This is a genomic window from Bradyrhizobium sp., assembly GCF_016213215.1.
Classification (GTDB): domain Bacteria; phylum Pseudomonadota; class Alphaproteobacteria; order Rhizobiales; family Xanthobacteraceae; genus Bradyrhizobium.
This window is the reverse complement of the sequence record NZ_JACRAW010000097.1, coordinates 1-113,195: the sequence shown is the minus strand read 5'-3', so window position 1 is coordinate 113,195 and position 113,195 is coordinate 1. Positions and strand designations below refer to the sequence as shown.

Genomic DNA, 113,195 nt, shown 5'->3' with positions numbered 1-113,195 from the left:
ATCGCTGAATTTCTACCAGGCGATAGCGAGCTCCGATCTAATAATAGCCATAACAGTAAGAGTCCGTGGTCTCGGTGACCTTGTTAACCACGACTCTGGCAACCGGCGTCCCCTGCAAGTGCTTTTGGCACTCCTTCAGATCGGCGACAGAAGTGCTTCCAACGCCTGCGATGAGCAGCATCGCATCCATGCGGGGCAGAATCGAAATGACGTCATCGGCCAGCAGCATTGGCGGCAAATCGAATATCACAATTCGCGACCTGAAGTCCCGCTTGATCGCCTCGAGCAACATCGCCATGGCTTGAGAGGCCATCCACTCCGAAGCATTCGGAGAGGGTACAGATCCAGGTAGCACCACCAGACTGTTCGGGCCGACTCTCGCCTGCAGAGCGGCCGATGAGAGTGAGGTTCGACCTTCCAGAACATTCAACACGCCGCCAGTACCATCCAGTCCGAGATAATTCGCGATGGTCGGCTTGCGCAGATCAAGATCCACCAGCATCACGGGCCGCTCCGGCAAGCGGGCGATACTCATCGCCAGGTTGCAAGCAGTGACAGTTTTTCCGCATCCTGCTGTCGGCGAGGTCACCGCCAAGAACTGCCAACTGTTCTTGTCCATCTCCTGCAGAACCTGGGTTCTCAGCATGTCGTAGTAGCGGCCCGATTGGCCCGATGCACCATGCGCAACGATTCGGTTGGCATCGAGATGGTTTGGATCGAGCCGCATGTCTCTGACTGGCGCCTCAGGAGCACCACCCTGGGGAAGAGAGGTCCGGAAATTTGCGCTCGCAGTCTGCCGGGGTGCGGTCGATGCGCCTCTCGCAAGCTCAATGGCCTGTTTGATCGAATCCACTTTCGAGCTCCTGGATTACCGGAATAGTCCTACGCGCAGTTTGGCCAGAACGAGATCCAGCGGAGGTAAGAAAAGGTATGCCCCGATCAGCAGTCCGACCAGGGCTAATGCAAAAGCAGACCTGATGAAAATCGTCTGGCGTTTTCGGAGATGCGCTTCTGCGCTCGTCACAATGTAGGGAATCGAGACGACCAGTCTGTGATCGACAACGGACAAGAGATCACTGCTTCGCCTAATTGCCTTGTCGGAAATTTCGACCAAGAATGTCAGGCCCGCACCCGCCGCAAACGCGAGAGCTAATGCAAGGGCCGCTACTTTGGGCCGATTGGGCTTGACCGGCTCCTGAGGAACGGTCGGCTGTTCGATCACTTCCAGTTTTTCCGATTGCTGGTCCTTCTCAAGATTCTCTCCGAGACGCGCCGCCATCAACTTGGCGGTTGCTGTATCGAGACTCTTTTGCAGGCTCTCCTGTTGGGCAACGAGCGCATCGAGGCTCGCCGATACCGCAGCATCACCGCTGACGGGAGTGCCTGCTGCTTTCTCCATTGCTTCGATTTGACGCTTCAGCGACTGGATGCCCGGGTGCCGCTCGGAATAAAGCGCACTCTTTTGGATCAACTCGGCTTTCAGCTGCCCCAGCGTGCTCGTTGGTGCGTCCGCAGATGGCGAAGACGGCTTCCCTTGCGTCACGCGCAGCTTGGCAATTTTTGCGTCCAGGGCAGCATTTTCTGTTTGAAGTCTCTGTACTTCACGCTCCAGAAAACGTGTTGTGTCGGTTGCGCGGCTGGTCCGGTCCCGAAGGTCCTCGTTCAGGATTCGGGTCATGAGCTCGTTGGCTACACGGGCGGCGACGGCGGGATTGCCGTACTCGAACCCGACGGAAAAGACGATGGTCGGGTTCTCCGCGCGCGTTCGCTGCTTGAAGTTCAATTCAAGGTCCACGGGCGCGATCTTGGTGCTTTTCTTGACGAGCTCGACGAGTTCGGTCACGGACATCAATGCCCGCTTTTCCGGGAAGAGCTGAAATTTATCCGCAATGGCAATGAGGTTGTCGCGCGTCATCGTGCGCTGCTCGATGACCTGGATGCGCTCCTGCGCCGCGTTCGTGACCGTAGGCCTGACTAATTCCGAGGGAATCTGTTGCGACTGGACAAGAACCTTGCCTTCTGACCGGTAGGTGGCGGGCCAGAGCAAAGCAGCAATCCCGCCGACGGTCGCGATAAGGACGAATGGGAGCACAAAATACAGCCAGCGCCGCTGGAATACGTCCCAATAGAAAGCCGGCCGGAGCAGATGACTTCGATCCTCCTGCACGGCTTCAAAATCGTTCTCCAAACTTAGCTTTTGCAGCATGCGTCCGTCTTCCAAACAGCGGCCGGCGAGACACCTGCCCGCACAGCAGGTTGAACGAGACCTGCTCAACTCTTACCATCGAACCTAGATGACCTTTAACGAATAGTTGCCAGGCGGAAGTTCAATTTAAGTTTTTTGTTAATGGTTTCATGCATGAGCCAGTCGAAATCGGCTGCGGACGTTTACGAAGCTCGCAGATTCCCAAGCACACCCTAAGTATTTACGCGAATTGAGTTTATAATAGGCTTCTGGCCAAGGGATTGCGATGTACGAGGCGTTCTATCAGCTACGGGAGAAGCCGTTTTCGATTCTTCCGGACCCGGACCTGATCTACTGGGGCAAGATGCATTCGATGGCGTTTACGATGCTGGAGTTCGGCGTCATGAACAATGCCGGCTTCACAGTCATTACTGGCGAGATCGGATCAGGAAAGACTACCCTCGTACGCCATTTGCTGCAGAAGGTGAGCGCCGGTATTACGGTAGGACTGATCTCGAACTCGCCTGAGGGGCGCCAGGAGCTCCTGCAATGGATCCTGATGTCGGTGGGGCAGCCTTTCGAGGGAGATTACCCCTACCTTTTCAAGCGCTTGCATGATTTTCTGTACGGGCAATACGCCAATGGAAGACGGACGATATTAATCATCGACGAGGCGCAAAACCTCGCGCCGGAAGCGCTCGAGCATCTGCGCATGCTCTCAAACATCAATGCCGACAAATCCCAGATACTGCAGCTGATTCTGGTCGGGCAGCCGCAGCTCCGCGACCTGTTGTTGATGCCCAAGCTGCACCAATTTGCCCAAAGGATTTCATCGGACTTCCATTTAAAGGCGCTCGATTATGGTGAGGTCGCGAATTATATGGCTTTTCGCCTTCATGCCGTGGGGGCACGTCGGCCTTTGTTCACCCAGGAAGCCGCAGCCCTGATTGCCAAAGCAAGCGGCGGAATCCCACGAATAATCAATATCTTGTGCGATACGGCCCTGGTCTATGGCTTCGCCAACGACCAACGCGTTATCTCGGATAAACTGGTTCGCGACGTTATTGCAGACAAGCAACAGTACAGCATTTTTCCGGTGAGATAATTTTTGCCGGGGTTCCTCGGCTAGCTGAAACCCACTACGGTCCCTGTCAGACTCACACGTTGGGGCCGGTGGGGACGTTGGAGCCTGAGCAGAACGCTAAAGGCTCGATTTGGCTCGCTTTGTTGTTTGGAGGGGATGGGCATGCGGACCCTGTTTGCTTTGTTGTGTCTCGGGTTCTGTATTTCGGCCGCTGGTGCCCAAACGCTCAAACCCGGCGACGCGTTATCGATCACGGTATTGCAGGATCCAAAGTTGGACCGAACGGTCGTGGTGGATCCTCTTGGCGAGATCGCGTTTCCCCTGGCTGGGCACATCAGGGCCCGCGGACTGACACCTCTCGCCGTTGAGAACATCCTCAAGTCCAAGCTAAAGCCCAATTACAAGGACGAAGCACTTGACGTCACGGTTGCGCTGGCGAATGCGCCTAAGGATGTCCCCGAAGAAGACCTGAAGCCGAAGATCTTCATTACCGGCGAGGTCCTCAGGCCCGGCTCCTACGTCGTTCGACAGCCGACCACGCTGATGCAGGGGATCGCGCTAGCGGGCGGAATTGGTCCATTCGCCGCCAAACGTCGTATCCAGGTGCGCCGCCGAGCACCTACCGGCGATGAGACAATCTTTGTCTTCAACTACAGAGCCTATGAGGCCGGCGCCGATCTCGAGGGCAACATCATGCTTCGGGCTGGTGACGTGATCGTCGTTCCCGAACGAGGGCTTTTTGACTGAAGGAAGCTAAAGCTGTTCAGAAACGAAACCTGCTGTGAAAAGAATTGCCATCGCGGTCTCGCTATGCACCGGCATGACGCCGTCGGTGGCATTCGGACTCGATTGGTCGATCAAGACATCTGAAAGCCAAAGTGTCGAGTTCAACAGCAATCAGTTTCTGAGCCCTACGCCCATGGCGGCGCTTGGGTCCTATTCCACCCTGACCACCAGCGCGGAAGCCAGAACCCCTACATCGAAATTCATTCTCGATGGCGACGGCAGCTACAAGAAATATTGGGGACCTGCCGTCGATGGACGGCCGTCGGAATTCCTGAACTACGGCTTCAGAGCTCATTACGAACAGAACGGGAAGATCAAGTCGGATCGGGAGTTCATTGAAGCAGCCTGGAGGCAACAAAGCACCGCGCTCGCGATTTTGAATGATCTTGGCATTTCAACGAATGTGGGCGGCTTCCTCGACAGGTTGACCGCCAGCGGTGGCATCGATCGATCGCTGAGCGCTTTGGATAGGGTGAGCCTGTTTGCCACCTCAACCCGCACCAGCTACGAGCCCTCGAGCGGCGGCATTCCGTTCACCGACACGTTGGTGAGGGGAAGTTGGCGCCATTCCTTAAGTTCCGTCGCCTCGCTCAGTTTTTCCTCCGAAGCGGAACTGCTTGAATTCGACAACGCATTCAACACGCGCAACCAGATCTATCGCGAACAGGTCGGGATCGATGCCACGCTCTCACCTGTACTGTCCTTCCGCGGAAACATTGGCGCGGCAGCCCTCGTCACCAAAGGCGGAGTGTCGACATCCCCCATTGGCGGGATCGTGTCAGCCACGCCGGTTTCGAACGCGGTATATGACTGGATCGGCGACGCCGTTCTCACCTACAGGATGCTGAAGACCACGACCCTCACTGTTGTAGCCAGCCAGTCCGTCGGACCGAGCATCGTTGGCTCGATGATCAAGCGGGATTCGATTACGGCAAGTTTGAATCACCAGGTTAACAGCCGCTCGTCGCTGTCGTTTTCCGCCAGCGGCAACCGGCAGATTGCCACCACGACCACGGATTACGCATCGGCCTCAGCGACCTATAGCCGAACTCTGACTCGGGAATGGCTGACCCAGCTCACGTACCGCTACCAGCATCGCTTCGCGAGCACGGGAGGGACGATCATCGATCCCGTGACCGGCACGCCCACGGTATCAGGAACCTCGCCCGCCGACTCGCACAGCCTTCTGTTCGCCGTGACCCACAACTTCGTCCTGTTGCCCTCCGGCAACTAGTCTGACCTAGCCCTTGGACTTCATCGCGGCGCGAATGCTTTCCTTCAGCGGCGTTCCTTCCGGCTCCAGATCAAACGCCTTCTTCAGCTCCAGCGCGGCCTTCTCAGCCTGCCCTGCCGCCGCATACGTCATCCCCAGATGGTAGTGAACAGCAGACAGATTTGAGGCCTTGGCGGCGGCCGTTTCCAATGCTGAAATCGCTCCCTTCAGGTCGCCCTGCTTGTAGCGAGCCCACCCCAACGTATCCTGAAACTGAGGTAGATTCGAATCCTTGAGAGCCTCGGAGAGCGAAAACGCCTTCTCCAGACTTTCCTTGTCTGAACGATGATCGAGGATCAGACTGACCAAGTTGTTCGCCGCGACGAGGGATTGAGGCTGCTCCTTCAAGATCGCTTCATACTCGGCTATGGCGCCTTCGTTGTTGCCCTTCAGGATTTGAAGACTTGCCAACGAGAGCCGAAAACCGAGACTTCCCGGGATCTCCTTGAGTGCGGCCTGCACGACCTTTTCAGCAGCATCGAAATTCTTATTGCGGATGTAGTACTCGGACAATGCACTGTATCCCACCGGGTCTTTCGGCTGTCGTGAGATCGCTTCCTTGAAGTCGGCCAGTGCCGCCTCGTCCTTCTTTTGGGCAAGTTCGGTCTGCCCGAGCAGCACGAGCAGCCGAGCGTTTCCGGGGTAACGCTTGTTCATGTCTTGCAGCAGAGCCGTCGCCTGATCGGCCCTTCCCCGTCGCACATAGGCCGAGGCGAGCGCAATCACCGGCTGCGCCGCCTCGGGCACCGCCCTGTGGGCTTCCTCGAGGGCCGCAATGCTTTCATCGAACTTGTTCTGCCCCTCGAGGGCCGCAGCCCTGATTTCACCCGCCAGCACGCGAGCTTCCTTGCTGGGGGGAAGCGCATCGGCCACGGCCAAAGCCCCAGGCCAGTTCTGGCGGCTCAAGCGCACTTGAGCCAACGATGACAAGACCTGCAGATTATTCGAATTGCGGTTTGCAACCTCGGTCAGCACGTCCTCGGCACGGGCGGCATTCTTCCTGCGTTGGAGAAACGCCACGTATCGAAGAGCGACCTCCGGGTTCAGGTTGGACCATTTCAGCGCGTCTGCATATTGACGGTCGGCAAGTTCATTCTTGTCGGCCCGTTCATAGGCAAGCGCCAGCATGAGCAGCAGTTCCGGCGACTTGGGCTGATCGTTGAGCGCCTCGCGCAGATCGGCGATCGCGCTATCCGTCTGCCCCTTGTCGACGCTGAGCGCCGCGCGCAGCCGGAGGGCACCTCCGTTGCGGCGGTCCTTGGACAAGATTTCCGAAATGAGCGTCTCGGCGGATTGCCGATCGCCCTTGCCGAGCTCCAGTTGGGCAAGCTTGAGCTTCGCCGCGACCTGCCTTTCAGGGCTCGCCGCTTCCGTTGCGAGCTTTTGCAGGACCTGCCTTGCTTCGGCGGTCCGGTTCTGAACCGTATCCAGTTCGGCCCGCGCGATCTGATAGTCGAAAACGTCGCCGCCGGCCTTTATTCGCGCCTCAAGCTCCGCGCGTGCGGCGTCGGCGCCCCGGAAGGAATTCAGAAAGCCGACGAGTTCGAGGACTGCCTTGCTGCCTTTGGCGGCTTCGACCTTCTTTCTGATCTCCTTCTCCGCATCATCAAGCTTGCGCTGAGCGATCAGGATGCGAAGCAGCTGAGTTTGATAGCTGGGCTCCTGAGGATGCTCGGATACCAGGGTGCGAATGATCTGTTCCGACTTCGGCAGGTCGCCTTTTCGGGCGAAGATTTCTGCCTTCAGCAGCGGCACGCGAACTTCGGTCGTCGCGACGTCCTTTGGCAGAGAATCCAGAAGCTTCAGGGCTGCGTCAACATCCCGGTCCGAGAGCTTCCTGGATGCCAGCAAGGTGACGGCGTCCACGTTACCAGGATCAATCTCCAACGCGCGTTGCGCTTCGCGAACAGCGCCGCCGGTATCCCTCGTCCTGAGGAGAATCATCGCCCGCAAGGCATGAAGCGCGGCACTCGGCTTGTCCCCTTCATTGGCCGCGTCCACCACCTTCAGAGCCGCCTCGGCGGCGCCGCCGGCGAGCATGATGCGCGCAAGCTTCAATCTTGCACCAAGGTCATTCGGATCGAGCTCGACGATGCGGCGCAGGTCCAGGAAAAGCGAGTTCGCCTTGGTACGCTCGTCGATCCCGGCAAGAGCCCGCCAGACCTCGACCTTGTCGCTCTTGTATTTGACGGCCTTCAGAAGCTCCAAACGGGCGTTGAGATCATCCTTCTTGGCGATGAGCGCCATCCCGCTTTCGTAATGGGATTGCGCGCGGTCCTCGGGCGAGCCGCAGCCGCTGACCAGTGCCGCGACCACGAGGGAAGCCGCAACCTGAAACCGGAACTTATAACGAACTAGACGAAGCAAATGCGTCATGCTGTGCCCTGGCGATAAAAAGCAGCCTTATGGCGAACCATTCACTTGCGCTATCACACTTCGTGCGACAGAAGAAATTCGAATCTGTTCAAACGAAACGTTCGCCGGGTGCTGGATGACACACCCGTAAACCGGAGCGAAAGGCCGCGTCGGGCGAGATTCTTCCGGACCATGAGGAATACTCCAAAGAACCTGGCATCGATCATCTGCGCTTGCGACAGGTCGATGACAACCGGCTTGCGCGCCTTGAGAGCGGTGCGAAAGTGCGCAACAGCGCCATCCGCGTGGGCTGCGACAGCTGCCCCCATCAGGCTGATCCTCACGGAAAGATCGTCCTCACTCGCCTCGACGGAAAGCGTCGCTTTTTCCGGCCCCTTCGCACGCAGGCTCATCGGCAGGACGCAGGTAACAAACAGGCGAAGCAGCGTCAGGCCATCATTCCAGTAGCGGCGCCAGAGGTACGGCTCCTCCTTGATGCGCCACAACCATTCGAAACCCGTGCTCCGCAGCAGGGGCGGCGCCCGTCTGACCGTTCCGGCTTCGAAATTGATGGTTGCGCCGAACTGGGCGCGGATGGGAGCGCGCAGGTGCCAGTGGTTGCGGATCAGCCATGCCTGGGCTTTTTCGGCGCCGAAGAAAACCGCGAGCAGATCGGCTTCGCTCGCATTGATGGTGTTGATGATCTCCGGAGTGCTCATTTCGTCGATGGTGCCGAACCCTGGATTGAGCACGCCGACGCATTGCAGGCCGCATTTCTCGGCGTTGAGCTTTGCCCCCACCCGGGCGACGAGGTCCTCGGCGCCGCCCAGCAGGAAAACGCGGAGCCGTCGCTCCGGCTCGTTGGCCCGCTTGAGCCGCTCGAAAAGATCGCTGCCGGCCACCCGTTCATGGATCGGGATGCCCAGCATCTTGGCGATCCAGATCAACGGCATGCCGTCGACCAGGCACAGATCGCTGAGCAACAGGGTCTCGCGAAAGTCCGAACTTTCCTGGCTCTTGACCAGGAAGTTGACGTTGGGCGTCGAAATCAGGAACGGCGAGCCCATTCCGGCAGCCGCTCCCATCCCATCAAGCAAGGCCGGAAAATCGATCGCATCGACGGGAACGCCGAGCAGGCCATAAACATCGCGCGCAAGATCGTCGTGAGCATCCGGTTCCATTGCGGGAAACGGCAATGCTCCTGCAGCCGGGGCAGGACCCCGGCGGTCCGCACGCAAGGTGTTTAACACAAAAGCCCCACGAACTTAAATTTCGAGCCCCAACGAGAATTCGGGTAAAATCGTATCGTAACCAGTTAATGTCTAACACGAACGTCGTGCCGGGGAAAAGTCAATCGATTTATGTGATTAATGTGGGGACCGGATTAAAGGGCAGCCAGGTGCTGACGGATTGAAAATCGGGCCAAGCCCGGTTCACCAAATTTGCAAGCTTTTGGCACTCACGACACAAGCACAGTATAAAGCCGCATGTTGAGAGCGGTGCGTGGGGCGACCAACGATGGCGTGCACGGTGGTGTAATGTTCGACAATATTCGCTCCGATTTTGCAACCCATGGGCGGGACTGGGGCGCCCAGGGCTTTTGGGTGATGATCGTCTACCGCTTCGGCCGATGGCGTTATGGCGTGCGCCCTGCCCTGCTTCGCAAGCTGTGCTCGTTCATCTACAAGATCCTGTTCAAGCTGGTGCAGATCCTGACCGGCATCGAGCTGCCCTGCGAGGTGATCGTGGGCCGCAATTTCATCATCGATCATTTCGGCGGGATCATCATCAGCGGCTATGCGCGCTTTGGCGACAATTGCCGGATCCGCAACGGGGTGGTGGTCGGATTGCGCCGGGTCGATGAGCCCTGTGCGCCCGTCATCGGCAACAATGTCGACATCGGCGCCGGCGCCAAGCTGCTGGGAGCGATCACGGTCGGCGACAATTCGATCATCGGGGCCAACGCGGTGGTGCTCGACGACGTGCCCGCCAACTCGATCGCCATCGGCGTGCCGGCGGTGATCAAGCCGCGGCGGCACGAAACGATCAGGGCAGCCAATGGCTGAAGCGACGCAGGAAGTCAGCGCAACGGTTCCGGACTGGTCGCGCGAGGCGGTCACCAGCTTCTGGCAACCCGGCAAACAGCTACTGAAAACCATCCGAGGCTATCAGCGCCTTGCGAAACGGACGGGACTATTCTGCAAGCTTCGCCGCAGGCTCTACGTCCTGGAGCACCGGTTCTGGAGCGTGGTTACCGGCGCGGACATTCCGATCAATTGCGACATCGGCGGCGGGCTGCTGCTGCCGCATCCGAACGGCATCGTGATCCACCCTGAGGCGAAGATCGGCGTCAACTGCCTTCTGTTTCAGCAGGTCACGGTCGGCACCCGCCGCGGTGGCGGGCTGCCTGTCCTGGAAGGACACGTTGATGTCGGTGCCGGGGCCAGGATCCTTGGACCGGTGGTGATACCTGCTCATTCCGAGATCAGGGCGAACGCGGTGATAACGTCGTGGCCTACGCAAGAATCTATGGCCAGCGCTGAAAGCGCGGGCGGGCTGCGCTGATGTCGCAACGGATCGGCTATGTAGTCATCGGCCGGAACGAGGGCGAGCGCCTGAAGGCGTGCATCCGCTCGTTGCCGCCGGATGCCCCGATCATCTACGTCGACTCAGGCTCGAGCGACGGGTCGCCGGCCTGGGTTCGCGACCACGGCGTTCCCGTTCACGAGCTCTCACCCGAACAGCCTTTTACGGCCGCCCGCGCACGCAACGAAGGCTTTCGCGAGCTGATGCAGCGCTTCCCCGAGATCGCCTTCGTGCAGTTCATCGACGGCGACTGCGAACTGCACCCGGACTGGCCAGCGTCGGCTCTATCCTTCCTGGAATCGCATCCGGAGGTCTGCGCTGCATTTGGACGACGACGCGAACGCTTTCGCGAACGCTCGATCTACAACCGCCTGTGCGACATCGAATGGGATGTGCCGCTCGGACCTGCCAAGGCTTTCGGCGGAGACGTCATGCTGCGGGCTAAGGCGTTGTCGGCGGCGGGAGGCTATCGATCCGACCTGATCGCCGGCGAAGAGCCCGAGCTTTGCGTTCGGCTGCGGGCAAGCGGCTGGCAAATCCATCGCCTGCCGGCCGAGATGACCAGCCACGACGCCGCGATCACGAACTTCGGCCAATGGTGGCGACGGGTGGTGAGGAGCGGCCACGCCTTTGCCGAGGGCGCATTTCTGCATGGCCGTCGGCACGGCCACTGGCTGCGTGAAACGGCCCGCGCGGTTGTATGGGGCGCATTGCTTCCGCTGGCGTGCCTGATCGCGTCGGTCGCATTCTGGCCGGCCGGCCTTGTGGCCTGGTTGATCTATCCGCTCCAGATGCTTCGGCTATGGTTGCGAGCAAAAGATCCCGAACGGACTCCACTCGCCGTATTCCACGTACTCGCTCGTTTTCCCGAAGCCGAGGGAGTAATGTGGTTCGCGCTGTCGCGACTGCGACGAAGGCGGAGCGGGTTGATTGAATATAAGGTCTAACAAAGCCGAGATAACCAGTGGAGCAGTGCTAGAGCACTCACGATGAATATTCAGCGAATAGCCTCACTGACCGACTTTTTTCTGAATACAGGCCGGACAATCGAGATATTTGGTATGTACGATGCCGATAATCTCGGCGACGAGGCGATGAGGACGGCGGGCCTTTCTGCACTCCCGGCCGGACACGCGGTGCCTGTGGTCGGGTCCGGAAACCGGCTACTTAACGCCGCAATACTCCGCCGTAAACGGCGCGACTTGGTCGTCGGCGGAGGCACCCTAATCCATGGTGGCGGCCCTGAAGCTCAAAATGGCTGGCTCGACTACGTCGAAAATCGATCCCGGCAGGGATCCAGAATAACGGTGCTTGGGACCGGCATTTCGCTCTTAGAGGAACAAATAGAGAGCTGGACGAATAGCGTGGAGCGCTGGGCGTACTTGTTGAGGCACGCAGCATACGTCGGCTTACGAGGCCCACTTTCAAAGCAGACCGCCGAAAGGTTGGGGGCCTCTGCTAGTGTATTCGGTGATGCGGCAATCCTGCTGTATGACCATGACCTAGCGGACCAACGCCGCCCCAGATCTCAGACTGAGGATCGCCTGTTCGGAATCAATATCGGCGACGTTCTCAGCCACGGCAACCAGATCTTATTCGAGCGCCAAATCGAACGGGTGATGGTCGAACTCTCACGAGATTTCCGCCTCCGAATTTTTGTAGTCAATCCAGAGGATGAGAAAGCCACCGTTCGCGTTCTAGAGAGTTCCAAGTTGGAAGAAGGTCGGTTCGAAATTATCCGGAACTATCGTGATGCACGCCTCTTTATGCGACAGGCCGCGGAGTGCGAGGCATTTGTGGGAATCCGCTTGCATTCGGCAGGGCTCGCTATGATAGCTGGAGTACCCTCGCTCTTGATCGCCTATTCTGACAAGTGCCGAGACTTTACGCTGGCAACAGATATGGAGCAGAACCTAGTCGAAGAACTATCGGTCGATGACGACCGTCTATTAAAGCGGATTGAAGGTCTACTTTCGCGGCCTGATCGGCATCTGAATATCAGAAAAATAGCCGAAATCTCAAACTCGCAGCGATGTACGATTGCATCCCTGTTTCGATAATCGAAGTGAGCTGGCCACCGATCACAAAGATGCAATGACTTGCATCGCTCAAGCGGCTATTTCGATCAGTACGTCGCGCAAACCGCTGCCATGATGTACTTGCGACCGCAGAAGCTTGCGCATTACCTAATCCCGAGCCTGAAGGAAAGTGTCCTCTTCTGCAGAAAGCTGGACTAAGTGTTCTACACGGCGACGAAACTCATCCTCAAAGCTGTGCTTTCGTGCAAATGATATGGCTCCGTCTATCTTACTACACAGTTCATCTCGCGAGCCGTGTAACTCTTCCACTTTTTTCGCCATGAGAGCTGGCCTACGCAATTGTACAGACCACCCTGCGTCGGCCTTCGAGAGGAGACCTTTCCAGGCGCGGTTAGCATAACCTACGATTGGCACGCCGCAACCGAGGGTCTCTAAGTAAGTGCATGATGGATCGGACTGTACATGGCAACACAAAAACAGGTCGGCCTCAGTCCTCAGCATAGGTATCAAGGCCGTCGAGAAATCTATCGGCTGATGAATCCTCACGCGATCGTTCAATGACCACCTTCTTATGGCATCCTGCATCTCAGTTCGAAGTGTGCCGTCGCCATAAATATCCAACGTAAATGGTATCTGAAGTTGGCGAGCTACCTCCACTAGATGCTCCGCCCCCTTCATCCGCTCAAGTCGTCCCGTATAGACCAGCCTAAGTGGCGCTCCGCTTTGAAGACGTCGCACCTTCGATCTCACATCTTTCGAAGTAGCCATTTGAGCTCGTGAGAGTCGAGTATCGAAGAAAGTCAACACACTCCGACAGCACTCCCCGTAACTTTCTGCCGCGGGAATGCCATTCGATTGGAGAAACATGGCTTTCTTAAAGGCTGCGCGGCGCTGCATCTCCTTGTGTAACAACCATACTAGGGATCGTATCTTTTTGAATATGGACATCTTGGATAAGAAAGCGATAGTTGCTCGAGTTGATAGCGTATATTCGATGACGAAGCACACTCGGAATCCGAGCCGCTTTCCCTGTTCGGCAATCGGGAAGTCCAGCCAGTTGTCGCCCGAGGCCAAAACAACCGAGGCGTCAGATAAGTCCGCATCTGAAACTTGGGTGCCATCAGGGACAAGTTTCACCTCGAATGGCAAATCGTTGGGATCGTACGCCCCTCCGAAAGCAATGCTCGATTTTGGCCCAGCACGAAAGATGCAGCGGACTCGACCAGGCCAGAGATCCGCATATAACCGGAGACCGGCTACAGCCTTTTCGTCCATGAAAATTATGCCGTCGTCCAGACACGCCGGTACACTCGGTGTAATCACCAACCAAGTTGTCTGAGGCCGCTCTTTTCGGAGAGTTCCCTTGCTAATCTTTCCCCCCTAAAGCGTTAGAACTTGCACACGCGAATACTTAAGCAAATGTCGATGCTCCGTGAATTCCCAAAGCTGCGTTTCCATCACAATGATCAAGCACGCTAATCGACAAGATTGAGTGCAACAGCCACCGCGTATCCAACGCCCAACCCCACGAAGAAAGTCGGTAGAGGAAGCAATTCGTTCTTCATCTGAAATATTCCGAGTCGCATACTGATGATGGCGGTCGCTGGAATCGCGGAAAGAAAGCTGATTACCAGCCCTCCAAGCGCGCCTCGCACGCCGAACAGCGAAAATCCTCCAAGTACGGCTGGAAAAAGAATCACAAGTCGCCCGACCAAAACCATGGAGGCTAGCTTTGGCTCGCCCTTTGCGATGAAGGTCTGATGTGTCACTTGTGATGGCACGCTTATCAGTGCCAGGGATAGGATCTGCAGCATCCAGCCTGCGTCATCATAGCGCGCATCGTAGAAGAAGCGAACCAATGCATGTCCGGCAGTGAAGAGCGTACCTGCAGCAAAATACATCGCGCCCGCAATTATGCGGTGAAAACGATAGTGAATGGTGCTTAGGTGTGCAGGACGGTCTCGTACGGTCTCGCTTATCGCCGGGAGCGACACCATCCCGATCATTCGGGACGCCAACTGCTCGATGGCACTGAATAGCCCAAATGCGATACTGTAAATCCCAAGCAGACTTGAATTCATTAGCGCTCCGAGGAGGAGGCGATCGCTGTTCGCTGCCGCAAAAGTCAAGAGAGATGAAACGAAAATCCAGGCGCCAAACTTGAATATCTCGGAAGCTGCGGCCGAATCCCACCGGAAACGATTGGATGTCCCGGGCAGGTTGATGTGACTTAGACAAGTGGCCGCAGCCGAATTGCTGATTGCACCCGCGACAAGAGCCCAGACCGACCGGTCGAACCAGAGCCAGCCGATTATGCAGGCCACACTGATAAGCTGCGCATTGATCTCGTTAAGGGTCAGACGAGCGACATGGAGTGATCTTCGAGCCTCATGAACCTTTGTGGAAGTAAAGCCGGCGATGAGCGCCGTCACAGAAATTGCCGCTACGACGGTCGGCAATCGCGGGTCCGAGTAAACACTGCCGAGAGGAGCAAGATCGGAACGTCCGGCAAGAAGAATGGCTGATGCTACCAACAAGCCTATAATCCATGTGAGGAATCCGCGGAGCACTTGAATGGTCCAGGCAGTATTCAGAAAATCAGAATTCCGGCCGCGCGGACTGCGGATGATATTAGGACCAAGGCCGACATCTGAAATCATTGCGATGCCTATCATCGCCACGTTCGCAATCGCCATTAATCCGAAGAGATCCGGCGCGAGCAAGCGCGTCAACATCAGGTTCAAGGCAAAGCGAAAGCCTTGGGCAAACACCTGGCTCCCGAATCCCCAAGCCGCAGCTTCAATGATTCGGCTTCGCAGGTTCCGCTTCGCTGGCAAGACAATTCTCTAAAAGTCGTTGAGCCGAATCTACAAGTTGGGCCTTGGTTTAGACACCGACGAAAAGTATCGCAACCATTCGGGGTCAACGGCTTGCACGCTTTCGCCACATAGGATCTTGTGGACGGCGGCGAAGACCCTTTCTGTCGCAGCCTGGTGCGAAAGCCATCTTCCGGCGTACTCACGCCCGTTGCTCGCCAATTCAGCGGACATATCGGGCGCGCTCAAAATGGCCGCGATTGCGTCCCGAATAGCATCCGCATCGCCGATTGGCACCGCGAGGCAATTATAGCCGTCGATGAGATAGTCGGAGAGCACCTCCACGGTTGAGGCAATCTGAGGTGTTTCGAGGAGCATTGCCGCCACCGCAGTAATGTGGCCCGCTCCCCGCTCTCCGTCCTTCACAAGGATCAGATTTGCCAGAGCGTGCTTAATGCAGCTCATCGCCCGTTCCATGTCCAGATCCCTGAACACGTGGACGTTGCCGGGCAACTCTTGGGGCATTTTCTGATGCGAGGAGCAGACAATCACGCCATCGCAATCCAGCTGACGGCACACTTGGCAAAAGAGATCCACGTCTCTGTTGTTTCTTCCAACAAGACAGACATACGGTCGCGGCCAAGTTCTAAACGTGTCTGATCCGACACCTGGATGATCGAAGCCCCAATGAGAAAACATGAGCTTTTCCAGGTTCAAGTGATGAATTCGATTGAAGAGATCCAGCTCCTTCCGGGAGTGCATGATGTACAGGTCTCCCCTGCCAAAGATTCGATTAATTGCTCCATCGATAGCGGCATGCCCGGACTTCAAGAGTTGACGACTTTGATTCAACCCAACCGTGATGTGCGGCGTGGGACAGAGCGTAGCCAACAGGCGGAAGTTGATCGCAAACGAGGAAAAGTACTCACTGGTCATGACTGCATCGAATTGGCCAAATCGGCGCGGAATGAACAGGGCCTTGAGCAACAACAACCAGGCTGAGCCAGAACCAAGTATGACGTCAACAACCTCGAACTCCAGATTGCCGATCTGCAACGCCCGCGTTCTTGTGCCGGGGCGACCATCCACCAGAATATTAAGAATGCGAGGTCTCACGAGGTCACTCAATGCCTAAAAGCATCCTTGGCACGACGGGCGAGATCAACTAGCGGGCGCAGGACACTGCTCCTATCGAACCACTTATCGTCGGCTATATCTGTGCGGGATGAACGCTGATATCCGAGAGAGGGCACGTACGCGTATGTTTTTAGGTGCGGCCTCTGCGCGCGGATAGTGCTGTAGGCTCCATCCACATGCATCGGTCCTCCATCAGGATGCCCCGGCGGTCGAGAGTAGATCACTTCCAATTCTGCGATGATTTGCGCCAAAGACAGCCCATTGAACATTAGGAAATGAGAGCACCTGACGGCCTGCGATGAATCCAGAAGGATGAGCCCGAATTTCTCAACTGGAAGTTGATGTCCGAGATAACAGATGGACCAGTCAACACGTTCGAGCTCGCGCTCTGCCTCGCTCCACAGGTGGCCGAAATCTCTGGCGAAGTTTACATCGTCCTCCAACACCACCAGGCGATCAACTCCCCTATTGCGTCTGAGTACCGCCAAGTGGCTTTCGAAGCACCCACGCGCGCCCACAGACGGAAAGCCGGCTGCATCCGACGGCTTTTCCGTTTCGAAGAAATCAGCCTGCCACCCAATTCGCTCCAGCTCGCGTTTCATCGCGTCCCGTCTGTCGGGTCGTGATCTTAGATTGATGACCTCAATCTTACCGGAATCGCTTCGCAGCGCTACCACCATAGCTCAACCACCCCCGTGCACCTTACTGAAATGATAGCCAGCCGCATAATCCTTGTTTTTCTGTACATCTGCCGCGGCACTTTTTGCTTCAGCTCTTCCCAGCAACATTCCCGCCAACAGGAAACTCCACGGAGTGAGTGTTGAGTTCGGGATCAACTCGACTACATTTATCGCCAACAATAGGCTGGCCCCGACTATAAGGAGCCGCTCCTGCGCTGCCCGGAAAGACGTATTAGCCGCCCGGATCACGCAAAGCGACAGGAGCCCAAATTCGGCGATGAAACCGAGCAGCCCATGTTGACCTAAATCGATAATCCAACGGCCATCAGTAACTGAGATATCCTTGCCGCTCTCCTCCCCGTAGACCCGGCTCCGCCCGTATCGCCCCCATCCCAGAAGCCACCGCTCCGAGGCTTTTTCGAGCAGGATGTTTTCATTCAGAAACCGAACGGCAAGAGATTGCGCCCGGTCCGGACTGATTGCTTCAAACATCCCCAGCACTGCCCCCGTCGGAACGATATTCGCGTAGCGTACCAAGGGAAAAGCAAGGGCGACGGACACCAGGCTGACAGCCAAAAATGACTGCACTCTTGCGCTGCCCCATTTGACGAATGGAAACAGGAGCACGCCATATAGCGTGGCTCCCAAACTCCTGGAAAGGAGCAAGATTCCTCCGAGATATGCAACGGCACCATTCGTCGGTATCCTTCCCAATTTGAAGCCAGACCTGCTCAGGACAGCGGCTGCTGCGAAGCTGGCCATTGTGAAAAAGCCCGCGATCAGGCCATGCCCCATAAACGCCATGGGTCGAAAGCCTTCACCTCTTATTTGTTGAACAAAGTCTGACGGCGTGAAGCCATAAACCCAGTAATGCAACTGCGGGCTCATCCGCATTTCAAAGAGCAGCAGAACAGAATAGCAAATGCCGCCCCAGGCGAGGGCGCGCAGGCAGTCGGCCAGCGCCGAGGTCGTGCCGAGAAACAGGCGTCCAACAAGGAAAGGAAAGAGAGCAATAGCCGCCAGCAACAACGCCGAGCCTCCGTCGTAGGCGTCCACCCCGGGAATAAGAGTTCTACCCACAACAACCGGGTCGCCGTTGAAGATCGAAGTCGCGAGAGGGCCCAAGACATACATGCCGATCAGAACATCGGCGACGTAAGATGTTTTGTCTCTGCGAATTTTCTGGCCGCGAACCATGCAACCGACCAAGACACAAAGGCTCGGAATGGAGGCCTTGTCGAACTGCGGCACCATCGGAATCTTGATGACAGTCGCCGCCGGCAGGAAGTATTGCGCTCCTAATATGGTCCAAACCGTCGCTTTGGCTAACGTCAGCCTGGCAAACAAAAACATCGAAATGATCGGCCAGCAAACGAGCGCCGTATATGCAAACCAGTTAGGCATGCGCGCCTTCTACCGGCAAAACTATTTCCTTACAGGGCATAACGGTCCAGACAAGCACGCGGCAACCTAGATACTAGCTAAGAAACCAGGTTTGCCTTTCCCGTTCTTTTCGATGACGATGATCGAATCATAGAGGTGTATCGCTCCGATCTCATCCTTGGCTGGAGTGGTGGTTCGTCGATTGTGATACCAGCCGTGCAGGTCATCGATCATCTGCTTGGTGTACTCTATGATCGAGCCATTGCGCTTGTAGCCGCCTTCCCAGTCAGGCCAATAAGCGGTGTGCACGTCCTCAATGATGTACAGGCCACCGCTTTTCAAATGAGGAAAGAGAATTTCGAAGCTGGCTCGCTGGTGCCTGCCAATGTGAGAGCCATCGTCTAGAACGACATCCGGTGCACCGAATTCGTTAATTACACCCTCAAGGAAACGTCGGTCGTCTTGCGAACCTATGCGTACAATATTTGGTGGATCGACACGCTCAGCGCATGTGGGATCTATATCGATCCCAACGATGGTTGCGGGCTCACCGAAATATCTTCGCCACATATCGAGTGAGCCTCCCGACATTACCCCGATCTCCAGAAAGGAGATCGGTTTATCGCGGTAGTTCGACAGATATCGTTCATAGATATCAAGGTAGTGGGTCCACTTGTGCGCGGGACGCTTCTGTGCCCCAAGAAAAGCTGCCTTGACGCCGCCCCCTGCCCCATCTTTGAAGGCCTGGATTTCGCTTCCTGTCAGAGCGAAATCTTTCATCGAGGGTACGGGCTTTCTCAGGCCGGCACGGATACCCATGCGCTCGATTGCTCTATATACGTGATGTTGAATTTTCATGGGTGAGACCGTTATCACGTTTGTGAATTAAAATCAGCAAGAACGAAATACGCGGGCGTTCTGGTGGCATACATGTTTGGTGCGATGACCCCCCACATCCCCCCTGCGCCCCACCCCCCAACAAGGCAATACTGGCTCGGATACTCTCCTCCTGCCCGGGTGAATGCTTCAAGATAGGCTGAGAGTGTCTGAGCGAAGTACTTGCTTGCATAGTATCCGGAAAAAAAGCCCAGTACGTCGGCCTCAGAGATGGTTACTCCCCCGTAGGGATTGGGTCCGAACAGCTTTTCCAATCTAGGAATGTAGCCCCAGCCACCTTCATACATGCACAGCTTCTTGCTGCCAGTTCCGGGTGCCGGCGAGTTTGCGATAGCTTTCCAAGCCGGAAACAAGACGCTCGTGCAATAATCCAACGTAAAGGCAGATCCCTTATCGCCGTTGTTGGTGCGCAGCTTGTTGTCGAGCCATTGCAACGCGCTTTCTGCCGCGGCGCCGCCGGCCTTGTAGGCCGCAACGAATTCAGTGTTTGCCGTATTGGCGCGATTGGATTCCAGATAAGGCGCGATAGCGATCGAATCAATAAAACTGGTGGGAGAATGGTCGAGTCTTGCTGCAGGCGCCTGAAATCGCGAGACCTTTTGCCCTCCGCCGGGAGCCGCAGTGAAGACCGACATCACTCTGTTGACGCGATGCATCTGGCCGGCAAAGACATCGGAAACGATCGACATAATCCGGGCAACACGGAACCCGTAGTAATTGTTGTACCCGTCGATACCGAGAATACCCCACAGACGCTGAGCCCGCTGCTGGCAAGCGCCCGTCGGGATCAGGCCCCATCCTACGTTCCAGACTTCATTGGAATATTCGAAGCTGGCGACGAGTTCAGGATCGAGCCTATTTTTGACGTAAGTTGCGAACTGTCTGACAAAGTCATCGTCAGCATAAGTTGGGACGCAAAACCACGGACTGGCCTTCAGCTCATTGGCAAGATCAACCAGCGTCTCCACACTAAGGCCGAACGGGACACCAGCCGCCGTCGGCCCCACTGCGAGAGACAATCCATCCGCGATTTCGTCATACACCAGCGTAAACAGCGAGCCTGCATTGGATGTGAGCGTTATTCTCCCAACGCTGCCGAGCACATTCGATAGCACCGGTTTCGTTGGCAATGCGCCAACTGACAGCGTGACCTGCTTAGCGACGAAGCCGCCTCCGGTGTAGGCGCCCCACTTACTGCTATCGAGGCCATTCACGACGAAGTTGTCTGCATCGATCACGGAAATGGTGAAAAACTTCCCTTCTGTTTGGTTTGGGAAGGTGGGGGTCGGAGCAAGAAAGCTGCCCGGCATGGAGTGGAACGAGACCACATCTCCGGTTTGCAGTTCGTGACCTTGCGCGGTGATAGTCGGATTCGGTCCGTTCGCAAAGGCTGTTATACTGACAAAGACCGGTGGACTGGGCAGCACGCATTGTATCATCTGGCCGTTCACCCATTTCGCTGGATTACCAGAGATAGCGTGTGCTGATCGATAGGAGCTTCCAGAGCGGGTACAAGTCCCGGCGTAGCTTGCTGGATGGAAATTGTATCCGAGCCAATTCCAGCTCTGCTCCGTTGTACGATCCTGCCAGCGCGCGATCGGGTTGACGTTGGTGTACATCCAATCCATGAATCGAATGCGTCCCATCCCTCGATACAGCGCCAGGAAATCCGGGTTGAACTTCTGACCCGCACTGAGGAGCGGCTCGTGGCTCTTCCGAAAAATGCGAATGTTCGAAATCGGTCTCGTGATGCCAGTTATACGAACGATAAGTCGAAAGCCGGTGCCGAAAGCCAGGGCCGACGACGTGATTGAGTACTCGAGCCTGTTAGATGCCTTAGAGACAAGGGCGTAGCTTACGCCTGCTGTTGGCCCACCAATTGTAACGGAGCCAGCCCCTTCCCACGTTATTACCCAGTTGTCGTTCGCGGTCAGATAGCCGATGCAATAGGTCTGATAGAAGGACGCGCCGTTTGCCATCCTCGTCGGATAGCCGTTCTCTCCGATAAGCTCGTAAAAGTCTTCTTTCGCCCCCGGCACCTCCCAAAACCGATCACTCAGCTTGAAGATATCGATGAGGGGGAAATCGGCGAACAAGCTCGGAATCCAGAGATTTACCTGCAGCTTACCGTGGTGAGTTGAACTAAGGCTCTTGTTCGACTGTGCCGGCGCCAACTGCGGGTCAATCCCCGCAAGAGCAGCGCCAGACGTTGCAGCCAGGAACTCACGACGGCTCAACAGGCTGGACATCGATTTACCCCACAAGAGAAAGTAAAGCTTGATCGGGTAAACCGATCAAGCTTTACAGGCATTCTTCTGCCCGCTGGCTCTGGATCGCGGTTAGCTATTAATCTATTCAATGCCTTTCCGGCAGCAGTATATCCGAATCCATGAAACTATTAGTCGTCATCGTAAACTTCCGCGTCGCGGACCTCGTGGTCGACTGCCTGCACTCGGTGGCGGCGGAGATCGCGAGCGTGCCGGGCACGCGGGTCGTGGTCTGCGAGAACGGCACGGGCGACGACTCGGCCGAAAAGATCCAGCTCGCGATCACCGCCAATGGCTGGCAGGCCTGGTGTTCGTTGACGGCGCAGGATGTCAATCTCGGCTTCACCGGCGGCAACAATGTCGTCATTCGCCCGGCGCTGCAATCGGCCGAGCCGCCGCAATACGTCCTGCTGCTGAACCCCGATACGATCGTTCGCCCCAACGCCTTCAAGGCCCTGGTCGACTTCATGGACCAGAACCCGAAGGTCGGCATCGCAGGCAGCCGCCTCGAGGATCCGGACGGGACACCCCAGCGATCGGCGTTCCGCTTCCAATCGCCACTGAGCGAACTGGAGGGCACGCTCAGGCTGGGCGTGGTGAGCAAGCTGCTCGAGCGCTGGATCGTCGCCCCCCCGGTGGTCGATCACCCCATCCTCACGGACTGGGTCGCCGGCGCCAGCATGATCGTCAGGCGTCAAGTCTTCGATGATGTCGGATTGCTGGACGAAGGCTTCTTCACCTATTTCGATGATATTGATTTCTGCTTTAACGCGAGGAAGAAGGGCTGGCCGACCTGGTATGTGCCGTCGAGCCGCGTGGTTCATCTTGTCGGCCAATCGACCGGCGTCAACCGCACTCCCCGGCGGCTGCCAGGCTATATGCTGGACGCCCGGCGCAGATACTTCCTCAAGAACCACGGCCCGGCCTACGCTGCCCTCGCCGATCTAGCCACCATCTCGGGCCTTTGCCTGTCGCGCGCGAGGACCATGCTGTCCGGAAAGGTGGACAACAGGCCGCCTCGTCTCCTTTGGGACTCGATCCGGCACAGCGTCTTTGCCAAGGGCTTCCGCGTGACCGACGTCAAGTTGCCGCAAAACCCTAAGCGTTAGTCATCAGGTCCAGCTCACGCTCGATCGCCTGATCCCACGAGATCGGGCTCACATCAAACTCGCGGCACAGGCGCTGAAGGCTCAACCTGGAATTCGCCGGGCGCCTTGCCCTGGTTGGAAATTCATCCGTTCGGATCGGGATGATGCGCTTGACGTTCAAGGCTGCGCCGCGGGATGCGAGCCCCGCCACGATGGCCGCGGCAAAACCGTGCCAGCTTGTCTCGCCCTGACAGGCCACGTTCACAACGCCCTTGCATTGGTCGAACGCGCGGCCGAGATCCGATCTTCTCGCGGACAGGATTTCCGAAATGGTATCCGCAATCACACTGGCAGAGGTGGGCGCCCCGACCTGGTCCGCGACGATGCGAAGCTCCTCTCTCTCCTTTGCAAGACGCACAATGGTATTGAGGAAGTTGGTGCCCTTCGCAGCATAGACCCACGACGTACGGACGATCAGATGCGCACCGCCCGCGGCGATGATCGCGCTGTCGCCTTCGAGCTTGCTCGCGCCATAGGCGGACAGCGGGCGCGGCTCGCTGTCTTCACGCCAGGGCTCGGTGCCCGAGCCGTCAAAGACATAATCGGTCGAGAAGTGGATCAAAGGCACGCCGTGTTGCGCCGCCCATTGCGCCATGACGGCGGCCGCTTCGGCATTCACCCGGAAAGCAAGTTCGCGCTCATCCTCGGCCCGGTCGACCGCCGTATAGGCCGCGGGATTGACGATGAGATCCGGCTTGAGGGCCGCAAGCCTCTCGGTCAGGGTTTCGGGTCGAGATAGGTCAAACTCATCGCGCTTCGGAGCAAGAACAATGTCGTTTCGCTGCAACAGCGGCAGCAAGGCGCCCCCGACCTGCCCGCTCGTTCCGGTCAGAAGAATGCGCATCAAACCTGTCCGTAGAGCGGCAGGTTCTTGACGTCGGCAAGCAGGGGAGCTGCGGCATCCTTCGCTGAGAGCGCGGGGCTCGCAACCTTCCAGTCGATGCCCAATGCGGGATCATTCCATCTCACCGCAATCTCGTCCTTGGGACTATAGTATTCGTCGCACTTGTAGAAGAAATCAGCCGCTTCGGACAAAACTGCAAAGCCGTGCGCGAAGCCGCGCGGGACCCACAATTGCCGGCGGTTTTCGTCGCTCAGTTCAACAGCAACATGACGGCCAAACGTGGGGCTTCCGAGGCGAACATCAACCGCAACATCCAGCACCCTGCCCTTCAAGACGCTGACAAGCTTTCCCTGCGTCAGGGGATTCTGAAGATGAAGCCCGCGGACCACCCCGCAGCCCGAGCGCGACAGATTGTCCTGAACGAATGGCCGCGCAATACCGTGCTCCGCGTAGCGCTTCAGCTGATAGCTCTCGAGGAAAAAGCCGCGCTGATCGCCGAACAGCTGCGGCTCCACGATCAAAACCTCGTTTAGCTCCGTTACAACCACTCGCATGCGGCAGATTCCGCGACCAAACGCCATTTACCGTGTGGAAATACCAGACTTGTGCGACGCACACTATTTGATACTTTCCCATTGGTAAATCTGTGAGGGGCTATGAAGGGCATTATTCTCGCCGGGGGAACCGGTTCTCGCCTCTACCCGGTCACGACAGTTGTTTCCAAACAGTTGTTGCCGGTGTTTGACAAGCCGATGATTTATTATCCGCTGTCGACGCTGATGCTGGCGGGAATTCGGGAAATTCTGATTATTTCGACCCCAACCGACAAGCCCCTGTTTCAGCGCCTCTTGGGCGACGGCTCCAACCTCGGGCTGCAGTTCTCGTATGCCACCCAGGAAACGCCGCGCGGGCTGGCGGACGCATTCATTGTTGGCCGCAATTTTGTGGGCAACAGCTCCGTCTCTCTGATCCTGGGCGACAACATTTTCTATGGACACGGTTTGCCGGAAATGCTGGCGAAAGCGGCCGGCCGCATCACCGGTGCAACCGTCTTTGGCTACGCCGTCAACACGCCCGAGCAGTACGGCGTGATCGAGCTCGACGTCTCGGGCAAGGCCCGGTCGATCTCGGAAAAGCCCAAGCATCCCAAATCCAACGTGGCCGTGACCGGCCTCTACTTCTACGATAACGACGTGCTCGACATCGCCGCAAATGTTCGCCCCTCTGCACGCGGCGAGATCGAGATCACCGATGTCAACAAGGCGTACCTTGAACGAGGAGACCTCTTCGTCGAAGTCCTCGGCCGTGGCTTTGCCTGGCTCGATACCGGCACCCATGCCTCCCTTGTTGAAGCAAGCCACTTCGTTCAGATCCTAGAGCAGCGGCAAGGTCTGCGTATTGCGTGTCCGGAAGAGATTGCATTGAGGAAGGGTTACATCTCGCTGGAGGCTTTCAACCGGCTGGCCGAGATGACGGCCAAGAGCAGCTATGGCGAATATCTGAAATCCGTCGCCAGGTCGTTCATCGCCTGAATGGCTTCAGTTAAAGGAATTGGTTAGTGCGTTTTGCGGGATTCACGGTTTTTGTCACAGGCGGCGCCGGATTCATCGGCTCGGCGGTGATACGCCATCTCCTGCGCGACACGGGCGCCCGAGTGGTCAACATCGACAAGCTGACCTATGCCGCCAACTTGGCTTCCTTGCCAGGAGCGGCCGCGAATCCCAATTACGCGTTCGAGCATCAATGCATCTGCGAGCCGGAGGCGCTTCGCAAGCTGTTCGAAAAATACCAGCCCGACGCGGTGATGAATCTCGCCGCGGAGAGCCACGTCGACCGCTCGATCGACGGTCCCGCCGAATTCATCAAGACGAACATCGTCGGCACATTTAACCTGCTGCAGGAAGCACTGCGGCATTGGCGATCCCTCACGCGCGAACGCCGCGCTCAGTTTCGTTTCTTGCATATCTCAACTGACGAGGTCTTCGGATCACTGGGCGAAGAGGGTCTCTTCACCGAACAGACCGCCTATGCTCCCAATTCGCCCTATTCGGCCAGCAAGGCATCTTCCGACCATCTGGTCCGCGCCTGGCGGGAGACCTATGAGCTGCCCACCATCGTAACGAATTGCTCGAATAATTACGGGCCTTATCATTTTCCTGAGAAGCTCATCCCGCACATGATCATCAGGGGTCTTGCGGGTGAGTCCTTGCCCGTTTACGGCGACGGCCAGAACATACGTGATTGGCTCTTCGTCGAAGATCACGCCAGAGCGCTTACACTTGTGCTTGAACGAGGCGTGGTTGGCGAAACGTACAATGTGGGCGGCCGCAACCAACGAACCAACCTCCACGTCGTCCAAAGCATCTGCGATCTCCTGGATGAAATCGCCCCCGGACAGGAGAGCTCTCGTCGACGACTGATTTCTTTCGTCACCGACAGACCTGGTCACGACCGCCGCTACGCAATCGACGCCTCCAAGATCGAACGCGAGCTGGACTGGCAAGCTGAAGAGAATTTTGAAACCGGACTGGCCAAGACTGTCCGCTGGTACTGCGACAACCGTCATTGGTGGCAAGCGATCCTGCATCGCGGCTATCAAAAGACACGCATTGGAACCGGCTAGGAAGGCTCTCAATACGCGAGCCTTGAGCCAAAACGGAGACGTTAGGGGCGAGTTGGGCTAAATGCCAGTTCTAGAGGCTTTGCGATTAAGGGGCCCCATTCATTTCGGGCCGCTGCTGAGCGTGCTCAGCGCCTTTGCACGACGGCGGCCATGATCCCTCGGAGCAGGTTCATTCTGTGAAGATAGGCCGAGTTCATGAGCCCTTCAAACAGCAGGTACTGTTCTCTTGCCTGCAGATAGGTTCCATGCTTATGGAGAGCCGGTCGAAGCCATGAGCCGAAAGGCGGGCTTCGATTTCGGCTGCGGCATTAGGATCGAGCCGCCAGCTCAGAGCATTTTGAGCCGTGTAGCGCTCGGCGTTTTCTTTGAACTCCTCAGCAACGCCCGGATTAATCTTCCAGTTCCCGATTTAACCTTTTTCGGCTGCATCAAGCTTAACCGGGAACTTCCGTTGAGGTTCTTGCTGAAACTCAGTAGCTTGCCTTCGCGTAAAAGTTGAACAAAAACATTCCTGTTTTGCTGAAGCAGTTTGGCGTGGAGTACGTTCAAAGTGAAGCGTCGACGACAGAATCCGAAGCCGAGCTCAGGTCAACCTGCCCCCAAGTCGCTGAGCATCCGTTACGCGGAAGTCCTGAAACTGCGCGAGGCGATCTCGCAGACCCAGTCCAAGCTGACCCAGCAGAAGGAGAGCGGGCGGCGTTCCGTGCATTGATGTTCGTCGCCATCGTTGCGTGCGAGCGTTGCCATTTCCTTATGGGTTTTGCTCTCTCTGAGCCAAGGTTCGATGCGAGGAAAGCTGCAGTCATGTTCCCGCGCAGCAAGAGAAAGCGACGTAGTTCACCGAGTGAGGAGGGACACGGAACAGATCCTTGTTCAACAGCGCGGTGCGCTAGTCTTCTAGGTCGCGGGAAGGGCTTCGTCTGATCCAATTCATGAGCCGCAAGACCATTAACAGGATGATCGCCGCTTCAGCGTGGATCCTGGTCGCGCTGATCGTGTACGGCACGCTGACTCACTCCAAATTCGTCTATGCGATCTACTACAAGCTGCAGCCATTCATGCTGCACACACAGATGAAAGCCTATGCTCATGTCGAGCATGTCCTGGCCTTTGCGGCGCTTGGCGCGCTCTTTGCCCTGGCCTATCCGCGCCGCCTCATCCTGGTTTGCGCCGTGGTGCTCGGAGGGGCAGCCGCTCTTGAGATCCTGCAAACCCTGACACCGGACCGTCATGGAACGTGGCCCGACGCCGTGGAGAAGGTCGCTGCCGGCGCGCTCGGTATCGCCGCCGCAAGGATCATCCTGGGCATTCGGCGAGCCAGAGAGAATTCAGCGGGCAGACCGACAAAATCCGGTTCGTCCCACTGCTGATCGGGGGACCTACACCCCGGTTCCGGCGCGCCATTGGGCCCCGCCTGCAAACAGATCAGATCGAGAGATCTCGGCAAAGCTGCTTTATTACCCCTTAACCATCACTCCATTGTTGCCCTCCCGCGGCCAGCCCCGCTGCCGCGACGCCATTCTCGCTGGCGCTCGTACCCCGCCCCTCCGCATACGCTAGCGCCAGAGCAGCTGGCGTGCCTTTTCTAGAGGGTCTGGTATCGAGGATCCGCGGAGCCTGCTGACGCCGCTTATCAGCTCTCCTGCCTACCTGCCCTGACAACTCTGCCGGCAGGTCTGGGCCTGACTGTCGCACGAACTGATGCAGGGCGTGCTGAGCGTCATCGGGCACACGCGTTTGCAGCTTTCGTTCTGCGTCGCGCAATTGGCGAGGCACGCGTCAGTCGCCGCATCAGCGACCCGCAATTTGCCGTTGACCAGAATGACCGGCTCCGCGACGGCATTCCCGGCCAACAACAGCACCAAAATCGCACCGCCAAAAAACGATCTCATGCGGACCTCCAACGCGAAACCGCCAGCCGAAACAAGGCCGCTGATGCTCGCCGGCTGCTACAGGCTCTTCCGACGGGAAGTGCCTTTGGCCGTCTCCTGGTTTGCGATCACGAACTCGTCGAGCGAATGGCCGGTCTTGAGCGCCGCGGCAAGCCACCTCGGCTGCTTTCCCCGGCCCGACCAGGTTTGTGAAGGTTCCTCCGGATTCCGGTACTTCGGGTGCACGCGCGGGTACTTGCGGCGCTCTCTCCGGACACCTTCGATCGGCTCGCCGAGCCTCACTTCCTTTTCGCGGCGGAGCTGAGCCAGCCGTTTTTCGAGTTCTCGCTTCTCGGAAGTAAGGCGTACTGACAGAACTCGGCCGATCTCCTCGTGAAGCTGCCACATCTCGTCGATGGACATGCCCTCGAGGTTCACCTTCTTGTTGTTCATCACGCCCTCGTCATGTCATCCCGCTATGACGGGTGATTCGCTGGCCCCTTTAATTTCTGCCAGTCCGAATTAATCCAAGTCAAGCAACAAAGCTCCCGCAACCGGCACCAATTGGCGAATTGGCGCTGAAAAGATCCAATTCTGAGCTCCGGAAAACGATGGGAAAGCTCGGACCGGACCGAAACGACGGACAAGCTTAATCGGGGTTGACGATTACGGGCGGACCTTGCCGCAACCAAAACTCAAATTAACCGGGGTTGGTCGACTTCGAAACCCGCCTTTCGGGACAACGATGTTGCCCGGCATCCAATCCGAACCCCCGTGGCGTCAGTACGCGTTGCGCTTCCGCACGACTTCGAACAGCGTCTTGATCAGGATCTGGATATCGAGCCACAGGCTCCAGTTGTTGATGTACCACAGATCGAGCGTCACCCGCTTGGCGATGTCCTCGACCGAGGGCGTCGCGCCCCGCGCCCCGTTGCACTGCGCCCAGCCGGTGATACCGGGTTTGACATGGTGGCGGAACGCATAATCGCCGACCACGGTCTCGAAATAGTCGTCATGCGCCAGCGCGTGCGGCCGCGGCCCGACCAGGGACATGTCGCCCTTCAAGACGTTTATCAGCTGGGGCAATTCATCAATGCTCGCCGCGCGCAGCAGCCTTCCCATGGAAGTAACCCTGGGATCCTCACGCATCGCCTGAACGACTTGAGCCCCGTCCTCCATCACCTTCATCGTCCGGAACTTCAGCATGACGAACTGCTGGCCGTTGAAGCCTTTGCGATGCTGCCGGAAGATGATCGGACCTTGGCTGTCGAGCCTGATCGCGACCGCGGTCAGGACGAACACGGGCAACAGGAGAATCAAAGCGGGCAGAGCGACCGCAAGGTCCATACCCCGCTTGACCAGGCGCTCAGCCGGGCTTAGCGGCGCTCTCTGGATTTCAATCGCAAGCACCCGCTGCCGCGCCGAAGACGCATAATTCGTCAACGAGCGAACCCGCATGTCGGGTAACAGCCGCGCGGCAATCGGCAAGCTCTTGATCTGATCGCGAATGAATTCGATCCGGGCCGTATCACTCCAAGGCAATACGACCAGCAACTCCTTGCAGTTGTGAAGCCGGATGAAGTTCGCAACCATGTCGAACAGGCCAGTGTCGGCGGCTTGACGCGCGTCGGGATTTTCCTCCCGGCTCAGCGCGAAATGCTTGACGTCGGTCGCGCCAAAGAAGGCCAGAAGGTCCGGGCGTTCGAGCGCCGCGATCTCGTCGTAGTCGCCGACCAGGACGAGGTCTCGCCGGCCGATGCCCCCTCGGGCGAGCGCCGAGGCAACGGCAACTTTGGTGACCTTGCGCACCGCCAGCAACCCGACCGGCGCCATGAAGTAGAACAGGATGAACGCGCCACGCGAATATTCGACGCCGACCTTCAAGAGGAAGGCAAAGAAGGCCAGCAGGAGTCCGGTGGTGAACCAGCAAACGAGGATTTCGGTGATTTCGACCCGCGGCTTGGCACAATCCGGAAAGTCATAGTAGCCACTTCCGCTCATGCGCAGGATATGGATGAAACTGGCGAGCAGGCCTACGGCGCAGTGCGCCAGCAAGTCCGGGATCGGGGTGCCGAATGACCACTGGTAAATAATTCCGCCGCTCAGGCTCGCCAACACGATGACCAGGGCGTCCGTCGTCGACAGCAGATAAGGGATGGCAGCGCTGGAAAAGGTCCGCGGAGTGAACGCGCGGTCGGCCTGGCCCGCTTTGTCGCGAATATCCGACCCGATTGACATCGAAATTCACCAGCACGCGTTTAACACTTTCGCGAGAGGAACCACAAAGTGGCCTCGCCGCCAACGATCAAAATAACTCTTCGTTAACGACCGCACGATAAACTCGCGCAGGGTGCAGCGCAACATTTAATCTCGGTACTGGCGCCAAGGCGCCCCGGTTCGGAGTACCCATGCTGCCACTTATCGCCGGCGCTGTCGGCATTTATCTGGGCCTCCATTTCAACGTCTTCATCCTTTTGCCGGCGACCCTGCTCGGAGGCGGCGCGGTGGTGGCCTCGTCATTGGTCGCGGGGGAAAGCCTGATCGACAGCGCCGTCGCAACCGTCCTGCCGATCATCTTCTGCCAGGCCGGCTACATGATGGGACTGACGGCGCGCGAAGCCTACGCGCAGCTGCTGGCGCGGCTTAATCTCGGCCAATCCAGACAGGTCTAGCGCGACCCAATCCGGCCTGCATCGGCCAAACCGGCGCAATCCCCGGTTCGCGATCGCACTTGCCGGTCACCTGTACCGGTCAGGATCGCTTCCCGGACACCGGAGCCCGGCGGCTTCCGCCCTGCCCTCCGGTCGCGGCCGGGTGCGCCACAGCAAGATCAGGGATCGCCCCCTGCACCGGCGCTACGCGCAAGCTTTACCAGGCAATTTGCGCAAATTGTCGGCGACAGGCTATATCTGACAATGGATGTCACTACCGGCCTAGATTTTTCTTCCAGGGGACAGATACGTGGTCAATCGCGAGGCAGCGCCCAGCTTGGGGGTGCGGTTACTATTCGGAATCAGACGACTGCTTGGGCTGGCGACGCTCGGCCTCATCATCGTCCTGCTCGCGCCAAAGCTGTTCGTTTTGTTCGACAATCCCAAGGGCGCGGCCTTTTCGGCCATTTTGTTCGATGGCCGCGACTTCATTCTGAAGAAGTCCGTTCCCGTCCTGCAGCGGTTCATTCCGACCAACATCGCCGGCGCCGATCGCTCGGACTGGATACTGGTGGGACTTTCCGTACTGCTGACGATGTTTTCCGGCTCGCTGGCCTACCGGGCCCAGCTTGCCTCCAACCGGCGCCTGCTCCGGAAATCCGCCCAAGCCTGGCGCAAGAAAGAAAACATCGCGCCGGGATCGAAGCTGGATCTCGAGCTGGAGAATACGCTGCGCGCAGCCCAAAGCGGCAGCAATGTGAACCGCCAGGAACTCTTGCAGGTGTTCGCCGAGACCAAGCGGAAGCTGGATTCCTTCAGTCGCGAAGTGGCGTTTCTCGCCATCGACGTGGTGGGATCCGCGGCGATGAAGGCCGGCGAGGATCCCGCCTCCATCCAATACGATTTTGCCGAATACCGAAAACTGGTCGAGCGCATTTTCCGGGCGCGCGGCGTGCTGAAGAGCGCCTGGACGCCGGACGGCGTGATGGCCTGCTTTGCCCACGTCGAGGACGCCTGCCAGGCCGGCAAGGACGTCATCAAGGGCCTGAAGGTCTTCAACCGCGAAGTGAAGCTATCGAAGGCCGATTTTGCCGTCCGCTGCGGCGTCAACGCCGGGGTCGTTTATTTCGACGATGCCACCCCGCTGGAGACGATTTCCGACCGCGTCATCGATGTGGCCGGTCATATGCAGAAATACGCCGAGCCCAACACCGTTCTGGTCGCACGGAAAATCATCGAACCGCTGCGCCATTTGGAAGAGTTCACCCACACCTCGCAAGTGATCGACGGCTACGAGGCGAGCGTGTGGCGCGACAAAGGTGACGGCTAGGTACGAGATTTGAGCTCGATCGCGAACGGCTGGGGGATTTACCCTAATTGGCGCAATTCCGGCCAATCGGGCCAAGTGGCTGGAAAACTCCGAAACATCAATTGTCGGGGCTGCCACATCAGTTTAAGCTGTTTTCTTGATTAACTTTATCTAAAGTCGGCAAACTCCTCTCTCTGCACCCGATAAATCCGAGGACGCCGACCATAGTTGGTTTTTTGAGGCGTTTGAATGCATCACCCACGCAGAGATCAATTTCGACGATCAGTTCCTGTTCGAACATTTGCTTTTGTGATCGGCACCCGCCCCGAGGTGATCAAGCTCGCGCCCATCATTCGTCGGTTGCGTAACGCCCAGTGGGCCAGGGTCCGGATTGTGACCAGCGGCCAGCAGGCGGATCTGCTCGACAACGCACTGGCCGAGTTCGGTCTTAAACCCGATCTTGCAATCCGCCATCGCGCCGCCTGTCACGGGCCGGCCCAGCTGGCAAGCTCTCTCATTCGCCGGCTCGACCGCTTTTTTGCCGATCAGAAACCGGACTGCGTTCTGGCTCAAGGCGATACCACCACCGCCTACGCCGCCTCGGTGGCGGCCTTCTACCGCAGGATTGCCTTCGTTCACATCGAAGCCGGTCTGCGCACCGCCGCGCTCGACGCGCCCTTTCCCGAAGAGTTTCACCGCCGGACGATCGCGGTTTCGGCAGCGTTGCACTGCGCGCCAACCTCGGCCGCCGCGCAAAACCTTCTCCGGGAAAGCGTGCCCAGGCAGAACATTTTGCTTTCCGGCAACACCGTCATCGACTCGCTGCTGGAGGTGGCCGCAACCAAGCCGGCGCCGCCGCCCGGCTTTGAACCGAACCGGACGATTCTCCTGACGGCCCACCGGCGGGAAAATTTCGGCTCGCCCTTGCGGGATGCTTTCGCGGCCATCAGGGCCTTCGTCGATATCACGCCGGACCTTGCCGTCTACTTTCCGGTTCACCCGAACCCGAACGCGCGCTCGGCCGCGCATGAAATCCTGTCCGGCCATCCCCGAATCCAACTGGTCGAGCCGCTCGGGTATCGCGACATCGTGGCGGCGATCCAAAACGCCTGGTGCGTGGTCACCGACAGCGGCGGGCTTCAGGAAGAGGCGCCGGCACTGGCCAAGCCCGTCCTCGTGCTGCGCGACGTCACCGAGCGCCCCGAAGCGGTCGCATCCGGCGTGGTCGAGCTTGTCGGCACCTCGCGCGATGCCGTCTTCAAATCGCTTTACGAACTCCGCAATTCACCGGCGAAATACGCCAAAATGGCCCGCTCGGTGTTTCCCTACGGCGACGGACACGCCAGCAAGCGGATCGTGGACGCGCTGTACCGGCGTTTCACCGGCGCGTCCGACCCCGAACCCGCACACCTCCTTCAGCTTCAGTACGCATCGTAAGTGATGGCCCATTTGACCTCCCTCACCGCCCAATATCTCTATTGGATCGAAATCATGATGCTGGTGGCGGGCATCATCATCGCCATTTCCAGCTTCGATGATCTCCTCGTCGATCTGCTGTACTGGACCAGCAGGTTGCTGGGCACGGCCAACGCGAGGTCCGCCGAGCTGCCCACCATCGAGCTGCTCGAACAAATTCCGGAGCGGCCGTTTGCCATCATGATCCCGTGCTGGAAGGAGCACGAGGTGATCTTCTCGATGCTGTCGTCGAACTCGCGGCTGCTCCGCTATCGCCAGGCGCACTATTTCGTCGGCGTCTATCTGAACGATCCCCTCACCCAGGAAGAGATCCGCAAAGCGCAGAGCCTTTACCCCAACATCCATATGGTCCTGGTACCGCGCGACGGGCCGACCAGCAAGGCGGACTGCCTCAACCAGATCACCTCCGACATTTTCATGTTCGAGGCCGAGCAGGGCATTCAATTCGCCGGCATGGTGATGCACGATTCCGAGGACCTGATCCACCCGCTGGAATTGAAGCTGTTCAACAAGCTGGTCGACCTCTACGACTTTGTTCAGCTGCCGGTCTATTCTTTCTCTCGTCCGATTTTATCGATGGTCTCCGGACTCTACATGGACGAGTTTGCCGAAATGCACACCAAGGATCTGGAGGTTCGGCAGCGGGTCAGCGGCGTCATTCCGTGCGCGGGGGTCTCGGCCTGCTTTAGCCGGGAAGCCATTCTTCACCTCATTGATCAGAACCAGGGCGAAGCATTCCGGACATCTTCGTTTACGGAAGACTACGACATCGCCTTTCGCGTTTCGGAATTGGGCTTCAAATCCGCCTTCATCGCCTATCCCGCGAGTTACGCGATCGACATTGACATCGACAAGAACAGCCCCGGCATCGTGCGTCGGCCCTTGCCGATCGCGACGCGCGAGTTCTTTCCTTCCGGAGTTGAGGCTGCCTATAGACAGCGAGCGCGATGGCTGCTGGGAATTGTGTTCCAGGGCTCGCAGGAGATCGGGTGGAAGGGCACGCTGGGCACGAAATACTTCCTGGCGCGCGACAGAAAGGGTGTCATAACCAGTCCGGCGGTCATGTTGGCCTATTTCGCCATGGCCAACCTGGTCCTGTTCGAGCTGTTTCGATGGTTCTTCGATCCGAACTCGCAGCTCAACTACACGCTGCTGTCCTCGAACTGGGTCAAGATGCTGTTCTTGATCACCTTCTCTTTTCTCGTATGGCGCCTCGTCAACCGGATGGTATTTACCGGGATGATCTACAACTTCCGCCATGCGTTGATGTCAGCGCCACGACTTGTCGTCGGCAACTTCGTCAACTTCTTCGCGACCTGGCGTGCGATCAGGATCTATGCGGGCCACCGCCTGTCCGGCAAGCCACTGGTGTGGGACAAGACAAACCACTCCTATCCGATCCAGATGAGCGACATCGACCTGCCGCAGTCCCCCTAGCGAAGAGCCTCGCTGACGGGGTTTGCCTCAAACGAGCTGAATCGTCTTGGCCGACTGTGAAGGGAGCAGTTGCGCGGGACAAGCTGGCCAGATCGCGCTGACCACAAATCGCAGGATCGAGCGGCCAGCCAAAAAGCCGACACAAATTGCGATCGCGGCGAGCTGCAAGGCGGGGTAGAGGATGACGGCAACCAGCACCAGCCAACCCAAGCCAATCGCTATGGCGTCGACGATCTTTTGTCCGTAAAGGCTCGGGCCATCGCCCAAGCCTTCGTCAAGGGCGGCCGCAATCGCGGAGAATCCGTCGACGGCGTCCCTGTTCGGGGCGTTCCCGAAGTCCGTGGCAAGACTATTGCGAGTAAACATTAACGCCCCCGTCCGAGCCTCTTCCGGGGCTCCAGGGGGCATCTGAACAAGCAAGCCGTTTCGGGCGGCTCAAACGAATGGTTAGAGTTTTATGTACTCGCCTCTATTCGCGATGACCGACAAGGTCGGTCGATCGTATGAATAACCTCCTCTTAACGACGCGCTTCGGAATGCAGGAAGTCTTCTCAAGGCCGTGGAGTCGGTTAAACGCAGAGGAGGCAACTATGTTCCGCAAGCGTTTTCGTTGAGCGAACGCATCATCAACAGGCTAGAGCAGTCTTAACGGAATTCGACTTCAGGCGTGGCTGGTGCGGACCGCCGCCCGCAGCGATCGCCAGATCTCCTGCTCGATATCTGGAAAGCGGGGCCGCGACGCCGTCCTCTCCCCAGGGCTCGCTGCCGCGTCGGCCCACAGCAGGTTTAGATGCTCTGCGCAGTTTAGAGGTTCAGCCTGGCGTCGGTTCGAGAAGGCGGTTGAGCCGGCGCTTTCATTGAAACCGAGTTACGCTCGACTGTGCCGACGCAAGACCCTGCGAACATCGCCGCTTGCGGCGTGCACGGCCTCGCGACGTTCCGACTTGTGTCTGAGCCGGTTTCGGGGTCTAATCGCATTCGAGGCGCCTCCGGCGCGCCTACCCCGCACGCTTCGATGCCGCAGCGTGTTTCTCTCGGCAACGGCTGCCACACCCATGTGCGAAGGGACAGTGGCGCTCGCCTCGAGAAGTTGCTCCTTCGCCTTCCGCGGAGGACGCTATGAATCTCGACGCTTACCGGATCACGACCGAACCCTACTACGAGCCGCTCGGCAGCGAGATCCAGACCTTCGCAGCCGCCTACGCCGAGCGCCTGCCCGTGATGCTGAAAGGACCAACCGGCTGCGGCAAGACGCGCTTCGTCGAACATATGGCTTGGCGCCTCGGAAAGCCGCTGATCACCGTCGCGGCCCACGAGGACATGACCGCCGCAGACCTTGTCGGCCGCTATCTGCTCGAGCCCGGGGGCACCGTCTGGCATGACGGCCCATTGACGCTCGCGGTGCGCCATGGCGCGATCTGTTACCTCGACGAAATCGTCGAAGCCCGTCAGGATACGACCGTGGTGATTCACCCGCTGACGGACGCGCGGCGGATCCTGCCGCTGGAAAAGCACAACGAGATTGTGCCGGCGCATCCGGATTTCCAATTGACGATTTCCTACAATCCCGGCTACCAAAGTGCGGTCAAGGATCTGAAGGAATCGACCAAGCAGCGCTTCATCGCGATCGATTTCGGCTATCCACCGCCCGCTACCGAGGCTGCGATCATCGTCCGCGAGAGCGGAACCGACGACCAACTTGCCTCTATCCTGGTCGCCATTGCGCAGCGCTCGCGCAACCTGCAAGGCCACGGCCTCGACGAAGGTGCGTCCACGCGCATGCTGATCCATGCCGGCCGCATGATCCGTGCCGGCCTGCCGCTGGCGGCGGCCGTGCAGTCGAGCATCGTGCTGCCGATCACCGACAATCCGGACATCCGCTCGGCGCTCAACGACGCGATCGAGGCCTGCCTGCCGTGAACGCCAAGCAGCCGGCCGGTTTGCACGTGGTCGCCTCCGAAGAGGAGAGCGCGAGACACCGGCTTCATCTCTTAATGCGCCAGCGTGAGGCGCTGCGCCCGGCGTTTCGCGCCACGTGGGACGATCTGGTGCGTCATTTCGACGGCGACGCACTGGAGGCCTGGGCCAACGCGGTGCTCGCGCTCGTGCACGTCAACGCCGGACCGGCTTGCCTGATCGCCTATTGGGACTTCAGCAGACTTGCGGCCGGCGACCGGGGAATTGGGCCGCTGCTGGCGGCCGCGCAAACGGCCGCCGAGATCTGCCGTTCCGCCGGCGCGCAGGCGGCGACCGCCTCGCTCAAGGCCGTGCCCGTCGCAGGCCACAGGTTCGGCAGCGGTCCGGCGCTGGCGCGCTGGTGGCGCGCGATGGAGACACTGGCGCGTCAAGCTCCGGAGTCGATCACGCTGGTGGCAAGCCGAATGGCGGAGATCGTCGCCCCCGGCACCGTCGATGCCTTCGAGAACTTCGTCACGGCCGGCCTGCGTGCGACGTCCGGCAACAAGGCGCGGAGGACCGCCTTCTTCTCGCTGCGCGACGAACTCGCGCAGCGCCTGATCACGCGCGATTTCGGCACCGTGACCTTTTTGGAAGCCGAGGTCGAACTCAGAGCCTTCGTCACCGCACTGTGGGGCCGGAGCCCGTTGTTGCGCACGCTGCCCGCCGACAACAACCATGCGCCACAGCGGCGCGTCTCGATCGCCGGTCCCGTGATCCGGATGCCCGAGACCTTTCGCGGCGTACGGGATGACGCCGCCCGTGCCCTGTTCCGCGCCGCCGCGGCGCATGCGCAGGCGCACCTGGTTCTGGGTCGCTATCCGTTTCCGGTCGGCAAGCTGAAACCGTTGCAGATTGCGCTGATCAATCTGATCGAGGACGCGCGCATCGAGATGCTGGCGATGCGCCAGTTGCCGGGACTCAGGCGCCTGTGGCGGCCCTATCATGTGGTGACGCCATCCGGGGTGGCCGCAGCACCAACCCTGCTGGCGCGGCTGTCGCGGGCGTTGTTCGATCCGACTTATGCCGACGACAACAGTTTTGTTGCCAAGGGCCGCGCCATGTTCGGCGCAGCCCTGCCGCGAATCGATGATCCCTCCATCAGCCGGGAGATCGGCATGTTGCTCGGCAACGACCTCGGCCAGATGCGGGTGCAGTTCAACGCCAAAACCTATGTGGTCGAGCCGATCTATCGCGACGATGGTTTGGGGCTGTGGGATTTCGGCGAGGACGCGCCGCCTTCCGGCGAGACCGTCGAAGTGCCTGCCGAAGCCGTCCGGATCGAGAAGGCGGAAACGTCGGACAGCGACAACGTCGAAACCGATCTCGAGGCCAAACAGGAATCGCTCGGCAGCGCCCGGCCGGCTGCGCCCGATCAACGCGGTGTCGTCATCGCCAAATACCCGGAATGGGATCGCGAGCACGGCATCGAACGTCCAGAATGGACCGTCGTCCGCGAGGTTCCTTCTCACCTCGGCGATCCCCGCCAGATCGAGGAGGCGCTCGATCGCGCGGAAGTGCTGCGCAACCGGGTCGGCCGATTGGTACGGGGCGTCAAGATCGGCCGCACCATCCGGCTGAACCGGCAACACGAGGGGCACGACCTCGACATCGACGCGCTGCTCGATGCCGGCATTGCGCTCCGGACCGGCGAGAAGCCGGATCCGCGCGTGTTCCGCTCGTCAACGGCGGTCTTCCGCGATCTTTCCGCGCTGCTCCTGGTCGACATTTCCGAATCGACGCGTGACCGGCTCGTTTCCGGCGCCAGCGTTCTCGACGTCGAACGGCTGGCGGTGGCCGTTCTTGCCGAGGCCATGGACAGGCTCGGCGACCCCTTCAGTCTGCTCGCCTTCGCCTCCGACGGTCGCGAAGACGTCAAGATGACGACGATCAAGTCGTTCGCTCAGGTCTACGACCGCAACTGCATGGCGCGCTTGGCCGGCCTGAAATCGGGCCTGTCGACGCGGCTCGGAACTGCGCTGCGCCACGCCGCTCACGTGATCGGCAAGGCGCAATCCGGCCGCAAGCTGGTGATCGTACTGACAGATGGCGAGCCATCGGACGTCGACGTTTCCGATCCGCTCGACCTGATCGAGGACGCGCGCCGCGCGGCGGTCGGTCTGCACGCGGCCGGCATCGATGCCTATGGCATAGTACTCGGCAAGCTCGGCACGCAGGCCGCTAGCCGAATTTTCGGACGCGGCAACACGATGATGGTCCACCGAGTCGAGGACCTTCCCGGCCGGCTTTCCGAGCTCTATTTCAGGCTGGCGCGGCGCTAATTCACTTGCGTCGCCGTGCCAGTTCCGTTCCCAGTGCGGCGCTTCCGGCAAGGTGAAACGCCGCCTCGATTCCCCGCGCAAGCGCACCGCCATCCGGCGCCAATATCCGCATGACAAGGCCAGCCTGGTTCGGTGCTGCCGATGCACCGGCAACGCAGCCGCACCGGTCCACCGCCTGCATCAGGGGCTCGAGAGCGGGCAGCCTGCCCGGTGGCGCGATCAGAAGTGCCGTGGCCGTAGCGGCCATCGTGGATAAGGGGCCGGTCCGCAACTGATCGCCGGCGATGCGCCCGCAATCCTGTAGCAACAACCTGCCATCGGGCCGCATGATGCGCTGGCGGCTGAAGAACTGCGCGAAGCTGCGGCCCGATTGCCTAGGATCGTGAACGGCAAGGCCGTCGACGAGAAGCAGCACGGCATCATCCGGCACGACCGCCATGGTGTCGAGCTTGAGATCGGCCCCCGGAAACAGGACGTAGGGATCGCTCGAGAGCGCACAAAACGCGCCGCTCCCGACCGTGACGCGCAAGCGCTGCTGAGACGCGCCATTTTGTCCATCATGCACCACGGTCGCGGACTGCGTCGTGAGGTGCAGCGCGGCGTTCGATCCCACCGCAACATCCACGGTTAGCTGATCACCGGCATAAAGACCGCCCGAGGCCGATTGCAGATAGAGGGTCAGCAGCTCCGGGCGCGCGCGGTCCAGGTAGAAGCCGCGCGTGATATGGAAGGGATAGCCGACATGCTGGCGGCGCAGGATGGTCCGGCCGCCGGCGAGTTCAGCCACCAGATGGGCTTCTGCCTCGCGGGCGGAATCAAACGCGAAAGAGGACAGCGGCAGAGATCGCATCGGCGACCTCCTCTATACCAACGCCGCCACGCAGATTGGTGGCAATGACCGGCCGCCCGCCCCTCACCTGCCGCGCTTCCTCGATCATCCGGTCGAGATTGACGCCAACGTAAGGCGCAAGGTCGACTTTGTTGACGACCAGAAGGTCGCAGCGCAGCAGGCCCGGACCCTTCTTGCGCGGGATGTCGTCGCCGCCGGCAACGTCGACGACGAAGATCCACCAGTCGACAAGATCGAGCGAAAAGGTCGAGGCCAGGTTGTCGCCGCCGGATTCGAACAGGATGAGCTCGAGCCCGGGAAACCGAGCTTCAAGATCGTCGCCGGCCGCGATATTCAGCGTCGGATCTTCACGGATCACCGTGTGCGGACAGGCGCCGGCTTCCACGGCAGACACCCGCGCCGGATCGATCAGCCCGGACCGCCGCAACCGTTCGGCATCCTCCTTGGTGACGAGATCGTTGGTCACCACGGCAAGATCGATCCCGCGCCGCTGCAACACGGGGATCAGCGCCTCGATCAACGCCGTCTTGCCGGAGCCGACCGGGCCGCCAACGCCGACTCGCGCCGCGGCCGGCCCTGTGCGCCCCGCCGGCTGGTCGCTGTGCGTCTGGTCCAGCATCACCTCACCTCAGCATGTAACGCCGCGCCAATGGCAGTTCGCGCGCCGGCTCGCAGGTCGCGAGCGCGCCGTCGACGTAGACGTTGAAGGTCTCCGGATCGACAGTCACCCTCGGGCAGGCGCTGTTCCAGAGCATGTCGCGCTTGGAAAGCTTGCGCGTGTTGCGCACCGGGAGAAGCCGCTTCGACAGGCCGAGCGTCGCGCCGAGATTCTTTTCCAGCGCCAGCGGATGGACGAAACAGGCCGACAGAGCCGCCGGCGCACGGCCGAAGGCGCCCCACTGCGGCCGCATCAGGATCGGCTCGCAGGTCATCAGCGAGGCGGCACTGTCTCCCATTGCGCCCCAGGCGATGAAGCCGCCCTTGATGACGAGCTCCGGCTTGATGCCGAAGAACGCGGGCCGCCACACCACGATGTCGGCGATCTTGCCGTCCTCAAGCGAGCCGACATGATCGGCGATGCCGAAGGTCTTGGCAGCATTGATGGTGTACTTGGCGATATAGCGGCGGATTCGGGCGTTGTCGCCGAAGCCGGGCTTTTCTTCCGGCAGTGCGCCCCGCTGGTCCTTCATCTTGGAGGCGAGCTGCCATGTCCGGCAGATCACCTCATGGATGCGGCCCATGCCCTGGCTGTCCGAACCGAGCATGGAGATCGCGCCGATGTCGTGCATCACGTCTTCGGCGGCGATAGTCTGCGCCCGGATCCGACTCTCCGCAAAAGCGACGTCCTCCGGAATGGCCGGATTGAGGTGATGACAGACCATGGTCATGTCGAGATGTTCGTCGAACGTATTGACCGTGTACGGATTGGTCGGGTTGGTCGACGATGGCAGGCAATGCATCTCGCCGGCCACGCGGATGATGTCCGGCGCATGGCCGCCGCCCGCGCCTTCGGTGTGGTACATGTGAATGGTCCGGCCGCCGATTGCCTCCAGCGTGTTTTCGACAAAACCGGACTCGTTCAGCGTATCGGTGTGGATCTGGACCTGGAAGTCGTACTCGTCGGCAACCTGTAGACAGGTATCGATCGCGGCCGGCATCGAGCCCCAGTCCTCGTGCAGCTTCAATCCCATGACGCCGGTCTCGAGCTGCTCGACCATCGAGGGCGCGCGATGCGAATTGCCGCGCCCGAGGAAGCCAAAATTCATCGGCCAGTGCTCGGCCGCCTGGAGCATTTTGCCGGTGTTGAAGGGACCGGAAGAATCGATGCCCACCGTGATCGGCCCGAGCGAGCCGCCGATCATAGTGGTGATGCCGCTGGCTATCGCGTGCTCGACGAGGCCCGCGCTGTCGAAGTGGACGTGGACGTCGATGGCCCCGGGTGTTGCGATCAGCCCTTCACAGTCCCGCACCGTGGTGCCGGTGGATACGATCAGACGCGGATCGACCCCGTCCATGATCGCGGGATTGCCGGCCTTGCCGATGCCGACGATGCGACCGTCGCGAATGCCAAGGTCGCCTTTGACGATGCCGATGACGGGATCGATGACCGTCACGTTGCACAGCAGGAAATCGAGCGCGCCTTCGGCGCTGGTGATGCCGGCCATGCCGATGCCGTCGCGGAGCGTCTTGCCGCCGCCGTGCAGGCATTCGTCGCCGTAGATCGCATGATCCTTCTCAACGACCGCCGTCAGCGAGGTATCCCCGAGGCGAACGGAGTCGCCCGTCGTCGGTCCATACAGGGCGGCGTAGTCACGCCGATCGATAACAGCCACTTTAGTTCCCCCTCAAATCACATTCCGACACATCAGACGCCGCGGAAGTCACGGGCCTTGGCGCGCGCCAGCGCCGCTTCGCGCACGCGCGGATCGTTGGCCATTCCGTTGGTGAGATTGTTGAGCCCGGTGAGCTCGCCGCGCCCGCCGAATTCGACCAGCGCGACTTCCTTCGACGCACCGGGTTCGAAACGCACCGCGGTGCCCGCCGGGATGTCCAGCCGCATGTTGAAGGCAGCCGAGCGGTCGAACTCCAACGCCTTGTTGACCTCGAAGAAATGGAAGTGCGAGCCGATCTGGATCGGCCGGTCGCCAGTGTTGACGGCGGTGAGCTTGATGGTGCGGCGGCCGGCATTGAGCTCGATGCGGCCTTCCCTGGCCTCGATGCGGCCCGGATGCTCGGTATCGGCGGCAGCGCCGGATGCAGGGCGGATCGGCTCGTGTACGGTAACGAGCTTGGTCCCGTCCGGAAACGCGCATTCGACCTGGATGATGTGCATCATGGCCGCGATGCCTGGCAGCACGTCCTCGGTCGTCAGAATGGTCGAGCCAAATCCGATCAGGTCAGCGACGGTGCGTCCGTCTCGCGCCCCCTCCAGGATATCGTCGGTAATGATAGCGACCGCTTCGGGATAGTTCAGCTTCAATCCCCTGGCGCGGCGGCGGCGGGCCAGTTCCGCCGCATTGAAGATCGTCAATCGTTCGAGCTCGGTCGGTGTCAAGAGCATGGCGGATCACCTCAATTGGCAAACAGCCTCAGATCGGCCTGCTCATGGCGCGCCGAGGCGATATCAAGAAACGGGACGAAACTCTCCAGCTCGGCGCCATCGGGCGCCGGCTCTGCAGCGATCTGCTCGATCAGCGGCAGGCAGTCCCTGAGCACGGCCTGGCCCTGCAGCGCGCCGATCGCACCGAGGCGGATCGCGGCCGTGATCAGTGCGGACGCTACGGTGTAGCCAGACGTCAACTGCGCCAGCTTCTCGTCGAGCCCCACCGCCGACCACACCGCTCCCTGCATGACCGCGATGTGGCCTAGGCATTCGCCACCGCGCACCGCATCGCGCAAAGCGCGGGCGAGTTCATCGCCGAGCCGTGCATGGGAAGCGAGGAAGGACGCGCCGTTGCGGCGCGAGCCGCTGCGCAGGGCCTCAACGAGCGTCGACGCCTCGACCTCGTGGTCAATGGCGGCGATTTCGCCGAGATCGCCCCGGGCGCGGAACGCGCGCAGCAGCGCGACCCGGTCATAGGCTGCCCAGCGATGGCGGATGATCGCCGCTATGAGCTGCGCGAATTCGGCCGGCCGCATGCCCTGGCGCAGCGCAATCGCGCCTTCGACGCCGTACGAGAAGGCAAATGAGCCGCTCGGAAACGCTCCATCAGCCTGCCAAAGTGCGCGCAGCGTGGGCAACATGGCTAATGGCTGGGATCGTGATGATGCGGGTGCGGCGACGAAAGGCCGTCGTCGGGCGGCAGGCCGCTCTCGGCATCCGCTGTTTCCTCATCGAAAATGCTGACGCCGACACGACGCGACGCGATCAGGCCTTCCAGCCGCGCTGTATAGTCTTCCGGTCGCCCCTCAAGCGCGACGAACAACACTTCGCCGCCGAAGCGGACGCGCCAGTGCAGATTGCCGACGTGATAGCCCAGCTCGATCGCATCGCTGATCGAGCGCGGCTCCAGCCGCAGCCAGCGCTGCGTGGCAGCCCGTACCACGATCGCACGGGCATCGTCCAATAACAGCACCGCGCCGTCGAACAGCTTCTGATTCCGCGGCAGGGCGATCGCCAGCTCCTCGCCACCACGAGTGGTGATGAGAAGCCGACGCCGGGCCAGATCTGCGACGGGTACATTGACGAAGTCGACCGCGCCGCGATGCTCGAGCCGGTGAAGTTCTTCGGAAAGCGCCGGTTCCAGCCGGCTTCCCAGCACGCGCTCGATGCGCAGCATCGAATTTCCCTCCTCAAGTTGAATACGCGGCCATGGCAACGGCGGCTACTCGGCCCGCCGTCGCCAGCCGCCTCGTCAATGCTCAGCGATGAGCGAGCTTCTTGTTGGGAATGCCCTCAATCGGGCATTCCTCGGTGCCGACGGTCGAACGCGTGAACGACTCGACCATCTCGCGCGTGCCCTCGGGATCCGCCACCCACTTGGCATAGAACTCGTACGGGCAGGCCGCGACGCCCCGGTCACCTTCGCCCGAGTTGATCTTTCCGGTGTAGCCGCGATGCAGCAGCTTGAAGAGATGGTTCTGCGACTGGCCGTTCTTGCGCGCATCGCGGATCAGTGTCTTGGACAGCTGCGCGTATTGCACGCCGTAGTCCTCCTCGCCGCATTCGCCGAGCGTGCGGCCGTCGAAGCCGACGATCGCCGAATGGCCGAAATAGGAGTAGACGCCGTCGAATCCGGACGCGTTGGCAACCGCCACATAGACGTTGTTAGCCCAGGCCATCGCCTTGGCCATGACTACCTGCTGTTCCTTGGCCGGATACATGTAGCCTTGGCAGCGTACGATCAGCTCGGCGCCCTTCATGGCACAGTCGCGCCAGATCTCGGGATAGTTGCCGTCGTCGCAGATGATGAGCGAAACCTTCAGGCCCTTCGGCCCCTCGGAGACGTAGGTGCAGTTGCCGGGATACCAGCCCTCGATCGGAACCCAGGGCATGATCTTGCGGTACTTCTGCACGATCTCGCCCTTGTCGTTCATCAGAATGAGCGTGTTATAGGGCGCTTTCTTCGGATGTTCTTCGTGCCGCTCGCCGGTGAGCGAGAATACGCCCCACACCTTGGCCTTGCGGCAGGCCTCCGCAAAGATCTCGGTTTCATCGCCCGGACAGGTGGAGGCGGTCTCGTACATCTCCTTGGAATCGTACATGATGCCGTGGGTCGAATATTCCGGGAAGATCACCAGGTCCATGCCAGGCAGACCCGTCTTCATGCCGACGATCATGTCGGCGATCTTGCGGGCATTGTCGAGAACCTCTGCCTTGGTGTGAAGGCGGGGCATCTTGTAGTTCACGACGGCAACGCCGACCGTGTCATTGCTCGAGGAAATATCTCCGTGCAGCATGTCGTTCTCCTTGCAGCTTGCTCGTCACAACCCATTCCTGGAGCCTGGCGAGGCTCCGTCTTGCCTGCTCGCCGACGCCTTGCTTCACACCGCCATGTGACGATGGACCATCTCATCGGTGAGATTTCCGATCTCGCCCGCAGCCACCACGCGCCCCTTCTCCATCATGGCGAAGCGGTGCGCGGCCTGGCGCGCAAACGAAACGTTCTGCTCGACCAGGACGACCGTAAGTCCGACCTCCCGGTTCAAGCGCATGATGACGGTTTCGATCTCCTCGACGATCGAAGGCTGGATGCCTTCGTTCGGCTCGTCGAGCAGAATGATCTTGGGATCGGCGGCCAGCGCTCGCGCGATCGCGAGCTGCTGCTGCTGGCCGCCCGACAACACGCCGCCGTTGCGATCGAGATTGTTCATCAGATAGGGAAACAGCTCGCTGACGAGCTTGGGGATCTCGCGCTTGCCATCGCTGCGAGCGAACGATCCCATCAGGATGTTATCGCGGATGGTAAAGTCCGGGATGATCTCGCGACCCTGCGGCACATAGGCAATCCCGGCGCGGGCACGGCGAAAGGTCGGCTGATTGCCGAGGTCGGCCTCGCCGAGGCGGATCTCGCCGTTCATCCGATCAGTGAGCCCCATCAGGGTCTTGAGCAGCGTGGTCTTGCCGGTGCCGTTGCGCCCCAGGACCGCCGTCACCTTGCCTTCGGGGATATCGAGCGAGACGTCGTGCAGGATGTGGCTGCGGTCGTAGAAACTGTCGACGTGATTGAGGACCAGCATCAGGAGATCCCCTTCGAGCCGAGGTAGGCTTCACGTACCTTCGGGTTGGTTTCGATCTCCTCGACATTGCCCTCGGCCAGCACCTGACCGAGATGCAGGACCGTGATCCGTTCGGCGATCTCGCGCACGAAAGCCATGTCGTGCTCGACCACGACGATGGTGTGTCGGCCCTTGAGGTTGTTGACGATCTGCGAGGTCTTGTGCGTCTCCGCCTGCGTCATGCCGGCGGTCGGCTCATCGAGCAGGATGATCTTCGGGTTCTGCGTGATCAGGAGCCCGAGCTCGAGCCACTGGGTCTGACCGTGGCTGAGATAGGCCGCGACCTGGTTGGCTTCTTCGGTCAGGCCGATCAGCTCGAGCACCTCGTCGACGTTCTCCTTCGCGCTGAAGCCGAAACCGAGATTGGCGAACACGCCGGGATTCTTGCAGCTCGCGACCTCGAGATTGCGGCGGACCGTGAGCTCCTTGAACACGCTCGGGATCTGGAACTTGCGCCCGATGCCGGCGCGCGCGATCTTGTGCTCCTCCCAGTTGGTGATCTCGGTGTCGTGCACGAAGACACGGCCTTCGGTCGACCTGGTCTTGCCGGAGATCAGGTCCATCAACGTGGTCTTGCCCGCGCCGTTTGCGCCCAGCAACACCCGCAGCTCGCCGTCGTCGACGGTCATGGAAACCTGGTTGACTGCCTTGAAACCCTCGAAATCGACGCCGAGGCCATCGATGGTAAGTGCAACCAGACTAGTCATCGCCCTACTCCGCAGCCTGCGAAGACGCACCGGTCACGCCGATCGTCTGACCCGACGGGCTCGACTTGCGCGCCACGAAGCGATCGACGAAGTCATGGGCCAGGCCTGCCAGGCCGCGCGGCAGATAGAGCACGACCAGCACGAAGATCAGGCCGATGATGGCCTTCCAGGCTTCGGCAAAGCCCTCGGTCTCCGAGACCGTCGCCGAGATCACGTTGATGAGAATCGCCCCGATGCAGGCACCGAGGACCGATGAACGCCCGCCGACCGCGGCCCACACCACCATCGTGATTGAGAAGCTCAGGTCCATGAAGGTCGGGGAAGCGAACTCGGAAACGATCACGTAGAGCATACCGGCAACGCCGGCAATCGCCGCCGAAACCGCGAAGAAGAAGGTCTGGTAGGCCGGAACGTCGAAGCCGAGATAGCGTGCGCGGTTCTGGTCGTCGCGAACCGCCTGCAGCACGATGCCGGCCCGGGTCTCCACCAACAGGCGGACACCGACCAGCACCAGGCTGAGCGACACCGCGACCAGGTAGTAGGTCGCGGTCACGTACGGATCGAATTCGAGGCCGAAGACGTTAAACCAGCCGAGGTCGGTCAGGCCGTTGAAGCCATTGGTGACCGGCTGCGAGTCGATGACGACGAGCCGGACTAGCAGCACCAGTGCCAGCGTGATGATGGATACGAAGACGCCCGCGATGCGCTTGCGGAATACGATGGTGCCGAGCACGGTCGCGAGCAGCACCGGCAGGATCAGCCCCATGGCGACGCCGAACCACTGGCTCTGGAACGGCAACCAGAGGAACGAGGCCTTGGTGATGCAGCACAGCTCGGTCGGCGCGCCGGGCTCGGCGTTCCAGAGCATGAAGTCGGGCACCGGCTTGTCCGAACCTTGCTGCAGGCTTGTCGTGGAGGCAAGCTTCAGCGACATCGCGAGCATGTAGGCGCCAGCGCCGAAGAACAGCCCCTGCCCCAGGTTGAGAATGCCGGCATAGCCCCACGACAGCGCCACCGCGGTGCCGAGCATGCCGTACACGAGATACTTGGCGACGCGGTTGAGCCAGAACGTATCCATAGCCAGCGGCGCGAGCATGATCAAAATCACGAAGGCCGCATAAATCGCCCAGTCGATCTTCTGCTTCGACAGCATCTCAGCGTCCTTTCAGGGCGAACAGGCCCTTCGGCTTGAGGACGATGATGGCGATCACGACGCCGAACACGACCGCGCGCGCCAGGATGTCGTTGGTGGCGGCCGCCACCAGGCCGTTGATCTCGCCGAGGATGCCCGCCGAGAGCACCGAACCGAGCAGGCTGCCGACGCCGCCCATCACGACCACGAGGAAGCCATCGACCACCATCGACGTGCCCATGTCGGGGAAGACCGTCTTGAAGCCGGACATCATGACGCCGGCGACGCCCGCAAGCCCCGAGCCGAAAGCGAAGGTCAGCGCGTTGACGCGCGTCACGTCAATGCCGCACGCCGCCGCCATCTTCGGATTGCGGATGATCGCGCGCACCTGCATGCCGATCGAGGTGCGATAGATGATGAGCCAGGTGAGGACCGCAAGGATGGCGGTGACGATGATGATGAAGGCACGGTAGCGATTGATCTCGGCGGCGCCGATCGAGAGCGTGCCCTGCAGAATTTCGGGGACTGAAACGTTCTGCAGACCGGGGCCGAGTCCCGCGATGTGAATGCCGAAGAAGGACAGGCCGAATTCCAGACGCACTGCCTGCTGGATCAGGATCGCAATGCCCCAGGTCGCCAGCAGCGTATCAAGCAGGCGGCCATAGAGCCGCCGCACCACCACGCGCTCGATCAACAGCCCGAGCAGGGCCGTGACGATGAAAGCGAGCGGGATGGCGATGAAGACGTTGGCGCCGAGATAGATGCCGGACAGCACGGTCACATAGGCGCCGACCATGACCATTTCGCCATGGGCCATGTTAATCACGCCCATCGCGCCGTAGGTGATCGCAAGGCCTAGCGCGACCAGCAGCAGAATCGATCCGAGAGAAAGACCGATGAACAGTACTTCGAGCATGGCTTTGAGGTCCTGTCATCCACCGCGCGTGGAGCGCGGTGGATGCTGGTTTTCCAAGATCTGGTTTTCGACGATCAGGTCTTGAGCTTGCTGGAGTCGAGACCCTTGCCGGTGCAGAACAGGTTGGTCGGGGTCTCGCCGTAGGCAACGTAAGGCAGCGGGAAGATCGGCTCCTTGTAGGCGTCGATGATCTTGCCCTGTCCGTCCGCCTGCCACTGCGCGATGCGCGGCGTCATCCAGGTGTGCAGGTTCTCGGGCTCGATCTTCACATGGCCGTTTGGCGCATCGAACTCCTGACCCTTCACCGCTTCGCGGATCGCTGCGGGCGTGATCTCCGCTGCCTTCTCAACCGCCTGCTTCCACAGATAGACCTGGAAGTAGGAAGACTCGAGCGCGTGGTGCGTCACCGCCTTCGGATCCTTGACGAAGGCGCGATAGCGCTCGACGAAGGCCTTGTTGCGATCGGTGTCGATCGCCTGGAAGTACGGGAACGAGGTGAAGCTGCCAACGGCGTATTCAGCGCCCATCGCCGCAATTTCGATTTCCGAAGTCACCGTCGCGCAGATCGGCAGCTTGTCGTGGCTGAGACCCTGGTTCTTGTACTCGCGATAGAAGGCGACGACGGAGTCGCCGACCACGTTGGACAGCACCACGTCGCAGCCGGAGCTCTTGATCTTGTTGACCATCGAACCCCATTCGGAGTGGCCGAGTTCGAGATACTCGTCGGCGATCCATTGGCCGCCGTTTTTCTCGATCAGGATCTTGGAGACTTTCGCCATCTCGCGCGGATAGATGTAATTCGATCCGACAATGAAGAACTTCTTCTTGCCGAGGGTCTTGATGATCCACGGGATGAAGTTGGAAAGCTGCTGGTTCGGAACGGCGCCGGTGTAGACCACGTTCTTCGAGCACTCGAAGCCTTCGTAATACGTGGGATAGAAGTATAAGTTATTGCGCTTCTCGAACACCGGCAGCACGGCCTTGCGGCTGGCCGAGGTGTAGGATCCGAACACCGTCGGGACCTTGTCCTGGATAACGAGCTTGGAAGCCTTCTCGTTGTAGGTCTTCGGGTCGGAAGCACCGTCTTCGGCAACCGCGGTAATCTTCATTCCCTTGACGCCGCCTTTGGCGTTGATCTCGCTGATCGCCATCATGGTGGCATCATGCAGCGACTTCTCGATGATCGAGAGACCGCCCGTGAGCGAGAAGAGAACACCGACCTTGATTTCGCCTGCTGCAAGCGCCCCCTTACTGAATACGTAAGGCGAGGTGATCAATGCACCGCCTGCAAGCAGACCATTCTTGATAAACCTGCGTCTATCGACCGCCATATAGAGTCTCCCTGTGTCCAGACACACTTAGCCGTTCGCGCCGAAGCACGTTGTTTCGCGCCAAAAAATTCCAGATCAGATCGGGCCTCCGAAAACGCGAGCGCGTCGGCGGTGATGCACGATCCAGAAAACAAAAAAGCCCGACAGATCCTCACGGACCTCTCGGGCTACCTAGCCGAAGCCAAACCAGCAACATTGATGGTCCGGCGAAAATCGCGAGACGTCTTTTGTCCGGCGACTTGAAAAAACTAATCACCTTTCGGCCGGTATTGCAACAACTCATTTGCGTGGATGATTGCAGCAGCCATTTCATCCATCGACAGACGCTTCGACATCGCCTGACGTCTGATGCTTTCGTAGGCTTCCGCTTCGCTCAATCCTTGACCATCCATCAAGATGGCCTTTGCCTTCTGTATTCTTTGGATGCCGGCGAGCTTGCGTTCGAGCTTGCGAAGCCGCTTCTCGGCCTCGCGCCGCTCGAGCCAGTGGCTGCGCGCAATCGTCAGGTTGGTCAACAGACCGAACGGACGAATGGGGCGCTCGATGACCGCCATCGCGCCTGCTTCGAGAACAAATTGCAAGGTGGTCGGGTCTTCGTAGCTGACCACTGCGATCAAGGTTGGCCTCTGTCCACCGTCCGATTTGAGCAATCGCTGGATTTCGGCGCGCACATCATGCTCGATCGACAGGAACACGATGTCGGCGCCTTCGGCCCAGCCATCCGGGACCGGCCATTGCGTCTCCACCATGCAGCCGATACGGCGCAGATGCTCGACGAGTTTGGTGCGCTCGGTGTCCGGCGGATGCACGACGTGAACCCGCAGACCACGCAAGTCACGAAGGATCTGGATTGCCACGGTCCCGCTCCGTTCCGCTGCTCAAGATCTGAGCAGCGGCAGCTCATCCACTGACCAGTCGTCCAGGCTCTGGACGACACAGTAGGGATCAGGCTTCACCCGGACGCCGGGGTTCCAGACGATCTGGAAGCGGCCCGCTCGGTCGACGCGGGCGATGCGCGGCCAAAGGTAAGTGTGATTGTTCTCGGAGTCGATTCTCACCCGCCCCTGCGGCGCGTCGAACTCGGAGTCCCTCACGTTGACAAGCACCAGGTCGGGATCGTCGGAGCCACATTTCGCGACCGCCCGCATCGCCAAATGAACCTGGAAGTAAGCGGCCTCGGCTGCAGCCGTGACCGGCGCATCTGCGCCGTACTTGTTCTTGAAACTGCCGACGAAGCGCCGCGCGGCGACGGATGACAGCGTCTCGAAAAACGGCGCTGCCGTGATATGCCCTTCGGCAGCTTCCGCGCCCATTTCGGCCACTTCCGCTTCACTCGTCGTCAGACTCGCGATCGGCATCCGCGTAGGATCAAAGCCGGCGGCGCGATATGCCTTGTAGAGCGCCGCAGTACCACTGCCCACCACGGTTGAAAAGATCACGTCCGGCGAGGTCTTCTTGATCCGGTTGATGACCTTGTCGAAATCCTTTTCATCCGGATAGAGCGGGACGTAGATCTCGTCGAGCACCTTGCCCTTATCCTGGCTCACGAAATCCGCCATCAAGCGGTTGGATTCGTAAGGGTAAATGTAGTTCGAGCCGACGAACAGAAACCGGTTTCCGCAGGCCGAGAGCAGAAATTTCGCAAGCTGCAGCGAATTCTGATTGGGAGCAGCGCCAGTATAGATGCACTGTCGGGAATATTCGAACCCTTCGTAGAGAGTCGGATAGAACAGCAGTCCGCGATGGGCCTCCACAACCGGCAACACGGCCTTGCGCGTGCTCGACATGTAGCAGCCGAACAGCAGCCTGACCCGGTCGACCTGCAGCAGCCGCTCGGCAAAGGCGCGAAACTTCTTATGATCGGACGCCGGATCATACATCACCGGCTCGATGCGCCGGCCGAGCACGCCGCCGTTCGCATTGATCTCCTCGATCGCGAGCAGCGTCGCGTTAAGTTGCGTTCGCTCGATCGCGGACGTGACCCCCGTCTGCGAAAAGAGGACACCGACGCGCCAGTCCCCTGAATTGTCGTCCGACACCACCATAGCCGCAGGACACTAGAACATCCTCGATAATCATCTCAAGGCCTTCGAGCGCGCATTCTCTAGGCACCAGCTCCGCGCCAACCCGCTCCGACCGCTACCGCTCTACCTGGCTTTGGCGCGACTCGCCAAGTCGTATCAGTCGGTGAACACCACCGTCTTCCTTCCATTGAGGATTACCCGATCCTCAAGGTGATAGCGCAGCGCGCGAGCCAGCACCCGCCGCTCGATGTCGCGCCCTTTCCTCACGAGGTCATCCGCCGCATCCCGATGGCTGATGCGCTCGACGTCCTGGTCAATAATGGGCCCTTCATCGAGATCCGCGGTGACGTAATGGGCGGTGGCCCCGATCAGTTTGACACCGCGCTCATGGGCCTGGTGATAAGGCTTGGCGCCCTTGAAGCCCGGCAGGAACGAATGGTGGATATTGATGCACCTCCCGACCAACTGCCGTGACATCCAATCGGACAGGATCTGCATGTAGCGTGCCAGAACGACGAGCTCCGTTCCGGTATCTTCGATCAACTTCAGAATGTGTGCTTCCTGTTGCGCCTTCGTATCGCGGGTCACCGGCATGTAATGAAACGGCACATCGCCAAAATCCATCCCGTCAAAGACCTCGCGCGGATGATTGGCGACGATGGCGGTTGGCTTCATGCGCAGCTCTCCGATCCGCCAGCGATAAAGAATGTCGGCCAGGCAGTGGTCGAATTTGGAGACCAGCAGCATGACACTCCGCTTTTCCGAACGGTCGCGCAATTGCCAGGTCAGGTCGTAGCGTTTTGCGACGGCGGCAAATCCGTCCGAAAGCTTGCCGAGCGGAACTTCGGCCGTAGCAGGTCCGAACAGAACCCGCATGAAGAAGTGGCTCGTTTCGGCATCGTTGAACTGCTGGGCATCCATGATGGTCTGACCTTGCTCGAGCAGAAACGCGGTCACACCGGCGACGATGCCGGGGCGGTCGGGACACGACAAGGTCAGGACGAATTGCGTATGCGGCTGGTTACCCGACTGCGATTGGCTCATTGAACAGCCCCTATCGCAAGGATTTCACTGGCGGCGATTTGAAGTGAACAACACCTGATCATCTATTCTCGTAGCCCTTCAGACGACGCACAGACCGACTATGCAACTGACCGAGCGTGTGCTAGCCGGGACCGGCGTTCTTTTCTGAAAGAGACTAGAACATGCCCCTGGGCGACGTTGGAGGAAGGCCGGTGCGGCGCATCGGCTTTCTGCTGATTGAGAATTTCTCGCTGATGTCCTTTGCAGCCGCGGTCGAGCCGCTGCGTGCAGCGAACGTGATCACAGGGCGCCAGCTCTACAGCTGGTCCATTGTCGCGCCGAAGGCTGCCGGCGCAGCCACCTCAAGCGGAGCCCGGCTGGCGCCGGATCTCGCCCTTTCGGCCGCGGGCGCGGATCGCCGACGCTTCGACGACGTTTTCGTCTGCGCGGGCGGAAATCCGGCGACCTTCGTCGATGAGGCAACGTTCGCCTGGCTTCGCCGACAGGCTCGGCGAGGCACCCGCATGGGCGGCGTCTCCGGCGGGACGTGGATATTGGCCCGCGCCGGTCTCATGGCCGGTTACCGCTGCACCATCCATTGGGAGCATGTCGCCGCCTTTCGCGAGGCATTTGCGGAAATCGACGTGCGGCCCACGTTGTTCGAGATCGATCGCGACCGCCTGTCCTGCGCCGGCGGCATTGCTTCGCTCGACCTGATGCACGCGCTGATCGAGGCCGATTTTGGCGCCGAGCTTGCCCGACGCGTCAGCGAGTGGTTTCTTCAAACGTCGGTACGGACCGGCGACGGTTCGCAGCGAATGGAGCCCCCTGCCCGGTTCAACGTTCACAGCGCCCCTCTGGCGGCAGCGCTTGCCCTGTTGCAGCGCCGCTATACCGAGCCGATCGATGCAACGACCCTCGCGCAGGCGGTCGGAATTTCGACGCGGCATCTCCAAAGGCTTTTTCTCAGCCAGCTCGGGACCACGTTGGAGCGCCATCTTTTCGCGATCCGTCTTGACCATGCGCGCCAGCTGCTGCGCCAATCGACCTTGCCCGTGCTCGAAGTTGCACTTGCGTCCGGGTTTGTCAGCGCCAGCCATTTTTCGCGAGCCTACAAAACTCAGTTCGGGATCAGCCCGCGCCAGGAGCGGCAGAACCGCGCCGGCTATCGCAGCGGCACTCACTCATCTGGTCGAGATGACGCGAATTCCTTGAAGAAAGGAGAGATGGCATGAGCAAGAAATCCCAGGACGAGCAGGCTGTTCGGCTGGCACAGGACCCTCATGCCATTCGCGAGTCCCGCGAGAATAATCTCGAGCTTGCGATCGGACACGAGGTTCGTACTTTGCGCAAGAAGCTCGGCCTCACAGTCAGCGACCTTTCCAACGCGACCGGCATCTCACCAGGCATGCTGTCCAAGATCGAGAACGGCAACATCTCGGCGTCACTCGCTTCGCTGCAGGCGCTGTCGGGCGCGCTCGGGATCCCTCTCACCACCCTGTTTCGCAGCTTCGAGGAGCGGCGCAGTGCAAGTTACGTCAAATCGGGCGAGGGACTGCCCATCGAGCGACGCGGTACCCGCGCCGGACACCACTACAACCTGCTCGGGCACATCGACAACAACAGCAGTGGGGTGATGGTCGAGCCGTACCTGATTACGCTGACGGCGGAGTCGGACGTCTTTCCGACCTTCCAGCACGAAGGCCTCGAGTTTCTCTACATGCTGTCCGGCGAAGTGGTCTATCGCCACGCCAACCTGCTTTACCGGATGCGCCCCGGCGACAGCCTGTTCTTCGATGCCGATACGCCTCATGGCCCCGAGCAGCTCGTGCGGCTGCCGGCGCGCTATCTCTCCATCATCTGCTATCGCCGCAGTCAGGCGCCCTAGCCCGGCGCAGCACGGAGGCCGCCAAGTTTGCCTGGGCCATCACCGTCAGCACGCCGGGGTGACGGCAAGCCCGAACTCGGCCGCACTCTCTTCGATGAAATGCCAGAGGCTGCGCGCCAGGCTTCGGAATACCGCGAGCTCGAAGACCGAAACGTCGTTTGCGTCCTCTAACCTCCAGAGAATGACGCCAATGTGCGCGCAAGTGGTCCCGACCGAGCATCCCGGAACGAATACCCGGTCATGAAGATCAATCGAGATGCCCTTCGCCAGAACATCCCGCACGCGCGGACCGGTCAGCCTGAACACCACATAGCCGTCGGACTGATTGGTTACTGCGGCGGCATCCCCAAGCACTTCGGACAGCTCGGGCTCCAGCGCCGGACCAGTTTCGCGCTGAAACAGCCATGATCTCGGGCCGAGACCGATCAGCGCCGAGGCGCCCCTCGTCGCGCGCCGCGGGCCATCCGGCAATGACAGGGCATAGCGGTCTTTCAACCGGGCCGCGACATCCGCGCGCCGCCCCTTGTAAGCGATGACGGTTGCCAATTGCGGATGCCGCTCGCACGCGAGTACCCAGGCGCGGGATAGCTCCACCGACCCACACAATTCAGGAATGGCACTTGCCGGCCTCAGCACCAGCGGACCACGCTCAACCATGGAGACGCTCTCCCTTCGGATCGACGAATATGGGCGAGACGAGGTTGACTTCAATGTCGCCGTTCCGGACAGGATCGTAAGCCCGCATGCGCGTGCCGACCTGCGCCGTCCCGCCCTTCACCAGCGCCAGCCCGATCCAGGATCCGACGGTGGGCGAATAGACAACCGAAGTGACATAGCCCACGTCGTTCTCTGCCGTCGTGGCCGCGCCGAGCGCCAGCACGTGAGCTCCGGCGCGCAAGCGTTGCTTGGAATCCACGGGCTGCACACCGACAAGGGTCGGTCGATCGGAAGCAACAAGTGCCGGCCGCCCGGCCATGATCCGCCCGACATAGTCCTTTTCGGAAGAGGCCATTCGTCCGAGGCCAAGATCCCTGACGACGGTCTGACCGTTCAATTCGTTGCCTGCCACGTGGCCCTTCTCTACACGCATGACGCCGAGCGCCTCGGTGCCATAGGCGCAGCCACCGCGCCCGACCGCTTCGCGCAACAGCTCCCCAAGCAGGCTCTCGCCATAGCGTGCTGGAATGGCAATTTCGAACGCCATTTCGCCCGAGAACGATAACCGAAACAGCCGCGTCGGGATCTCGCCAAGCATGATTTCGCGGCAGGCGAGATACGGGAAGGAACCGTTGGAGACGTCCGCCGCCGTGCCGTAGATCGCCTGGATGACCTCGCGGGACCGTGGCCCGGCGACCGCATATTGTGCCCAGTGTTCGGTGACCGAGACCATCGCGATATCGAGCTCAGGCCACACGACTTGGTGGTAGAACTCAAGATGCTGCATGACCTTCCCGGCATTCGCCGTCGTGGTCGACATCACATAGTGCATGGGTCCGAGGCGCGCCGTGGTGCCGTCGTCCATGACAAACCCGTCCTCGCGCAGCATGATCCCGTACCGGGCCTTGCCGACGGGCAGAGTCGAGAACCTGTTGATGTAGACGCGATCAAGAAAGACGCCGGCGTCCTTGCCCTTGATATCGATCTTGCCGAGAGTGGAGACGTCGCAAACGCCGACCGCCAAACGGGTCGTCTTCACCTCGCGGATGACGCTGGTGAGCCAGTCCGTCTCGCCCGGTGCCGAGAACCATTGCGGCCGGAGCCACTGACCTGCATCGACCATGGTCGCGCCATGGCGCAGGGCCCAATCGTGCCCCGACACGTACCGTGTCGGCTTGAAATGCCGTCCGCGATGGCGGCCGGCAAAAGCGCCGATGGCGACGGGCAGATGCGGTGGGCGCGTGACCGTCGTCCCAACATCTTCCATCGGCCGACCGGTCAGTTCGGCCATGATCGCGTGGCCGACGACATTGCTCGTCTTGCCCTGGTCCGTCGCCATCCCGAGAGTCGTGTATCGCTTGAGATGTTCGACCGCGCGGAACCCTTCACGCCATGCGATCTCGACGTCCTTGACCGTGACATCGTTCTGCTGGTCGACAAACGACTTCCCGCGCCCGCCGGTCACGTGCCAGAGCGGCGCGACGGCGATCGGCTCGTCCTCTGCACGCGGCACATCCGGTGAAGCGGCCGCAAAGCCGCAGTCCTGCGCTGCGGCGGATCCAGCATCGTGCCCTGCGCGCAGGCACGCAGACAGTCCGTAGTCGCCTGAAACGGCGCCCGCTACGCGCATCCCCTCAGGAAGCGACCCGGGCACGAAAGTGGAGAGTTCAGGCGACCAGCGTGCGCGGCTGCCTTTGTGCGTGGTCAGGCCGACTTGCGGATTCCAGCCGCCCGATACGGCCAGACCGTCCGCCTCGATCCTGAGGAGGGAGCCGCCCTGCGCGACCTCGACTGCCTTCACGCCTGACGATCCACCAATCGCCCTCGTGACCTTCGCAGCCCTGAGCAGGCGTGCGCCTGAGCGCGCGAGCGGCGCCATAATGGAATCCGGCACTTCGCGCCGAGGGTCGACGACAGCGCTGACCTCAGCGCCGGCCGCGATCAGATCCTGCGCCGTCCGCCATCCGTCGTCGGTCGTCGTGAACACCACCGCTCGGCGCGCAGGTAACGCGGCGAAACGATTCACATATGTCCTGACCGCCGCCGCGAGCATGACACCCGGTCGGTCGTTGTCGGCGAACGCGATCGGCCGCTCAACCGCGCCCATCGCATTGACGCACCGCCTGGCGACAATGTGCCAAAGCCGCTGGCGGGGTACGCCCGGTGGCGGCGCCAGAAGATGGTCGGCAACCCGCTCGAGCGCTCCGTACGTTCCGCCGTCATACGTACCGAACACCTGGGTTCGCCTGAAGATGCGAACCTCCGGCATCGCGGCCAACTCGTCCTCCACTGACCTTGCGAATTCGGCGCCCGGACGGCCCTCGACTTCGACGCGCTCGGCAAGGAGCCGACCACCAAGGCGGAAGTCATCTTCGCACAGGATCACGCGCGCCCCGGCCCGCGCCGCCGTGCGCGCCGCCATCAGACCCGCAGGACCTGAGCCGATCACGAGCACATCGCAGAAGGCGGTGGCCTTTTCATAGGCGTCGGGGTCGGGCAAGCCGCTGGCGCGACCAAGGCCCGCCGCGCGCCGGATCAGCGGCTCATAGACCTTCTCCCAGAAGGAAGCCGGCCACATGAACGTCTTGTAGTAGAAGCCGCCAACAAAAAACGGTGAGAGCAGCTGGTTGAGCGACAGCAGGTCGAGTGCCAGCGTCGGCCAGCGGTTCTGGCTCGACGCGACCAGGCCGTCGAAGAGCTCGACCGTCGTCGCCCGCGTGTTCGGCTCGCGCCGAGTTCCGGTGCCGAGTTCGACCAGCGCGTTCGGCTCCTCGGCGCCGGCCGTGAGGATGCCGCGCGGACGATGGTACTTGAACGAGCGGCCGACCAGCTTCACGTCATTCGCGACAAGTGCGGAAGCAAGCGTGTCGCCGGCATGGCCGGCGTAGGACTTGCCGTCGAAGGTGAACCTCAACTGTTGGCTACGATCGATCAGGCCGCCGCTCCCAAGTCGGGTCATGATGCGCTCTCCATCGCGAGTACGGCACCTGCAATGTCATGCGTGCGCGTGTCGCGGGTCACGATCAGCCAGGACCGGCATCCGCTGGCGTGATACCATAGCTCGCGTAGCGGCCCGGCCGGGTTCTCGCGCAGATATACGTAAGTGTAGAACAGCTCCGATGCGTTCTCCGCCGCGGGATCGGGGCGCTTCGGCGCGGCGTCGCCGTGGTAAACGAATTCGGAGAGGTCTCGCGAGCCGCAATAGGGGCACGGGATACGCATGGGATCGCCTCAGTGCAGGTTAGGATGGGCACCCACGCCCTTTTCGTCGATCAGCGCACCGGTCGCATAACGATCCAGGCGATAGGCGGCCGCTACCGGATGCGGCGCATCCTTCGCGATCAGATGCGCGAAGCAGAACCCCGAGCCGGGTGTCGCCTTGAAGCCGCCGTAGCACCAGCCGCAGTTGAGATAGAGGCCGTCGATCGGGCTGCGATCGATGATCGGCGAGCCGTCCATGGACATGTCCAGGAGGCCGCCCCAATTGCGCAGCACCCGAACGCGCCCGATCATCGGCATCAGGGCCATGCCGCCTTCGCACACGTCCTCGACAACCGGCAGGTTTCCCCGCTGCGCGTAGGTGTTGTAGCCGTCAACGTCGCCGCCGAAGACGAGCCCACCCTTGTCCGATTGACTGATGTAGAAATGACCGGCGCCGAAGGTGATCACGCCGGGGATCAAGGGCTTGATGCCCTCAGACACAAAAGCCTGGATGACGTGACTCTCGATCGGAAGCGTAAGCCCGGCCATCTTCGCGACCCGCGAGGTCGAGCCCGCGACAGCCATCGCCACCTTCCCCGCGCGGATCGGCCCGCGGCTCGTCTGGACCCCGATGACACGCCCCTGGACGACATCTAAGCCGGTGACCTCGCAATTCTGGATGATGTCGACGCCGCGGAGCGAAGCGCCGCGGCTATATCCCCATGCCACGGCATCGTGTCGCGCAGTCCCGCCGCGCGGTTGCAGCAGACCTCCCTGAATGGGAAAGCGTGCATCATCAAAGTTGAGGAACGGCGCAATCGCCCGGACGCCGTCACGGTCGAGTAGTTCGGCGTCGACGCCATGCAGGCGCATGGAGTTGCCACGCCTTGCGTAGGCGTCCCGCTGCGGATCGGAGTGAAAAAGGTTCAGCACGCCGCGCTGACTGACCATCGCGTTATAATTGAAGTCCTGCTCGAGACCTTCCCACAGCTTCATCGACAGCTCGTAGAAAGGCACATTTCCCGGCAGCAGGTAGTTCGAGCGGATAATGGTCGTGTTGCGGCCGACGTTGCCGTTGCCGATCCATCCCTTCTCGAGCACGGCAACGTTGGTAATTCCGAACTCCTTCGCCAGGTAGTACGCCGTGGCCAGCCCATGGCCACCGCCTCCGACGATGACCACCTCATAGAAGTCCCGCGGCGTCGCATCGCGCCAGTGCGGCTGCCAACCGCGATGTCCGCCCAGCGCCTCTCTCGCGAGGGCAAGCAGTGAAAAGCGCGTCATGCGTCGATCCCGTCCTAGCCTATGGCCCGCACCCGGCCATGCAGGCCATCGAGCGTGCGCTGGCGGCGGTACAGCTTCTTTGCCGAAAGAGACAAGAACCTGCCTCTGCGCGACCAAAGGAACGGATCTTGCTTCGGCCAATGTCGACCTGGCACCCTCTGCAACAAGGGCGCCTCAGTTGCGGGAACTCGCGCTGGCAGGGCCATCTGGTTCAGAAATCTTTCCTCTTAGGAAACTTTTATTCTCCTTGATTGATTTTTGGCCGAGGCTCCACTTAGTGTTTCCCGCGAACCAAGTGCGGAGAGCATCGCCGTGTGCGGCATTGTCGGACTGTTTCTGAAGGACCCGAAACTCGAGCCCAAACTCGGGGGCCTGCTCTCGGACATGCTGGTCACCATGTCGGATCGGGGTCCCGACTCGGCTGGGATTGCGATCTACGGCAAGCCGACCCAGGGGCACCTCAAGGTCACGGTCCAGTCACCGGATCCCGAGCACGACCTTCGCCTGCTTACGAGCGATCTCGCCGAGGCCGGAATCAGGGCGTCCGTCGAAGTGAAAGACACGCACGCGGTGATCGACACCACCGCGGACGTCGCGACGGTGCGGGCGCTGCTGGCTTCGCGCCATCCGCACGTGCGCGTCATGAGCGCCGGCGAGAGCATCGAGATCTACAAGGAGGTCGGGCTTCCCAAGGAAGTCGTCAACCGCTTCGACATCCGCAAAATGTCGGGGACCCACGGCATCGGCCATACCAGGATGGCGACGGAGTCCGCTGTCACGACGCTCGGCGCGCATCCGTTCTCCACCGGTCCCGACCAGTGCCTCGTCCATAACGGATCTCTCTCCAACCACAACAACCTGCGCCGTGAACTCGTGCGCGAGAAGATGGTGTTCGAGACTGAGAACGACACCGAGGTCGCCGCAGCCTATCTCACGGCTGAGATGGCCAAAGGCAAGAATCTCCGCGAGGCGCTGACCAGCGCGCTGAACGACCTCGACGGCTTCTTCACCTTTGTCGTCGGCACGAAGTCCGGCTTTGGCGTGCTGCGCGACCCTATCGCCTGCAAACCGGCCGTCATGGCGGAGACCGACAGCTACGTCGCCTTTGGCTCGGAATATCGCGCCCTGGTCGGCCTCCCCGACATCGACCGCGCGCGGGTCTGGGAGCCCGAGCCGGCCACGGTCTACTTCTGGGACCGCGCCGGAGCCGCTTGATGTCCTCGCCCTCACCCATTCTTGTCGGGAACTGACGCGCAATGCCGAACTTCGACCTATCGACTACCTCCTTAAGGGACTTGAACGGTGCCCTGCACCGCGTGGAGGAAGGCAGCAACGATATCCATTTCGATGTTCTCAATCCGCGCGGCCATCATGCGGTCGCTGTCGGAATTGCGGCTCACCTCACTGTCGATATCAAGGGCTCCGTTGGATACTACTGCGCCGGCATGAACGACGGAGCCGACGTCGTCATCCATGGGTCGGCGGGCCCTGGCGTTGCCGAGAACATGATGTCGGGAACGGTCGTCGTCGAAGGCGATGCCAGCCAGTACGCCGGCGCGACCGGTCGGGGTGGCCTGCTCGTGATCCGCGGCAACGCCTCCTCGCGCTGCGGCATATCGATGAAGGGCATCGATATCGTCGTCCAGGGCAACATCGGCCACATGTCGGCTTTTATGGCGCAGGCCGGCAACCTGGTCGTGCTCGGTAATGCCGGAGACGCACTGGGCGACTCGATCTACGAGGCACGCCTGTTCGTGCGTGGTCATGTGAAGAGCCTCGGATCCGACTGCATCGAAAAGGAGATGCGCCCCGAGCATCACGAGATCGTCGCGGACCTGCTGCGCCGCGCAGGCGTTACCGGCGTCTCCCCGGCCGAGTTCAAGCGCTACGGGTCGGCACGCAGACTGTACAATTTCCACGTCGACAATGCCGACGCGTACTGAGGGCGACCACTCATGAGCTACGTCAATCCGCCCACCCCTCCGCGCAAGTCCGCAACCTTCGATGACGCGACGCTCGCCGAGATCCGGCGCGCCGCAGCCACCGGGATCTACGATATCCGGGGCGGCGGCACCAAGCGCAAGGTCCCGCATTTCGATGACCTGCTCTTTCTCGGCGCCTCGATGTCGCGCTATCCGCTCGAGGGCTACCGCGAGAGGTGCGACACCAACGTGGTCTTGGGCACACGCTTCGCCAAGAAGCCGATCAAGCTGAAAATCCCGATCACGATCGCCGGCATGAGCTTCGGCTCGCTGTCGGCGCCGGCCAAGGAAGCTCTTGGCCGCGGCGCAACGATTGCCGGCACCTCGACCACGACCGGCGACGGCGGCATGACCCCCGAAGAGCGGGTTCACAGCCAGACGCTCGTGTATCAGTACCTGCCCTCTCGTTATGGCATGAATCCCCGCGACCTGCGTCGCGCCGACGCGATCGAGATCGTCATCGGACAGGGCGCCAAGCCCGGTGGCGGCGGCATGCTGCTCGGACAGAAGATCTCGGACCGTGTCGCCGACATGCGCACGCTGCCCAAGGGCATCGACCAGCGCTCCGCCTGCCGTCATCCCGACTGGACCGGACCGGACGATCTCGAGATCAAGATTCTCGAGCTGCGCGAAATCACCGACTGGGAAAAGCCGATCTACGTCAAGGTGGGCGGCGCCCGGCCCTATTACGACACGGCGCTGGCGGTGAAGGCGGGCGCTGATGTCATCGTCGTCGACGGCATGCAGGGCGGCACGGCGGCAACCCAGGAAGTCTTCATCGAGCACGTCGGCCAGCCGACGCTGGCGTGCATCCGCCCGGCCGTGCAGGCGCTGCAGGACCTTGGCATGCATCGCAAGGTGCAGCTGATCATCTCGGGTGGAATCCGCTCGGGCGCCGATGTCGCCAAGGCGTTGGCGCTCGGCGCGGACGCGGTCTCGATCGGAACCGCGGCGCTCGTTGCCATCGGCGACAACGACCCTCGCTGGGAGGGCGACTACCGCAAGCTCGGCACCACGGCGGGCGCCTACGACGACTGGCACGAGGGCAAGGATCCCGCGGGCATCACCACGCAGGAGCCCGAGCTCGCCAAGCGTCTTGACCCCGTCACCGCGGGCCGGCGGCTGGCGAACTATCTGGCGGTCATGACTCTGGAAGCGCAGACGATCGCGCGAGCCAATGGCAAGAGCCATGTCCACAATCTAGAACCTGAGGATTTGTGCGCGCTGACGCTCGAAGCGGCTGCGATGGCACAGGTGCCGCTCGCGGGCACGAGCTGGTTTCCGGGCAAAGGGACCTTCTGAGGTGACCTCGAAAATACCGAGATCGGCGCAGCGTTGAAGAAGCCGGGAAAAGCCACTGTATCAATGGAACGGGGATGATATGGCAACCGACCTTTCAAGGTACGCTGCAGATAACGGCATCAAGTATTTCATGATCAGCTACACGGACCTGTTTGGCGCACAGCGCGCCAAGCTGGTTCCGGGGGCCGCCATTTCGGACATGCAGCGGGACGGCGCCGGATTCGCCGGCTTCGCAACCTGGCTGGACATGACCCCGGCGCATCCCGATCTCTTCGCCATGCCCGATGCCAGTTCGATCATCAAACTGCCGTGGAAACCCGACGTCGCATGGGTCCCCGCCGATTGCATGATGGAGGGTACGTCGATCGGGCAAGCCCCCCGCGTGGTTCTCAAGAAGCTCGTCGCCACGGCCAAGTCGATGGGCCTGCGCGTCAAGACGGGCGTGGAGGCGGAATTCTTCCTGCTCAATGCCGACGGCGGCGCGATTTCCGACGTTTATGACGCCGCGGAGAAGCCCTGCTACGACCAGCAGGCGCTGATGCGGCGCTACGACGTGATCTCCGAGATCTGCGACGCCATGCTGGCTCTCGGCTGGAAGCCTTATCAGAACGACCACGAGGATGCGAACGGCCAGTTCGAGATGAACTGGGAGTACGACGATGCGCTGGCGACCGCCGACAAGCATTCGTTCTTCAAGTTCATGGTGAAGTCGATCGCCGAAAAGCATGGTCTGCGCGCGACGTTCATGCCCAAGCCGTTCAAGGGCCTGACCGGAAACGGCTGCCACTGCCACGTTTCGGTCTGGGACCTCGACGGCCGCACCAACGCCTTCGCGGACGACAAGGCCGAATTCGGCCTGTCCAACCAGGGGAAATTCTTCCTCGGCGGCATCATCAAGCACGCATCGGCGCTCGCCGCCATCACCAATCCAACCGTGAACTCGTACAAGCGCATCAACGCGCCGCGGACCCTGTCAGGGGCGACCTGGGCGCCGAATACGGTCACCTGGACGGGCAACAACCGGACTCACATGGTCCGCGTGCCGGGGCCCGGCCGTTTCGAGCTTCGCCTCCCTGACGGTGCGGTCAATCCCTATCTGTTGCAGGCGGTCGTCATCGCGGCCGGGTTGAGCGGTCTGAAGAGCAAGGCCGATCCGGGGCCGCACTATGACATCGACATGTACAAGGACGGGCATCTGGTGAAGAACGCCCCTCGCCTGCCGCTCAATCTCCTCGATGCGCTGCGTGCGTATGAGAGCGACGAAGTCCTCATGGAAGCCCTGGGTCGGGAATTCTCGACCGCTTACCTGAACCTCAAGCATGGCGAGTGGGATTCCTTCTGCGCCCAGTTCACGCCTTGGGAGCACGCGACCACTCTCGACATCTAGACTACCGCATCTCCATCTTGTCCATCAGGGCAAGTGAGCGGACTGCCGCTCACTTCATCCCCCTGAGCTGGAGGCCTCGCACGAGTTCGCCTGTTTTCCGCCATCGGCTTGCGCGGGCGTCAGGTGCAGGATGGCTCGTGTGGACCAAGCCGCAATTACACACCTGCCCAATGGACAGCCTGCGCAATAGCGGCAGTGTCTGCGTAAGTCACCATATGCCCGGCATCTTTAACGAGGCGCAGGTCGGAGCGGAGCAGCGCCTGCTGTAGATCCCGCGCCTGCTCGGGCTCGATCACCTGGTCTGCTGTTCCGTGAAAGATACGCGTTGGACAGCCGATCTTTGCATAAGACGATTGGAATTGTGCTGCGGTTGGAATGAGCAGCGCACTTTCCTCTGCAGCCGCTCTCAACTGTTTGGGCCTTAGCGTCAGGGAAGTTGGAAATTCATTCTTGAACTCTTGCGGAACAGGACGGGGTGCAAAAATTTTGCGAAGCGCTCCCGGCAAGATGGCCCATGAGATGATGGGGGCAACGGTGTAACGCATGACATCGCCCAGTATTGGTATGGCTGGACCCGACATCATCCACACGTCCCAACGTCTGGTCGGGAAATAGTATCCGGACACAAGCACAAGTCCGCGGACCGGATAATCGGTTCGCAAACTCAAGGCGATAGCGACGAGCGCACCCCATGAATGGCCCAGCACGACAGGATCGCGCACACCAAGTTGATTGAGCGCCTTCACGAAGAGATCCCCTTGGGCCGTTGCAGTCCAGATGCGCAATCGGGGCCGTTGGCTGTATCCGAAGCCGGGCCGGTCGAAACAGAGAACACGATTGCGACTGGCAAGAAGGTCGACAAGCCCGCTGATCAAGAAATCCTGGATCATGGATCCGTTACCATGGAACAGGACGACGCAAGGAGCGGCGGGATCGCCACGCTCCAAGTAATGGAGCCGTACGCCGTCGCACTCCATGAAGCTGCCGACAGGGGGGTTCCTTCGTTCCGCCACCATGGAGAAAACGACATTGCCGATGACCAGAAGGATAGGCACCAGAACGATGATGATGAAGATGGTTTGAGCGGTGGTCATTGCTGAGCCTCAATGATGCAAGCTCAACGAGCCGCATTGCCGATTTTCATGAGAGCCGGTTCGCAGGATAACCGGAACCTGGAGCGTACGTTCCTGCGCGCGTTAATGGCGATGCGATCCGGGGTCCGGATCGGAACGTGCGGACGGCACGTGCGTGGGGTGCGCAACCCAGCAACCGCGGCGCGTTTGTCGCGTTGATGCGAGACAAGGAGGCGAAATGATGCGGAACAAAGCTCCACACAATGAAGACTGTGCACATCAATTTCCCCGGCGAGGGCACGCTCTTGATCAACAGCGATAACACCGTGACGCGTGCGGCATGCAGAACCTGGTTTATCTGATCGGTATCGCCGCGGCAGCGCTCACGTCGCTCTCGTATATCCCCCAGGTCCGCAAGGCCTATCCGCGTGGAGCTACGCAAGACCTGTCGCTCAAGATGCTCGCGATCCTTGGCGCGGGTCTTGCGCTCTGGATCCTGTACGGCGCGCTCCGAGGGGACTTCGTCATCATTTTCGCCAACATCGTAGCGGTGACCCTCGTGGGCGCCTTGCTGGGGTTCAAGCTGCGCGATCTCAGGTGAAGACCATCTTCGTCCAACCATATGGTCGAGGAATTCGTGGCGGAGGATCCGGATATCAAGATCGAGATTCTCGTTGCTGATCACCAGAACAAGGCCGATGTTGACCTTTCGATCATTCGCCGCTGGTTCGACGAGTCGGGCGTCGACGTCATCTCCAACGTCGGCAATTCATCGGTAGCCCTCGAGGCCAAGACACTGGTCGAGGCCAAGAACAAGGTTGCGCTGATCTCCTCGGCGGGAACTTCCGACCTTACGCGCAAAAGCTGAAGTCCCAATGCCATTCACTGGTCCTGGGATTCATGGTGACTCGCCCATTCGACCGCGACCTCGCTGGTCAAGACAGGCGCGGACAAAGGTTTCTGCTGGAGAGCAAATCTCTTCAGAAGGCGGCGCAGCGCGCGCGGCTCAGGCGGTCAGCGCGGGCAGACCGGGCGACCGCCAGCATTCGCCGTTCTTCCCGATCAGCAGCGCATCCACGCCCGGCAGCATTGCGGCGAGCGCGAGCGACCGCTCGGCGCCCAGCACCATGAAGGCCGTCGACAGTCCGTCGGCCTCGAGGGCCGTGCGCGCCAGCACGGTGGCGCTGGCGAGTTCCGTGGGCGAATCGCCGACAGCCGGGTCGAAGATGTGGTGGTGCCGGAAATCGGGCGTGAAGAAGGTCTCGTAGTCGCCCGAGGTGGCGAGCGCCCGCCCGTCCATGGCGAGCCGCGCCGCCGGCGCGTCGACGTCGCGCGGGTGGCGGACGCCCAGCACCCATGGGCCACCATTTGGCTTGCGGCCCAGCGTGTCGAACTCGCCGGCGTCGATCAGCGCATGGGCGATGCCATGCCGGCGCAGCGCCGCCAGCGCGCGGTCGGCGGCGTAGCCCTGCGCGACGCCGTTGAGCGTGACCGCCATGCCGGGCAGCTGCAGCCGCACCACGTCATCCGACACGGTGAGCCGCCGCCAGTCCACCAGCGCGCGCGCCTCCCGCAGGGCCGCAGGCGTAGGCAGGCCGCCACGCTCCTTGGCCTTGGAAAACGCAAGCCACAGCGGCTGCACCGTCACATCGAAAGCGCCCTGCGTGCGTCCGGATAGATCCTGGGCGTAGCGCAACACATCCAGCACCCGCGCGTCGGGACTTTCGAGCACGCCGGCGCGATTGAGCATGGAGAGCTGGCTGTCGTCGCGATACAGGCTCAGCAGCGCATCCACGGCCTGCACCTCGGCCAGCGCCTCGGCCAGCGCGGCCTGCGCCTTGTCGGCGTCGGCGTGCAGCGCCAGCAGTGATACCTTCGTGCCAAGCGCACGGCCCGAGAGCGTATGCGGCTTCGAATCCTCCATGAGCGGCTTGCCCCAGGCGGCGAGCCGGGCCGTCGCGGCCAGCGAGCACAGGCCCAGCGAGGCCGAGATCAGCTTGCGTCGATTCATCTTGGATCCTCGTGTTCAGTATGGAAACGGGTGCCATCGGCCGCCAGCCTGGTGCGTAGCGCGGTCCAGCGCTCGGCCGAGCCCGCCACCTGCGTTGCAGGCTTGCACGCGGTGTTGGCGCAAGCTGCGCAGCCCTCAGCCGAAACCGCAGCGGAAGCCAACGGCGCGGCCTCCTCGCCATGGCCGTGGCCACCGCATCCGCCGCCGACCAGCCGAAGGGGCCCGGCTTCGGGATGCTGCTCGGCCACGTGACGCGCCGCGCGCTGGACCAGGATCCAGCCCGTCATCAGCGCCAGCAGCAGGATGAAGGTGACGATCAGGGTGGTGAGCATCCTCAGCCTCCCAACCCTGCGAAGCCCATGAAGGCCAGCGACAGCACGCCGGCCAGCATGAGCACCAGCACCGTGCCTTGAACCACCTCGGGCACATCGGCCAGTTGGACACGCTCGCGCACGCTGGCAAGCAGCGTCAGCGCCAGCGTGAAGCCGGCGCCGCCCCCGATTGCGAATGTGAGCGACTGCGCAAAGTCGTACTCGCGCGCCGTCTGGAACAGCGCCACTCCCAGCACCGCGCAATTGGTGGTGATCAGCGGCAGATAGATGCCCAGCGCCCTAAACAGCACGGGGTAGTGCTTCTTGACGACCATCTCGACCAGTTGCACGGCCGAGGCGATCACCGCGATGTAGCAGATCAGCCGCAGGAACTCGAGATGTGCAAGCGCCAGCATCCAGTTCAGTGCGTAGGCGCTGACCGAAGCGATCACGATCACGAAAGTGGTGGCGAGCCCCAGCGGAAAGGCCACCGCCACGCTGTGCGTGACGCCCAGGAACGGGCACATGCCCACGAACATCGCCAGCACGAAATTGCCGGACAGAATGGTCGTGAGCAGGATCTGGCCCAGCGATTCACGCACCATGGCAGGCTCCGGAGTTTGCGGCGGCAGCCGACTGGGCGGCGCCTTTCTCCCGCGCCGCCACGCGCCGGCGCACGATGGCGAACAGCAGCAGCCAGCCGGCCATCACGAAGAAGCCGCCGGGCGGCAGGACCATCACCACCCAGGGCTGGAAGTCGGGACCGAACAGCGGAACGCCGAAGAACGCGCCGGCGCCCAGGATCTCGCGCACGCCGCCGATCATCGTGAGCCCCAGCGTGAAGCCGAGGCCCATGCCGACGGCGTTGAGCGTCGCCGGAATCGGTGGCGTCCGCGCCGCGTGGGCCTCGGCCCGGCCGAGCACAAGGCAGTTTCCAACGATCAGCTGAATGTAGGCGCCGAGCGCCTCGTACAGGTCCAGGCTGATGGCCTGGATCGCATAGTCCACCACGGTGACGAAGGTGGCAATTATCACGATGAAGGTCGCGATGCGCACCTCCTTCGGGACCAGGCGGCGCAGCACCGAAACCAGGAAGCACGAGGCCGCAAGCACGAAGGTGGTGGCCAGCCCCATCGAGATCGAGTTGATGGCGGATACGGTGACGGCCAGCGTCGGGCACATGCCCAGTACCATGACGAACACCGGGTTGCGCTGCCACAGGCCCTCGGTGAACTCCTCCCAAGTGCTGGGCGGCGCGCCGAAGGCCACAGGAGACGAGTTGCTCATGGTTCCTCCAGTTTATCCAGCTTGGGGACCAGCCGCGGCAGCAACAATTGCGCGGCGTCGTTGATGCCCTTGCCAACAGCGCGCGACGTGACGGTGGCGCCCGAGATCGCGTCGATCTGCCAGGCCTGCGTTTTCGTGCCGTGCTTGACGACCTTAACCTCGTTGACCAGCGCCGACAGGTCCTCCTTCAGCCGCACGTCCAGCGCCTTGAAATTGGCGAGGAAGCCCTTGTCGGTGAGGATCCTGTCGCCGATGCCCGGCGTCTCGCGCATCGACACCACGCCGATGCCGACGATGCAATCGCAACCCTTACTGTAGCCGAACATCACGCGCACCGTGTCGGCGTAACCCTTGGCCGCGCCTTCCGCCGCGATCCCTGCGAGCTTGCCCTCGGCGTCATAGGCGGCGTAGAAGCGCAGCGCGCCCGCAGGCGGATCGCTGCCGCCCGCCAACGTGATCTCGCTCGAGGGGAGCGCCCAGTATTCCTTCACCGACTTGGCGCTTGGCAGCACCTTGAAAACCGCGCGTTCGGCGGCCAGCCGCCGGTTGGCCTTTGCGCGGTCCAGCGTGGTCAGATAGCTGGCGACGATGATCAGACCGCAGATCGCGGACACCACGCTCAAAGTGCGCAGCAGCGCGAAAGTCGGCGTCGCCTGCACTGGTTCGACCGGCGCTGGAGAGGCGGCCGGCGCGTTCATTGCTGCTTCTCCTTGCGCTTAACCGCTGTGCCGAAAGCCACCGGCTGGGTGATGCGCTCGATCATCGGCGTCGCGGCGTTGCCGATCAGAATGGCGTACATCACGCCCTCTGGCAGGCCGCCCGAGTAGCGGATGATCACAGTCAGAACGCCAATCAGCGCGCCATACAGCCACATGCCCTTGGGTGTGACCGGCGAGGTGACCATGTCGGTAGCCATGTACACCGCGCCCAGCACCAGGCCGCCCGAGAACAGCACGAACAACGGATCGGGATAGTGGTGCGGATTGATCGCGAACAGCGCCGTCGCGAGCGCTGCGGCGCTCCCCATGACCGCGGCCGGGATCCGCCAGTCGAGATAGCCGCGCACCGCCAGATAGCCGCCGCACAGCAGGATCAAGAGTGGCGAGGGGCCGACCGCCATGTGCCCGGAGAGGGACGTCAGCAGATCGAGGCTCGAGGTCAGCACGCCCTCGAACTTCCAGCGCGCCAGCGGCGTGGCGCCGCTGATGCCGTCGACATGAAAGGCGTTGAGCCAGGCCGTCAGGTCCTTCGGCATCATGAACGGCAGCGCCAGGCTGGAAGGGATGAACTCCATGAAGCGCCCGGGCATGAACGAGGGCGTATAGGTCGCAATCGCGACCGGGAACGCCGCCTGCCCGAAGCCTCGTCCAACCAGCGCCGGGTTGAACAGGTTGTGCCCGATTCCGCCGAAGATCGCCTTGCCCAGCGCGACCGCGACGAAGCCGGCGACCGCACCCATCCACAGCGGAAAGCCGGGCGGCAGCGTCAGCGCCAACAGCAGCCCGGTGATGGTGGCCGACCAGTCGTACAGATTCCCGGATTGCTTGCCCAGTCGCAGGAAAAGAGCTTCGGCCGCGAGGCAGGACGCCGTGACGACGATGAGCAAGGCCAGCGCCGAGAGACCGTACTGCCAGATGAAGAACGCGCAGACCGGCAGTAGTGACCACACGACATGGCGCATGATCTTGACCACCGCGTTGTCGGCCTTGATGTGGGGGGCGGAGCGGATTTCGACCATGGTCATCGCGCTGCTCCCCGGAAGCTGGACGACGCTGAACGATACAGGGTCATGCCGCTTCCTCCCGACCGCGCAGCACCTGCTTGGCGATGCGGAACTGCTGCACCAGCGGGATGTTGGCCGGACACACGTAGCTGCAGGTGCCGCATTCGAAGCACGCGCCCAGCCGATAGGTTTCGGCCATCATGTCGTACTGACGCTTGGCGGCCAGCATGCCCAGCGTGGAGGGGTTAAGCCCCATTGGGCAGCTTTCGATGCACTTGCCGCACTTGATGCACGGGAAGCTCTTGCGCGCCTCGCGCGGGGCCAGATCCTGCCCGCGGAACACCAGGATGCCCGACACGCCCTTCGTGATCGGCGCGTCGAGGCACGCCACGGCGTGTCCCATCATCGGGCCGCCGAAAATCACCTCCACCGAATCCGCCGGCGCGTCCACGTTTTCCAGCAGGAAGCGCAGCGGCGTACCCATCGGCACCAGGTAATTGCCGGGGCGCCCGACCGCAGTGCCGGCAACGGTGATCACGCGCTCGATGAAACCGCGCCCACGTGGCGTGAGCGCGCCCACGAGGGCCAGCGTGGCGACGTTCTGCACGTAGGCGCCGATCTGGTACGAACGCGAGTCGGGCGGTACCTCGCGGCCCAGCAGCGTCTTGATCAGCATCTCGCCCGCGCCCTGCGGGTACTTGGTGGGCACCGTCTCCACCGTCACGTCGCCGTCGGGGGGCAGAAGGGCGCGGATCGCCTCCACGGCGTCAGGCTTGTTGTCCTCGACGCCGATGATGGCGGGCGGGCTGCCGAGCAGTCGCCTTGATATGGCGATGCCTGCCAACAGATCGGACGCGCGCTCCACCATGATGCGGTGGTCGCTGGTGAGGTAGGGCTCGCATTCGCAGCCGTTCACCACCAGCGTATCCACCGGATATTCCTTCGGCACGCGCAGCTTGGCGTGCGTGGGAAACACTCCGCCGCCCAGTCCGACGATGCCGGTGCGCTGTACCGCGGAGATCAGTTCATCCTCGTTCATAGCCGCCATATCCTGCGGCTGTTCCCACTCGACGGCCTGCGTCGAGGCGGCATGAACCTTGATGATCACCGAATCCGTCCAGGGGCCGCTGGAGGTCGGATGCAGACGAATCGCCTCGACCACGCCGCTGGCCGGAGCATGGTGCGGCACCGAGATGAAGCCATCGGGCTCGGCCAAGGGCTGCCCGCGCAGCACCTCCTGGCCGACGTGCACCACCGGCCGAGCGGGACGCCCGACGTTTTGCGACAGCGGCACCACCAGGCGCGGCGCAAACGGCAGGCGAGTGATCGGCATCCTCGCCGTGTCCTTGTGCTGCGGCGGGTGAACGCCTCTCGCGAATGCCTCGCCACGCAGGAAGTTGAGCAGCTTCATCGCTGGCCTCAGTTGTACTTCGCGGCGCGCGCCCGCAGCTTGTCGAGCCCCGGCTCGGACAGATTCCAGGGCGTGCCGGGATGCAGGCAGCCGGCGGTGCACTTCTCCGCCACCTTCACGATGTCGGCGAACTTCGCGCCCTTTGGGTTGACCACGATGGCCTGGCGTTGGGCGTTGTAGGCGAACACGCCTGGCGCCAGCATCGTGCATTCGTCGCAGGCCGAACATTCGGGCGAGTCCACCCAGCAGGGCTCGTAGTCCGCCGCGGCGCCGTTGGACGTCGCCGGGCCCGCAGGCTGCTGCGCGGCGCCCGGTATGGCAGCGTCCGACGACATCGTGCCGGCGAACCCAAGGCTGGCGCTGATGCGCTGCATGAGATCGGCCCGCACACGCTCGGTCAGCGCGGCCTCGTCCACCGACGCCTTGCCCGTGACGTCCTTGAGCTGGCGCCAGAACTGCAGCCGCTCTTCGCTGGCCCGAACCAGCTCCTCGGCAACGACCAGCCGGATCTGCCGGCCCTTGGGATCCGTGGCCCAGATATACGGGAAGCGTCCGCCGCGTTCGTCGGCAGGCATCGCCAGCAGCTCGGCCAGCGGGATCATCGCGTCGTTCCAGGTCTCGGGCGGCGCCTTGCGGAAGTGCTTGGCGAAGCGCGCCTCGGTGGCCGCGAAGTCGGCGAAGGTCACCGGCAGGTCGAGCCGCGCCTTGGCGCCGGCCTCGTCCACGTATTCCAGCGAATAGGTCGGCCAGTCCGCTTCGGGCGACGGGTTGCCCTCGAGGCTCGCGCACTCGCTGAACGTGACGCCCGCATCCGGGTCGTAACGGAACAGCGGGTAGGCGCGGCTTTCCACAGCCAGCTTGCTCTGCGCCACGCTGCGATCGTCGCCCACGCCATGCTCGGGTGGGCACACCGCGTAGATGTTGAACAGCGCCGGCCGGCGGGCGTTGAGGCCATCGATGTAGCCTTCCAGCAGGTGCGTGACGTGGGCAATCGTACTTTGCAACACAAACGCGCTGCGGTGCGCCATGCCGATCAGGCTCATCTCCTTGCGGATCTCGCTCTTGCCGTGGCGCGCCTGCCCATAGGGGGCCATGTCGGACACCTGCCCGATGAAGCCCGAGGTGCAGGCCTGGCCGCCAGTGTTGGAATACACCTGGGTGTCGACCACCAGGACCTTGACCGGCTTGCCGGCCATCAACATGCGCGACAGGTTCTGGAAGCCGATGTCATACATCGCCCCGTCGCCGCCCATGCTCACCACCGGCGGGCACAGCGCCCATTCCTCGTCGCTGAACTGCTCCCAGCCGAAGCGTTGGAAGAACGCACTGTCGCGCTCGTCGGCGTACTCGCCCTTGAGCTCCATCTCGGCCATGCGCACGGCCTTGAAGCCCTCGGCCATCTTGGCCATGTGGCCCTCGAACAGGCCCATCGCCACCGACGGCGAGTCCTGGAACAGGTGCGAGGTCCAGGGCAATGGATAGGGGTGGTACGGGTAGGTGCTGCCCCACACCGACGTGCAGCCGGTCGAGTTGACCACGCCCATGGATGCGCGGCCGCGCCCCGTGGGTCCTTCCAGGTAGCGCCAGCGCAGATCCTTCAGCGCTTCCATGAGCCGCGCGGTCTGCTTGACCCAGTCCGGATCCAGTGGCTGCGAAGGCTTTCCTTCGCCGAGCGTTGCCGCCAGGGTCGACAGCGTCAGGTCGTGCGCGGCGCTCGCCTCCACCGCCCGCACAACGGCGCCGGTGTCCGAAAGGTCGACCGCCTGCACCAGGCGCAGTCGCATGTGCTGCTCGAGACGCTGGATCAGGTCGTCCAGCCGCGCCACGAAGGCCTCGCCGCGCGGCTGCATCAGCGCCGCCACGGTGCTGACGAACAGGTGGATCGCCGTCTTCTCGCCGCAGCCCAGGCACGCTCCGTCGCCGCAGGTCATCGCGTTGTAGTTGGACTTGTCCAGCAGCAGCGTCTCCAGCGCGCCGATCTTCTCGTCCAGGCTGTCGATGCGGCTGAAATCCTTGGACGTCGTGGGCAGGTCCAGCCAGAAGCTCCAGTCGCGTCGCAGCGCGGCAACGGAATCCTCGGTCTGCGTCACCATCTTCAACGCGTTGTCCTCGCACACGTCCACGCACAGCGCGCAGGCCTTGCAGGTCAGCGGGTTGACGGTGATCGAGAACAGGCCGCCGCTGCCCGGCGCCTTCTTCTCCTTCTGGTTCCAGTAGGGCTTGGTGGTGGCGAAGGCGAAGTCGCCGAGCTGGCCTTTGAGCCGCTCGAACTCGGCCGCGAGTTCCTCGCGCTCCTCGGCCGGCGCCTCGGATATGGTTGCGGCGATGGCCTGATCGATTAGCGGCCGCACGGCCACGCCGTCGTTCGGGCCGATCAGCGCACGCAGCTTGCGCTCGGCGGTGCGCACCGTGCGGCGCAGGAAGCGCGTGGGCGCGCCGCCGCGTTCCACCCGGTTGAGAGCGGTGGCGAACACCTCGCTTACGCTGCTGACGAGACCGGGCAGCGCGCTGTCGGGGCACGCGGTGTAGCACTTGCCGCAGGCGGTGCACTTGTCAGCGATCCACTGCGGGTGCTCGAAGCGGATGCCCGTCATGTCACGGAAAAGGCCGGTGGCCGCAGGAATCAGCGACGCGCCGATGAACGGGTCCAGCAGGTTGTCGCTGCCCTTGCCGGTGGCGTAGAAGTGGCCGGTCTGCTCCCAGAAGCGATGGATGTCGGCCACCGGCGGCAGCGCCTTGGCGTCGCCAGCGGGGCAGCGCTTGAGCATGATCGGCAGCGCGCTCTTGCCGTCGGCCGGCGCAGCTGCGCCGACCGTCTTGTCGGTGATCTCGCGGATCTCCAGGTAGCCGCGCTTGACGACCGTGAGGTTGTTCTGCACCACCCCCACGCCCTTGGCGCCGAACTTGCTCTCGAGCTGCTTCTGGATCGCGCGGAACAGCGTCTCCTCGGTCAACCCGGCGTTGGCGCGCACCGGCGAAGCGGCGAAGAACGCGCCCTGGAAGGCGTTGCCCTGCATGCGCAGCTGCAGTTCGGCGCTGCCGGCCTCTTCACGGGCGATCTGGAACGCGTCGAGGTAGAAGACACGCAACTGCTGGTCGACGATCTGCTGTTGCGCCCAGCGCGGGAATGAGGCCCAGGTGCCCTCCCCCAGATTGCTCTGTATGATGAACACGCCGCCCTTTTTCAGCCCCGACAGCGGATTGCTGTGGCCGAACACGGCCGGATCGGGCGACAGCACCACGTCGACATAGACGAACTCGCTGTTGACGCGGATGGGCTCGGGTGCTGCCGAGAGATAGTAGGTGGTAGGCTGGCCCTTCTTCTCGCTGCCATATTTGGGATTGGCCTTGATCTCCCAGCCCAATAGCTCGAACAGCGTCATCGCCAGGTTCTTGCCGGTGGTGATCGCGCCCCAGCCGCCGATCGAGTGCATGCGCGCGGTGATCGCGCCTGTTGGCATCAGGTTGGGATTTTCGCTGCCGCGCACCACTACCTCGCGCGCGTGCGGATAGGCGGCCTGGAAGCGCTGCTGGTGCAGTTCGTCCTTGGGGTGCACGGGCTCGCGCGCCACGTCCACCGACAGGTAGAAGAACGGCCGCTTCGCGCCCGACGGCAGCATGTTCTCGATCGCGCCGATCAGCCCCTCGGGCTGCAGGTCGCGTGAGCCCAGGCCATAGCAGCCCGAGTACAGCCGCGGCATCTCGTGGGCAGCGATCGCGGGGTAGCCGGCGTGCGGCAGCGGCGTGGAAGCATCGGCCGCGGCGTTTTCCAGGCACTTGTGCAGCGCTGCGCGCACCTCGCGCATCAGCGGCAGGTCCTCGGCCAGCGGCTGGTCGGTGCGCTCGAGCACCGCCACGCCCTTCTTGCCGCGCAGCACCTTGCCCACCAGGTCGCCCGGGAAGGGGCGGAACATCGTCAGATTGACCACGCCCACCTTGAGTTGGCGGGTGGCACGCAGGTAGTCGGCCACGGCCTCGGCCTGCACGATCATGCTGCCCATGCCGAAGATCACGTAGTCGGCGTCGTCAGCCTTCCAGCTGCTCAAACGCGCGTAGCGGCGGCCGGTCAGCTCGGCGTACTCGGCCATGCAGCGGTCGGCCAGCGGCTGCACCTCGTCGAAGAAGTATGGACGCTGCGCCGCGACCGACTGCATGTAGGCGTCCTGGTTCTGCACCGAGCCCGACACGAGCGGCACGTCCACGTCCCACAGCGAGGGCACGCGGCGGCGCTTGGGGCCGTAGAGCATGGCCTGGGCCGACGTGGGGCTGTCGATCAAGTCGTCGGGCTTGCCCAGATACTCGGCCACCAGCGCCCGCTCGGGCAGTGTGGCGGATTCGATCAGGTGGGTAGTGAGGAAGCCGTCCTGACCGACGATGGCCGGCGTGAGCGACAGCTCGGCCACCTTGCGCGCGATCAGGTTCAGGTCGGCCGCCTCGGTGGCGCTCTTGGCCATGACCTGGATGAAGCCGGTGTCGTCGACGCAATGATAGTCGTCGTGACCGGCGTGCACGTTCAGGCTGGCCTTGGTGATGGCGCGGCAGCCCATGTTCAGCACGTAGGGCAAGCGCTTGCCCACCGTGGCGTACAGGCTCTCGTGCATGAAGGCGATGCCCTGGCCCGACGAGAAATTGGTGGCGCGCAGCCCGGTCATCGACATGCCCGCGGTCACGGCGGCGGCGGCGTGCTCGCTTTCGGGCTCGACGAAGATCAGCGGCCTGTCGCTGATGTTCAGATGGCCGGATGCGGCCTCCTCGGCCCAATACTCGCCCATCTGCGTGGACGGGGTGATCGGGTAGGCGCCTGCGGCGTCGGAGGCCTCGCGCTCCACGTGGATGATCGCGGTGTTGCCGTCCACCGCATCGCGGACGCCGGGATACTTCACGGTCGTGACTAGGTCTGCCGTGCGGCCGCCGACGGCGCCGGCCAGCGTATCGATCACTTCCTTCAGCATGGTCGTGTCCTTTGTGCGCAAGAGATGCGCAGCTGCGGGGCTGTTGCCGTGCAATCCGGCATTGCGTTCATTTCACTTCGACGCCGTTGCAAGTTCTTCAGGCGCATCGCGGGCTCTCCATCCGGTCTCAGCTCCGCAGCGGGAGCGCGCCCTGGCGCAGGATCTTCTTGGCAGCCACGCCGCGCTGCGGCTGGCCGGCGTCGTCGTACCAGACAATGGCGCCGGTCGCGCAGCGGTCGATCGCCTCACGGCGGGCTTCGCCGATGCGCGCAGGATCGATGTCGACCAGGTTGTCGCGCACGGTCAGCAGGCCCGGCGCGGCATCGGTCACGCACTTGCCGCAGGCGGTGCAGGCCACTTCGCACGCGGCCTCGGCCAAGTCGCCCTCGGCCCGGTTGTGGCAGGCCACCCACAGCCGGTGCTTGACCAACTGCAGCGACAACAGTCCCTTTGGGCAAACCTCGACGCAATCGTTGCAGGCGGTGCACTTGTCCATGTCCACCGTGGGAAGGCCGTGCATGTCGAGGGTGATGGCGCCCTGCGTGCACACGGTCGTACAATCGCCCAGCCCCAGGCAGCCCCAGACGCATTCCTTGCCGCCACCGCTGACCACCGCCGCCGCGCGGCATGTGGACAGGCCTACGTACCGCGCGCGTAAAAAGGCCACATGGCGGCCGCCGGCGCAGGCCAGGCGCGCCACGCGCTTATCAACTTCGCCGACAGCCACGCCCAGCAACGCCGCAATGGCCGCCGTTTGCGCCGGGCTGCTCACGGTGCATTGCGCTGGCGCGGCGTCGCCGGCGACCGCCTGCTCCGCGAAGTTGCGGCAGCCGGCCATGCCGCAAGCGCCGCAATTGCTCTTGGGGAGTAACGCCTCCACCGCGTCGATCCGCGGGTCCTCGTGAACGAAAAGACGCCGGTTAGCTACGGCCAGCATCCCGGCCAGCAGGGTGCCCAGCCCGGCCATGAAACCACCAGCGATGCCGACGACGGCGAACTGCTCCACCCGATGGCTCCCCACTTACCAATTCGCCGCCCAAATCCTGGCGTGCACACGCTGCAACGACCAATCGGGCCTGCTGGGAAGCCGCAGTTGCCCTACTCGCGGCATGCGTGCATGCCACTTTCAGGTGCATGCAAGTCGCAGCCGCTTCAAACCATCCTTGGGACGGCGCTTTTCGAGTACGCCAGAATGGACGTGACAATATCTACTTGTCGAGAAGCCAGTGAGCGCCATTACATTGTAAAGATGTCATCGTGTCACAGCATGGACCTCGCGCCGTGCAAATTCGTGAATTCTGTAAATTCGCGGAGGATCCGATGACCGACAGACTTTCGCGAGGCGCGCGGGGCAGCGACCGAATAGTCGCAAATGACACCTATACTCAAATTCGCAGATAGCAAGATTGTCATTACCCCCTATAGAGAGCAGAGCTCCCAGCGATCGCCCTTCGGGGTCACGTCGCCGGCGTATCTGAGTTCGAACGCGTTCGCTCTGGTCCGCCGCTCTGTCTATCCCTCAGCCGCCCCTCGAGCTCTTCCTCTTCGTCGTCCTCGATCCGGTCATCATCGATGACGTCGGCAGCGTGCCGAAGATGTCGAACCGGTTCTCATCCGCTCCACAAACGTGGCGTACGCTTTCCCATCGACGGTCGTCCGTTCGGCTTCGTTGATGGATGGATGCCGTTTAGCGCACGCGCGAACAGCGGCTCGTCGGCGACGCTCGTTACCGCGTTTCCGTTCACGAAGGACTCGCAGACGAGAAGAGATTCCGGCAGTCGGCGCCCGACGCTGGCAGAATGCTCCTCACCCTTGTTCGAATAATTGAACGCTGTTAGACTTTTTTGCACTGTTGAAATTTGTGTTGAGGATTCGAGGGCAGATGCTCGAAAAGCGACGGTCAAGGAGACCGTACCGCTCACCTCTCGGAAGAGTGAGATTATGCTGACCATCGCCCCCGAGCGCTCTCTTCTCCTGGTCGTCGACTTCCAGTTCCGCCTGATGCCGGCCATCCACGAAGGAGCGGCGGCGATCAGGAACGCGAACCGTCTCATCGGGGCGGCGAAGCTGCTCGGCGTCCCGCGCCTGTTCACCGAACAGAACGCAAGGGGCCTGGGGGCGACTGTCGAGGACGTGCCCGTCGAGCAGGACCGGCTGGTCCACAAGCAGTTCTTCGACGCTTGCAGGGAAGACGGCTTTCTCGACCGCATCCCAGCCGACGCGCATGTCGTCATCGCCGGATGCGAGTCTCATGTCTGCGTCCAGCAGACGGTGCTCGGCCTGCTGCAGGCGTCCCGGAAGACCTACGTGGTGCGCGACGCCCTCGGCTCGCGTCGCCCGGAGGACAAGGAAGCCGCGATCCGACGCATGGAGCGTCATGGCGCGGAGATCGTCACGACCGAGATGGTGGTCTTCGAGTGGCTTCGGACTGCCGAACATTCAAGATTCCGACAGGCAATCGAACTCATCAAATAGGCGATCGACGGCCCGTGTTCGTTTAGCGGTGAGATATCTGCACCGGCAGCGTACCGCGCGAATCGGATCGCGTTGCTTCGTTTTGGGATCGCAGAGGCGCTGCGTCCCATCGGCTCGAGCGTCGGCATCTCGGTCACCGGGTTTGTGTTGCTGCGCTATACGAGCATGATGCATGCCTCGATCGCAGAAAACATCAACCCCGTTCCGCGCTCCGTCCAGCATCTCCACCCCGCGCTGACGAACGTGATTGCCCGGGCATTCATGGATCCTCAGGCTACCGCAGGCGGCGGCTATCGTGTACTCCGACGATTTCCGTCTGATGATGTACGCCGTCGTGCCGGTGCCCGTTGTCCTGCTGCTCCGCCACACTTCGGCATCGCGGGGCACGGGTCTTGAGCACAGGCTTCAGTGTCTTTGGCGCGAATTCTGATGAAGCGCATTCTGAACCGATCGGGCAATCAGGTGCTCAATGCCGCTGGCATTCCCGATCACTCCTGCAAACGCGACATCCTTACGGTCCAGTTCGGAAACCAGCCGCGGGGCATCTTTGGCCCCGTGCAGCCCCTCGCCTGAGAACATTCCCACGACGACAACTGGCCCTTCGATCGACGCGGCCACGGCGCTGAGAGACGGCGGTTCCTCCAGGAATGCGGTGTGGACACTCCTGAATTCAGCGTAGACTTCGAGCGCTCGTGCCATTTGTTCCGTTGAATTCCGAGACCGGCAATTCTTTCTTGAGCCGTGAGCAAGCAGGACGACCCTGCACGCGTGGGGAACGAAACCGCGCTCGCACGCCGCGCGTCGCGCAAAATTCAGCACCAAGTCCGGCAGTCCAGGATCGAGCCCGAGCGGCGCCATCACCTCTACCTTCCGACCTTGACCGTTCGCCTCATCCAATAGCTGAACCAGGCGATCCCGGGTAAAATACCCGTTGGCCACAAACAGGGGATACACCAGAAGGTTCGAAGCCGTCACCGCCCCCAGGGCATCCTTGATGCTCGGCACGCCGCGGATGAAGCCGACGACGACCTCAGACGCCAGTCCTTGATCAGCCAAGGCCCGGGCGATGCGAAAGGTGCCTTCGTTGGCCGCTCCCGCCGTCCGCTCGCCATGAGCCGCGATCAGCAGGCCCGGATGAGAAGTGTCATCAGATACAATCAACGGCTGATCCAGGTAGAGAATTGCCGGATGCGCAACTACGTTCTCCGGCTATGGTACATTTCATTCATATAAATGAATATCATGATACCTAGAGAAATCAAGCGACCTTCCAGTATTCGATAGAATCGATCAAATCGATCCATATAATGAATTGGATTGGTTTAGTGTAATCCGGCATCAAGTGTGTGACCTGATCGACCAGACAGGAGCCACCAATGTCGAGCGTCATCGTCGACGCCCGCGCGCAGGCACCGAAGAACACGGTCCTTGTACTCGCGCCCGGTCTTGCGATTACCGTGGGCATTGCCCTCATCGCCTATCTCGCGTCGCACAACGTTGGATTCTTGAAGAATTACCAGATGATCATGGCGATCCTGCTGGGCATGCTGATGCGCAATGTCATCGGGATGCCGGCAGCAGCATCCGAAGGCGTGGCATTCTCCTTGCGCCGGATCTTGCGTTTTTCCATTGTTCTGCTTGGTCTGCAAATTACAGCGCAACAGGCTACCGAGGTCGGCGGCGCCGGCATCGCCCTGATTGCGGTCGGCCTGGTGACGACCCTGTTCGTTACTGTGCCGATCGGAACGGCGCTCGGCGTCCCTCGCGGGCTGTCCCTTCTCATCGGTGTTGGCACCTCGATCTGCGGCGCATCGGCAATCATCGCAGCCAAGGCTGCCGTGCAGGGCGATGACGAGGACGCTGCTTATGCGATCGCCAGCATTACGCTTTTCGGCACAGCCTCGATCTTTCTCTATCCGATCATCAATGGCTTCCTGCACCTTTCACCGCACGACTTCGGCCTGTGGGCCGGCGCCTCGATCCACGAGGTCGCGCAGGTGGTGGCAACGGCATTTGATGGCGGCCCCGATGCCCTGCGAACAGGCACCATCGCCAAGCTGACGCGCGTGGCCATGATGGCGCCGGTGATCATTCTGCTGGGGCAAATGGGCTTCCGCCTCGGTTTTGGCCATGCGCACGGGAAGGCGCGTCCTCCATTTCCCTGGTTTCTCGTCGGCTTTCTTGCGATGGTTGGGGTGGCCAGTTTCATCGCCATGCCGCATACCGACGGTGGCCTGATCGACACAGCGGCCCTTTTCGTGCGCGATCATATGACCGCGATTTCGACTGCGACCGCTTTCCTGCTCTCTATGGCGATGTCCGCCATGGGCGTGCATACCGATATCCGCCACATCAGGTCGAAAGGCGTCCGCCCCCTGCTGGTTGGCCTGTTCTCGACCCTGTTCATAAGCTTGACGACGCTGGCCATGATCCGCTGGTTCACCTGACGGACGACAGGCAACCGGAGACTTCAGCGCGGTCGGGTGATATGAAGGCTAGAGGCCGGGCAGTTTTGCCTGAGCTTGATTGAGCCTGCGCAATGCGGGCGGCCAGGAAGCCTGCGTTGACCCTCGAACAGTTGCGAATATTCATTGCAGTCGCTGAGCGCCAGCACATTACGCAGGCCGCGGCGGCCTTGAACCGGACACAGTCGGCGGTCAGCGCGGCCATCTCCTCCCTCGAGAACCGGCACGGCATCCGGCTGTTCGACCGGCTTGGGCGGCGCATCGCGCTCACTGCGGCTGGCAAGACATTCCTCGAAGAAGCAAAGGAGCTGTTGGCACGCAGCAGAGCGACCGAGCAGGTGCTTGCCGACCTTGCGGAGCTGAAGATCGGATCACTGTCGCTTGCCGCAAGCCAGACGGTTGGCAATTACTGGCTGCCGCCGCGTCTTCATCGTTTCATTCAGAGCTATCCTGGTGTTTCGCTGCAACTCATGATTGGCAATACGCAGGAGGTCGCGGCGCTTGTAGCTGCGGGTGAAGTCGACCTTGGTTTTGTCGAAGGAGAGGTGCGCGACGCCTCGCTGACGACACGCGCGGTGGATGAGGACCACTTGGTCATCGTTGCCGCGCCTAACATTAAGATTCCGCGCAAACCGGATGCCGCCTGGCTTACGACCGTCCCGTGGGTGGCACGTGAGGCGGGCTCGGGAACGCGTGAGGCGTTCGAAGCCGCTCTAAGGAAGTTCGGCGTGCGATTGAGCGAACGCCGGATCGCGCTGGAGCTTCCCTCCAACGAGTCGGTTCGTGCTGCGGTCGAAGCCGGTGCCGGCCTCGCGATCATGTCGCAACTCGTGGCCGATAGCTCGATACGATCAGGCACGCTGGTCGCTCTGCCTTTGGAGCTCGCCAAACGACGCTTTTACTCGATCAAGCACAAGGAACGGTATCTGTCCCTGGCGGCTCGCTCGCTGCTCAAAATCCCCGGTGCGGAGTCCCCATCATAGGGCCATCTTAGGCGAGGAAACACTCACCCCGCCTGCTGCGTGCCCGGCGGCGAGGTACTGGAGACTGCAACGCCGCCCTCACGCGTTCTTTCTCGATGTCCGGCATGGCAGCCGTGCCGCGAACACCCGCATCTAGATCATCGGCCGTATCTGGCAGTTCGGGGGAAAACCAGTTGAGCTTATCGCGCAGGGAGACCACCGAACCGACGATGATGACCGTCGGGCCGCGTAATCCGGCTTCCCGCGCCTTCGCTGCCAGGGTGGTCAACGTACCCGTGACCACGCGCTGACCCCGCCTTGTCCCGTTGTCCACGACCGCAGCCGGAGATTCGGGGTCGGCACCTCGGGCGATGAACTCACGCATCAGTTCGCCGAGATGGGTCAGCCCCATGTAGATCGCCACAGTCTGCCGGGGCTGCAGCAGCACATTCCAGTCCAGATCGACGGCTCCGTTCTTGCCCTGGGCGGTGACAAAGATACAGGCATGGGCGTGATCGCGATGGGTCAGCGGAATTCCCGAATAGGCGGAGCACCCCGCCGCCGCCGTGATGCCCGGGCAGACCTGAAACGGAATCCCGCGCTCGGCAAGTGTCTCGATCTCTTCACCACCGCGACCGAAAATAAAGGGATCACCGCCCTTCAGCCGCAGCACACGCTTGCCTTCGCTCGCGAGACGCGCCAGCAGTTTGCTGATCTCCTCCTGCGGAAGCGCGTGGTCACTGCGCCGCTTGCCGACATAGATGCGCTCGGCATCGCCTCGGATCAGGTCCAGTATCGCCGGATCGACCAGCCGGTCGTAGACGACCACATCAGCCTTCTGCATCAGGCGCAGTGCGCGAATGGTGAGCAGGTCCGGATCCCCGGGCCCGGCGCCGACCAGATAGACTTCGCCCACCGATGGTTCGACGGTCTCGCCGCATTCGCGCTCAAGCTCCAGCAGTGCCTCGGCGGCACGCCGGGCAGCGAGGACGCCAGTGCTCGCTGGGAGCTCTTCTTGCTTCCGGGCCGTGAGCAGGGACAGATGTTTCATCGATACTCTCCGAAATCGCAGTCATAAGCGGCGTTAGCGCCACTGGGCGGCAATTTGCCCCGTTCCGCACCGGGCTTCCTGGCACCACTATGCGCTTTTCGCACGAAAGCCACGAACCGCCGCGCCCAGCGATGGCGCGAGGTGTCGCGCAAGTGGCTAAAGCTCGCCAGCAGGTTATGGACGACGATCCCGTCATGGTCGCCATCCACGCCATATCCGCGTTTCATTCGGTAGGCGAAGCGGCACGCCGGATCGATGTTCCGCAGTGCTCCATAGTGAAACTCGTGGGCCGGAATTGACGCGCGCTCCGGCCGGAATGGCCAGGGAGCGTCTGCCGTCTCATCGAGAACGACGAGACCCCGTCCCTCCGGGCGATCGCCCACGACCGTATCGGCCGGTACGACTCCAACCATCTCGTGGACTTCGCCGCGGAAGGAGATCGAACGGGTCAGATACATCAGACCGCCACATTCGGCATAGGTCGGCAAACCGTCGAGGATCGCGTCCCGCATTTGGGCCCGCATGGAATGGTTGGCGGCGAGCTTGGCGGCCTGTGTTTCGGGAAAGCCGCCACCGATGTAGAGGGCGTCTACCGGCGGGAGCTTCACGTCATGAAGGAGGTCGATAAAGACAAGCTCGGCCCCGGCCCGCTCCAGCGCTTCGAAATCATCGGTGTAGTAGAAGCCGAAGGCCGCATCCCGGGCCACCGCAATGCGAACGTCGTGCGCGGCTGGCGTATCGACGACAGCGGGGCCAGCGGGAGATCCCGCCGCGGCGGCTATCTCGATCACGCGGTCCAGATCGACGTTGCGCGCAACCACCTCGCGCATGTGCGCGAGCTTGCTGTCATAGTCGCAATCTTCGGCGGGCGTGGTCAGGCCGAGATGCCTTTCGGTGACCGCCAGCGCGTTGTCGCGGCCGATCGCGCCCAGCACCGGCACATCGGCGTAGCGCTCCAGCGCCTGACGGATTTTGGTTTCCTGCCGCGCGCCGCCGACCTTGTTCAGGATCACGCCGGCGATGTCGATCGAACGATCGAACGCGGTGTGACCCAACACCAGCGGCGCAATTCCCCGCGAGATTCCCATGGTGTCCACCACCAGAACCACAGGCGTGCGGAGCAGGCGCGCCAAGGCCGCACTGGAATCTGCTCCGGCGATATCGACCCCGTCGTGTAGGCCCAGGTTGCCTTCGACCAGCGCGATATCGCTGCCGCGGGACCGACTCCGAAAGGTGCTCAATATCTCGGTTTCCCTTTGGGTATTGAAGTCGAGATTGAAGCAGGGACGGCCGCTCGCCCGCGCCAGCCACATCGGATCGATATAGTCCGGGCCTTTCTTGAAGGTTTGAACCGACAGACCACGCGCGGCGAGCGCTCCTGCAAGGCCGATCGATACCGTGGTCTTGCCCGAAGATTTGTGGGTTGCGGAAATGAACAGCCGGGCCATCCGTCACGCCGCCGCCAGAAGGCGGCCCCTGTCACGTGCGTTCCACAGGCTTTCTGCCTGCGCCTGGGCGTTTTCGGGATTGGAAGCTTCTCCCAAGGTCCTAAGCGCAATTGCCAACGTACCGGTGACGGCTGCTTCGGCATACGCCTCGACGATGTCGCCGCGCCACAACGCGCCAAGCCGGTCGAGATCCATGCTCTCATCCGGCGCCAGCCGCGGATCGGTCATGGTCGGCGGCCAAAGCTCATCGTTTACGACACCATCCTGCAAGGTGATCACCTCGCATGGCTTGTTCGGGCGGCGCTCGATCTCGCCGCCCTCGCCGCGGAATACGGACATGCGCGGTTGGCCAAGAAGCTGTGCCGCATCGCGATGGATAGCCAGATAGCCGGGATGAAAGACGGAATGCAGCGAACAGGGAGCATCGAACGGATTTAGCAGACGTGCCAGCGTGTGAACCGGCGAACGCAATCCCAGAATGGGCCTGAGTTCAAACAGTTCGGCCAGCTTCGGGCTCATCTGCTCCAGCGGCAGATAGGCAAAGTTGCTTTTCTCGATCAGGCGCACGGCGTCATCGAGATCATGCGCGACGCGCACGCCAAGACGGACGAGTGCTTCCCTTGCATAGATCCGCCCCTCGGTATGGCCTTCGACCCCGTGCATCACGACACGCCGGCCACTGCGCGCGAGCGCCAAGGCCGCCAGCAGAAACCACGGCAATTGCCGGCGCTTGCCGGCGTAGGTCGGCCAATCGACATCGACCGTTACACGCGGCATTCGCGTTTGAGCGCGAACAGCACGAACGAAGCCGGCGATTTCCTCCGGGCTTTCCTCCTTGACCCTGAGCAGCATCAGGAATGCGCCGAGTTGCTCCGGCAGCACCTCGCCGGCGAGGATCATCCGCATGGCGACTTCGGCTTCTTCGATCGTCAGCGAGCGCGTCTTGGTCTTACCCCGACCGAGGATATTTATGAAACGCGCGAAAGGATGTGGTTCACGACGCATCACGCGGCATCACTCCTTTTCGTCCGCATTTCAGGCAGGAACGGCATTAACCGCAGCGCCAGCGTCGTCAGCAGCATCGCCAGCGAAATTCCGCTCAGGCCAAGAACAAGCTCCGGCAGCGATGGTTGATAGCTGGCAATGACGCCATCGAAGAAGGAGCTGGACACCTCCATTCCCGGGAACAGCTTCAGGGGATAGGCCTGCCCGCCGATGATGATGACGTAAATCTGGGCGACGCCGCCGATCAGGAACAGCACGGAAGCGAGCGGAAGCGACCAGCGAACCGTTGCGGAATCCCGCGCCCTTGCGAGCAATCCAAGCGGCAGCAGCGTGCCGCAGACGATCTGCCCGCCCCAGAACGCCAGCGTGTAAACACCGCCATCGCGCAGCAGGAACAGTTCGACGCCCTGATGCCCTCCCGTATAGAACTTGGTGAGATGATGGACGATCGTGAAATACAGGACTGAGAGAGCGAAAATGCTCAATAGTCCACGGAATTTGCCGGCAATCTCCTCCGTCGCCAATTCATTTCCCGTCTCACGGCTCATCACCACAAGGACGAGCACCATGAACGCAAGGCCGTAGAGAAAGGAGGCGGCAATGAACAGCGGCGCCATGATCGCCGCATCGTAGGCCTCGCGCGCGGCGAGGAAGCCGAAGATCAGGCCGGTGCCTGTCGTCAGAATGAGGCGCCAGCTGAAGGCGACCCAGGCCATCGTGTTGCCTAGCACCACCGACTGCGATGCCCGGCGATCCATCATGGAAAAGAGATAAGCACCAACGACAAGGACGAAGCCGGAATAGAGATAGATATTCCAGGCGAAGATCGATTTGAAATTGTAGGTGGTCATGGCGACCACGAGCCGCTCCGGCCGGCCCAAGTCCAGGACGAGAACGGCGAGTCCCCCAACCAATAGAGCAATGGCGACAATGCCCGACAGGCGGGCATACGGCTTGTAAGCCAGACGATTGAACACCGACGAGATCGACGCAAGATTGAGCGCGCCAGAGGCCGCCAGGATCAACAACACCGCGAACACGTGCGGCAGCCCCCACACGATCTGATTGTTCATCCCGCTGACAATGTGGCCGTGCTCCTCCATATAGAGCGCAGCGCCGAAGCCAAGCGCGAGCACGACGACGTGCAATCCGACCAGGACCCATAAGGTCGGGCGGTGCTGTTCGAGCCTGTGGAACTTGAGCTTCGTCACTCCGATTACTCCGCTCAAAGGTTCCGGTAGCGCACGGCGGGCTCGAGCCCGAGATCGGCGCGAACTTGGGAGGTCGCGTATTTCGCGACCGCTTTAGAAACCTCGCTGGTCGGATCATTGAGATCGCCGAACGTCATCGCACCGCCTCCTTTGACTGCACAAGCTTCGACGCAAGCGGGAAGCCTTGCGCTATCGAGGCGATGGACGCAGAACGTACAGGCTTCGACCGTTCCTTTGCCGCGCGGCGCCCACGGCTTCTGATCGGTCAGCGGCTGATGAACGAACGAACGGGCCTTGTACGGACAGGCCATCATGCAGAACCGGCAGCCAATGCAAATGTGCTTGTCAACCAGGACGATACCATCCGCCCTCTTGAACGACGCCCCCGTCGGGCAAACGTCGACGCAGGCCGGCTTGTCGCAGTGCTGGCACATCACCGGGACCTCCCGATACTCGCCGGTCCGCCCGTCGCGTAGCTTCACTTTGCGGATCCACTGCGGGTCGGTTTCCGGCCGACCGTTCTGCTGCCAGCCGTTCTCGTCGCGGCAGGCCGTCACGCACAAATCGCACCCTGCCGGACACTTGCTGAGGTCGATCAGGAGCGCCCAGCGCACTTTCGAGGAAGCTGGTGCTTCGGACGCGTGCCCCGCTGCGCCGAACGCATACAGGGTCACCCCCGGTGCGAGCAGCGTGACCAGGAAGCCGCCGGCGCCCCGCAGTAGCACGCGGCGATCCACGACCGGGTGAGATCCGTACGATTCGGCGCTCATTGTCCGACGTCCCGCAGATATTGACTGATCGCGGCGACTTCCTTGTCGCCCGGCTGGACAGCCGCCGCCTTGCCCGGCGCTTGCGGCCGCGACGCATGACACTCGAAGCAATCGATCGAGACCGCCGCGTAGGTGTGGCAGGAACGGCAAAAATGCTGCGGGCTGTCAAAGCTCACTGGCCTGCCATCGGCGCCGGCAACGGCGTGGCAGTCCACGCAGCCGTTCAAATCGTACTGCTGCGTGCGTACGCCGAGGCGCACCGCCTCGCTGCGGTGACCCAGCAGCATCTTCATGTGGTTTCGGCGCATGAAGTCGGTATCTGCGACGCAATGCTCGCCCCGGCCCTTCGGCGGTTGCGGCGCCAGCGTCCCGCTCTCCGCCGACGCGCGCATTCCCGCCGCCGCTAAGACGGCAACGCCCATGAACAAACCGAGCGCTATGGCCGCGCGGCGCCGCATCACCTACTCTCCAAGGCCCATCTGGATGTATCCGGTCGGGCATACATCCATGCAGATGTGGCAGCCGACGCATTTCGTGTAGTCGGTCGTGACGTAGCGGCCGACGGCGCGCTCCTTCTTCGGGACACGCTGCACCGCGGTCTGCGGACAGAAGATCACGCAGTTGTCGCACTCAAAGCACAGGCCGCAACTCATGCATCGCCCGCCTTCCTTGCGCGCCTGCTCCTCGCTCAGGCCCTGCATGCGCTCGTCGAAGTCGCCGAGCACATCTCCTGCACCGACATGACGTTCGCCGCGCCGGTGGCGCGCGAGATAGCCGAAATGCCCTTTGAACAGGTCCTCGTGCGAGATTACCTGGCTCGCCGAACGATCCTCATAATTATGGATCGCAAACTTGCCCGCCGCGGTTCCGCGGCTTTGCGTGTAGTCATAAGGCTCGGGATCGAGACCGCGCGCGTGTAGTTCCTGAAGGAGATCGAACTGATGCACGTCGACCTTCGGCCGCTTGTCCTCCGGCAGGCCAGCGAGAAAGCGGTCGATCGTTTCGGCGGCGATACGGCCATGGCCGATCGCCGTGGTCAGAAGATGCGGCCGCACAACGTCGCCGCCGGCGAAGTATTTGTCGACGTTCCGGACCTTGCATGAGCCGTCGATCGCGATGGCGCCGCGGCCACCGTCGAGCTTCTCCAGACCGTCGGCGAAGTCGGCCATCTGCCCGATCGCGGAGACCACCATGTCGCAGGGGATCTCAAACTCCGTGCCTTCGACAGGGATGGGGGTCATCCCTTTCATCGTGCACTGGCACATGCGCACGCTGGTCGCGCGGTTGTTGTCATCCTTGACGATCTCGAGGGGCATGACGCCACCCCTGATCTCGACGCCTTCGCGCCTCGCGTCTTCGCGTTCGTGCTCGGCAGCCGTCATCTGCTCGACTGGAAACAGCGAAGTCAGCACGACCTCCACGCCCTCGCGCCGCAGCGTTCCCGCGACGTCATGAGCTGTGTAGCCGAACACCGCATGCCCGCCAGCGTCATGTTGGTGCGCCGTTCGGATATGGCCGAGGCGCCGCGCCACCGAAGCGACGTCGATCGAGGTATCTCCCCCGCCGACCACCACGATGCGCTTGGCGGTCGAGAACACCCAACCGCGGTTGAACGCGTCGAGAAACTCGACGCCGGTAATGCAATTCTCGGCATTCGCACCCGGAACCGGCAGCGGCCTTCCCTTCTGCGCGCCGCACGCCCAGTAAACCGCGTCGAACTCCCTATCGAGGTCCGCGAGCGAAACGTCCTTCCCGACCCTCACGCCGAGACGCGCCTCGATGCCGCCGAGCGCGAGAATGCGGTCGATCTCGGCGTCGACCATCTGACGCGGCGTGCGATAGGCCGGAATGCCGAAGCGCATCATGCCGCCGAGCTTTTCATTCGCTTCGAACACGACGACCGCATGGCCCTTTCGGCGAAGGAAATAGGCTGCCGCCAGGCCCGCCGGGCCGCCGCCCACGACCGCCACGTGCTTGCCATCGAGCGCCGGCGCGCCAGGCAGCGCGAGCTTGTTTTCGATGGCCCAGTCACCGACGTACTGCTCCACGGCATTGATCCCGACGAAATCGTCGACCTCGTTGCGATTGCAGCCGTCCTCGCACGGCGCGGGGCAGACCCGGCCCATGGTGGCAGGGACTGGATTGGCGTCCACCATTCGCAGGAAGGCATATTCCTGCCACTTCATGCCCTCGACCGGCGGCTTGTCCATGCCGCGGGCGATCGCCAGCCAGCCCCGGATGTCGTGGCCGGAGGGACAACTCCCCTGGCATGGCGGGGTCCGGTGGACGTAGGTCGGACATTTGTAGGAATGGTCGGCCTGAAAGATCTTCTTGGTCAGATCGTTCCAGTTCCACATCGACTCGCCATTCTTGAAGCGGCGGAAGCTGTGCTTGGGGGTTGAGACCGTCTCGTTCATCACCGACTCCTTCACGCCTCAGCCAAGGCGGCGTCGCCCTTCCCGTCCAACTCCGCTTCCTGGCGCGATCCGGTCAGGACCAGCGCGTTCGAAACCATCTGATGGACGCTGACGATCGAGTCCATCTCGAAGCCGTATCGCGGCAACACTTTCGAGAACTGCGCCTTGCAGATGGCGCAGATTGCCGCCATGTGCGTCACACCATGCTCGTCCGCGACGTCGCGAAGCGCGCGCATGCGCGGCATCGCGCCTTTCAGGCGAACGTCCATCAATTCATCGGTAAGCAACCCGCCGCCACCACCACAGCACAAGGTGCTCTCGCGGATCGTTTCCGGAGCCATATCGAAGAAATGATTGCAAACCGCGCGAAGGATGGCGCGAGGAATCTCAAACTGACCGCCGGGCATTCCGCCCATGCCCGAGCCGCGCGCCACGTTGCAGGAGTCGTGAAACGTCAGGCGAACCTCATCGTTCTTCGACTTGTCGAAGCGCAGTTGGCCCTTTTCGATCAGGTCGTATGTGAACTCGCAAATATGCTGCGGGACCGGGTAGTTCCTGTCGAGAAAATCGAACGGTCCGGCCAGCGTATCAAGGAAGCTGTAGGCAACTCGCCAGGCATGGCCGCATTCGCCGAACACGATGCGCTTGACGCCGAGATCCTGGGCCGCCTTGCGGATGCGCAATGCGATCTTCTGCATCGCCTCCTGCGATCCAACAAACATGCCGAAATTGGCCGCTTCGGATGCCTGGGTGCTAAGAGTCCAGCTGATACCAGACTGGTGCAGGACCTTGGCGTATCCGATCAGACCCTCCATGTGCGGCGACGCGAAGAAGTCCGCGCTCGGGGTGACCAGCAGAATGTCGGCGCCTTTTTCATCGAGCGGAAGACGGACCGGCAAGCCCGTGTCCTCCTCAATGTCGTCCTCAAGTCCGGCCAGCGTTGCCTTGAGCGCCTTGGGGTTCAGACCGAGGTTGTTGCCGACGCTGAAGACCTTTCCGATGATCTCATTGGAATATTTCTGACCGAGCCCGATGCTGTCCATGATGTCGCGCGCGGCCATGGAGATTTCGGCCGTGTCGATACCATACGGACAGAACACCGAGCATCGCCGACACTGGGAGCACTGGTGGAAGTAGCTGTACCACTCGTCGAGCACGTCCTTGGTGAGATCCTGCGCTCCGACCAGCCAGGGGAACAGCCTGCCGCTCAAGGTGAAGTAGCGCCGGTAGACCTTGCGAAGCAGGTTCTGCCGCGCGACAGGCATGTTGTTCGGGTCACCCGTGCCCAGGAAGTAGTGGCACTTGTCGGTGCAGGCACCGCATCGTACGCAGGCATCCAGATACACGCGGAGCGCCCGCGACTCCTTGAGCAGCTGCCCGAGACGGGCGATGGCTTTTTCCTGCCAATCCTCGACGAGTTCGCCCGGGAAGCCAAGCGCCTGCTGGTGCACCGGCGAAGCCACGTAGGGCTTCGACCCGACCATCGCCCCGCAGGCGAGCGTCGGCATTTCAACCGGATCGCCGCGCCCGCGCGCGACCGGATCGAAATTGCTCTGCTCTACGGCCATTACCTGGGTTCTCCTGGCCTAGCGGGGTACGGTTTCGAGCCGAACGGGCGGGACGTGGCGCCGCTCGCGGCTGTCGTCCACCTGATTGCGTGTGGGACTGAAGAACACGCCCGGCGCGTGCAGAAGCTTGGAGAACGGGAAAACGAACATCAGCAGCGCGACCAGCGCGAGATGAATCAGCAGCGCCGGATCGGCCGGCAACGGCTGCCAGTCGAAGTAGATCAGGCCGAGAAAGAAGGCCTTCACGGCAACGATATCGGTGGGGGCGATGAACTTCATCCCGAACCCGCTCGCGCCGATCGCGAGAAGCAACGCCAGCATGAGATGATCCGACGGACCGCTGATGTAGCGGATGCGCGCCACGAGAAAACGCCGAGCCCAGAGCGCCGCCAGAGCCGCGACCATCGCCAACCCTGCAAGCACCCCGAGCGGCTGGATCAGCACGACGATTTCCGGAACGGGCTGGAGGAAGTAGCGCAGGTGGCGCATGAGGACCAAGGCCAACGCCAGGTGGAACACCCAGCCGAACAGCCAGATCCACTTGTTGCCCTTGAACAGGCTACGAAAGAACACGACCTCGGAGAACATGCGCATGACGACGCCGCGTTGCGTCATCGGAGCCGGCATCGTCGGAATCTTCAGCGGCGCCGGCGTTCTGGCATAGAGCCAGACCCTGTAGCCGAGGCCGGCCATCATCACGAGCCCAGCCGCATAGAGCATCACCGCAACGACCGCCGTCAGCATCCGGTTTCCTCCTGGTCGGACCGCACAACCGATCCGTCAGACGCAGCCGGTCGGTTTTGGCAGGCCGGCGATCTTGCAGGCCTGCTTGGCCGGACCGTATGGAAACAGCGCGTACAGCGCCTTCTGGTCGCCCTTCTCCTTGCCGAACTTCTTGGTCATCTCCTTCACCAGGATCCGGACCGCAGGTGCGATCTGATATTCCTCGTAGTAATCACGCAGGAAGTTCACGACCTCCCAGTGATCGGCCGTCATGTCGATGTTTTCATTCTTGGCGATCAGATTGGCGAGGTCGGCATTCCATTGCCCAATGTCCTTGAGATAGCCTTCCTCGTCGTGCTCGGCGATCGTTCCGTTCATTTCGTAACCGCTCATTATTCCGCTCCTGAATGATCGACCTAATGTCAAAGCCACGCGCAAACGCGCGCGTTGGCGACGGCAAGATCGACAAAGCCGCCATAGTCCACCAGTGCAATTCCTTCCGCGAGATCGTCTGCCTTCATGCCGCGCGCCGCGAGATCCGGGGCGAGCACGGAGACGGTGCACGACGGCCGCGCGGCCTTGAGTACTTCGACGAACTTGCCGCCTCGGCGGGCGCCGACGACGGCGTCCTCCATCATCAGGACGCTGTCGCCCTCGGCGAGGTGATCAAGGCAGGACCGCAGCGACGAGCGCTCGTAGGGTGATTTGTTGACTGTGTGCAGCGTCGGCATTGCCTTCCTCAGAAGCTCAAGACTACATCCTGTTCGGCGATCAACCTGACCATTTCCGAACGATCGGCGACGAGGATCGACGGCTTTTCGGCGTAATCGTCCTCCTCGTCCTCAAAGCTGATCGGCATCAGATCCTCGACCGTAAGGCCGCGCTCGGCGAGCGACTCTCGTTCGACATAAAGTTTGCGAACTTCGTAATCACCCAGCGCCCGGTACGTTTTCGAGAAGTTCTTCACTCCGATCCCGGAAGTATCCTGTCCTGCCATCAACTGGTAGACGCCATCATCGATGAAGGCGAGGCTGACGTCCTGCTCGAAGGCCGCGCCGATGAGCACGACCTCGAGCGATTCCAGCGCATAGATCGTGCCGTGCGGCGCCCTGCGATTGATGTAGAGAAACTTCTTCCTCTTGCTCTGCCCGGTCATCGCGCGCTCCTCAGTCCCCGAAAACGACAAGGCGATCAGCCTGGATACCCGCCTCGATCAACTGCCCGAGACCCGAGATGCGGAAACCTGGCGCAATGTTGTCGCCATCCTTGCCCTGGCGTTTCGCCTCGTTGGCGTCGAGGATCCCGCGTCGCTGAGCCGCCGCAATGCAGACCACGAGATCCAGCTTGTGCGCCTCGGCAAGCTCGCTCCACTGACGTTGCAGGTTGCGGTCATCCTGCGGCGGCACCGTGAACCGCGTGCCGTTGTTGACGCCGTCGTGGTAGAAGAAGACACGCAAGATTTCGTGTCCCTTCTCCAGCGCCGCCCTCGCGAAACGATAGGCCGAATCCGAGGCCTGGTGCGTATAGGGCCCTTCGTTGACGACGATTCCGAAACGCAAATCCCGATCTCCTCTTGCCCGCAACATCGCCATCCAGGCGATCGCGCCGCCAACCTTCCTTCAGAAGCGCACGTGCGCCGACATGTTCATGGTCTTCCGCGAACCGGTCCACGTATCGAGGTGGTGCTTGGTGAACGCGAACCCGGTCAGTTCGAAGAACCGCGGCCAACCAATGCGCTCGATCCATTCGCCGAGGCGCTCGAAATCGCGACCGTGCTCCTTGTACGCGTACAGGATCTTGCGAACGACCTCCGTTACCTCAGGCCAGCGCGGCGGGTTATTCGGCAGGTTGGCGACCACCAGCTTGTGGAAGGTCGGCTTCGAGCGCGCATTGGAGTGCTTGCCGCCCACCCACACCGCGATCTTGGTAGAGTCCGCGCCGTTGATCTGCATCGGCGGGCACGGCGGATAGCAGGCACCGCAGCACACGCACTTCTTCTCATCGACTTCGAGGGACGGCTTACCGTCAACCATCGCCGGACGTATCGCAGCCACGGGACAGCGAGCCACCACCGCCGGACGCTCGCAGATCTTCGACACGAGATCGTGGTTGATCCGAGGCGGCTTGGTGTACTGAACGTTGATCGAGATGTCGCCCTGCCCGCCACAGTTGATCTGGCAGCATGACGTCGTGATTCGAACCCGGTTCGGCATTTCCTCGTGCGTGAACTCGTGGTGCATCATGTCCATCAGGCTCTTCACCACGCCCGACGCGTCGGTGCCCGGAATGTCGCAGTGCAGCCAGCCTTGCGTGTGGGAGATCATCGACACCGAATTGCCGGTGCCGCCAACCGGAAGTCCGGCCGCGTCCAGCGCGTCGATCAGCGGCTGCACCTTGTCCACCGAACTGACCATGAACTCGATGTTGCTGCGCGTCGTGAACCGGACGTGACCCTCCGCATACCGGTCGGCGATGTCGCAAAGCTTGCGGATCGTGAATACGTCCATCTGCCGCTGGGTGCCGGCGCGGACCGTCCAGATTTCGTCGCCGCCTTTGGCCACATGGTGCAGCACGCCGGGACGCAGGCGGTCATGCCACGCCCACGCGCCATAGTTCTTGCGCATCACCGGATGCATGTAGGGGAACGGATCCGGCACACCGGTCTCGTTCGGACGGCGCGGCTGAACAACGCTGCTCATGATGGCGACACTCCTTTGATCCTCCCAGTCAGCCCAGGCTCAAGCGGCAGTCCCGCCGCCTCAGCGCTACGCGCGCGTCAGTCCGCGGCGATGTTGAGGCCCGCTTCTCGTGCTTTGCGCTCGAAGTATTTCTCGGCCTCGTCCGTGAAATCGTCGGTGCGGACGTAGCATGAGGTGCGCGGATGGTTGACCATGTTCGGATCCGGATCGACGCCGATCGCCTCCAGGAAGGCTGGAAGGCCGATGCGGTCCATGGTCTCACCGATGCGCTCGTGCTCAAGGGCGTTATCGGCGAAGAAGTCGATCAGGCGTCGCGCGAATTCGACCAACGCCTGGTGGTCTTCGTCGGTCTGGAGCTTGATGAACGGGATGATCATGGTGCCCATCATGTCGCCGATCTTCAGGGCTCGCTTGCCACCGACCAGGATCGATGCGCCCTTGTCATCGCCGGGCGACAAGGCCTTGGTCATGACATTCAGGCAATGCATGCAGCGCACGCACGACTTGTTGTCGACTTCGAGCGTGTCGTCGTCGTTCAGGCTCAGAGCGCGCGTCGGGCACATCGCGATGACGTGGTCGATGGTGTATTTGCGGCCCGCCTTGGCGACGTACTTCTTCACCTCTTCCTGGTCGACCTTCATGTCGTCGCGCCATGTACCGATCACGGCGAAATCGGCGCGATGAATGGCGTTGACGCAGTCGTTGCCGCAGCCGGAAAACTTGAACTTGAACTTATAGGGCAGCGCCGGGCGATGCATCTCGTCGAGAAACTCGTTGATGACCGAGCGATGTGCCTTCACCTCGTCGTAGCAGGACTTTTCGCAGCGCGCATGGCCGACGCAACTCATCGAGGTCCGCAGCGCCGGTCCGGCGCCACCGAGATCGAAGCCGATCTCGTTGAACTCGTCGAATGCCTTCTGGACATTCTCCGTTGAGCAGCCCTGGAACATGATGTCGCCACTCTGGCCGTGGAGGGCGATCAGCCCGGAGCCGTATTTCTCCCAGATGTCGCAGAGCTGGCGCAGCAGGTCCGTGGTATAGTGATAGCCCGCGGGCGGCTGGACGCGCAGCGTGTGAAATTCCTTCGACTCGGGAAATTTGTCGGCGACTTCCGAGAAGCGAGGAATGACGCCACCACCGTATCCGAACACCGAGACGGTTCCGCCCTTCCAGTAGCCAAGTCTGTTCTCGTACGAATGCTCGAGCTGACCGAGCAGGTCGTTCATCATCGGTGCATACGGCTTGTCATCGGCGTCGCGCAGACGCTTCAACCCGCTGATAAAGCTGGGCCATGGACCGCTTTCGAGCTCGTCCAGCATAGGCGTCGGATGGCAGGATTTTGCCGGCGCGTTGCTGTCGGCGGCCCTATCGTGGTTGTCTTCGTGCGACATACTGCCTCCCCACTGCCGGCGCGGCGGTCGTTTCCGTTCCCTGGCCGGCTGTTGGAGGCTTGGCCCCGCTCAGTCGGCACTTCTCATTCTCGTTTGTCTGGACAAGAATAACACAAAATTTGAATATTGGAATACACTAATCGCGATCACGGTCAACCAGCCAATGAGGAGACCCGATCGCGATGGAGGAGCATCGAGGATGGCAACTGTTGCTGAAGTGCCAGGAGACCGCCTGCCCCACCCCCGCTGGTTAAGCTCGGCAAATGATCGCGACTACCGGCGCTGGCGCGACGCCAGGCTGGCCCGCTATCCGCTGCGGGTTGAAGAGCTCCTGGTCGAAATTCGCGACCCATTCCGGGTCACGCCGGCGGAACATGCCGCCATCATGAGCCGCTGCGATCGGGCAAACATGGCGCTTTACGCATTCGGTCTGATGAAACAGGATGAACTGCTGCTGCGGGCTGGCCTGCTTTCGCTGGGGGCAACCTTCGGGTTGCGCGCGATCGAAGATCATCGATCAGCCGGGACGGACGGCATCGTGCGCATCGAAGTGGTCAACGAGGGCGGACGCAACGGCTACATCCCCTACACCGACAGGCCGATCAGCTGGCATACCGACGGCTACTACAACTTTCATTCCCCACGCCGCTGCGTCGGCGCAATGTTGCTGCACTGCGCGCGAAGCGCAGAGCAAGGCGGCGAAAACCGTCTTCTCGACCCCGAGATCGCCTACATCAAGCTCCGCGATGACGATCCTGCGCACATTGGCGCCCTGATGCATCCCGCCGCCATGAGTATTCCGGAAAACGCAGAGGAGAGCGGCGCCATCCGGCCGGTCAACGTCGGACCGGTTTTCTTCGTTCATCCCTCGGGCGCGCTCGGAATGCGCTACACGGCGCGCAAGCGCAACATCCTCTGGCGTGACGACGAGCAAACCAGAAAGGCGGTTGCCGCGCTGGAGCGGATCCTCGACACCGATCCTCTCGTGCTCCGTATAAAGATGTCGCCGGGCCAAGGCATGATCTGCAACAATGTCCTGCATGATCGCAGCGGCTTTCGTTCCGCAGCGGATGAAGGTCGTCTGCTCTACAGGGTCCGTTACCATGGACGTATCTGCCGACCGGAGAACTAGCAAGAATGGTACAGATCAGCGATCTCATCATCAGCCACCCTGAGGTAACGACATTCGGCGAACTTGAGGAACTCGTGGTCGAAGCTGCCCGTGGCGGCGAAGTCCACCTCTATTTTGATATCAAGCCCGAGTATCCCGACACGCCCCGCAAATGGGAAGCGCAGCTCGAAGTCGCCTTCTATCGCGCGGAGCGGACCGTGAAATGAGCACTCCCAGAATCGAGACGATCGCGGCGCCGTACGGACGCGAGGTCTGGCTCACGGAAGTCGATTTCGAGAGCGGTATGCGGCTTCTGCGCGTGACGGTTCGCGAAGGCAGTCGATACACGATCCTGGAACTCGACCCTGCGACAGCTAGTCGCTGGGGCCAATCAATGATCAGCTGGGCTGCCGCCCAGACCAAGGACAGCCCATGATCGCGGATGTTCGCGGCATCACGCGTGCAGCAACCTCGACCAACTGCCGCTATGGGCGACGCGTTCGGGCGGGTGCATCAATCGATCCGACGCTCCGCGTGAGATCGACCGGCTGCACACCTCTCCTATCGGAGCTGCCCGTCGCTCGACCCGAGCACCAGATTCGGCAACATAATTCCGCATCAGCGTCGTCTCGCGTTGCCGCGGAATTTTCTGCTGCAATGCAGGGAAGGGACGCGTTCGCGTACAGACGATTCGACAAGATGCAAATAATCGAATATAGTGATGATATAAGAATGGGCGCGAGACAGCCGCCCGTCAAATAGGGGAGAGACGGCCGTGGCGGAAATCGTCATCATGGGCGCCGGACTTAGCGGCGTCATCATGGCTTACGAGATGAAAGACCAGATGCGACCGGAAGACAAGCTAACGGTCGTCACAAAGGATCCCATCTATCACTTCGTTCCTTCGAACCCGTGGGTCGCCGTCAACTGGCGAACGCGCGAAGCCGTCGAGGTCGACCTTGCGCCGACCTTCGGCAAACGAGGCATCGGATTCAAGCCTGTCCCGGTCAGCAAGGTCCTGCCCGACGAAAGCCGCCTCGAACTCGAGGACGGTTCGACGCTGCGTTACGACTATCTAATCATCGCGACCGGACCGGAACTCGCGTTTGACGAGGTCGAGGGACTTGGTCCGAACGGCTTCACCAATTCCATTTGTCACATCGATCACGCCGAGAAGGCTGCGGTGAACTTCGAGGCATTCTGCAACAACCCGAAGCCCATCGTGGTTGGCGCAGTGCAAGGCGCGTCATGTTTCGGTCCGGCCTACGAATACACTTTCATCCTGGATACCGAGCTGCGCCGCCGCAAGATCCGGGACCGCGTACCGATGACGTTCGTCACCGCCGAACCCTATATCGGCCATCTCGGTCTCGATGGCGTAGGTGACACCAAGGGCCTGCTCGAAGGCGAGATGCGCGAACACCATATCAAGTGGCTGACGAATTCGCGCGTCAAGCGGATCGAAGACGGCAAGATGACAGTCGAGGAGGTCGCCGAAGACGGATCCGTCAAGAAGACGCACGAACTTCCGTTCGGATTCTCGATGATGCTGCCGGCATTTCGCGGCATAGCGCCGTTGCGCGGCATCGAGGGCCTCGTTAATCCACGTGGCTTTGTCATCGTCGACAAGCACCAACAGAATCCGAAGTTCAAGAATGTCTTCTCGGTCGGCGTCTGTGTCGCCATTCCCCCCGTAGGACCCACCCCGGTTGCCTGCGGTGTGCCCAAGACCGGCTTCATGATCGAATCGATGGTTACGGCGACGGCGCTCAACATCGGCCAGATGCTTCGCGGCAAGGAGCCATCTCACCAGGGAACGTGGAATGCGGTCTGTCTCGCTGATTTCGGCGATTCGGGCGTCGCCTTCGTCGCGCAACCCCAAATCCCGCCTCGCAATATCAACTGGTCGTCGTCGGGGAAATGGGTTCACTCCGCCAAAGTCGGTTTCGAGAAGTACTTTCTGCGCAAGATGCGCAGAGGCACGAGCGAGCCATTCTACGAATCGGCTGCGCTCAGCATGATGGGCATCGCAAAGCTCAAAAAGGTTTCGACCGGTTGATGCGATTTGTACCACAGCGCATGCCCCTGGTCGGCAACGTCCGGGGGCCATTTCCGAGATTAGCATTACAGGGATTGAGACTCGGTCCCGCGGGAAGAACCGGAGAAGAGAATGTCTGATGCAGCGGCGGGCAGCGGCAATGCCAAGACGATGACGATCATCGTCACGAAGGGCACGCTCGACTGGGCGTATCCGCCCTTCATTCTTGGCACAACGGCCGCGGCGATGGGCGTCGAGGTGACGATGTTCTTCACCTTTTACGGGCTGGGATTGCTCAAGAAGAAGCTCGATCTGCAGATCTCTGCGCTCGGCAATCCGGCGATGAAGATGCCGATGATGGGCATGCACATGGGCATGCCCAACATTGTCGCCATGCTGCCCGGCGTCGATGCGGGCGCCTCGCTGATGATGAAAAACATGATCAAGAAGAAGGGCGTTGCCTCGATCGAGGAACTGCGGGATGCCGCTATCGAATCCGACGTCAAGATCATCGCCTGCCAGATGACGATGGACCTTTTCGAGTTCAACTCGGAAGACATGATCGACAATTTGTCGCTTGGCGGCGCCGCCACCTACATGGAAAAGGCGCTCAAGTCGGACATCAATCTCTTCATCTGAGCAGCGCGACGCCTCGCGCATTCAATCCAGCCGATATCTTCCACAGCAGGAGACTCTAATGGCCCATAAGTTGGTCGATGCTAAGGGGCTGAATTGCCCGCTCCCGATTCTGCGCGCAAAGAAGACGCTGAAGGAAGTGCCGGCGGGCGGCACGCTCGAAGTGCTCGCGACCGATCCTGGTTCAGTGGCGGATTTCGCATCCTTTTGCAGGATGACCGGAAATGAGCTCGTGGAGTCCACGTCCGAGGACGGTGTCTACCGGTTCCTGATCAGGCACACGGCTTGATCTCTCCCGCTTGGGGCGACGCTCGTTCGCGTCGTCTGGCCCTGCTGTGCCGCAAGGTGAAGGGCATCCAATACGACCAGACCGTAAAAGGTCGCAGTTCCTGCCTGCAGCTCAAAATGCCATTTCGTCGAGCCGCCGCCGCCACACCTGCAGGAGTCATGGCATGAGTTTTCTCGAAGTCGCGAGCACGGATCCAACTCAGTGATGATCGCCATGCCTAACGAAGTACGCCTCCTCGCGCGAAAGGGGGCTCGGCCCAAGCCGGATTTCCGCTCACCGCTTTTCGGAATAACTGACTGGTGGAGGCCTAAGTCTTTGATTAATTTGGTGGGCGCACCAGGGCTCGAACCTGGGACCCGCTGATTAAGAGTTGAAAACCAGCGCTTCGCTGCAATTTCTGAATCCGCGACGCACTACGACGAGGCTTGGGAGGTCCTTTGTTTATAGGGCTTTGTCGCATAGCGTCGCAGTTCGTCGAACCCAAACATCCAAACATCCCGGTTCGCCAAAACCGTTTGAAAACCGTTTTAATCCGCCCGCGTCCCATGGCCGACATTCGCATTGTTCTGAGCGATAAGACCATCGCTCAGCTACCCACCCCGAAGGACGGGGTCGTGTCCCCAGTGATGGTGTAGCTCGGTAGAGCAAAGTCGGCCGCACGCGCGCCCCCAGATAGCGCCGTAGCGGGCGGACGGCTTTGCGGTGGTCATCGATGATTCGCCGGTAGGGTCGGGTTGCTGACACCAACCTGATTCGAGGAACCACCGATGACCGATGAGATGATGAACCTGTGGCGCGATAGTCAGCCCTCCACTGGAGGTTTTTTTGTGTCTGGAAACGTCGACAACTCAACGATCGAAAAACCACAGCAGCGGCCCAAAGAGACTGCGCGCGAGCGAGCCGAGCGCATGGCCAGAGAGGACCCGCGCTGTAAGCCGGCCAGCAACGGCCGATCCTTCGTCATTTTTGGTGCTCAGCCGCCACGCCCTCGATCTGCCGACGAAGAAGCCTGAAGGCCAGAGCGCATCAGCGAACAGTTCTCTCGACAATCCCCAATCCTGGCATCCGCGCAGCGCGTTGGGTGGCCGCCGTATTGTTCAGTGTAGGCGCGGAACGCTGTTTGCCTCTTCCGCTTGTTCAACAGCAAGCCAAAACGCGCTGCTGATGTCGTCGCCCGACATATCCGGAAAATGATCGCAGACCCACTCAATGATCTCGCCGATCTTGAGATGCTTCAACCTCAACATCACAGCCGCGACTTCTTCGATGTGGTGTGTCTTGCGTGTCATCCGCCTTCCCCGTCCTGCTGGACGGATCAAGGCGGAGTACGATCACGCCGTCTCTCACACATGTTAAGCCGGGGAGATTATCTCAGGTCGACGCTGGTCGATCTCGCTCTCGAAAATTTTCGTTGGTATTGATGTAGTTCAATCGGTCTGCCTGCCGCGCAGCAATAGTGATCTGATCAACTTCCCAGCCAGTCAGCATCCCAAATTCCATCAGCCTGTCCGCAAGTGCAGTGACGACGCACCAATACCGCGTGAGCAGATTGCTCGCCTCGATGCGAGCCATTTCGATTCACGCATCGATGCTGGCGGGGTCCATCCCTGGCAAGAGCCACCGCGCAGACGCGATCGTGATAGTCCAGAGAGGGCTCGAAGCCCGACAGCCTTTCGCCTTCAGGACTTTCGACCGCGACCACTATCCGCTCAAGGGAGCGAACCACTTGTGTGGAGCCACCCGGCTGTCGCCGTGCTCCGGCATTATTGACAATGCGATCTCGCACTCAGCCTTCGTTTTGTCATCCTGCTCGGTCGCGAGCAGTGCATCGTCGGCATTCTCCGGAGTTACCGAACCGGCCACGTCCCCGTTCGACTGGATGGTGACCCGCTTAAGTGCGACGCCGTAGATCCGAGCCACTGTGGCATGCGCGGCTTCGTGAAGCTTAGCGCCCGGTCCGAAATGGGTCACTGCGAACGGATCGGCGGTGTCGAATAGTTTGTTCGTGCGCGAGGCTCGCAGGAGATCTATATAGGATGCTACTGCTAATCCGGCAAAGCTTGCGGAGGTTCCGGATGAAAGCCTTCTTGCTCGCCTGCGTTGCGGCTGTCGCGATCGCCGCAGCTTCCGTTGCGGTGCTCAACAGCATGCAGGAGCCCGTCGAGCAGGCCTTTGCGACGACGGGCGTACGTTTATAGAGAACAGGCAACCAGGTCGCGGCCGGCGCTACTCCGCCGGCGCGGCAGAGTGGCGGGGTTGCGGCTGGCTGTCATTGGGACCGGTGCGCGCCATTTGCTCGTCCAGCCACAGGCTGTGGTGCTCGCGGGCCCAGTTGACGTCCACCTCGCCGGAGCCCATCGCCTCAAAGGCGCCCTCCATGCCGATCGTGCCCATATAAATGTGCGCGACCATCGCGGCGACAAACAGCACCGCAACGACCGAGTGGATGATGTGGGCCAGCTGCATCCCTTCGATCCCGGTCAGATAGAACGGAAACATCAATCCGTAGCCCGTCGCGGCGACCAGCGCGCCGCCGATCACGACGATCCAGTAGATCGCCTTCTGGCCGGCATTGAATCGATAGGCCGGAGGTTGATCATGGCCAACGATACCGCCTCCCCGTTTGAGCCATTCAACGTCCACCTTATTGGGGATGTTGCCGGCGATCCACATCAGAAAGATCAGCACGACCCCAATGGTGAACGGGAAGCTCAGGTAAATATGGGCGTACTTGGCCCATTGCGACCATTCGGAGAATGCCTCGAAACTGATCAACGGTAAGAGCAGCGGCCGGCCGAAGGTGATGTTCAGGCCCGAGATCGCCAGAATGATGAAGCAAGTCGCCGTCATCCAGTGCACGAACCGCTCGAAGGCATTGAAACGCACGAGGGTGCGGCCGGAGCGTCCGCTTTCGAGTCGCACCATGCCGCGGGTGAGATAGAAGATCACGAGCACGGCCAGCATGCCAACGATGGCAACGCCGCCGATCCAGCGCAGCGTGACGTTATGGAACGCTCGCCAATCGCGCCCCTGCGGCTGCTCGAGAACGCCGGAGCGCTGATCGGGGATACTGACGCGCCCCTCAATCCGGTTCAGCTCCTGCAAGAGCTGCTGCTCCTTGACCGCGCTCGCGGTCGGATTCACCTGCTGGGCGGTTGACGGCACCGGCGGTGCCAGGACCAGCAGCAGAAGAATCCATGTGCCGACAGCGAGGCGAAGGACTCTTGCTGGGAACGCCATGAACTCCTCCCGATTGTGACGCGATCCTGGCGGCTCTTACGATTCGATCGTCTCGCGATAGGCGGTCTTCCAGCCCCACGCACCCGAGCCGTAGCCGCGTTTCATCACACGCTCCTTGTAGATTTGCGCGATGATCTCACCATCACCGGCCAGCAGCGACTTGGTCGAGCACATCTCGGCGCAGAGCGGCAGCTTTCCTTCGGCGAGGCGGTTCGCACCGTACTTCTCCCATTCCTCCTTGCTGCCATCGGCTTCGGGACCGCCGGCACAGAAGGTGCACTTGTCCATCTTGCCGCGCGAGCCGAAATTGCCGACCTTCGGATATTGCGGCGCGCCGAACGGACAGGCGTAGAAGCAATAACCGCAACCGATGCAGAGGTCCTTGGAGTGCAGCACGACGCCATCGGCCGTAGTGTAGAAGCAGTTCACAGGACACACGGCGGCGCAGGGCGCATCGGTGCAATGCATGCAGGCCATCGAGACCGAACGCTCGCCCGGCTTGCCGTCGGCGATGGTAACGACACGACGCCGGTTGATGCCCCAGGGCACCTCGTGCTCGTTCTTGCAGGCGGTGACGCAGGCGTTGCACTCGATGCAACGGTCGGCGTCGCAGAGGAATTTCATACGTGCCATCGTCGTTGCTCCTATGCCGCCGCGATCTGGCAGAGAGTGACCTTGGGCTCCTGCATGCCCGTCGCAGGATCGTATCCGTAGGTGGTGATCGTGTTCGCGCTTTCGCCGAGAACGATGGGATCGGTGCCCTTGGGGTAGTTGCCGCGAAGATCCTTGCCCGCGAACCAGCCGCCGAAATGGAACGGCATCCAGGCGACGCCCTTGCCAACACGCTCGGTCACCAGCGCTTTCATCCTCGCCCTGGAACTATTCTCGGCGCCCGTGACCCAGACCCAGCCGCCGTCTTTGATGCCGCGCTCAGTGGCATCGGCAGGATTGATTTCGATGAACATGTCCTGTTGCAGCTCGGCGAGCCAGGGATTGGTCCGGGTCTCCTCGCCGCCGCCCTCATATTCGACGAGGCGGCCCGAGGAGAGAATGAGCGGAAACTGCTTTGCAATTCCCTTTTCCACGGCGGCCTTCTGAACGGAGAAGCCGATGTTCGGCAGGCGGAACTGCTTGGCGTCCGGCAACGTCGGATATTTCGAGACGAGATCAACCCGCGGCGTGTAGATCGGCTCGCGGTGCACCGGAATCGGGTCGGGCAAGCCGAAGGCGTTCATGCGCGCCTTGCCATTGCCGTAGGGTACGCAGCCATGCATCAGCGCGACGCGCTGAATGCCGCCGGAGAGGTCAAGCGACCAGGACACCGCGTCGGGATTGGCGGAATTGACCTTGTTGATGGTGGCCATTTCAGGCTCGGTCAAATCCTTGTCCCAGCCGAGCTTCTTAAGGCTTGCCAGTGTGAACTCCGGATAGCCGTCCGTGATCTCGGAATCCTTTGAGTAGGAGCCCTCCGCCAACAGGTTAACCTTGCGCGTCGTGCCATCGGGAAGCTTCTCCTCGCGCTCGATGCCGAAACGCGGACGGAAGGTGCCGCCGCCATCCATCACCGCGAGAGTGGTGTTGTAGAGCAGCGGCGTACCGGGATGCTTGACTTCCGGCGAGCCCCAGCACGGCCACGGCAGCCCATAATAGTCGCCGCCGACTTCAGGATCGTCCTTGGGCGCCCGCGTCGTCAGCATGTCGAACTTCGCCTGGTTCTTCATATGCGCCTTGAGGCGCTCGGGCGATTGTCCGCAATAGCCGGTCGACCAGCTGCCGCGGTTCATCTCGCGCAGGATATCCTCCGCTTCCGGAAGCTTGTTCTCGACCTTGATGTTCTTGAACATCTTGTCGGCAAGGCCGAGCTTCTCGGCGACGAGATACATGATCTCGAGATCGTCCTTCGATTCGAACACCGGCTTCACGATCTGCTCGCCCCACTGCAGCGAGCGGTTCGACGCAACGCGCGAACCCTTGCATTCGAATTGGGTGGCGACCGGAAGAATGTAGACGCCATCCTTGCGTCCTGACTCCACGGCGAGCGAGGCCCAGGTGGTCGGGTGCGGGTCGGCAATGACTAGCAGTTCGAGCGCCTTCAGACCTTTGAGAGATTCCGGAATGCGGGTGATGCTGTTGCTGGCGTGTCCCTGCACGAATACCGCCCGCACATTGTCTTTCTGCGCGACCTGGTCTTTCGGCAGTATCACCGCGTCGAACCAGCGGGTGAGCGGGATGCCGGGCGTTTCCATGATCTGCTTGGAGTCGAAGCGCGACTTCAAAAATTCATAGTCGACTTCCCAAACCCGCGACCAGTGCTTCCAGGCGCCTTCGGCGAGGCCGTAATAGAACGGCAGGGTCACGATATCGAGCCCGACGTCGGTCGCTCCCTGCACGTTGTCATGACCACGGAAGATATTTGCGCCCGTGCCGGGCCTGCCGACGTTTCCGGTGAGGAGCAGTGCAATGCAACTCGCCCGCACGTTGGCGGTGCCGACGGTCTTCTGGGTCTGGCCCATCGCCCAGATCAGCGTCGCCGGCTTCTCTGTCGCAAGCATCTTGGCAACGCGCTTGAGCTGTTCGCCGGGAACGCCGCTGACGCGCTCGACCTCTTCCGGATTCCACTTCTCCACTTCCTTGCGGAGATCGTCGAAACCGTACACCCGCTGCTTGATGAACTCCTTGTCCTCCCAGCCGTTCTGGAGGATGTGCCACATCATGCCGTACAGCACCGGAATGTCAGTGCCCGGCCGCATGCGCACATATTCAGTCGCGTGCGCGGCCGTGCGCGTCAGGCGGGGGTCGATGACGACAAAGTTGGCTTTTTGGACCTCCTTGCCCTCGAGCAGATGCTGCAACGAAACCGGATGCGCCTCGGCCGGATTGCCGCCCATGATGATCTGGGTCTTGGCATTGCGAATATCGTTGAAGCTGTTGGTCATCGCGCCGTAGCCCCAGGTGTTGGCTACGCCGGTGACCGTCGTCGAATGGCAGATGCGCGCCTGATGGTCCGTGTTGTTGGTGCCCCAGAGCGCGCCGAGCTTGCGGAAGAGGTAAGCACCCTCGTTCGTCATCTTGGCTGATCCGAGCCAATAGACAGAATCGGGGCCCGATTTCTCGCGAACCTGGAGCAGCTTGTCGCCGATCTCGTTGATAGCCGTGTCCCATGACACGCGGGTCCATTGCCCGTTCACGAGCTTCATCGGATAGCGCAGGCGCCGCTCGCTGTGCACGAGTTCGCGCACCGAGGCGCCCTTCGCGCAATGCGAGCCGCGATTGATCGGCGAATCCCAGCTCGGCTCCTGTCCAATCCACACCCCGTTCAGCACTTCCGCGGTCACCGTGCAGCCGACTGCGCAATGGGTGCAGATGCTCTTTTTGATGATGGCGCCCGCGGTCAGCGGGCCTGTCGTGACCGCTTCCGCCTTTCGCACACCAGCGACTGGGATGCTGCTGAGCGCAGCGAGCGCGCCGCCGGCAAGACCGGATCTGCGCAGGAAGGTGCGGCGATCCAGGCCGGATGCCTGGCCAGAAAGAGACTCCGCGATGGATCCGCGACGATCGGAGCCGGACGGCTGATGTGATCTCTTGATAAGCACGGCCGCCTCCCTCTCACTCCGGATAGCGATTGACGCGATAGAATTTCCTGACGTGCTCGGATTCCTGGTAGCGTGCTTTGCGCTTCTCGTCGTTGCTCTCGCTGTCGGCTTGTGCCGATCCGACCAGCGGGGTGGCTAGCGTCGCGCCGGCGCCGACCGTACCGATGCCGACTTTACGAAGGAAATCGCGGCGCCCGACTGTAGCTCTCTGCTTGTCACTCATCGCATTGCTCCCGAACCAACGCCCATTGGTCAGTTAGCGAACGTAAATGCCTCACGTTCGATCTCGATGAACAGGCGGCCGAGCGTACCGACCGACCGATAGAACTTCGCGCTTTCCGCACGCTCCATGTCGCCGAACAGACTCCCCATCCAGGGCAAGACATGTTTTTCGAAGAAGGCGCGCTGCGCCTCCGCAGCGGCATCGAACCGATTGTCGGCGAAACATGCCATGATCTCACACAGGGTGGCCGCGTGATCTTCGGGTTCGCAATTATGCTCCGCACGCTCGATGCCGAGCGCCGCGAGGTCTGCGCGCAGGCGCGAGAGCGGCCGCTCGTTGAGGAACCCAGTTAGATAGTAGGACGCGTAGGGCAGCAACTCGCCGCGCCCAAGCCCGACGAACAGATCGAAATATTCGCGTTCGACCTGCGCTGCGACTGCGCGAGATGCAGCTTCCGCCAGCGCAGCATGAGCGCGTCCAAGCACCGTCGCATCTCCATTCAATGCAGCGAGTTGATCCAATAACTGCTTCGATGGTGCTGCGGATAGCAGGGTCGCGAGCAGCGCGTATTCCCGCGCACGCGCTGCGTCGACCGGATCAACGGTCTGCTCTGACACGGCTTGCCCGCAGAAGAGATCGGGCCGCAACTCCGCGCGCGGAACGCCGGTTGCGGCTTCGACCGCAATCACCCGCTGTGCGGGCACCTTGCGCCAACTCGATACCGAAGGCTGGCTAATGCCGATCTTGCGCGCAAGCCGGGCCACGCCGCCCGCGGCGTTAATGGCACGATCAAGGCCCTCACCACGCATGTGGACCTCCATCCCCCCAAAGTCCCCAGCGCCTTATTCTCTTTAGTTGTTGATTTTTGCTTTTTGCAACAAGGGACTGGCGAAGCCTAGACTTGATCCCGCGCGCGGTCAATTGACCGATATAGTCCGAGGCTATCGGCCTTTTGTCGCAGAGTCAGCGAGGCAATGCACCACCATGTGTGCGGTGCCGAACGGCACCGCCTTCACGTTCGGCTTTCTCGGTCGCGAGCGGTTGCGATGCAACAGCCGCGGGACTGGGCTCGACCAACGCCGACTGCCCTCCCACCTCTGCGACCGCTGCCGCTTGCATTCGACCGTGATCTGCCGTGGAACCAGCGGAGTCTTCGACCTCAACGGATGTCTCCGGCAGATATTCGGCAGCTTTCCGTACCGCACCGACAACACGGTCAACCAGCGCCTCAAGTTCAGCCGGCGAGCTGTCCAGCGGCCCGAAACCGGGCATCGCGTTCGGATCGTTGAAGTCCCAAGCGTTCTCCGCCAGGCCCACGAAGTCGCGGATGGCAGGATCGGAAACCCATGCACGGCGAAGCGCCGCACGCGTCAACTCCTGCGGAACCCCTTTGCGCAGGAATGCAGTCACATCGGTTGTGGCTGTGATCGAACCGATCGGCGGTAAGCTCGACAGATCGAATTCGGGCGCGCCTGTTTCGGCCCTGGGCGCCGATGCCGGCGATGGCGCGTCGCCGGGTTCTGCTGTTTGTGCAGAAGCGACGTTGGCCCTTGCCTCGCGCTTGCGACGAAACCAGCGTGCAAGGAATTCTTCCTCGCTCATTCGTGCCCGCCTTCTTGGTGGCGGCGCGACAGCGCCTCAGGGTCGGCGCGGCGCCGCTTGCGCTTGACGAATTCCTCTTCGACATGGTGCTCGGCGACGAAGTTTTCAATTGCGTCCCGGAGCGCCTCGGGCATCAGCACCGCTTCGACCAGATTGGCGCCGGCTTCGGTGAACGCCTCGCCTTCCGCGGGATCGGCGGTGGCGGCAGCCACGGAATAAGGACGGGCGCCTTCCGCGGGAGACAAGACGATCCAGATGCTCGGAGTACCGGAGGCGAGATTGTCGCGGTAGCGCGCGGTCTCGGACGGATAGAGGTCGACCGTCGCACTTCCGGCATAGAAGAGAGTGGTCCCGTCCTGCTCGCGAAGGACGGTCCAGGGCTCCGTTTCCGGTTCATCCGGCAGGACGGCTACACCGCGCCAGACGAAATCGACCCATTGCGAGTCAGCCTTGCGCCGTTCGACTACAATGCCGACCGGGATGCGTAGTAATGGCAGCACAGCAGGACTCACGTCACCGCCTCCAGATGCTTGATCGGCAGCCCCGTCAAGAGATTCTGCGGCTTCATCCGGAGCTTCTGATCCGACATCATCGCCAGGATCAGATAGACCGGTTCTCCCCGCAGATCTTCGATCGCGAGGCTTGTGTCCGCAAAGGTCAAACGAAACAGCGCGAGCACGCGCCCCGCGCTGCGCTCGTCAAGCTCTTCGCCGCGCCAAAGCCGATCACCTATTGTAGTGGCATCGGCGTCGAGCCCAATATACCAGCTGAGCCTGGCATCGCGCAGCTCGCGCAACGGCTCGATGGTGACGTCGATCCCTAGCAGGTGGGAAATCCAGCGGGTCATCGCCTGCGCCAACGCGCTCGGCCCGCGGCCGCCTGCGGTGAGATCGAGCGCCGTATCGAAATAATCGCTCCGTTGCCAATAGCTCTCGGCATTATCCTCGTTCACCACGTCAACCTGGGCCTCGGTCGCAGCTCCCAGCATCGACATCAGCGAGAGCACTGGGGTGGGGTTGCGCCCGCCCGCGACCTCTTCGTCGCCCAGCAGCAATGCCTGTTCGTGCGGCAGGATCCGCTGCGGCCGGAAAAATAGTTCGGCCGCGCGCAGCACGAACGGGTCCTCACAGCCATCGAGGGCGTTTCGCAGGATCACGTGCACGAGCTGGTTGACAAAGAGCGGCGGCAGATCGTTTGCCCCCGAACGGACCAGCATCCGATAGGCGGCTTCCAGTGTTGGATGGCGCAACAGGAGATCGCGAAACGCCAGCACGAATTGCCAGTTCTCGCGGGCATCGGCATCAGCAATTTCCGCGATTTCATCCGCGCCGACCGCTCGGCGAGGATGGGCGAGCATCTCGCGGTGCAGCCGGCGTTCGACCGCACAGGCGTCCTCCGGCGGCATCAATTCAGGTCGCGCGAAATAGGCCTTCAGGAATTCGTCGGTGATGACAAGCCCGCCGTTCGCGCTGCGATCGAGCAGATGATGGCCGCAAGCGATCCAGAAGTCCTTCATGGCCGGCGCGGCTCCTGGCTCATATCTGCAAGCTTGAAATCGCCCTCTGGCTCGGTGTCATCCTCCACTTCCATGAACGAGAACGCCTTGCTGTGACCACCCTGCCCTTCCCGCAGTTGCAGTCTGCGGAATGACTCGCGGATCTCGCCATCGTTCACCGAGCGGTGGACCGCAACGAGTGTACTGACGGGATGCGTGCACAGCGATTGCGCAAACGCAACCTCCTCTTCCGCCGCAGTCCTCGCGATTGCAATATCCGGAGCGCCGAAACGGTCGACAAGTTGCCTGGCAAGCAATTCCACCAACATCCGCCGATCAGCCTCGGTCGCCGGGACGATTTGCACCAACGTCGACCATCCCCAGGATTGCACCCCGAGGAAGCCGCTGCGAAAGGCCGTGCGTTCCCTTCCGCTCAGCTTTGCCGCATTGCAATCGTAGAACCGGAACCCGCCGGAGACTGCCCACTCGCCGGGTTCAGCCGGCACCTCGAAGACGAAGGTGTCCGATGGATCAAGCGCGATGGTACGCAACAGCTTCACAGGCGCGGTCCTCCGAGCTTCGGGTCGAGCCAGGACGGCACAGCCAGGGCTTCGACCAACTTACGTCGGCTGATCTCCTCGGTTCCGACCCGGCGCGAGAGCAGATCGCCATTGTCGCCGATCTGTTGCAGGGTCTGACGTTCACGTGAAAGCCTGGCCAGATATTCGCGCGCGACGCTGTCAAAGCCGTCGATCTGCCAGCCGTCGATTGCCCGCATCAGGTGCCTGGCAAAGCTTTCCGTCACCTGGATGGCGCCCGCCTCGCCAAACCCCTCCTGGTCCAGCGCGGAAGCGAGCGGATGAACACCGGGTTCGTGGTCAGTCATCGCGACTGTCCGGATCATGGCGCCAAATACGAGCCATGGGGGCGGCTCGTCCTCGCTTGCCGATGAAGGCCAGCCGAGCCGGCCGCCTCCGACCAATCCGCCGTCGACTCTGACTGCATCTGGCCAATTGATCGCGACCTG

General features: G+C 61.5%; 114 protein-coding genes (1 of these 114 running past the window's edge). 39 read left to right on the top strand and 75 right to left on the bottom strand.

All coding sequences use genetic code 11. The features are described from left to right. Positions 1-78: the final stretch of a serine protease gene (locus tag HY852_RS16605; RefSeq protein ID WP_291605864.1), read on the top strand. The gene continues 666 nt to the left of window position 1, outside the view; only the last 78 of its 744 coding nucleotides appear in the window; its start codon lies off the left edge, out of view; the stop codon is at positions 76-78. On the opposite strand, the gene HY852_RS16600 is transcribed toward HY852_RS16605, so the two are convergent. Together HY852_RS16600 and HY852_RS16595 are read right to left on the bottom strand one after the other, a co-directional pair. After that, a complete protein-coding gene (locus tag HY852_RS16600) occupies positions 38-853 on the bottom strand; it encodes a CpsD/CapB family tyrosine-protein kinase (RefSeq protein ID WP_291605863.1) in 816 nt (271 codons plus the stop codon). The two genes, HY852_RS16605 and HY852_RS16600, sit on opposite strands and share 41 nt — an antisense overlap. Positions 854-868: 15 nt before the next feature. Next, positions 869-2,206 carry a sugar transporter gene (locus tag HY852_RS16595; RefSeq protein ID WP_291605862.1) on the bottom strand — a complete coding sequence of 446 codons (1,338 nt, stop codon included), beginning with the start codon at positions 2,204-2,206 and terminating at the stop codon, positions 869-871. 265 nt (positions 2,207-2,471) lie between these two features. On the opposite strand from HY852_RS16595, the gene HY852_RS16590 reads away from it, so the two are divergent. The 3 genes from HY852_RS16590 (at position 2,472) to HY852_RS16580 (ending at position 5,289) form a co-directional block, all read left to right on the top strand. Further along, positions 2,472-3,290, top strand: coding sequence for an AAA family ATPase (locus tag HY852_RS16590; RefSeq protein ID WP_291605861.1), 819 nt, complete (start codon positions 2,472-2,474; stop codon positions 3,288-3,290). Positions 3,291-3,431: 141 nt separating this feature from the next. Beyond that, complete coding sequence (locus HY852_RS16585; RefSeq protein WP_291605860.1) at positions 3,432-4,016, top strand: polysaccharide biosynthesis/export family protein; 585 nt, start codon at positions 3,432-3,434, stop codon at positions 4,014-4,016. 34 nt (positions 4,017-4,050) lie between these two features. Further along, positions 4,051-5,289: a hypothetical protein gene (locus HY852_RS16580; RefSeq protein ID WP_291605859.1), complete on the top strand. Its 1,239-nt coding sequence runs from the start codon at positions 4,051-4,053 to the stop codon at positions 5,287-5,289. A 6-nt stretch (positions 5,290-5,295) separates the two neighbouring features. Here HY852_RS16580 and HY852_RS16575 read toward each other — a convergent pair whose 3' ends face one another. Beyond that, complete coding sequence (locus tag HY852_RS16575) at positions 5,296-7,704, bottom strand: tetratricopeptide repeat protein (protein ID WP_291605858.1); 2,409 nt, start codon at positions 7,702-7,704, stop codon at positions 5,296-5,298. A 53-nt stretch (positions 7,705-7,757) separates the two neighbouring features. Next, positions 7,758-8,879, bottom strand: coding sequence for a WecB/TagA/CpsF family glycosyltransferase (locus HY852_RS16570; RefSeq protein WP_291605857.1), 1,122 nt, complete (start codon positions 8,877-8,879; stop codon positions 7,758-7,760). Positions 8,880-9,221: 342 nt separating this feature from the next. Between HY852_RS16570 and HY852_RS16565 the strand changes: the two genes are divergently transcribed. From HY852_RS16565 to HY852_RS16550, 4 genes are read left to right on the top strand one after another with little or no spacing between them, the layout of a single operon-like run. After that, positions 9,222-9,749 carry a serine acetyltransferase gene (locus tag HY852_RS16565; protein ID WP_291605856.1) on the top strand — a complete coding sequence of 176 codons (528 nt, stop codon included), beginning with the start codon at positions 9,222-9,224 and terminating at the stop codon, positions 9,747-9,749. Further along, positions 9,742-10,248, top strand: coding sequence for a serine acetyltransferase (locus HY852_RS16560; RefSeq protein WP_291605855.1), 507 nt, complete (start codon positions 9,742-9,744; stop codon positions 10,246-10,248). The genes HY852_RS16565 and HY852_RS16560 overlap by 8 nt, the downstream gene beginning before the upstream one ends. After that, entirely contained in the window at positions 10,248-11,216 is a 969-nt protein-coding gene (locus HY852_RS16555; RefSeq protein WP_291605854.1) for a glycosyltransferase, read from the top strand. Before HY852_RS16560 ends, HY852_RS16555 begins: the two co-directional genes overlap by 1 nt. Positions 11,217-11,258: 42 nt before the next feature. Beyond that, positions 11,259-12,329: a polysaccharide pyruvyl transferase family protein gene (locus HY852_RS16550; protein ID WP_291605853.1), complete on the top strand. Its 1,071-nt coding sequence runs from the start codon at positions 11,259-11,261 to the stop codon at positions 12,327-12,329. 126 nt (positions 12,330-12,455) lie between these two features. Here the strand turns inward: HY852_RS16550 and HY852_RS27940 are convergent, their stop codons facing one another. From HY852_RS27940 to HY852_RS16520, 7 genes are all read right to left on the bottom strand, one after another. Beyond that, positions 12,456-13,076, bottom strand: coding sequence for a glycosyltransferase (locus HY852_RS27940; protein ID WP_367116368.1), 621 nt, complete (start codon positions 13,074-13,076; stop codon positions 12,456-12,458). Positions 13,077-13,783: 707 nt separating this feature from the next. Further along, a complete protein-coding gene (locus HY852_RS16545; protein ID WP_291605852.1) occupies positions 13,784-15,145 on the bottom strand; it encodes an oligosaccharide flippase family protein in 1,362 nt (453 codons plus the stop codon). A 30-nt stretch (positions 15,146-15,175) separates the two neighbouring features. Further along, positions 15,176-16,252, bottom strand: coding sequence for a glycosyltransferase (locus HY852_RS16540; protein ID WP_291605851.1), 1,077 nt, complete (start codon positions 16,250-16,252; stop codon positions 15,176-15,178). Then, the gene (locus HY852_RS16535; protein WP_367116367.1) at positions 16,249-16,941 is read right to left on the bottom strand and encodes a glycosyltransferase family 25 protein; all 693 of its coding nucleotides are present in this window, start codon (positions 16,939-16,941) and stop codon (positions 16,249-16,251) included. The genes HY852_RS16540 and HY852_RS16535 overlap by 4 nt, the downstream gene beginning before the upstream one ends. A 3-nt stretch (positions 16,942-16,944) precedes the next feature. After that, complete coding sequence (locus tag HY852_RS16530; protein WP_291605849.1) at positions 16,945-18,345, bottom strand: hypothetical protein; 1,401 nt, start codon at positions 18,343-18,345, stop codon at positions 16,945-16,947. Between the two features lie 66 nt (positions 18,346-18,411). Beyond that, positions 18,412-19,182 carry a class I SAM-dependent methyltransferase gene (locus HY852_RS16525; RefSeq protein ID WP_291605848.1) on the bottom strand — a complete coding sequence of 257 codons (771 nt, stop codon included), beginning with the start codon at positions 19,180-19,182 and terminating at the stop codon, positions 18,412-18,414. Positions 19,183-19,196: 14 nt separating this feature from the next. After that, entirely contained in the window at positions 19,197-21,470 is a 2,274-nt protein-coding gene (locus HY852_RS16520) for a hypothetical protein (protein WP_291605847.1), read from the bottom strand. Positions 21,471-21,610: 140 nt separating this feature from the next. Here HY852_RS16520 and HY852_RS16515 point away from each other — a divergent pair, with 140 nt between their 5' ends. Further along, the gene (locus HY852_RS16515; protein ID WP_291605846.1) at positions 21,611-22,597 is read left to right on the top strand and encodes a glycosyltransferase family 2 protein; all 987 of its coding nucleotides are present in this window, start codon (positions 21,611-21,613) and stop codon (positions 22,595-22,597) included. Here the strand turns inward: HY852_RS16515 and rfbD are convergent. Both rfbD and rfbC read right to left on the bottom strand, forming a co-directional pair. Continuing rightward, the gene (gene rfbD, locus HY852_RS16510; RefSeq protein WP_291605845.1) at positions 22,587-23,480 is read right to left on the bottom strand and encodes a dTDP-4-dehydrorhamnose reductase; all 894 of its coding nucleotides are present in this window, start codon (positions 23,478-23,480) and stop codon (positions 22,587-22,589) included. The two genes, HY852_RS16515 and rfbD, sit on opposite strands and share 11 nt — an antisense overlap. Next, positions 23,480-24,034, bottom strand: a complete 555-nt coding sequence (gene rfbC, locus HY852_RS16505; protein WP_291605844.1) for a dTDP-4-dehydrorhamnose 3,5-epimerase — start codon at positions 24,032-24,034, stop codon at positions 23,480-23,482. The genes rfbD and rfbC overlap by 1 nt, the downstream gene beginning before the upstream one ends. 102 nt (positions 24,035-24,136) lie before the next feature. Here rfbC and rfbA point away from each other — a divergent pair, with 102 nt between their 5' ends. The 5 genes from rfbA to HY852_RS16480 all read left to right on the top strand — a co-directional run bounded on the left by rfbA (position 24,137) and on the right by HY852_RS16480 (position 27,473). Further along, positions 24,137-25,012 carry a glucose-1-phosphate thymidylyltransferase RfbA gene (gene rfbA / locus HY852_RS16500; protein ID WP_291605843.1) on the top strand — a complete coding sequence of 292 codons (876 nt, stop codon included), beginning with the start codon at positions 24,137-24,139 and terminating at the stop codon, positions 25,010-25,012. A gap of 26 nt (positions 25,013-25,038) precedes the next feature. Continuing rightward, positions 25,039-26,103, top strand: a complete 1,065-nt coding sequence (rfbB, locus tag HY852_RS16495; protein ID WP_291605842.1) for a dTDP-glucose 4,6-dehydratase — start codon at positions 25,039-25,041, stop codon at positions 26,101-26,103. Between the two features lie 271 nt (positions 26,104-26,374). After that, positions 26,375-26,602: a hypothetical protein gene (locus HY852_RS16490; RefSeq protein ID WP_291605841.1), complete on the top strand. Its 228-nt coding sequence runs from the start codon at positions 26,375-26,377 to the stop codon at positions 26,600-26,602. Between the two features lie 51 nt (positions 26,603-26,653). Then, positions 26,654-26,815, top strand: a complete 162-nt coding sequence (locus HY852_RS16485; RefSeq protein WP_291605840.1) for a hypothetical protein — start codon at positions 26,654-26,656, stop codon at positions 26,813-26,815. A 220-nt stretch (positions 26,816-27,035) separates the two neighbouring features. Further along, complete coding sequence (locus tag HY852_RS16480) at positions 27,036-27,473, top strand: VanZ family protein (RefSeq protein ID WP_291605839.1); 438 nt, start codon at positions 27,036-27,038, stop codon at positions 27,471-27,473. A gap of 276 nt (positions 27,474-27,749) precedes the next feature. Here HY852_RS16480 and HY852_RS16475 read toward each other — a convergent pair whose 3' ends face one another. The 3 genes from HY852_RS16475 to HY852_RS16465 form a co-directional block, all read right to left on the bottom strand. Beyond that, positions 27,750-27,995 (bottom strand): hypothetical protein, encoded by a 246-nt coding sequence (locus HY852_RS16475; RefSeq protein WP_291605838.1) that lies wholly within the window; start codon positions 27,993-27,995, stop codon positions 27,750-27,752. 57 nt (positions 27,996-28,052) lie between these two features. Then, positions 28,053-28,427, bottom strand: coding sequence for an H-NS histone family protein (locus tag HY852_RS16470; RefSeq protein ID WP_291605837.1), 375 nt, complete (start codon positions 28,425-28,427; stop codon positions 28,053-28,055). Positions 28,428-28,754: 327 nt separating this feature from the next. Then, positions 28,755-30,212, bottom strand: coding sequence for an undecaprenyl-phosphate glucose phosphotransferase (locus tag HY852_RS16465; protein ID WP_291605836.1), 1,458 nt, complete (start codon positions 30,210-30,212; stop codon positions 28,755-28,757). A 170-nt stretch (positions 30,213-30,382) separates the two neighbouring features. Between HY852_RS16465 and HY852_RS16460 the strand changes: the two genes are divergently transcribed. From HY852_RS16460 to HY852_RS16445, 4 genes are all read left to right on the top strand, one after another. Further along, positions 30,383-30,646, top strand: coding sequence for a hypothetical protein (locus HY852_RS16460; RefSeq protein ID WP_291605835.1), 264 nt, complete (start codon positions 30,383-30,385; stop codon positions 30,644-30,646). Positions 30,647-30,935: 289 nt separating this feature from the next. Next, positions 30,936-31,955 carry a hypothetical protein gene (locus HY852_RS16455; protein ID WP_291605834.1) on the top strand — a complete coding sequence of 340 codons (1,020 nt, stop codon included), beginning with the start codon at positions 30,936-30,938 and terminating at the stop codon, positions 31,953-31,955. A 288-nt stretch (positions 31,956-32,243) separates the two neighbouring features. Beyond that, positions 32,244-33,371 (top strand): non-hydrolyzing UDP-N-acetylglucosamine 2-epimerase, encoded by a 1,128-nt coding sequence (gene wecB / locus HY852_RS16450; RefSeq protein ID WP_291605833.1) that lies wholly within the window; start codon positions 32,244-32,246, stop codon positions 33,369-33,371. Between the two features lie 3 nt (positions 33,372-33,374). Further along, positions 33,375-34,847 (top strand): glycosyl transferase family protein, encoded by a 1,473-nt coding sequence (locus HY852_RS16445; protein ID WP_291605832.1) that lies wholly within the window; start codon positions 33,375-33,377, stop codon positions 34,845-34,847. Positions 34,848-34,874: 27 nt separating this feature from the next. Here HY852_RS16445 and HY852_RS16440 read toward each other — a convergent pair whose 3' ends face one another. Then, positions 34,875-35,267 (bottom strand): hypothetical protein, encoded by a 393-nt coding sequence (locus HY852_RS16440; protein WP_291605831.1) that lies wholly within the window; start codon positions 35,265-35,267, stop codon positions 34,875-34,877. A 699-nt stretch (positions 35,268-35,966) separates the two neighbouring features. Here HY852_RS16440 and HY852_RS16435 point away from each other — a divergent pair. Then, positions 35,967-36,767, top strand: a complete 801-nt coding sequence (locus tag HY852_RS16435) for a CbbQ/NirQ/NorQ/GpvN family protein (protein ID WP_291605830.1) — start codon at positions 35,967-35,969, stop codon at positions 36,765-36,767. Then, positions 36,764-39,085: a VWA domain-containing protein gene (locus tag HY852_RS16430; RefSeq protein ID WP_291605829.1), complete on the top strand. Its 2,322-nt coding sequence runs from the start codon at positions 36,764-36,766 to the stop codon at positions 39,083-39,085. The genes HY852_RS16435 and HY852_RS16430 overlap by 4 nt, the downstream gene beginning before the upstream one ends. Position 39,086: 1 nt before the next feature. Here HY852_RS16430 and HY852_RS16425 read toward each other — a convergent pair whose 3' ends face one another. The 15 genes from HY852_RS16425 to purU all read right to left on the bottom strand — a co-directional run bounded on the left by HY852_RS16425 (position 39,087) and on the right by purU (position 53,308). After that, positions 39,087-39,935, bottom strand: a complete 849-nt coding sequence (locus tag HY852_RS16425) for an urease accessory protein UreD (RefSeq protein WP_291605828.1) — start codon at positions 39,933-39,935, stop codon at positions 39,087-39,089. Continuing rightward, positions 39,901-40,554: an urease accessory protein UreG gene (gene ureG, locus HY852_RS16420; RefSeq protein ID WP_291605827.1), complete on the bottom strand. Its 654-nt coding sequence runs from the start codon at positions 40,552-40,554 to the stop codon at positions 39,901-39,903. Before ureG ends, HY852_RS16425 begins: the two co-directional genes overlap by 35 nt. A 4-nt stretch (positions 40,555-40,558) precedes the next feature. Then, the gene (ureC, locus tag HY852_RS16415; RefSeq protein WP_291605826.1) at positions 40,559-42,268 is read right to left on the bottom strand and encodes an urease subunit alpha; all 1,710 of its coding nucleotides are present in this window, start codon (positions 42,266-42,268) and stop codon (positions 40,559-40,561) included. Between the two features lie 32 nt (positions 42,269-42,300). Next, positions 42,301-42,996 (bottom strand): urease subunit gamma, encoded by a 696-nt coding sequence (locus tag HY852_RS16410; RefSeq protein WP_291605825.1) that lies wholly within the window; start codon positions 42,994-42,996, stop codon positions 42,301-42,303. 11 nt (positions 42,997-43,007) lie between these two features. After that, positions 43,008-43,679, bottom strand: a complete 672-nt coding sequence (locus HY852_RS16405; protein ID WP_291605824.1) for an urease accessory protein UreF — start codon at positions 43,677-43,679, stop codon at positions 43,008-43,010. Positions 43,680-43,681: 2 nt separating this feature from the next. Beyond that, on the bottom strand, positions 43,682-44,215 hold the full coding sequence (ureE, locus tag HY852_RS16400) for an urease accessory protein UreE (RefSeq protein ID WP_291605823.1): 534 nt from the start codon (positions 44,213-44,215) through the stop codon (positions 43,682-43,684). A gap of 82 nt (positions 44,216-44,297) precedes the next feature. Further along, on the bottom strand, positions 44,298-45,335 hold the full coding sequence (locus HY852_RS16395) for an aliphatic amidase (protein WP_291605822.1): 1,038 nt from the start codon (positions 45,333-45,335) through the stop codon (positions 44,298-44,300). A gap of 84 nt (positions 45,336-45,419) precedes the next feature. Further along, a complete protein-coding gene (gene urtE, locus HY852_RS16390) occupies positions 45,420-46,115 on the bottom strand; it encodes an urea ABC transporter ATP-binding subunit UrtE (protein WP_291605821.1) in 696 nt (231 codons plus the stop codon). Further along, positions 46,115-46,861: an urea ABC transporter ATP-binding protein UrtD gene (gene urtD, locus HY852_RS16385; RefSeq protein ID WP_291605820.1), complete on the bottom strand. Its 747-nt coding sequence runs from the start codon at positions 46,859-46,861 to the stop codon at positions 46,115-46,117. The genes urtE and urtD overlap by 1 nt, the downstream gene beginning before the upstream one ends. Before the next feature lie 4 nt (positions 46,862-46,865). Continuing rightward, positions 46,866-48,014 (bottom strand): urea ABC transporter permease subunit UrtC, encoded by a 1,149-nt coding sequence (urtC, locus tag HY852_RS16380; RefSeq protein ID WP_291605819.1) that lies wholly within the window; start codon positions 48,012-48,014, stop codon positions 46,866-46,868. 1 nt (position 48,015) lies between these two features. Next, positions 48,016-48,909 (bottom strand): urea ABC transporter permease subunit UrtB, encoded by an 894-nt coding sequence (gene urtB, locus HY852_RS16375; protein ID WP_291605818.1) that lies wholly within the window; start codon positions 48,907-48,909, stop codon positions 48,016-48,018. A 74-nt stretch (positions 48,910-48,983) separates the two neighbouring features. Then, positions 48,984-50,240 (bottom strand): ABC transporter substrate-binding protein, encoded by a 1,257-nt coding sequence (locus HY852_RS16370; protein WP_291605817.1) that lies wholly within the window; start codon positions 50,238-50,240, stop codon positions 48,984-48,986. A 248-nt stretch (positions 50,241-50,488) separates the two neighbouring features. Continuing rightward, positions 50,489-51,097, bottom strand: a complete 609-nt coding sequence (locus HY852_RS16365; protein WP_291605816.1) for an ANTAR domain-containing response regulator — start codon at positions 51,095-51,097, stop codon at positions 50,489-50,491. A 21-nt stretch (positions 51,098-51,118) separates the two neighbouring features. Continuing rightward, complete coding sequence (locus HY852_RS16360; protein WP_291605815.1) at positions 51,119-52,285, bottom strand: transporter substrate-binding domain-containing protein; 1,167 nt, start codon at positions 52,283-52,285, stop codon at positions 51,119-51,121. Positions 52,286-52,420: 135 nt separating this feature from the next. Next, positions 52,421-53,308: a formyltetrahydrofolate deformylase gene (gene purU / locus HY852_RS16355; RefSeq protein ID WP_291605814.1), complete on the bottom strand. Its 888-nt coding sequence runs from the start codon at positions 53,306-53,308 to the stop codon at positions 52,421-52,423. A gap of 161 nt (positions 53,309-53,469) precedes the next feature. Here purU and HY852_RS16350 point away from each other — a divergent pair, with 161 nt between their 5' ends. Both HY852_RS16350 and HY852_RS16345 read left to right on the top strand, forming a co-directional pair. Beyond that, complete coding sequence (locus HY852_RS16350) at positions 53,470-54,522, top strand: GlxA family transcriptional regulator (protein WP_291605813.1); 1,053 nt, start codon at positions 53,470-53,472, stop codon at positions 54,520-54,522. Continuing rightward, positions 54,519-55,175 carry an XRE family transcriptional regulator gene (locus tag HY852_RS16345; RefSeq protein WP_291605812.1) on the top strand — a complete coding sequence of 219 codons (657 nt, stop codon included), beginning with the start codon at positions 54,519-54,521 and terminating at the stop codon, positions 55,173-55,175. The genes HY852_RS16350 and HY852_RS16345 overlap by 4 nt, the downstream gene beginning before the upstream one ends. Positions 55,176-55,220: 45 nt before the next feature. Here HY852_RS16345 and HY852_RS16340 read toward each other — a convergent pair whose 3' ends face one another. Genes HY852_RS16340 through HY852_RS16325 form a run of 4 tightly spaced genes read right to left on the bottom strand, consistent with a single transcriptional unit; the run spans position 55,221 to position 60,317 of the window. Continuing rightward, complete coding sequence (locus HY852_RS16340) at positions 55,221-55,832, bottom strand: sarcosine oxidase subunit gamma (RefSeq protein WP_291605811.1); 612 nt, start codon at positions 55,830-55,832, stop codon at positions 55,221-55,223. Next, a complete protein-coding gene (locus tag HY852_RS16335) occupies positions 55,825-58,791 on the bottom strand; it encodes a sarcosine oxidase subunit alpha family protein (RefSeq protein WP_291605810.1) in 2,967 nt (988 codons plus the stop codon). Before HY852_RS16335 ends, HY852_RS16340 begins: the two co-directional genes overlap by 8 nt. Beyond that, positions 58,788-59,054, bottom strand: a complete 267-nt coding sequence (locus tag HY852_RS16330) for a sarcosine oxidase subunit delta (RefSeq protein WP_291605809.1) — start codon at positions 59,052-59,054, stop codon at positions 58,788-58,790. The genes HY852_RS16335 and HY852_RS16330 overlap by 4 nt, the downstream gene beginning before the upstream one ends. A gap of 9 nt (positions 59,055-59,063) precedes the next feature. Then, positions 59,064-60,317: a sarcosine oxidase subunit beta family protein gene (locus HY852_RS16325; RefSeq protein ID WP_291605808.1), complete on the bottom strand. Its 1,254-nt coding sequence runs from the start codon at positions 60,315-60,317 to the stop codon at positions 59,064-59,066. Between the two features lie 312 nt (positions 60,318-60,629). Here HY852_RS16325 and HY852_RS16320 point away from each other — a divergent pair, with 312 nt between their 5' ends. The 4 genes from HY852_RS16320 (at position 60,630) to glnT (ending at position 64,988) form a co-directional block, all read left to right on the top strand. Then, positions 60,630-61,532: a glutamine amidotransferase family protein gene (locus HY852_RS16320; protein ID WP_291605807.1), complete on the top strand. Its 903-nt coding sequence runs from the start codon at positions 60,630-60,632 to the stop codon at positions 61,530-61,532. A gap of 41 nt (positions 61,533-61,573) precedes the next feature. Further along, a complete protein-coding gene (locus tag HY852_RS16315) occupies positions 61,574-62,260 on the top strand; it encodes a GXGXG domain-containing protein (protein WP_291605806.1) in 687 nt (228 codons plus the stop codon). A gap of 12 nt (positions 62,261-62,272) precedes the next feature. Next, complete coding sequence (locus tag HY852_RS16310; protein WP_291605805.1) at positions 62,273-63,601, top strand: FMN-binding glutamate synthase family protein; 1,329 nt, start codon at positions 62,273-62,275, stop codon at positions 63,599-63,601. 79 nt (positions 63,602-63,680) lie between these two features. Next, positions 63,681-64,988 carry a type III glutamate--ammonia ligase gene (gene glnT, locus HY852_RS16305; RefSeq protein WP_291605804.1) on the top strand — a complete coding sequence of 436 codons (1,308 nt, stop codon included), beginning with the start codon at positions 63,681-63,683 and terminating at the stop codon, positions 64,986-64,988. Positions 64,989-65,143: 155 nt separating this feature from the next. Here the strand turns inward: glnT and HY852_RS16300 are convergent, their stop codons facing one another. Beyond that, positions 65,144-66,082, bottom strand: a complete 939-nt coding sequence (locus tag HY852_RS16300) for an alpha/beta hydrolase (RefSeq protein ID WP_291605803.1) — start codon at positions 66,080-66,082, stop codon at positions 65,144-65,146. A 319-nt stretch (positions 66,083-66,401) separates the two neighbouring features. On the opposite strand from HY852_RS16300, the gene HY852_RS16295 reads away from it, so the two are divergent. Both HY852_RS16295 and HY852_RS16290 read left to right on the top strand, forming a co-directional pair. After that, positions 66,402-66,662, top strand: coding sequence for a SemiSWEET family transporter (locus HY852_RS16295; RefSeq protein ID WP_291605802.1), 261 nt, complete (start codon positions 66,402-66,404; stop codon positions 66,660-66,662). 36 nt (positions 66,663-66,698) lie between these two features. Continuing rightward, a complete protein-coding gene (locus HY852_RS16290) occupies positions 66,699-66,929 on the top strand; it encodes an ABC transporter substrate-binding protein (RefSeq protein WP_291605801.1) in 231 nt (76 codons plus the stop codon). A gap of 138 nt (positions 66,930-67,067) precedes the next feature. Here the strand turns inward: HY852_RS16290 and HY852_RS16285 are convergent, their stop codons facing one another. From HY852_RS16285 to HY852_RS16245, 9 genes are all read right to left on the bottom strand, one after another. Continuing rightward, the gene (locus HY852_RS16285; protein WP_291605800.1) at positions 67,068-68,072 is read right to left on the bottom strand and encodes an FAD:protein FMN transferase; all 1,005 of its coding nucleotides are present in this window, start codon (positions 68,070-68,072) and stop codon (positions 67,068-67,070) included. Continuing rightward, positions 68,069-68,404, bottom strand: a complete 336-nt coding sequence (locus HY852_RS16280) for a hypothetical protein (RefSeq protein WP_291605799.1) — start codon at positions 68,402-68,404, stop codon at positions 68,069-68,071. Before HY852_RS16280 ends, HY852_RS16285 begins: the two co-directional genes overlap by 4 nt. A 2-nt stretch (positions 68,405-68,406) precedes the next feature. Further along, positions 68,407-68,988 carry an Rnf-Nqr domain containing protein gene (locus tag HY852_RS16275; RefSeq protein WP_291605798.1) on the bottom strand — a complete coding sequence of 194 codons (582 nt, stop codon included), beginning with the start codon at positions 68,986-68,988 and terminating at the stop codon, positions 68,407-68,409. After that, positions 68,978-69,670, bottom strand: coding sequence for an electron transport complex subunit RsxE (gene rsxE, locus HY852_RS16270; protein ID WP_291605797.1), 693 nt, complete (start codon positions 69,668-69,670; stop codon positions 68,978-68,980). Before rsxE ends, HY852_RS16275 begins: the two co-directional genes overlap by 11 nt. Then, the gene (locus HY852_RS16265; protein WP_291605796.1) at positions 69,667-70,368 is read right to left on the bottom strand and encodes an FMN-binding protein; all 702 of its coding nucleotides are present in this window, start codon (positions 70,366-70,368) and stop codon (positions 69,667-69,669) included. The genes rsxE and HY852_RS16265 overlap by 4 nt, the downstream gene beginning before the upstream one ends. Beyond that, positions 70,365-71,414 (bottom strand): RnfABCDGE type electron transport complex subunit D, encoded by a 1,050-nt coding sequence (locus HY852_RS16260; protein WP_291605795.1) that lies wholly within the window; start codon positions 71,412-71,414, stop codon positions 70,365-70,367. The genes HY852_RS16265 and HY852_RS16260 overlap by 4 nt, the downstream gene beginning before the upstream one ends. A 43-nt stretch (positions 71,415-71,457) precedes the next feature. Then, positions 71,458-72,804 (bottom strand): electron transport complex subunit RsxC, encoded by a 1,347-nt coding sequence (rsxC, locus tag HY852_RS16255; protein WP_291605794.1) that lies wholly within the window; start codon positions 72,802-72,804, stop codon positions 71,458-71,460. A gap of 8 nt (positions 72,805-72,812) precedes the next feature. Next, entirely contained in the window at positions 72,813-77,756 is a 4,944-nt protein-coding gene (locus HY852_RS16250; protein ID WP_291605793.1) for a 2-oxoacid:acceptor oxidoreductase family protein, read from the bottom strand. Positions 77,757-77,883: 127 nt separating this feature from the next. Further along, a complete protein-coding gene (locus HY852_RS16245) occupies positions 77,884-78,762 on the bottom strand; it encodes a (Fe-S)-binding protein (RefSeq protein WP_291605792.1) in 879 nt (292 codons plus the stop codon). A gap of 935 nt (positions 78,763-79,697) precedes the next feature. Between HY852_RS16245 and HY852_RS16240 the strand changes: the two genes are divergently transcribed. After that, on the top strand, positions 79,698-80,231 hold the full coding sequence (locus tag HY852_RS16240) for an isochorismatase family protein (RefSeq protein WP_291605791.1): 534 nt from the start codon (positions 79,698-79,700) through the stop codon (positions 80,229-80,231). 405 nt (positions 80,232-80,636) lie between these two features. Here the strand turns inward: HY852_RS16240 and HY852_RS16235 are convergent, their stop codons facing one another. Continuing rightward, entirely contained in the window at positions 80,637-81,392 is a 756-nt protein-coding gene (locus HY852_RS16235; RefSeq protein WP_291605790.1) for a CbiX/SirB N-terminal domain-containing protein, read from the bottom strand. A 215-nt stretch (positions 81,393-81,607) separates the two neighbouring features. Here HY852_RS16235 and HY852_RS16230 point away from each other — a divergent pair, with 215 nt between their 5' ends. Further along, positions 81,608-82,678, top strand: a complete 1,071-nt coding sequence (locus tag HY852_RS16230; RefSeq protein ID WP_291605789.1) for a putative sulfate exporter family transporter — start codon at positions 81,608-81,610, stop codon at positions 82,676-82,678. Between the two features lie 116 nt (positions 82,679-82,794). Beyond that, on the top strand, positions 82,795-83,679 hold the full coding sequence (locus tag HY852_RS16225) for a LysR family transcriptional regulator (protein ID WP_291605788.1): 885 nt from the start codon (positions 82,795-82,797) through the stop codon (positions 83,677-83,679). Between the two features lie 7 nt (positions 83,680-83,686). Here the strand turns inward: HY852_RS16225 and cobA are convergent, their stop codons facing one another. From cobA to dsrA, 15 genes are all read right to left on the bottom strand, one after another. Then, positions 83,687-84,709, bottom strand: a complete 1,023-nt coding sequence (gene cobA / locus HY852_RS16220) for a uroporphyrinogen-III C-methyltransferase (protein WP_291605787.1) — start codon at positions 84,707-84,709, stop codon at positions 83,687-83,689. After that, complete coding sequence (locus HY852_RS16215) at positions 84,706-86,157, bottom strand: cobyrinate a,c-diamide synthase (RefSeq protein ID WP_291605786.1); 1,452 nt, start codon at positions 86,155-86,157, stop codon at positions 84,706-84,708. Before HY852_RS16215 ends, cobA begins: the two co-directional genes overlap by 4 nt. Positions 86,158-86,160: 3 nt before the next feature. Further along, the gene (locus tag HY852_RS16210) at positions 86,161-87,162 is read right to left on the bottom strand and encodes a glycosyl transferase family protein (protein WP_291605785.1); all 1,002 of its coding nucleotides are present in this window, start codon (positions 87,160-87,162) and stop codon (positions 86,161-86,163) included. Continuing rightward, complete coding sequence (gene nrfD, locus HY852_RS16205; protein ID WP_291605784.1) at positions 87,162-88,373, bottom strand: NrfD/PsrC family molybdoenzyme membrane anchor subunit; 1,212 nt, start codon at positions 88,371-88,373, stop codon at positions 87,162-87,164. Before nrfD ends, HY852_RS16210 begins: the two co-directional genes overlap by 1 nt. 14 nt (positions 88,374-88,387) lie before the next feature. Then, positions 88,388-89,143: a sulfate reduction electron transfer complex DsrMKJOP subunit DsrO gene (gene dsrO, locus HY852_RS16200; protein WP_291605783.1), complete on the bottom strand. Its 756-nt coding sequence runs from the start codon at positions 89,141-89,143 to the stop codon at positions 88,388-88,390. Next, positions 89,140-89,601, bottom strand: coding sequence for a hypothetical protein (locus HY852_RS16195; protein ID WP_291605782.1), 462 nt, complete (start codon positions 89,599-89,601; stop codon positions 89,140-89,142). Before HY852_RS16195 ends, dsrO begins: the two co-directional genes overlap by 4 nt. A gap of 3 nt (positions 89,602-89,604) precedes the next feature. After that, a complete protein-coding gene (locus HY852_RS16190) occupies positions 89,605-91,560 on the bottom strand; it encodes an NAD(P)-binding protein (RefSeq protein WP_291605781.1) in 1,956 nt (651 codons plus the stop codon). Positions 91,561-91,571: 11 nt separating this feature from the next. Next, entirely contained in the window at positions 91,572-93,128 is a 1,557-nt protein-coding gene (gene dsrK / locus HY852_RS16185) for a sulfate reduction electron transfer complex DsrMKJOP subunit DsrK (RefSeq protein WP_291605780.1), read from the bottom strand. A gap of 18 nt (positions 93,129-93,146) precedes the next feature. Continuing rightward, positions 93,147-93,872: a respiratory nitrate reductase subunit gamma gene (locus HY852_RS16180; protein WP_291605779.1), complete on the bottom strand. Its 726-nt coding sequence runs from the start codon at positions 93,870-93,872 to the stop codon at positions 93,147-93,149. Positions 93,873-93,908: 36 nt separating this feature from the next. Then, positions 93,909-94,244, bottom strand: coding sequence for a TusE/DsrC/DsvC family sulfur relay protein (locus HY852_RS16175; protein WP_291605778.1), 336 nt, complete (start codon positions 94,242-94,244; stop codon positions 93,909-93,911). Positions 94,245-94,273: 29 nt separating this feature from the next. Further along, the gene (gene tusB, locus HY852_RS16170; protein ID WP_291605777.1) at positions 94,274-94,582 is read right to left on the bottom strand and encodes a sulfurtransferase complex subunit TusB; all 309 of its coding nucleotides are present in this window, start codon (positions 94,580-94,582) and stop codon (positions 94,274-94,276) included. An 8-nt stretch (positions 94,583-94,590) separates the two neighbouring features. Further along, positions 94,591-95,007, bottom strand: coding sequence for a sulfurtransferase complex subunit TusC (tusC, locus tag HY852_RS16165; RefSeq protein ID WP_291605776.1), 417 nt, complete (start codon positions 95,005-95,007; stop codon positions 94,591-94,593). Between the two features lie 10 nt (positions 95,008-95,017). Further along, positions 95,018-95,410 carry a sulfurtransferase complex subunit TusD gene (gene tusD / locus HY852_RS16160; protein ID WP_291605775.1) on the bottom strand — a complete coding sequence of 131 codons (393 nt, stop codon included), beginning with the start codon at positions 95,408-95,410 and terminating at the stop codon, positions 95,018-95,020. Positions 95,411-95,470: 60 nt separating this feature from the next. Continuing rightward, entirely contained in the window at positions 95,471-96,550 is a 1,080-nt protein-coding gene (gene dsrB, locus HY852_RS16155) for a dissimilatory-type sulfite reductase subunit beta (protein WP_291605774.1), read from the bottom strand. A 77-nt stretch (positions 96,551-96,627) separates the two neighbouring features. After that, entirely contained in the window at positions 96,628-97,941 is a 1,314-nt protein-coding gene (gene dsrA / locus HY852_RS16150) for a dissimilatory-type sulfite reductase subunit alpha (RefSeq protein WP_291605773.1), read from the bottom strand. Between dsrA and HY852_RS16145 the strand changes: the two genes are divergently transcribed. From HY852_RS16145 to HY852_RS16115, 7 genes are all read left to right on the top strand, one after another. Continuing rightward, positions 97,901-99,073, top strand: coding sequence for a TauD/TfdA family dioxygenase (locus tag HY852_RS16145; protein WP_291605772.1), 1,173 nt, complete (start codon positions 97,901-97,903; stop codon positions 99,071-99,073). The two genes, dsrA and HY852_RS16145, sit on opposite strands and share 41 nt — an antisense overlap. 5 nt (positions 99,074-99,078) lie before the next feature. Continuing rightward, positions 99,079-99,279, top strand: a complete 201-nt coding sequence (locus HY852_RS16140) for a sulfur relay protein DsrC (protein WP_291605771.1) — start codon at positions 99,079-99,081, stop codon at positions 99,277-99,279. Next, positions 99,276-99,488, top strand: a complete 213-nt coding sequence (locus tag HY852_RS16135) for a hypothetical protein (RefSeq protein ID WP_291605770.1) — start codon at positions 99,276-99,278, stop codon at positions 99,486-99,488. The genes HY852_RS16140 and HY852_RS16135 overlap by 4 nt, the downstream gene beginning before the upstream one ends. A 339-nt stretch (positions 99,489-99,827) precedes the next feature. Continuing rightward, complete coding sequence (locus HY852_RS16130; RefSeq protein WP_291605769.1) at positions 99,828-101,111, top strand: FAD/NAD(P)-binding oxidoreductase; 1,284 nt, start codon at positions 99,828-99,830, stop codon at positions 101,109-101,111. Between the two features lie 111 nt (positions 101,112-101,222). Continuing rightward, positions 101,223-101,729, top strand: coding sequence for a DsrE/DsrF/DrsH-like family protein (locus HY852_RS16125; RefSeq protein ID WP_291605768.1), 507 nt, complete (start codon positions 101,223-101,225; stop codon positions 101,727-101,729). A gap of 58 nt (positions 101,730-101,787) precedes the next feature. Further along, positions 101,788-102,015 carry a sulfurtransferase TusA family protein gene (locus tag HY852_RS16120; protein ID WP_291605767.1) on the top strand — a complete coding sequence of 76 codons (228 nt, stop codon included), beginning with the start codon at positions 101,788-101,790 and terminating at the stop codon, positions 102,013-102,015. Between the two features lie 767 nt (positions 102,016-102,782). Then, on the top strand, positions 102,783-103,028 hold the full coding sequence (locus HY852_RS16115) for a hypothetical protein (protein ID WP_291605766.1): 246 nt from the start codon (positions 102,783-102,785) through the stop codon (positions 103,026-103,028). Positions 103,029-103,112: 84 nt separating this feature from the next. Here the strand turns inward: HY852_RS16115 and HY852_RS16110 are convergent, their stop codons facing one another. The 3 genes from HY852_RS16110 to HY852_RS16100 form a co-directional block, all read right to left on the bottom strand. Continuing rightward, the gene (locus HY852_RS16110; RefSeq protein ID WP_291605765.1) at positions 103,113-103,304 is read right to left on the bottom strand and encodes a hypothetical protein; all 192 of its coding nucleotides are present in this window, start codon (positions 103,302-103,304) and stop codon (positions 103,113-103,115) included. An 82-nt stretch (positions 103,305-103,386) separates the two neighbouring features. Beyond that, positions 103,387-103,587, bottom strand: a complete 201-nt coding sequence (locus HY852_RS16105) for a hypothetical protein (RefSeq protein ID WP_291605764.1) — start codon at positions 103,585-103,587, stop codon at positions 103,387-103,389. Positions 103,588-103,716: 129 nt separating this feature from the next. Further along, a complete protein-coding gene (locus HY852_RS16100; RefSeq protein ID WP_291605763.1) occupies positions 103,717-103,935 on the bottom strand; it encodes a hypothetical protein in 219 nt (72 codons plus the stop codon). A gap of 155 nt (positions 103,936-104,090) precedes the next feature. Here HY852_RS16100 and HY852_RS16095 point away from each other — a divergent pair, with 155 nt between their 5' ends. Beyond that, positions 104,091-104,213, top strand: coding sequence for a hypothetical protein (locus HY852_RS16095; protein WP_291605762.1), 123 nt, complete (start codon positions 104,091-104,093; stop codon positions 104,211-104,213). A gap of 28 nt (positions 104,214-104,241) precedes the next feature. On the opposite strand, the gene HY852_RS16090 is transcribed toward HY852_RS16095, so the two are convergent. The 10 genes from HY852_RS16090 to HY852_RS16045 all read right to left on the bottom strand — a co-directional run. Continuing rightward, on the bottom strand, positions 104,242-105,255 hold the full coding sequence (locus tag HY852_RS16090; protein ID WP_291605761.1) for a formate dehydrogenase subunit gamma: 1,014 nt from the start codon (positions 105,253-105,255) through the stop codon (positions 104,242-104,244). A gap of 36 nt (positions 105,256-105,291) precedes the next feature. After that, entirely contained in the window at positions 105,292-105,888 is a 597-nt protein-coding gene (fdh3B, locus tag HY852_RS16085; protein ID WP_291605760.1) for a formate dehydrogenase FDH3 subunit beta, read from the bottom strand. Between the two features lie 11 nt (positions 105,889-105,899). Further along, positions 105,900-108,848, bottom strand: coding sequence for a formate dehydrogenase subunit alpha (locus tag HY852_RS16080; RefSeq protein ID WP_291605759.1), 2,949 nt, complete (start codon positions 108,846-108,848; stop codon positions 105,900-105,902). 13 nt (positions 108,849-108,861) lie between these two features. Beyond that, positions 108,862-109,071: a twin-arginine translocation signal domain-containing protein gene (locus tag HY852_RS16075; protein WP_291605758.1), complete on the bottom strand. Its 210-nt coding sequence runs from the start codon at positions 109,069-109,071 to the stop codon at positions 108,862-108,864. A gap of 29 nt (positions 109,072-109,100) precedes the next feature. Continuing rightward, on the bottom strand, positions 109,101-109,880 hold the full coding sequence (locus tag HY852_RS16070) for a molecular chaperone TorD family protein (protein WP_291605757.1): 780 nt from the start codon (positions 109,878-109,880) through the stop codon (positions 109,101-109,103). Between the two features lie 154 nt (positions 109,881-110,034). Beyond that, on the bottom strand, positions 110,035-110,673 hold the full coding sequence (locus HY852_RS16065; protein ID WP_291605756.1) for a DUF3306 domain-containing protein: 639 nt from the start codon (positions 110,671-110,673) through the stop codon (positions 110,035-110,037). Next, on the bottom strand, positions 110,670-111,185 hold the full coding sequence (locus HY852_RS16060) for a DUF3305 domain-containing protein (RefSeq protein ID WP_291605755.1): 516 nt from the start codon (positions 111,183-111,185) through the stop codon (positions 110,670-110,672). Before HY852_RS16060 ends, HY852_RS16065 begins: the two co-directional genes overlap by 4 nt. Next, complete coding sequence (locus tag HY852_RS16055; protein ID WP_291605754.1) at positions 111,182-112,189, bottom strand: DUF6352 family protein; 1,008 nt, start codon at positions 112,187-112,189, stop codon at positions 111,182-111,184. Before HY852_RS16055 ends, HY852_RS16060 begins: the two co-directional genes overlap by 4 nt. Beyond that, positions 112,186-112,728, bottom strand: coding sequence for a DUF6505 family protein (locus HY852_RS16050; protein WP_291605753.1), 543 nt, complete (start codon positions 112,726-112,728; stop codon positions 112,186-112,188). The genes HY852_RS16055 and HY852_RS16050 overlap by 4 nt, the downstream gene beginning before the upstream one ends. Then, on the bottom strand, positions 112,725-113,195 hold a 471-nt coding region (locus HY852_RS16045; protein ID WP_291605752.1), incomplete at its 5' end, for a biotin/lipoate--protein ligase family protein. The genes HY852_RS16045 and HY852_RS16050, both read right to left, overlap by 4 nt.

What these genes read in the sequence shown, in the direction of transcription:
- HY852_RS16595 (WP_291605862.1), bottom strand. Translation starts at nt 2,206, where the DNA reads ATGCTGCAAAAGCTAAGTTTGGAGAACGATTTTGAAGCCGTGCAGGAG.
- HY852_RS16590 (WP_291605861.1), top strand. Translation starts at nt 2,472, where the DNA reads ATGTACGAGGCGTTCTATCAGCTACGGGAGAAGCCGTTTTCGATTCTT.
- HY852_RS16585 (WP_291605860.1), top strand. Translation starts at nt 3,432, where the DNA reads ATGCGGACCCTGTTTGCTTTGTTGTGTCTCGGGTTCTGTATTTCGGCC.
- HY852_RS16575 (WP_291605858.1), bottom strand. Translation starts at nt 7,704, where the DNA reads ATGACGCATTTGCTTCGTCTAGTTCGTTATAAGTTCCGGTTTCAGGTT.
- HY852_RS16565 (WP_291605856.1), top strand. Translation starts at nt 9,222, where the DNA reads ATGTTCGACAATATTCGCTCCGATTTTGCAACCCATGGGCGGGACTGG.
- HY852_RS16560 (WP_291605855.1), top strand. Translation starts at nt 9,742, where the DNA reads ATGGCTGAAGCGACGCAGGAAGTCAGCGCAACGGTTCCGGACTGGTCG.
- HY852_RS16555 (WP_291605854.1), top strand. Translation starts at nt 10,248, where the DNA reads ATGTCGCAACGGATCGGCTATGTAGTCATCGGCCGGAACGAGGGCGAG.
- HY852_RS16550 (WP_291605853.1), top strand. Translation starts at nt 11,259, where the DNA reads ATGAATATTCAGCGAATAGCCTCACTGACCGACTTTTTTCTGAATACA.
- HY852_RS27940 (WP_367116368.1), bottom strand. Translation starts at nt 13,076, where the DNA reads ATGGCTACTTCGAAAGATGTGAGATCGAAGGTGCGACGTCTTCAAAGC.
- HY852_RS16535 (WP_367116367.1), bottom strand. Translation starts at nt 16,941, where the DNA reads ATGGTGGTAGCGCTGCGAAGCGATTCCGGTAAGATTGAGGTCATCAAT.
- HY852_RS16530 (WP_291605849.1), bottom strand. Translation starts at nt 18,345, where the DNA reads ATGCCTAACTGGTTTGCATATACGGCGCTCGTTTGCTGGCCGATCATT.
- HY852_RS16525 (WP_291605848.1), bottom strand. Translation starts at nt 19,182, where the DNA reads ATGAAAATTCAACATCACGTATATAGAGCAATCGAGCGCATGGGTATC.
- HY852_RS16520 (WP_291605847.1), bottom strand. Translation starts at nt 21,470, where the DNA reads ATGTCCAGCCTGTTGAGCCGTCGTGAGTTCCTGGCTGCAACGTCTGGC.
- HY852_RS16515 (WP_291605846.1), top strand. Translation starts at nt 21,611, where the DNA reads ATGAAACTATTAGTCGTCATCGTAAACTTCCGCGTCGCGGACCTCGTG.
- rfbD (WP_291605845.1), bottom strand. Translation starts at nt 23,480, where the DNA reads ATGCGCATTCTTCTGACCGGAACGAGCGGGCAGGTCGGGGGCGCCTTG.
- rfbC (WP_291605844.1), bottom strand. Translation starts at nt 24,034, where the DNA reads ATGCGAGTGGTTGTAACGGAGCTAAACGAGGTTTTGATCGTGGAGCCG.
- rfbA (WP_291605843.1), top strand. Translation starts at nt 24,137, where the DNA reads ATGAAGGGCATTATTCTCGCCGGGGGAACCGGTTCTCGCCTCTACCCG.
- HY852_RS16490 (WP_291605841.1), top strand. Translation starts at nt 26,375, where the DNA reads ATGAGCCGAAAGGCGGGCTTCGATTTCGGCTGCGGCATTAGGATCGAG.
- HY852_RS16480 (WP_291605839.1), top strand. Translation starts at nt 27,036, where the DNA reads ATGAGCCGCAAGACCATTAACAGGATGATCGCCGCTTCAGCGTGGATC.
- HY852_RS16475 (WP_291605838.1), bottom strand. Translation starts at nt 27,995, where the DNA reads ATGAGATCGTTTTTTGGCGGTGCGATTTTGGTGCTGTTGTTGGCCGGG.
- HY852_RS16470 (WP_291605837.1), bottom strand. Translation starts at nt 28,427, where the DNA reads ATGAACAACAAGAAGGTGAACCTCGAGGGCATGTCCATCGACGAGATG.
- HY852_RS16465 (WP_291605836.1), bottom strand. Translation starts at nt 30,212, where the DNA reads ATGTCAATCGGGTCGGATATTCGCGACAAAGCGGGCCAGGCCGACCGC.
- HY852_RS16460 (WP_291605835.1), top strand. Translation starts at nt 30,383, where the DNA reads ATGCTGCCACTTATCGCCGGCGCTGTCGGCATTTATCTGGGCCTCCAT.
- HY852_RS16445 (WP_291605832.1), top strand. Translation starts at nt 33,375, where the DNA reads ATGGCCCATTTGACCTCCCTCACCGCCCAATATCTCTATTGGATCGAA.
- HY852_RS16435 (WP_291605830.1), top strand. Translation starts at nt 35,967, where the DNA reads ATGAATCTCGACGCTTACCGGATCACGACCGAACCCTACTACGAGCCG.
- HY852_RS16425 (WP_291605828.1), bottom strand. Translation starts at nt 39,935, where the DNA reads ATGCGATCTCTGCCGCTGTCCTCTTTCGCGTTTGATTCCGCCCGCGAG.
- ureG (WP_291605827.1), bottom strand. Translation starts at nt 40,554, where the DNA reads ATGCTGGACCAGACGCACAGCGACCAGCCGGCGGGGCGCACAGGGCCG.
- HY852_RS16410 (WP_291605825.1), bottom strand. Translation starts at nt 42,996, where the DNA reads ATGCTCTTGACACCGACCGAGCTCGAACGATTGACGATCTTCAATGCG.
- HY852_RS16405 (WP_291605824.1), bottom strand. Translation starts at nt 43,679, where the DNA reads ATGTTGCCCACGCTGCGCGCACTTTGGCAGGCTGATGGAGCGTTTCCG.
- ureE (WP_291605823.1), bottom strand. Translation starts at nt 44,215, where the DNA reads ATGCTGCGCATCGAGCGCGTGCTGGGAAGCCGGCTGGAACCGGCGCTT.
- HY852_RS16395 (WP_291605822.1), bottom strand. Translation starts at nt 45,335, where the DNA reads ATGCTGCACGGAGATATTTCCTCGAGCAATGACACGGTCGGCGTTGCC.
- urtE (WP_291605821.1), bottom strand. Translation starts at nt 46,115, where the DNA reads ATGCTGGTCCTCAATCACGTCGACAGTTTCTACGACCGCAGCCACATC.
- urtD (WP_291605820.1), bottom strand. Translation starts at nt 46,861, where the DNA reads ATGACTAGTCTGGTTGCACTTACCATCGATGGCCTCGGCGTCGATTTC.
- urtC (WP_291605819.1), bottom strand. Translation starts at nt 48,014, where the DNA reads ATGCTGTCGAAGCAGAAGATCGACTGGGCGATTTATGCGGCCTTCGTG.
- urtB (WP_291605818.1), bottom strand. Translation starts at nt 48,909, where the DNA reads ATGCTCGAAGTACTGTTCATCGGTCTTTCTCTCGGATCGATTCTGCTG.
- HY852_RS16370 (WP_291605817.1), bottom strand. Translation starts at nt 50,240, where the DNA reads ATGGCGGTCGATAGACGCAGGTTTATCAAGAATGGTCTGCTTGCAGGC.
- HY852_RS16360 (WP_291605815.1), bottom strand. Translation starts at nt 52,285, where the DNA reads ATGGTGGTGTCGGACGACAATTCAGGGGACTGGCGCGTCGGTGTCCTC.
- purU (WP_291605814.1), bottom strand. Translation starts at nt 53,308, where the DNA reads ATGAGCCAATCGCAGTCGGGTAACCAGCCGCATACGCAATTCGTCCTG.
- HY852_RS16350 (WP_291605813.1), top strand. Translation starts at nt 53,470, where the DNA reads ATGCCCCTGGGCGACGTTGGAGGAAGGCCGGTGCGGCGCATCGGCTTT.
- HY852_RS16345 (WP_291605812.1), top strand. Translation starts at nt 54,519, where the DNA reads ATGAGCAAGAAATCCCAGGACGAGCAGGCTGTTCGGCTGGCACAGGAC.
- HY852_RS16340 (WP_291605811.1), bottom strand. Translation starts at nt 55,832, where the DNA reads ATGGTTGAGCGTGGTCCGCTGGTGCTGAGGCCGGCAAGTGCCATTCCT.
- HY852_RS16335 (WP_291605810.1), bottom strand. Translation starts at nt 58,791, where the DNA reads ATGACCCGACTTGGGAGCGGCGGCCTGATCGATCGTAGCCAACAGTTG.
- HY852_RS16330 (WP_291605809.1), bottom strand. Translation starts at nt 59,054, where the DNA reads ATGCGTATCCCGTGCCCCTATTGCGGCTCGCGAGACCTCTCCGAATTC.
- HY852_RS16325 (WP_291605808.1), bottom strand. Translation starts at nt 60,317, where the DNA reads ATGACGCGCTTTTCACTGCTTGCCCTCGCGAGAGAGGCGCTGGGCGGA.
- HY852_RS16315 (WP_291605806.1), top strand. Translation starts at nt 61,574, where the DNA reads ATGCCGAACTTCGACCTATCGACTACCTCCTTAAGGGACTTGAACGGT.
- HY852_RS16310 (WP_291605805.1), top strand. Translation starts at nt 62,273, where the DNA reads ATGAGCTACGTCAATCCGCCCACCCCTCCGCGCAAGTCCGCAACCTTC.
- glnT (WP_291605804.1), top strand. Translation starts at nt 63,681, where the DNA reads ATGGCAACCGACCTTTCAAGGTACGCTGCAGATAACGGCATCAAGTAT.
- HY852_RS16300 (WP_291605803.1), bottom strand. Translation starts at nt 66,082, where the DNA reads ATGACCACCGCTCAAACCATCTTCATCATCATCGTTCTGGTGCCTATC.
- HY852_RS16295 (WP_291605802.1), top strand. Translation starts at nt 66,402, where the DNA reads ATGCAGAACCTGGTTTATCTGATCGGTATCGCCGCGGCAGCGCTCACG.
- HY852_RS16285 (WP_291605800.1), bottom strand. Translation starts at nt 68,072, where the DNA reads ATGAATCGACGCAAGCTGATCTCGGCCTCGCTGGGCCTGTGCTCGCTG.
- HY852_RS16280 (WP_291605799.1), bottom strand. Translation starts at nt 68,404, where the DNA reads ATGCTCACCACCCTGATCGTCACCTTCATCCTGCTGCTGGCGCTGATG.
- HY852_RS16275 (WP_291605798.1), bottom strand. Translation starts at nt 68,988, where the DNA reads ATGGTGCGTGAATCGCTGGGCCAGATCCTGCTCACGACCATTCTGTCC.
- rsxE (WP_291605797.1), bottom strand. Translation starts at nt 69,670, where the DNA reads ATGAGCAACTCGTCTCCTGTGGCCTTCGGCGCGCCGCCCAGCACTTGG.
- HY852_RS16265 (WP_291605796.1), bottom strand. Translation starts at nt 70,368, where the DNA reads ATGAACGCGCCGGCCGCCTCTCCAGCGCCGGTCGAACCAGTGCAGGCG.
- HY852_RS16260 (WP_291605795.1), bottom strand. Translation starts at nt 71,414, where the DNA reads ATGACCATGGTCGAAATCCGCTCCGCCCCCCACATCAAGGCCGACAAC.
- rsxC (WP_291605794.1), bottom strand. Translation starts at nt 72,804, where the DNA reads ATGAAGCTGCTCAACTTCCTGCGTGGCGAGGCATTCGCGAGAGGCGTT.
- HY852_RS16250 (WP_291605793.1), bottom strand. Translation starts at nt 77,756, where the DNA reads ATGCTGAAGGAAGTGATCGATACGCTGGCCGGCGCCGTCGGCGGCCGC.
- HY852_RS16240 (WP_291605791.1), top strand. Translation starts at nt 79,698, where the DNA reads ATGCTGACCATCGCCCCCGAGCGCTCTCTTCTCCTGGTCGTCGACTTC.
- HY852_RS16230 (WP_291605789.1), top strand. Translation starts at nt 81,608, where the DNA reads ATGTCGAGCGTCATCGTCGACGCCCGCGCGCAGGCACCGAAGAACACG.
- cobA (WP_291605787.1), bottom strand. Translation starts at nt 84,709, where the DNA reads ATGAAACATCTGTCCCTGCTCACGGCCCGGAAGCAAGAAGAGCTCCCA.
- HY852_RS16215 (WP_291605786.1), bottom strand. Translation starts at nt 86,157, where the DNA reads ATGGCCCGGCTGTTCATTTCCGCAACCCACAAATCTTCGGGCAAGACC.
- HY852_RS16210 (WP_291605785.1), bottom strand. Translation starts at nt 87,162, where the DNA reads ATGCGTCGTGAACCACATCCTTTCGCGCGTTTCATAAATATCCTCGGT.
- dsrO (WP_291605783.1), bottom strand. Translation starts at nt 89,143, where the DNA reads ATGAGCGCCGAATCGTACGGATCTCACCCGGTCGTGGATCGCCGCGTG.
- HY852_RS16195 (WP_291605782.1), bottom strand. Translation starts at nt 89,601, where the DNA reads ATGCGGCGCCGCGCGGCCATAGCGCTCGGTTTGTTCATGGGCGTTGCC.
- HY852_RS16190 (WP_291605781.1), bottom strand. Translation starts at nt 91,560, where the DNA reads ATGAACGAGACGGTCTCAACCCCCAAGCACAGCTTCCGCCGCTTCAAG.
- dsrK (WP_291605780.1), bottom strand. Translation starts at nt 93,128, where the DNA reads ATGGCCGTAGAGCAGAGCAATTTCGATCCGGTCGCGCGCGGGCGCGGC.
- HY852_RS16180 (WP_291605779.1), bottom strand. Translation starts at nt 93,872, where the DNA reads ATGCTGACGGCGGTCGTTGCGGTGATGCTCTATGCGGCTGGGCTCGTG.
- HY852_RS16175 (WP_291605778.1), bottom strand. Translation starts at nt 94,244, where the DNA reads ATGAGCGGTTACGAAATGAACGGAACGATCGCCGAGCACGACGAGGAA.
- tusB (WP_291605777.1), bottom strand. Translation starts at nt 94,582, where the DNA reads ATGCCGACGCTGCACACAGTCAACAAATCACCCTACGAGCGCTCGTCG.
- tusC (WP_291605776.1), bottom strand. Translation starts at nt 95,007, where the DNA reads ATGACCGGGCAGAGCAAGAGGAAGAAGTTTCTCTACATCAATCGCAGG.
- dsrB (WP_291605774.1), bottom strand. Translation starts at nt 96,550, where the DNA reads ATGAGCAGCGTTGTTCAGCCGCGCCGTCCGAACGAGACCGGTGTGCCG.
- dsrA (WP_291605773.1), bottom strand. Translation starts at nt 97,941, where the DNA reads ATGTCGCACGAAGACAACCACGATAGGGCCGCCGACAGCAACGCGCCG.
- HY852_RS16140 (WP_291605771.1), top strand. Translation starts at nt 99,079, where the DNA reads ATGGTACAGATCAGCGATCTCATCATCAGCCACCCTGAGGTAACGACA.
- HY852_RS16135 (WP_291605770.1), top strand. Translation starts at nt 99,276, where the DNA reads ATGAGCACTCCCAGAATCGAGACGATCGCGGCGCCGTACGGACGCGAG.
- HY852_RS16125 (WP_291605768.1), top strand. Translation starts at nt 101,223, where the DNA reads ATGTCTGATGCAGCGGCGGGCAGCGGCAATGCCAAGACGATGACGATC.
- HY852_RS16120 (WP_291605767.1), top strand. Translation starts at nt 101,788, where the DNA reads ATGGCCCATAAGTTGGTCGATGCTAAGGGGCTGAATTGCCCGCTCCCG.
- HY852_RS16115 (WP_291605766.1), top strand. Translation starts at nt 102,783, where the DNA reads ATGACCGATGAGATGATGAACCTGTGGCGCGATAGTCAGCCCTCCACT.
- HY852_RS16110 (WP_291605765.1), bottom strand. Translation starts at nt 103,304, where the DNA reads ATGACACGCAAGACACACCACATCGAAGAAGTCGCGGCTGTGATGTTG.
- HY852_RS16105 (WP_291605764.1), bottom strand. Translation starts at nt 103,587, where the DNA reads ATGGCTCGCATCGAGGCGAGCAATCTGCTCACGCGGTATTGGTGCGTC.
- HY852_RS16095 (WP_291605762.1), top strand. Translation starts at nt 104,091, where the DNA reads ATGAAAGCCTTCTTGCTCGCCTGCGTTGCGGCTGTCGCGATCGCCGCA.
- HY852_RS16090 (WP_291605761.1), bottom strand. Translation starts at nt 105,255, where the DNA reads ATGGCGTTCCCAGCAAGAGTCCTTCGCCTCGCTGTCGGCACATGGATT.
- fdh3B (WP_291605760.1), bottom strand. Translation starts at nt 105,888, where the DNA reads ATGGCACGTATGAAATTCCTCTGCGACGCCGACCGTTGCATCGAGTGC.
- HY852_RS16075 (WP_291605758.1), bottom strand. Translation starts at nt 109,071, where the DNA reads ATGAGTGACAAGCAGAGAGCTACAGTCGGGCGCCGCGATTTCCTTCGT.
- HY852_RS16070 (WP_291605757.1), bottom strand. Translation starts at nt 109,880, where the DNA reads ATGCGTGGTGAGGGCCTTGATCGTGCCATTAACGCCGCGGGCGGCGTG.
- HY852_RS16065 (WP_291605756.1), bottom strand. Translation starts at nt 110,673, where the DNA reads ATGAGCGAGGAAGAATTCCTTGCACGCTGGTTTCGTCGCAAGCGCGAG.
- HY852_RS16055 (WP_291605754.1), bottom strand. Translation starts at nt 112,189, where the DNA reads ATGAAGGACTTCTGGATCGCTTGCGGCCATCATCTGCTCGATCGCAGC.